The sequence below is a fragment of the Gabonibacter chumensis genome (assembly GCF_024741215.1).
Classification (GTDB): domain Bacteria; phylum Bacteroidota; class Bacteroidia; order Bacteroidales; family Marinifilaceae; genus Gabonibacter; species Gabonibacter massiliensis.
Window position 1 is genome coordinate 173,015 of sequence record NZ_JANSKB010000003.1, and the last position, 115,343, is coordinate 288,357.

The following is a 115,343-nucleotide window of genomic DNA, read 5'->3' on the forward strand; positions in this document are numbered from 1 at the left end:
AGACGAAATTTTAAAAGGAACTAACTCGGTCGACAAATTGAACGGCTCGCGCCTTTTCCTACAAAAATTGCTATCTCTTCCTGTTTCCGGCTTAATTGCAACCCACGATTTAGAATTAGGAAAGTTGGCGGATGTATTTCCTCGGCACTTTATCAATAACTGCTTTGAGATCGCACATTCCGGAACGGAAATAAGTTACGATTACAAATTAAAGCCGGGAATCAGCCAAACAATGAATGCCTCCATTCTTTTAAAGAAAATGGGACTGGTATAACTTTATTTTTGTCATTCCGTTATACCCAGAAAACGAAATGATATGAATACAATACAAATCGTAAGCATTTGCTTCATCACCCTTTTTTTGTCGGGTTGCAAACCACAGAAAACGAAAGAAGAAGAACAGCCGAAGCATACTACTTTTCCGGCACAAACAGAATTATCCATACCACATTATTTTAACGGAGAGTTTTCGCTCATACGGGAACATCCGGTTCTCACGGACTGTGCCACAGGAAACCGATTAACAATCACCATGGACAGCATCGCGAAAGAGGTTATCGAAAAATACCGAAAAATTCAAAAGGGTACAAACACAAGTCTATTAGGGGTGTTCGAAGGTTCACTCTCTTTCTCGAACGATATCGAAAAGAATCAAACACTCCAATTGACACTGACCGATTTTATTCGTTTCGATACGGTAAACGATTGCGATCCGCAAAGAAAGATTACCGGTGAATACGTGGCATTAATTCCTAATCGACAACAACCGACAGATAAATTTACCCTGAACCTTCATCCGGATTATACTTATACCTTCACCATTTTCAACATGTTGTCTAACTCTACCCGGAAAGCAAAAGGGTATTGGTATCAGTTATCCGAAGATATGATCGCTTTAGAAATAACACCCCTTACCAATTACCGGAACAAAGCGTATATCAATTACAGTACAAAAGAGCTTACCTTTATCAACAGCAAACGAGTATATCACCATCAAGAAGAGTAGATCCGCTCCACGGGAACATATACTTGATCCGACAAATCGATCATGGCATTGATCAAAAATACCCCTTGATAACGGGTGAGATCCGCAACACGAATCTCTCTTTCACGGACAATCCCTTCCCGCAACAGACGCTGACGCCGGGTTCCGTTCAACAAGAAAGCGGAAGGAGTATAGAGGCCGTCGCAGGCTCGAAAGACAACATTTGAAAATGAAGTGTCTGTTATCTGCCCTTGTTTCACGATCAAAACCTCATCACGATCTCCCCGACGATCAGACAATCTCTTTAAAGCATCCCGGTCCGTAGACTTAAAAGGGTAAACAATCTCGTTGTCCTCCACTAATTTCAAACTGGCAATTTTCCGAATATGATAAGGAATAAATTCCACTTCCCGAATAACATAATCGTAAATAATCCGACACTTTACAACCCCCTCCCGTAAATCTTCGGGAACTATCAATTCATCCGGTATGAAAACGATTTCCCGTCTGAAAAAAACAACAGAGGTCTCTTTCATTCGAGCCACATGGAATGAAAAATTACAAAATTCACCGTCAATCACTAGTATGGTCTCAATAAATGCAGACATCCGTTTCCCGTTAAAAAGGTAAATACACTTTTTCCAATACCTCCTCGTATTCACTTCGGCAAGAACTATTGATCGTTATTCCTCCTCCGCTACGAAAATAACGTTTCCTTCCCTTCTCCTCTATAAAACGAATCATCACGGCCGTATCCAAACGCTTCCCGTCGTACAAGCCAAAAACTCCCGTATAAAATCCCCGCTTTTCTCCCTCGGCACGAGATATAATACGTAACGTAGCAGGTTTGGGTGCTCCCGATATGGAACCGGCCGGTAATAAGTCAAACACGATATCTCCCAAGAAAGTTTCATAATGTTCCGGCAAACGGCCCGTAATCTCCGAACTGACTTGCAGGATATCCCCATTACTGGTATGTAAGCGATCCACGTATCGAAAACGTTCCAGTCTTACTTGTTCCGACACCCGATTCAAATCATTACGGATCAAATCCACTATCGTATTGTGTTCCGAACGCTCTTTATAGTCGGATAATATCACCTCTTCGGCAAAAGGAACAGAAGCATCGATAGTCCCTTTCATCGGGTTGGAAGAGATCCTGCCCTCCTCTATCAACACGAAACGTTCCGGGGAGAAACAAACAAAATTCTCCGGTATACATAACCGGTACAAAGCGTGACTTTGATGAAATATCTCCACCAAAGACCAACAGGTCTCGACCTCTGTTGCCACCGTCAGGTTCGATAAAAAGGAATCCCCCCGCAACAATCCTTTCCTTACCTCCCTGAATTTACGTTCGTACTCCTCGAAAGCAATCGGATTTTTCACTAATGCTTTTTGCTCACCGTTTATCTTAGCACGCTCCACGTTAGAAACTCCCCGTACATCAAAAAGAATATTTTGTTGTTCCAAGGGACTCTCGATAAAAAAACCGCGAGTCAATTCAAAATCAACCCCGAAAAGAAAAGAGGATCCGGATGCTCCGGCCCGATTCATTAATTCTTTGACTTTATTCGCTGATTCCATCATATTTTTGGGGGTCTGCTCCCTTTATATGTTCCGGTAATTTACGTTTTAAAGCGGGAGAATAAAAAAAATGCTTCAAAAACAGGACCGGCTCCGGCCCTTCCGCATTATAAAAACTCTCCAAATAACGATTGAACTCCTGACGACTCACTGCCGCTCTCCCGCATCCCGCATCGGTAATATCATAAAAACTGATCGTAACATCCCTTCGCGGCAAAAAAAACAGGCCATTAGCCAAAACATAAAAAATTCCCTTCAAATAAGTCCATAAAAAGTTAGGAGATTCCCCGTTCCAAGCCTTGGACCACATGCTACCCCATAATCCCCGAATACGGACGCCGATGATACGGGTATTCTCCGGCAATTGCCGGCATACTTGCCAGGCACTCTGTTTATTATAAATCCGTTCATACCCTTGACCGGCCAATTGACCTGCCGGATAAATCAACATACTATGACCATGGGCGAGAGCCTCAAGTACGTTTTTATAAAGATTGGCTACTACCTCTATCCCCTCCCGGCTTTTTTCCAGATCCGGAACGGATACGACCCCCATCAAACGAAATATCGGCTTCAATATCCAAAATTTACAATAAGCTTCCGTCACCAAAGGGGAAGCTTTCGTGTATTTATATAAATGAGCAAAAATCAATTGAGGATCAACCGTTGCCTGATGATTAGGCAAAAACAATTTCGTTGAAGAAGAGATTAAAAGTTCGGTTCCCTCCAATTTCACTCTATACCTCAATGCCAGCAGATAACGATATATAGCAGCAAACACTCTTACCATTATTTCCGTATTTTTAAATTCTTAAATCTCTCTCTCATCTCTTTCACCTGCTTATACAAAACAAAAGTCATGAAAAATGTCAACATAGCTAAAAACAAAAATATATATTCGGTATCCCATAACATCTCCATCGTTCCGAAGCAACCGGAGGCAACAAGCATGAATAAAAAGGTGATCAGATTGGAATAAGCCAACATGTCTCCCAACTCCCTTCCTTTCACATTCGCCTGTATCCAGGCATCCAAAGGCACTTTATACATCCCGCTGCAAAAAGCAGCTGAAAATACCAATAAGGCAAAAGCAATTCCTTGCAGATCAAACAAAAAAATAATGGCAAAAGCAATTCCTGTCATCACCCCACCCAACGTAACCAATCCCAATTCTACCTCCCCGTGAGAAAACACTCCCGCCAGGTAACACCCCGCTCCGATTCCGATAGCAGCCAACGACATGACCATACCGGTTTCTGAATCGCTCATCTCCAACTCTCCCCGACAATAAACGATCAAGGTCATCTGAATCATCGAACCGATAAACCAGAATACAGCCAATCCCACGACAATCAGATTCAACCCTTTAAAATCCCTCGCACGGATATACATATCCCGAACGAATTTAACCGGATTCAAAGTTTCATGACTCTCTTTCAACGGTTCGCTCTCCCGGACCCGAATCGCTAAACTACAGCCCCATCCCAAAAAGGCAATCACGAACAACAACCCGCATAATCCTAAAATACTCACACTCTCGGAGAGAAAAGCAGCTAACAGAGTCCCCGATAGTATTCCGACAAAAGCAAACATCTCCATGGTCCCCGACCCGAAAGATATACCTTTTTCACCTCCGATATCCCGAATCAACCCGTACTTGGAAGGAGAAAAAAGCGCACTCTGCAACCCCATCAACAAAATAGCAATCAATACAATAGAAGTCGATGTCATCAATAATCCCAGACTTGCCACAGCCATAATCCATAATTCGGCAAATTTCGCCCACACGACAATTTTACGCTTCTTATAAATCTTGGCCAACCGACCGGCCAAAGGCGAAAACAGCAAATAGGGAATCACCAAGGCGGCAGATGCTAAAGTAACGACCATCGATTCATGCTCCTTTCCGACCCAAGCAATACATATAAAACACGCCAAAGTCTTCAGGAAGTTATCATTCAATACCCCCAAATAGTTTGTAACAAAGAGAGGCAACCAATTTTTATTTTTACTCATAATCCGAATTTATCGCATCATTTACCTTTATCACCCCCGCATTTCGGACCAAAGGTATTTAATTTTATCATTTAAACCGGTGAAAAAAACTAAAAATAGCCCTGTTTTCTCTATTTTTGTCCCCCGTAAAAGGAAGCTTCAAGCATGAAAAACATATTGGTAATCGACAATTACGACTCATTCGTGTATAATCTGGTCCAACTCCTGAAAGAAAACGGGAAATGCAGATTCGATATCGTTCGAAACGATAGCGTTGATTTCACTCGACTAAGCCTATACGACGGTTTACTACTTTCTCCCGGCCCGGGAATACCCGCTGAAGCCGGGGATCTGCTTCGTGTCGTCAATCAGTGCAAAACGACTCATTCGATTTTAGGAATCTGTCTGGGACATCAGGCCATCGCGGAAAGTTTCGGCGCAAAATTAGAACGATTGCCCTTTCCCAAACACGGACACGAAAGCCCTTTAATCATACAAGATACCGAAGATCCGATTTATCGTAATCTTCCGCCCCAGGCTGTTATCGGGCGCTATCACTCTTGGACGGTAAACCCTTCTACCCTCCCTCCTCCTCTTAAAGTCAGCGCCATCGATGAAGAGGGACATATCATGTCTTTTTATCACCCGGCCCTCCCCATTCATGGTCTGCAATTTCACCCCGAATCCATCATCACTACCATCGGCCCCCTCATTATAAACAATTGGATAGATTAATTGTTAAAAAAAACATATAATTCACAAAGTCAACATCGTAAATAAGATATATTCTTATTCTATTTCGCTCGTATATCACCTAAAATCAATAAATATACTTACCCGTTTTGTTTTTATAAATATTTATACAACACTCGTATTATATAATTTATTAAATACAATCACATTATTCCTGATTCAAATACGACGAGATAAACCATTAAAAAATCATTTATCAACGAAAAAAACATTACTTATTAAACAAGTAATTTTATTACTCTTCATAATTCGTTGCAGTATTTCCGATTTTGCCGCCATAGAAGACATCGTTCAATTAGTTGTATTGGTTGCCCCAAAAACAATCACGCACCAAGCCCGAATCACAGCAACGTCGAGTAATACTGTATCACAGGAATATAGCGTTAAGATAAGAAATAATGACAATGTTATACCAATCACCGTTCCATTCAGATTAAGACCGGTCTCTAAATCTTTACTCGAAAAGATCTGGAGATTTTTTATTCCGGAAAAAGGGTCCCGCTCCGGAAAGAATAGCGATCCCAATAGTGTAAACATATCATACATCCGATGTTAAAGAATTAGACAGCAAACACGTACTCCACAGACCCAACATTCTAATTATCAACCAATAATTAAAACAGCACAACATTTGATGCAATCGAGTAATATTCAGGAACACATATATTACAATTGTACATGATTAATTTTACCCGTACATTCAGAATAATCTTCCGAAACAAAGGATTGACATGGATCAACATTACCGGGCTAAGTCTGGGATTAGCCATAGCCCTATTTTTATTGGTATACCTCAAATTCGAGTTTTCATATGATAAACACTTCAAGGACGCGGACCGGATCTATAAAATATTGTGTGCATGGAAAGAAAGCGGATGCACGGAATATTACGCCACGAATATCGACCTCTTAGCTTCTCAACTCATTAAAGAGGTTCCAGAAATAGAGACTGCCTGTCGATTATACAATCTCGGTATAATAAATGTAAGAAACAAAGACAAGGAAAAAACAGGCGTAAAAGCTTACATGGTAGATTCGACCTTCCTGCAAATTTTCAATTTCAAACTTTTAAACGGGAATCTGAACGGAGCCCTGGACGAGCCCAACACTTGCATTATTACCCGCTCCACGGCAAATCGTTTTTTCAGTACAGAGACCGATCCCATCGGAAAAAGTTTAATCGACGACGACAATAAATCAATCCTGAAAATAGTAGCCGTCATAGAAGATATACCGGCAAACACGCACTTCAATTTTGATTTGATTACCAAATTACCAGAATTCGATTGGGGCGGTTTGGCGTATCATACCTATGTCAAATTTCGTCCGGGAATAGATCAAAAAGCTGCTATCGGCAAATGCAACGCAATAAATAAAAAGTTATTAGAATCAAGATTTATCTCCGATAATTATGAATTCGGAAGTGCGATGGAATCCTTATTGGACATTCATATCCAATCGAAAGCAGATTATGATTTAAAACGCAAAGCGGATAAAACCAATCTTATTTTTATCATTTTAATCACCCTATTCATCTTAGCGATAGCTCTCTCCAATTTTATCTCTCTTTATGTCATTCAGGGAGAAAAACGTTCCAAAGAAATCAGTATACGTAAAACAAACGGGGCAAGCCGAATCCATATTGCCGGTATGTTATTCGGCGAAACCTTCATCGTTACATCCATCGCTTTCCTTATTGCTATTATATTATATTTCTCTTTTTCAAGTACGTTTACCTCATTGCTTAATTTCAATCTGCCAGAAGAGATAAGTATAGATTGGTTTATGTGGGGCAATTTTATTCTACTCTTCCTGGTAGTAAGTTTTATTGCCGGCAGTTATCCGGCTTATTACCTATCTCGCTTTAATCCCGTCGAGTTAATTTCCAAATCAACGTTACGAAAATATAAATTAACAGCCACCTCTGTTGTCGTACAATTTGCTGTAGTTATATTTTGCATTTCAGCCCTGCTCGTTGTCTGGAGACAACTAAATTTCATGAAAGCAATGCCTCTGGGGTTCGAAACTGAAAATATACTGACAATAAACATCACCTCCCGGTTATCCCAATACAACGCGTTATACTCCGATCTACTACGATGCCCAGAAATAGAAAACATCTCTGTCAGTCAAGGAGATCCTTTGGATGGATATAGCGAAGAAGGTATCCGAAAAATGGGACAATCCGAAAAAGAAGAATTGAGTATACGCGACAGAAGAACGGGTCCCGGTTATTTCAGTCTATTTCATATTCCGATTTTAGAAGGTCGTAGCTTTATCTACGAGAATCAGACAGACTCCAAAAGTCTGATTCTGAATGAAACAGCCGTAACCGATCTCGGATTAAAAGAACCGGTAGGACAAAATATCATTTTCAACGATCAAATTTTCAAAATTATCGGAATCGCCAAAGATATCAAAACATCGGCCCGAGAAAAAAACGAACGGTTAGCTTATACGGCTTACGCGACGACCTATTGGACACTTGCGGTAAAATTTAAACCCGACACCTACCAGAAAACGAAAATGAATGTCAATAGCATTATAGAAAAATACTTTGCCCAAACACCCTATACCTCCATCCTTATGAGTGATGCCGTTCGATACCAGTACAAGCAGGATGAAATCACATCCCGTATTCTAATAAGCGGTTCGATCCTGGCGATAACTTTAGCTTCACTCGGTTTATTGGCTCTAAGCGGATTTGTAACCCGACAAAAGAGAAAAGAGATCAGTATACGCCGGGCTATGGGAGCCCAAATAAACGAGATCATATACGATCTGAACAAATACATCCTACTTCGAGTATTGCCCGCATTTCCCATCGGCATTATCCTGAGTTATTTTATTATGAGACATTGGTTACAAAATTTCGAATACTCCATTACCCTGAGCTGGTGGATTTTCGGCATTTCATTACTACTCACGTCACTCATCGCATTATTGACTATATTATATCAAAGTATTCGGTCGGCTACAAAAAATCCGGCCGAGGCACTAAAAAATGAATAAAATTTCTTTAACTATTTTTATACGGATCTCTTAAATCCGGCAACGAGATTATCCAATAATTAATTTCTGGCTATAAAGAGCGGTTTGGATTGTGACTTGCTCCTGTCAAATCCGAACCAGTACGTTTCGGTTTCAAAGGGGAGACGATAAAGACGCATGACCTCCGTCCACTCCCCTTCCAACACCTCCAGGTTTCCCGGCAAACGACTATCCCATGCTTCTAAACGCCCGCTCGGCTCTTTGGTAAAAGGTATTCCGGCCGCAATCCATGCCACTGCTATTTTCGGCAAATAAGAGGGATATGCCCCGCTACAAAATCGATATAACAACACACCTCGTTTTTCCAAACTTAAAGGTTGTTCTAAAAGTTCCTGATTTTCAAGCCAAAAAAGAAACTCTTCCAAAAAACAAGGATGATCGGTGACGAGCTGACGAATCACTTTTTGCCAAGCCAAAGCGTTATAAAAACCGTCTATCAAACGGGAAAGCAGGCGGGCTCGTCTCAAGTCGCCAGCAGACATGACCGTCGTTTGTAAAACTTCATAAGGAGGATCCGGAGAATAGATAATTCCCCACTCTTCTGCCCGCTCTCGCATCACCGTTCCCGGTAACAATTTCAATAATTCCAACTGAATCTCGCTTGTCCCGAAAGAGACCAAGGTTCTCACGTCTTCAACTATTTCCCTTAGGGAATATAAAGGTAAACCCGCTATCAAATCCGCGTGGACCACGAGATTAGAAAGAGAGGACAAATAACGCAATCCTTCCAAAGCGGCCCCTATATTCCCAATCCTCTGACACGTCTTCAATACCTTTTCCCGTAAACTCTGTATTCCGGCTTCCAAATGCAACAAACCTTCCGGCATCTCCCGGAGCAAGTTCATTACCTCTTCGGAAAGCAATGCCGGATGAATTTCCAGATGAAAATGCATTTTTCCGGCATATCCCCGGAACAAAGACAGAAGTTCTACGGCACGCCGGGAACTCCCGTTAAAAGTACGGTCCAGCAACCGGATGTCCCGGATACCCCTTTTCCGAATAAGATCCAACCTCTCCCGAATACGCTCGACAGGCAAGGTACGTACCGGCTTCTCTCCCCCGCTCACGCAAAAAGTACAGGTATTAAAACACCCTCTGGTCGTTTCCAACTGCACGAAAGGTTTAGTCCAATCAAAAAAGATACTTTGCTCCGGCAAAGCCAAACTGTCGAAAGCTTTAATCTTAGCGATACCATTATCCCGATACACCCCTGCTTCATTCAACCAACACAATCCGATAATCTCCTCCCATCTATCCGGTTGCTTATACACGGCTAACCATTCGTGAAACCCTACTTCTCCCTCCCCCCGAAACACGCAATCGATAAACGGATAGGTTCTTAAATAAGCCTCGTTATCACCCAACATCTCCGGTCCTCCCAATATAACAATACAATCCGGTAGCAAAGCCTTTACCCGTATAATAATTTTACGCAATACTTCGTGAGTAAATAGCCAGGCCGTGGCCGCCAAAACTTGCGGAGCATACCCGACGATTTCCGTCACAACACTCCCCACGTTCGAATTGATCGTAGCCGGAACCCGACACCACTCCACATCAGTCTTCGTCCCCGGTTGCTGAGCGTGAATTGCCGGTAAAGCCAATGATGAATGAGCATACGAAGAGTTTAAATCCAACCAGAGTAATCGCATAATCCTGTTTTTATTCTTTCACAAAGATAGACGATCTAAAGAAAAAATACGATGTATCGTCCCACAAAAAAGCCATTCGTCAAAACGAACGGCTTTTTGATTACAAATTGTAAATGAATAACCTCTCAACCTGCAAGTTGTTTTATTTTGTTCCATGCACGTGAACATCCATCTGTGGGAACGGAATATTCAGATTCTCTCGAGCAAATGTTTTGTAAACTTTCTCGTTCATATCAAAAAATACCCCCCAATAATCGGCGGCGTTTACCCACGCCCGTACAACGATATTGACGGAACTGTCACCCAAAGAGGTAAGAGCTATAAAATAAACAGGGGTTTTCAATACCCGAGAATCCTCATCCAACAATCTGCCTATAACCTCTTTGGCCTTATCGTAACTATCCCCGTACGCAATACCGAACTGCCAATCCACACGCCGGGTCTCCTCTTTAGAATAATTTTTCATGATACCGGTAGAAAGTCCCCCGTTGGGAATAATAATGATCTTATTATCTGCAGTCGTTACAATGGTATTGAATATCTGAATCTCCTTTACCGTACCGCTTTGTCCCTGAGCCTCGATAAAATCCCCTACCTTAAAAGGTTTGAACAACAAAATCATTACTCCGCCTGCAAAGTTTTGCAATGTACCGCTCAATGCCATACCGATAGCGACACCGGCAGATGCAAACAGGGCTATGAATGAACTGGTCTCTATTCCCAACACCCCGATCACGATAATGATCAACAATAAATTTAACGTGATACTTACCAAACTTTTCACAAAAGAAGATAAAGAAGCTTCTACCTTTCTTTTCTCAAGAATAGTAACCAGCAATCGATTCAATTTTTTTACAATCCAACGCCCTACAAGAAGAACGACCAATGCAATCAATAACTTTGATCCTAAAGACACTCCCAAATCAATCACTTTAGTTAAAAAAACATCCCATGACATAGCTGATGTCGAACCCAAAAACTCATTCATAATTTAATTTTTACTTCATTAAACTTTTCAATATTTCACAAATATATAAACCTTTATTTAAAACGACAAAATAAGATTATCTTGTCGCCTTGTTTAATATACTATCCTTATAACTATCAAAAAAAGTAACAGCCGAATCATTAAATACCGTATACCGATCCTTTACAAAAATAACGGCTTTATCCGGATTCACGACGAAGTTCCTGTATTTTGTCATAATAGATAACGATTCCCGTATTCCGTTTAAAGACGCGTAACGACACAATCGATTCGTGATTACAAAATGCCATAAGAATCCTTTTATCCGGGGAGGAAGTATCGCGTAATGCCTTATTAAATTCCAATAAAATCCCCCTGCAAAACGTTGCAGAGACTTAGAGGTATATCTTTCAAAATTAACAGCCAAGAAATGGTCAAAAAAGATATCCGTCAACACTCCGGAATAACGTCCGAAATCAGGTCTCAATAATAAAACAGCTTCCCGCACCGAAGGATGCCCATCCGCGTATTGATCCATTCGACGATGCAAGGCGATACCTTCGCGTATACGTTCCGGATAGTGATCGTAACTTCCTTTCACCGCATCTCCGATAAAATTTCCAAGCTGAATGTCTTCATCTTCCCCGGAAAAAAGTATATGGGCCAAATAATTCATCTACTCGTCGATTTACATGTAACGACAACAATTCTCCAACACTTTCCGGGAAAGCCGTTCCATGCATTGAGCAGAGTGTCCGGAAACCCGATCGGTAAATAAAACATTTCCCAAAGGCAATAGAGAATTTTTTAAATTTCCCATTCCTACTTGATCGCACACGTAAAAATTACCTGTCCCTGCCAACCACTCGACCAAAGCCTCACCATCGAAAGTGGGGCCCACCGATGTATTAAAAAATACCTTTCCTTCTCCAAGAGCAGCAAACTCATCTCTTCCCAAAACAAAAGTATTCCTCGGCAAGCAAGTCCCCAAAATATCCACCTGTCGTAACAACTCGTTCAATGGCAAATACGTTATCCCTTCCTGTTCTGCCTCCTGTTTACGACGACGATTATAGTAATACACCTCCGCACCTAAAAACTTCAACCCTTTGGCAATCATACTTCCCGTTCGTCCCAAACCAATTATCCCGACGTTCAACCCGGTCAGCTCGTAAGCCTCGTCTCTCCACCGTTGTTTTCCGAAACCATGCAACAGCCGAACCAATTCGCTGATCACGTATTCGACAACCCCTTCATCCCCATAATCGCAAATTCCGGTCACAACAATTCCATGCTCCCGGGCCGCCACCACATCGACATTCGCACTTTGTTCACTATATAAAGTACAACACATCCCTATATATCGAATAGAAGGACATGCCTCTATCACTTCCCTGTCAATCCGGGTATTATAGGATACCAATACCCCATCGGCATCACCAATACGCTTTACGAGAACCTCATTATTCACCGGTATATCCCCGTATTCATCGACCTGACGGGCAAACTTCCTCAAACCCTGTATCGCCCAGGGTCTCAATCCGGTAGAATCTACTATCACGATCTTCTCAAACATACTTTTTACATTAACGAGGCAAAATTACAAAAATCCTTGCTGAAAGAGGATCGTTTTTAAGAACGAAATTTATTACATTTGTCCTAAACCTGTGATCAAATCATGAGATACGTACTATTTATTGGATTTCTATTCATATGGGCCACTTTTTCTTCTTGCGGTACAAGCCGACAATTAGCCTCCAATAAACAACAAAGGGCACAACTGTCCCGGAAGCTCGGTTTCACCGTGAATCGGAAAGACGACCTACGTCTATTCGAAGAGGTTACCACTTGGTTAAGAGTACCTTATCGATACGGGGGAACCACTCGAACCGGAGTTGATTGCTCCGGTTTTGTCGGGGCCGTTTATAAAAATGTATATCACAAAAAATTAGAAAGGACCGTTGCGCATATTTTCCAAAAAGACTGTAGGCGTATCGGAAAACATAAACTAAAATCCGGAGATCTGCTTTTCTTTACCCTTTCGAAGAAAAAGAAAAAAAGACTGACACATATGGGTATCTTCCTAAAAAACGGTTATTTTGCCCATGCTAGCGTATCCAAAGGAGTCATCATCAGTCACCTGAGTGATCCTTATTACAAAAAAGGTTGGAAAAAATCCGGACGGGTATGGTAATTTATCCCTTGCTCTCCCGTCGATACGAGTAGAAAACGAAGCTATTACTGACCGAATAGCGATCAGCTTCGTTATGGTTTTCTCTTTTAATATATTTTCGAACCAAAACTTTCACTACTTTTGAATATATAAAAACAAAAATTATTCCATGAACGGATTATTTATAGGCTTATCAACCATAGATTTGATTTATTACGTTGAAAAAACCGTATATGCTAATGAAAAGATAAATGCCAAAGAGATTGTATTATCCGGCGGCGGACCAGCCTATAATGCCGCCGTCACCTTTTCGGCATTAGGGAACAAAAGTCTATTGATCAGTGGAATAGGTACTTCTTCTCTTTCAACTATTATTCATAAAGAACTAAAAGATTTCCACATCTCTTGTATCGATGGTTTTAAAGATTCTCCCCAGACGCTTCCCGTATCCTCCATACAAATCACTCCTGACGGGGAACGTGCCGTATTAACCAATTCCGGTCCGCGTTCTTTACAGCCGGAACAACTACCCGGAGATATCCCTCCCGATACCTGTATTTTGTTGACTGACGGACATTATTTAGAATCGGCCATACATTTTTCCCAAATAGCTTATCAGCAAAAGATTCCTACCATTTTAGACGGGGGAAGCTGGAAAAAAGGAATGGAAAAATTATTACCATGGATAAACGTCATCATCTGTTCCGATACGTTTCGTATTCCTTCCGTTGCAGATAACTATTTGGAAAAAAAGGCTTATTTGTACCATGCTGGCCCCCAAAAAGTAGCTTTTACACGTGGAGCAAACTCCGTTCTGGCTTTCGAGAACAATCTGCAAACAGAGATTACCGTTCCCGCCTCTCCCGTTGTCGATACCTTAGGTGCAGGAGATATTTTCCATGGAGCCTTTTGTCATTACTATATAGGGCACTTCGACTTTTTAAAAGCTTTAAAACAAGCTTCCGAAATAGCCAGTCTCTCTTGTAAATACAAAGGAACCAAAGCCTGGATCGATCAGTTAAACCAATAAACAGGTCAAGACGAGATCGTTTTGACCTGTTCCTTCATTAAATGAATAAATTCACGTTCGCCTCCTCCGCCCTCTCTAAATAAGTCGCCACACCTCCCACATTCACTCCCTCCAACAACTCTTCCGGCCCTATTCCCATGACCTCCATCGACATCTGACAAGCAATGAATTCCACTCCACTTTGTCGGGCCTGTTGAATTAAACTCTCCAGAGAATCGATCTTTTTACTCTTCATGATCCTTCTCATCATCCAGCTTCCCATGCCACCCATATTCATTTTAGACAAGGACAGCTTCTTACTGCTCGAGGGGAGCATCCAATCGAACATTTTTCCGACCCAATCCTTTTCCGTCCTTCCCGGATGCTCTTTTTTGATCACGTTCAATCCCCAGAAAGTAAAGAACATCGTCACTTTACGTCCCGTCGATACCGCTCCGTTAGCAATGACAAACGATGCAATGGCCTTGTCCAAATCGTCACTAAAAACAATCAATGTCTTATTATCAGCCAAAAGCCTCTCTTTCTGCCGGAAAGAATCGCCTTTCTCAACAACTGCCGTAATAATACCTTTTTCCCGTTGCAAACTTACCACCTGATTTCCGGTCATCTTGGCCCACGAAACCACATCCCGATAAAAACCATTATCCGTTGCGGTCATCTTCATCCGCTCTCCCACCTTGAGATGCTCAATTTCTCCCTTCAATTTCATCACAGGCCCCGGACACTGCAATCCGCAAGCATCTATCGATACCGTTTGAGGTTCTTTCGCTTCTTTTTTCTCTTCCGTATTTGTTTCTGGCTTCGCCTGAACTCTATTACCTTGTTCCTGTATAGCCATCCTGTAGGTTTTCAACCCTCCGTTCAGATTCATGACCCGAAAACCTCTTTGTGAAAGAATCCTGGCGGCAATGTATCCCCTGAGTCCGACGGCACAAAAAACGACAATCGGCCGATCGGGGGTAATAGAATCGATCTCCTGCCTCAAACGATCCAACGGAATATTTATAGCTCCAGGAATACTTCCTAATGCATATTCATCCGACGTGCGAACATCGAGCAAAATAAATCCCTCTTTCCGAACCTCTTTTAAGTCTCGCCAGTCTATGGTTTGTACCTTTCCGCTCCACAAATTATCTGCCGCAAATCCAGCCATGTTTACCGGATCTTTAGCGGAAGAAAACGGCGGTGCATAAGCCTGCTCCAATTCCGCCAAATCGAACACGCTACCTCCACCACGCATGACCGAGGCCAGCATCTCCAATCGTTTATCCACCCCCTCGTACCCCACAACCTGTCCTCCCAGCAAACGTCCTCCCTCCGGAGAGAAGTTAATTTTAATTGTCAAGGGCATAGCCCCCGGATAATACCCGGCATGAGAAGAAGCATGGATGATCACATTCTGATAAGGAATACGATTTTTCTCTAACAATTTAGCCGCTACCCCGGTACTGCCGACCGTCATATCGAACACTTTGGCAATAGCCGTATTAATAGCACCTTTATAGGAATACCGATTCCCGTATACCATATTGTCAGCGCATATCCTTCCTTGTTTATTCGTCGGACCGGCTAAAAAAGACAACGAAGGGCGCCCAGTAACGGGATTCGGGAACTCAATGGCATCTCCGACAGCATAGATATCCGGATCAGAAGTTTGTAAATACTCGTTTACCCATATCCCGCCGGTCTCTCCAACCCTCAAACCTGCCATTGAAGCCAACCGATGATCGGGACGCACACCAATGGAAAGCAAAACCAATTCCGTTTTTAATCTATCCCCGCTACGCAACGTTACCAAAATAGTTTCTCCCTCCTTCTCGAAAGAGACCACAGCCTCTCCCAACCGCAAATTTACTCCCTGATCCTTCAACTCCTGATGAACAAACGTAGCCACTTCGTAATCTACAGGCGTCATAACCTGATCTGCCATCTCTACGATAGTCACTTCAATCCCCTGTTTTTTAATATTTTCGGCCATTTCCAAACCGATAAAGCCGGCTCCGACAACCAAAGCCCGCTTCACGCGATGTTCCCCTATAAACGTTTTTATCCGGTCCGTATCGGCTACGTTACGAAGGGTAAATATACCCGGATGCCGAACACCATCCAACGGAGGAAGAACCGGTTCCGCTCCCGGAGAAAGAACCAGTTTATCATAAACCTCTTCATATTCTCTTCCTGATTCTATATCCTTTATAAACACCTTCTTAGCATCCGGCAAGACATCCGTAACCTCCGACTTCACCCGTACATCTACCCGGAAACGAGCAGCAAAACTCTGAGGTGTTTGCACGAATAACTTGGAACGTTCGTCTATCACATCCCCGATATAATAGGGCAAACCACAATTAGCATAGGAGATATATTCTCCCTTTTCCAATAGAACAATTTCCGCCTCTTCATCCAACCGACGCAACCGAGCTGCGGTCGACGCTCCACCGGCAACACCCCCGATAATAATATATTTCATAACTTTCTTCCCTATTTATAATTTTCTTACAAGTGCTTCTCGATAATCTGCTGTAACTGGTTGACCGGAACTACACCGCTATTATTCCATAGTACCCGTCCTTGCTTAAAAAGCATTAGTGTCGGCACCGATTGTATATGATAAGTATAAACAGGCTGACGATTGGCAGGAACGTCGACATCCACCTTTACGATTGTTATCTTGTCGCCCAATCGCTTTTTTAAATCCTCCAAAACAGGATGCATCGTCTTGCAAGGACCGCACCAGGTCGCATAAAAATCAACCAATACCAATTTATCTCCTTGAATCAACTCGTTAAATTTTTCCATAACCTTATCTAATTTAAATTTATAATATCAAATACATAAATATACATTTATACAATGTGGTAAAAATTATTCCGAACATTTCATCATACACCGCATGGCGTTCGTGATACGGTCATCTGCCAATCGATAGTAGGCATTCCGTCCTTCCCGACGAATTAACAATATCCCTTTAGCCAGCATATCCGTCAAATGATGCGAAACCAATGCCTGACTACACTCCATCTTTTCACAAATTTCAGAAACGCTCAACTCGGCATTTCTCGAAAGCAGGCATATGATATTCAACCGATTCGGATGAGCGACAGCTTTCAATACATAAGCCATCTTCTCTAATTCTTCCCTCGTTAAACAATGTTCCATCTGTATATTCCTTCATTTAATAATACAAATATATAAACATATATTTGAATATACAAGTAAACGCACAAAAAAAATTTATGCGATTATACCTCAACGACAGCATCCAATTGAAAATTAAGATGTTCATCGTATTTCACGTAGCCCAATTGATTACATAATAATTTTGTTCCCTCTATATCGACTTCCGGCATATTGGCATGGGAGTGTCCGTATATCCAATAATCAATCGGATATTTTTTTATGAAGTCCTTCAACTCCACGACAAAAGCCGAGGTTAGAACACCATCTTTAAACTGGGGTGGATTACAACAATAGGTCGGTACATGATGAGAAACTACGACTCTTTTATTCGCCGTACTTCTCTCCAATGCTTTGTTTAAAAAACATAAACACTTCTCGTGTACTTCATCATAATCGACAGCGGCAAAGGGGCGACCGGAATAACAGATCCGTTGACAGTCCATCATGCCGTATTCGACATCCCACAACATCTCTTCCGGAACGGATGACCATAAAGTGGTAAAAAAAAGTTCCGCCTCCCCGATTCGTACACTCCGATTATTAATCCATCTTACATTCGAACGAATTTCCATGACAAAACCTTCCAGTACATTCGCCAAGTCGTATCCCCCGTAAAATTCATGATTCCCCGGTACGACATACACCTGTTCATAATGCTCAGAAGCCCAATCCCAAAAAGGATGACGATTCAAACGCCGATCTTTGATGTAGCTAACATCCCCGGCTAAAACAAGTATATCTCCTCTAACGATCAAAGGGATCTCCTCCAGAAACTTTGTATTCTGACTGAATTCCAAATGTAAATCAAAATGATTTACCACTACCCAATCGGGATAAGTGCGATAGGACGCAAATAGTTCTTAATTAACCTTTTGCAATTATTTTCCGTCTGCCGAAAATGCGAAAAGCCGCATGAAAAAGCATGGTTAGGAAGGATTTGAGTTTCCAAATCGTTACCTGCCGTTATTTTGGCCTACTTGTTTTATTGTATTGTTTTTCAGTATTTTGCGCCGACTTTCTCTGCAACAAATAACTCTAATCAGCGTACTATTAACAGTAAAATTTAGAGTTATGAAGCGCAGCACTTTCAAAGTCCTTTTTTATCTGAAAAGGCAAAGCGAGAAAAACGGCAAGGTTCCCGTTATGGGCCGTATCACCATCAACGGCACGGTGTCGCAGTTCAGTTGCAAACTGTCCGTATCCCCGAAATTATGGGACACCGAGGGCAACCGTGCGGCAGGCAAGAGCGTGGAGGCCCGGCAGATCAATGAAAAGTTAGAGAACATCAAAACCAACATCGGCAAACAATACCAGCGCATCAGCGACCGGGATAGTTTTGTCACTGCCGAGAAGGTTAAAAATGCGTGGTTAGGCTTCGGGGACGAACACCGCCTGCTGTTGCAAACTTTCGACGAATATTTACAGGAGTTCGCGGGTAAGCGCGTAGGCAAGGATCGTTCCGAGGGAACCTTGCGGGAATACCGTACCCGGCGCGACCGTCTGGCCGCGTTCCTGCAATACGAATACGGGTTAAGCGATATTCCGTTCCGGGAGTTGAAACGGGAGTTTGCAGAGAAGTTCGTCGTCTACCTTTCGACCGTTCGGGGACTTCGCTCCACTACGATTTTCCAGACGCTCAAAAAACTACACGCTATGGTCTATTTAGCTGTTAGCAAAGGTTGGATAAGCGTACACCCCTTTCCGGACGTGTGGGTCGTTCCCCAATCCCGTGAACGCCGTTTTTTGGACGAGAACGAGATACAGCAGGTCATAGACGCGCACCTGCCCCATTATAAAACGGCTATCGTCCGGGATATTTTCGTATTTTGTACGTTCACGGGTCTTGCCTATGCCGACGTAAAGAAGCTGACCCACGACGACCTGCATACGGACCCTAACGGGGATATGTGGATTATCGACAGTCGGCAGAAAACGGGCACGCCGTTCCGGGTTCAGTTGCTGCCCGTGGCGAAACAGCTCGTGGAGAAATACCGTCGCCTCTCGCTGCCGGGCGGTGCGGTCTTTCCCGTTCCGTGCCGTAACTCTTATAACATTTCATTGAGGACGATAGCGCGGCGTGCCGGACTGTCGTTCGTCCCATCCTCGCACGTCGGGCGGCACTCGTTCGCCACGTCGGTCTGCCTGTCGCAGGGCGTTCCGATCGAAACCGTATCGAAGATGTTAGGACACAAGCATATCACCACGACGCAGATATATGCGAAAATCACCAACGACAAGATAAGGCGGGATATGGCGAATTTGCGGGAGCGGATCGGCGATAAGTTCAAGATTGCGTAACCCACACTTGCTATGAAAAAATACATAGAAGATACCGGTTCTATCGTGATAACGGAAGACGATGGCGGGAACTGTACGGTAACGGCCCGGCTGGTCGATGGCAACATATGGATGACACAGTACGAGATCGCGCGGTTGCTCGGGGTGTACGAAGCTACTGTCCGCAATAACCTGCGGGCGTTATTCAAAAGTCGTCTGTTGTCGGAACACGACGTTACCCACCCTTCATGGAACGGGCAGAGTGGGTTCGGAACGCTTTACGGGCTCGAAGCGATTATCTACATGAGTTTCCGCACCGAAACTTACCGGGCAAAGGCTTTCCGGAAATGGGTTTTGCATACTTTAAATGCACATCACAGGACAGGGAAATCCAAAGAACCGTCTGTGATACTCGTGTATAATTATGGCCCGATAAGAACGGGAGAACGGCCGAACTGAAAAAATCTGGAAGAAAATCCTTTTATAATAGAAACGCCTCCAGAAAAAATTTCTGGAGGCGCTCGAATATAACTTCAGATTACCGTTCTTGAAGATTGCGGAAGTGACATTCGTGTTATTCCAAGCCAGCGCATCGGTAATTGAACGCGGATGCGAGGCGTACCTCCCCCATGTATTCTCCGCAAAGAGCGCATACACGTCCTTTTGCAGATCCAACATACGGCATCATACCACTCGTCGTCGTATATCCAATACAAGCTCTTGACCGGAACGGTGTTGCCGTCCTTATTCGTAAGTGTCGTATTGAGTTCCGTGTACGCATCGTTGCTTGGGTCGCGTACAAACTCTACATGGTTAGTAAAACAGTTGGTAAGTTCAACGCTATTCGGCAACAACCTCCCATTTCAAACCGCTGGGGTCATCTTCAATCGCCTGCCACTTGCATCCTTCAACCGGAGCATAAACGGTATTGGTTACGTGATTGTAGGCCTTGCCGCTGAACTTGCCACCCTTCAGGACGACGCTTCCGCTCGGTCGACCGGCGTCATTGTCGCCGGATACGACAGCACTGGTGCCTTCGGCCAGAGGGGACCAGCTGTTGGCTCCGATAAACTCACCGCCGATAATCGTAACCTCGCACTCGCTGCTTACATACAGCGGATAAAAGGCATCCTTCTGTCCAGGGGTATTGACCGTATAGAACTTGCCGCTGCGAATCTCGGCGTTGGCTTTCTCTTCGATGGAAACTGCCCCCTGAATACCCTTGACCTCGCAATTCTCGATCAGTACCTCAGAACCGAACAGACGCATCGCGTAAGCCCAATGTTTACCATTATTCTTATTCGTAGAGGTAGACTCGAAATAGCTGTCGACCAGAGTAACCTTTCCGGTATTGGCTCCTCCGCGCCCCATACCGCAGATCGCGAACTCCCCAGAGACGATATGAGCATTCTTGACGGTCACGTTCGCATCGTTCCAATAGGCGATGGCCGCGCTGTTGTAAGGGTGATCGGCCGTCGTTGCGTGCCAGTGGTAATCGGGATCATTGATCAGCGTAACGCCTTCAATTACGCAATCTCCACCCGTGACATGAATCAGCGACTTCTGATAATGATCATTTTCACCGACAGTCAGGTCGCTGTAATCCTCCGAGGAGTTGTCGATGATACCTCCGCCGGTCAGGGTTAGGCCTTCTTCCGCCGTAAGCCAATTTGTATTACCGAGCTGGATGGTCTTGTTTTCCTTGATTTCGATGGACTTGTAGGTCGAGAAAGTCAGCTCCTCAGTGCTCTGCGTTGAAAGATCGATATCGGATGCTACGCTGATATTTGTCACATTGGGATCGTTCAGTGCCCCAATCAGTTCATCCGCACTGGCGACTACAATGATGTCGGGCTTCTCGAACTCCGGATTGATGGTAACGTTGATCGTTCCTTTCTTGGTCAGTAGGTTACCTGATACATTGGTTTTATAGTTGCGACGGATCGGAATGTTCCTGAAAGCATCGTTGGCGGCGATCTCCGTGTCGCCGTTGTAGAAGGTCATCGAGAAGTCGGCCAGGTTAGCCTTGTCGTCGGTAGCCCAGAGGAAGTCCATCGAGATCGTGCCGTCCGCTTTGGCCAGTTCCGCCGTGTAGGTAACGTCTGCCGAGCCGCTTACCTCGCCTGTCCGGGCATTGAAGGCATTGGGCAGCCCCTTGAAGTTGACCGTGTATTTAGTTGGCTTCAGGCTTTCGTCCTTGATTTCGTTCAGGTCGAGGGTTTTTACCGTCAGCAGACCGAAAGGACGATTGAGCGTAACAGATTCCGAGAATGCTCCGGTAACCTCCTTGTTCGACAGGCAGTAGAAGAAGGCATCGCATTCGTCGGAGTTGCCGACAAACTCGCCTTTCTCAGCGATATGCGTCAGTCCGTTCGCGGTGACATAAATTTTGTCCGTAAAATTACCTTCACTTCCCTCGGCGCAGTCGGCCCAGAACACGAAGTCGTAGGTTTGTGAGGCAACCAGACGCAGGTCGTCGAAAGTTACTGTACGGCTCGTGACGTCTTTTTCAATTCTCGAATAGAGCGCATCACCCCGGTAAATCTCAAGGATGCAACGGTTCACGAACGTACCTTTGCTGAAATCATCTGTCACCGCACGGGTCTGAACGCCATCTTGCGGGATAGTGACTGTGAAGGATTGTGCGGTAGCTCCTGCTCCGGAGTCTATCTCATTTTTCTGACATGCCGTTAGGGTCGTTATTAACCCCAGTAGCATAAACAAGTGGTACGATTTTTTCATGCTCGTGTATATTAAAGGTTAATATTCAATTTCCTGATCTATTCGAATGTCGCCGTTACATTGGTCTTGTGGTTGGGCTCCAGTTGCAGGACATCTAACGTCTTGGTCACGCCGCTTACAGTCATGGTAAGGGCTGCGTTTTGTCCGTCCGAAGGCACGAACAGGAAGTCTTCGCCGACCGTGACCGATCCGGCCGTCGTGTTCGGGAAAGTGAGCCTTACCGTTCGCAGATCGGAGGCCTCTCCGGAGAGTACATCGTAGCGGGTAGGTATGCTCCGATATTCCACCGATACCACTTTAGCGTCCGTAAATGGCGTCGTATTCTGCATGGTCAGTTTGGCCAGCGGGCGCGTGAGCGTGGCGCCGACGCCGTTGCCGCCGTTCCAATCGACCCCTTTAAGCACACAGGCGAAGGCGTCCCGGTCGTTGCCCGGCACATACGGCGCCCCGGCGAGCGTCACCTGCCGCAGATCGGAGGTGTTGTAGTGTCCCAGACCATAGTCGGCCCAGAAGAGGAAGTCGTAATTCCCGGGGATCAGCGCGATCTCGATGGCTGCTTCCGTCAGGGTTCCGCTGGTCGTTTTATGCAGTACGCAGCGGGAATTCGCGTCGCGTGTCCATGCCTCGAAGGTGTAGGTCAGCGCCGCGTCGCCGGCGGCGCGGGTCGCGGCCTTGCTTGGGACCTCTGCCGCACTTTGCGGCTCGTTCGAGAGTGCTGCCTGCGAACGAACCGAGAGGATGCCGCCGACAGGCGAGGGCTCCGGCAACGGCGCCGTCTCTTTGCTGCAACCGGTCAAAAAAGGCAAAATGAAAAACAGGAAAAATATCTTTTTCATCGTTCAGTCGTTTTAATCGGGGATTACGATGTCTATCTCCCCGTCGAAACCGGGGTCTATACCGATGCCGGGCGCATAGCTGCGCGTGAGGAACTCGTCGCGTATCACGGTCAGCTTGCCCCGCACGATCGGGACGTTGATCTCCTCGATGCGGTTCAGGAGGTTGCCCTCGCCGTCACGCAGGGTCAAGTTAACCGTGACGGCCGACTCCGTGCCGTTGACGAAGATATGGTCGCCGGCCAGGTGCGCCTCCTTGTCCGTGAGCGGGGTCATGCAGCAGCCGAACGACAATCCCGTACAGGCGTCGTTGGGCTTGTTCGTATAGGCGTTGAAGCCCGACGGGAAGTAACACGCGTACTCCACCGTAACCTGAATGGATGAGAGGTCGGGCATGCTGCCCAGCAGGTTGTCCGCCACAGCGCCGTAAGTTTGCGCGTTTTTCGCGTTGCGCCGGGCGAGGTTGTCGAGGAACTTGTCTACATCGGTGGTGATGAACTCGATCCGGGCCATCGGCCTTTCGAGCGTCATTGCGCACTCCGCCGTCTCGTTCCAGCGGTCGCGGTAGCCCGTCAGGTCGAACTCCTTGCAGGCTACATAGGTGTCCTTATGCTTCTCGTCGCCGATATAGTCCCCCGGTTCGGGAATGCAAATCGACGATAGCGAACTTACCGTATAGTATTTATCCTCCATAGAGCCTTTGTCCACATAGTCCGCCCATGCCACGACATGGTACCGGGCGGCATGAAGCGACAGCGTGGTGTTGATCGTGTGCTGTCCGTTCACAGCCTTGTCGCAGCAGAGGACACGCCGCTCGACGGGTTCACCGCCGATCTCGTCACGGAACACCTCGACGATCCAGCGCACATGGTGGGTATCATCCACGCTTGCGGCTTTGGAGCGCGAGGGGGTATAAAGTTCGATCGAGGGATCGACCTCCAGCGAAAGGTTCATCTGCACGAGCGTCGGATCGACGCCCCCGCCTTCGGGAAATTCCAACACGATCTTGTCGCAGCCCGTCATCATCAGGACGAGCAAGCACGCAGTATATAGTATCGTTTTTTTCATTGCCGCTCCTCCTTATTTTCCGAACCGGTAAACCAGATTGATCCCGACTTTCGTAAGGCCCCAGTAATTGTACGGGGTTCCCTTTTCGTAGCGAGCGCCGTTCGGGATATTGTAATAAGTGTCGTACTTGGTGTGGACATATCCAGCGCCGATCGTAAACTCCGCGCCCCAATGGCGTCCGAAAGGCAGCGCATAACCGTAGCTGAGGCCCACGCCGTAGAAGCCGTCCGGCGACTGGTAGCGGTTCTTCTTGTCGACGGAGATGTTGAACGCCCCGATGTTGAGATGCGCCCCGAAGAAGTGCCCCTTCATTGGACTGCCGAGCCAGTAGCGGAACTCCGGCTGGATGGCCAGAAAGCGCAGACGGTAGCTGCGGGCTACGGTATAGGGGCTGTATATGATCGGCAGATCGACCGAGTAATGCTCCCCGAAACTGTACTCTACGCCGAGATTGGCTACCGTTGCGGCCAGATAGGCTACGTTGGTCTTGACGGCCCAGCAGTAGCGGGGAGCATCCGGCCGGACGGGCTTTTCGGCCTGCGGTTCCGTAACGACCGGTTGTTCCGGTTCAGGCTGAAGCACTACCTCCGGTTCTGGTTGGTTTTCGGATTTTTCGTTTCCGGACAAAGAATCGGACGGTGCGATGTCTCTCTCGGGCAGGATGTAGGGAGCCGTATCCGCCTTCGCATTCGAAGACATATAGGCTACAACAATCACATCTGTCATTCCACGCCACCGTCGCGTGGAATTCGTCGTTCTGAAATGATCTTCTTTCAATCCCTCGTGAACGATAAAATAGGATTTAACCTGATTGCTTCGGTTCTTTGCGGCCGCAAGGTTCTCTTTGAAAGAGCCGTAAGAGGAGCAGAAACCCAATACACGCACTTTCACGCCGCCTGATTCGATCGAAAGCTTGTGTTGTCGGATGGATCGGGTAAGCGAATCGATAGCAGCCGCATTTCCTTTGTAGTCGGCCCAGAACATCCGTCGTTTCGGAGCGAATCGGAAAATGACCGTATCTTGCTTCCCCTCTGAGAGCGAGCTTGTCTTCTGCCGAAGACCCTCACGGGTGCCGACGGACACATCGCGGCCCGTCTCCTGTGCCGTAACGGTCAAACCGTACAGCAGGAAGCCGAGCAAAAAAACCACGCGGAGCGATCTCGGGCGACATCCGCGGCCTGAAATGCTTTTTTCTGAACAAATCATTCGTTGCTATATATTTCCATCGAAACAGACAAAAAAGTTCTTTTGTATGTTTATTCGTTGGTTTCCAGCGGTAAAATTATATATGCTGAATGTTTTTTGCAAAAAAATCTTCAAATATTTTTCAGTCAGTAATTTGTCCTGGCCTTAAAATACTATATAACCGCCTTTGTATTCGATTTCTCTGATACCCGAAAAATCGAACGTTTTAACCAACATATAAACCGGCATCCCCACCGTCGGCAGACCGACCGACGTATATCTTTTATTTTTTGAAGTTTATTTTTCGACGGCGTTCCTTTTCATCAACGGCCTGCTGTACGAGCGGCTGACTGCGACGGAACTTATCGAACGTATCGCGCGAAAGGCCGTACAGGCGGCAGATGTCGTTTATCGTCCGATCCTGATTCAACAGGGAGATGACGGCCTGCCGGTTCTCGATCAATACATTGGATTTCGTGTAACTGCCCTTGCGTCGCCCCAAGACCACGCCTTCGGCCTTACGCATGGCAAGCGCCTCCTTGGTCCGCATCGAGATCAGATTACGCTCGATTTCGGCAACCAGCCCGAATGCGAAACACAGCACCTTGCTGTTGATCGAATTGTCGAAAGAGTAACCCTCTTTGGTCGTGTAGAGATTGATCTCCTTTTTGAGACATCTGCCCATGATTGCCATGACGTCCGTCAGCGTGCGGCTCAACCGTGAAATTTCGGTGACGACCAGCGTATCACCCCGTTTCATACGCCGCAACAAAGTCCCGAGCTTGCGGTCCCGCTCGTTCTTGCGGCCGCTTACGACCTCCGTGACCCAACGGTCTATCGTCCAATCCCTGCTCTCGGCAAAACGCCGGATTTCATCCTGCTGATTACCCAGATTTTGTTTACCCGTACTCACTCGCAAATAACCTATGATCATATTCTAACTTTTTTAACGGAGGCAACGGCGCCTCTTCGGAGATAAAGGTAATCGGGTGATTTAGGCGAACAGAAATAGACCGCATATAGAGTGAATGTGCCAAACCCAAAAACACATGGGGGGGGTAAGGCCCAACATTCGGACGTCGTCAAAGAAGCGGCAAAAAGCTGCAACGACTCATCGAAGACCGAACCCGGATAGTGGCCTTGATGAGCCGAGGATGAAGCGTAGCGACCATCTGTAGCCAATATGGTATGGTCAGAAATACCATTCGACAGATTTCGGAAACAATATGTATATTCCATTTATACGAGGTGAATGGAAAGGTTGCCGAGTTGAAAAGAAAGGCAAATATGTTAAACGATCCTTGTCCCGACACCCATTCGGATTTATAATCCGATCACCGAGCCGGTGTGGAACGGCCGTATATCGGATCCGGATACGAATAGGACTTCCTTAACCGTATCCCTGGTACCGTTGTTGTAGCTGACGCCGCGGTGCGATGCTGAAATGTCTGTCCGCAGATTCGCGGATACCGCTCATGGACCAACCCCGTGCCCTTATCGAATCCGTTCTGGTTATAGGCAAGTACTTTGGGAGGAGATGGGATTTAATGTGGTACTTTGTATACGATACGAATAGACGAAACATACTGAATGAAAAACCGGGACGCAAGGAACGTTTAGGCCCTGTGTCCCGGCTTCGTTATGCCTGGCCCATTCGTAGATTTAGAACGGATCTTCAATCGGTCTGAAATTCTTATATAGGGCTTCACGTATCCCTGTTTCGGGATAGAGGAACACTCTGCCGCTAATCACTGTATAGGGTATTTGCCGCCTGTCTCGCAGGGTTTGGAGTGTGCGCGGGGAGATATGCAGGTATTCGCATACTTCCTCCCCGTTAAGATAGTATTCCCCCGTGACCGAAGGACGGTAGTTGTCTATCGCCTTTTGCAATGCCCGTTCCGTGTCCCGTATCTGCGAAAAAGCCTTTTTCACTTCTTCGCTCTCGCTGTTCAAATAATCCCACGACATGGCCTACTGATTTTTAACGGTTCTGTTTTTGAGATATTCGGCCACGTCCTTCCCCCGATAGAAAAACTTGCCGCCTACGTTGGTGTAGGGCAAAATCCTTTTGTCCCGATAGGTTTGCAAGGTGCGTTTGGTGATGTTCAGCAGGCGGCACACGTCCGCGCTGTCGATTCATCCGTCGGAGGTCTGCGGGTCGAACTTTTGCCGTACCTGCACGGCGAGGGCGGATAACTCGTTCAGCCTGTCGAGGAGGGCCGTTCATGTTTTCTCCCCGATACAAATCACTTGTTCCATCTTTTCAATCGTTTTTCGGTTAATAATCGGTTTGGTGACGCACCGTTTCCTACTGTACCTTATCCGCATCGGAAAGTAGGTTGCGTCCTTCATCCTGTTTCCGGCTTCGCCGTCCGTGTGGCATTCCGCCGGTTTCCTTTTTTCCCGTGGGCCGCTTCACTCGTCCCGTATCCGGTGTGCTCGGTTTTTCATCTTTGCACGTTTTAGTAATTGTTTTCTGCCCGCAATATATATCCGTTACGAGCAGATTGTCCCGTTTTACCGTCTGATGTCACTGATAGTCACCGATAGTCCGCTCCTGTCCGGTTTCCCATTGCGGAACATTACTGCCTTACAAACCCTTAACGGTTGTTTCTTGCGTAATGTTTTACGTCGGGGGACAGATGGCCGTTTGTGGCAGCGGTCGGCGTCGGTTGGCGCTGGCAATGATATGTAAACAGGAAGACCAATAGGCCGGAAAGCCCGGCAACGGCGTTTGCCGGGCCACCTACTTTGCTCCTCTACCCGGATAAGCCGCCGCTTTCTCCTCCTGTTTACGGGCGGGGCGCTTTTGTCCTTTTTTCCCTGAAGTCAGGGTATGGCTTTTCCTGTCTGTGTGCGTATAGTGACTGATCCTCATTTACGGCCGCCCGCCTCTTACCTCCGCACTCTCTCGCTTTCCCTATATGCGCCACCTGTCAGTGGTGCAATACGCTGCAACATACGGCAAAGAACTTCCGGGCGCAACAACGTAAAGGTAAATGCGTTATCTTGGCAACCGAACGTAAATCATACCGCCCGTGAAAACACGATCCTTACCGCGCCGGGGCATCGCATACCGCCCCCGCTGAACTTTCCAGCCACAGGTTACAGCCTGTTCGTCCATTATCCTTGTGAGTAATCCGACCGTTGCCGCCATCCCGTTAGGTCGCCTAAACGTTCCAGCCTATCCGACCCTTCCCGGCCTCTGAACCTTTCCGTACACCCGCCCGTTTCCCGGCGTGAACGTCGATGCGGTGCGTCCCGCACTCGCCGCCCCTTGCCACCGCCCGCTCTGTGCGGCGGGGCAACCGGGGCAGCTTCGGCGTGCCGTGATCGGGGCCCCGGCCCCGGCATCGGACGCTCCCGAGAGCAAAGGCAGCAAGGTTGTATCCGGAGGCCCTCGAAACCCCCATCCGGGGGCTTCCCGGACGCTCCGGCAACCTTGCCCTGCGGGGCTGTCCCGCCCGACGCACTCCCTATGGTCGCACGCCGGAACATCCCCCGCTCCCGTCGGTCGCAGGGGATTCGGGACTCTCGGCATCCCGGATGCCGCCGACCGGCTCCCTCTCGGTCGCCCGGTCGGGAAACGCGCTGCCATAAGTGAAAAGAAAGGAGGGGCGGGCTATGGCAAATAACCTAACCGACAGCCGGAACAAAGGCGGCAGACCGCCCAAAGCCATAGCCGAAAAACGTTCCGCAGAGGTCAAATTCCATGTTACGCCCGAAGTGAAAGAGAGACTGCAAAACGAGGCGAAAGTAGCCGGAACGGACCTTGCCACCTATTGCCGGGAAAAGGTACTTACGGGGCAACCGCCACGGCATATTCCGCCTGCGATACTCGCCGCAGTCGCGGAACTCGCCCGACAGGGAAACAACCTGAACCAACTGGCACGGATCGCCAACGCCCAAAAAGGAATGGACGATATTGCCGTCCGGCTTATGACGCTGATCGAGTTTTACGAACGGTTGGCAAAATATATAAAGGGATATTTCTATGATCGCAAAAATAGTAACGGGTAAGTCGTTCGGCGGGGCCGTGCGCTACCTGACCCAGAAGAGCGGCCATGCCCGTATGCTCGACAGCGACGGAATAGATACCCGGAGTATAAAGGACATGATCGGCAGTTTCAATTTCCAGCGTAAGGCCCGGCCCGAAAAAGCCCAGGTCGTAGGACATATTTCACTGTCATTCCACAAGAACGACGTGCCGAAACTTACGGACGAATTTATGACCGACCTCGCACATGAATATATGCAGCGTATGGGAATAACCGATACGCAGTACATGATAGTACGGCATACCGATACGGAACATCCCCACCTGCATATCCTTTACAACCGGGTAAGATACGATGCGAAGTTAGTGCGGAGCCATAACGAGAGAATCCGGAGCACGACCATATGCAAGGCCATGAAGCAGAAACACGGTCTTACGTTCTCCGAGGGAAAAGCGAACGTAAAGGCCGAGAAACTGCACAGGCCCGATAAAGTGAAATATGCCGTTTACGAAGCGGTAAAGGCGATACTGCCGGATTGCCTATCCTTGCCGGAACTCGCGGAACGGTTGCAGGATAAAGGTATTGAAACGACGTTTATTCACCGGGGTAATGATCCGGCCAAAGAAATACAGGGCGTAACCTTTACCAAAGACAACCTGACGTTCAAAGCCTCGCAGGTAGATCGAAAGTTCAGTTATGCCAATTTGTGGAAGACTATAGAACGAAACCGGTTCATCGCAAATACGGCCGCGAGGGTTACGGAACAGGCAGAACGGGAACGGCAGAAAACAGAACACCAGCAGCAGACGCAGGCCGTACCGATGTCCACACCGGAACCCAGAACAGAGATACGTGGCATGAAACTGACGCCCGAACAACAAAGGCGGCTATACTCGCCGCAAGGATTGAAGTGCAGTTACGGTGAGAACGGATACCGCAATACGTCCCGGTTCCGGGTAAACCGCACATCCGGACAGGATATACTGACTGAGGAACTGCTATCGCAAGAGAAGATAAACCGAAACCCGCGTATATTCGGCATACGGCTTACGGACGAACAGGTGCGCGAGATCAAGGACGGACAACCCGTTTACATCAAAGGAATGCAATATGAAGGGGAAACCTTCGACGGCTATTTAGTTATGGACGACAAACTGACACGCGGAAAGGCTTACGTTAAACAAGACCCGTGCGAGTGGGTCAAGTATGGAAAATACACCATGCGCCGTATGGACAGGGATTTGATAAAAGGCGGTTTCGTAGTCCGCGCACTCGTTCAATGGTGGGGAGGACACGGGCAAACCGCAAGGCCGTACCTGTGGAAAGAGAATCCATCGGACGAAACCTATAAAGAGGACTGGAGCGATCCGAGAGAACCCAAGCCCGAACGCTCCCGCAAGGAAGAACTACACGTACCCTCCATTCCGCCCAAAAAGAAATCGCAGGGGCCGAAAATGTAACGGCGAAAAAAGATAAGGCCCATTCCAATCGGACGCAAAGGTACGGACAGGGGGTATAAGCTGCAAGGCTATACGGAGCGCCCTCACGGGCGGCCTTGCAGCTTATACCCTCTGTCTCTTGCTGGTCGCTACCGATTGGAAAAGGCCGGGGTGCGGAATGGGTGTGGCGGTCGTGCCGACCGCCGGGGCAAGGTATCGGAGAGGTGAAAGTGTTGCGGCGGGAGGAAAGCAAACAAGCCCCGGAAATTCCTCAAAAACAAAATTTCATTTGCTTTTCAAGGATATTTTAACTATTTTTACATCAGTTATTTGAAGTGGTGAACGTTAGCGCAAGAAGCGGAAAATAGAACCGTCGCCTAATCGTTACCTTATCCCATCAACTGCCGTGCAAATTCCTAATTTCAAACCTATTGCACGGATTTAGTGATAAATCAGACGCGTATTGAATTTTTATACCCTTTTCTTTCATACTTTAAAGGTATGAAAAATTTTCCGCATGAAGAGCCTTCCATCCCTTTTATAAGGCTTGTTTCAATCAACAACGTCAGTTTATGCACGGAGCGAACCGAAAACTTATCTCAAAAAAACTGCTCCAAAAATCATTTTGAAGCAGCTTTTTATCTATTTGTTAAATCAATCAAGAGATAAAGATCCGTCTGCATAAATCTCGACAAACATATTCAGACTTCCGGTTTTTTGTAACTCTATCCGGTATACGTCATCCCCCGACGCATACTCTCTGAATTCGGCTCCGATCGGAGTATACCCTACAAAAGCATTTCCTTTCAAAGTATTAAGGACAGGCTGAGGTAACTCCGTCAACAGTACTTTCCATTGAGTCTGAATCCACGAGTTGTCCGATGCGAATAAAACCTCTTTTACCCGTCCCTCATCCAAAATAGTGACAATCTTACGCCCATCGATCAAGAAATCGGAATCAACGATGACAGACTGTGGATAATTCTTCTGAATAAAACTGACCACTACCGACGGCAAATCCGTAATACTGTTGTCATCGGCCTCCCGCTCCAAATTTCCTTCCTCATCATAATAAAGCGTTCTTTCCTGTTGTCCCTGTTCCACCTCTATCCGATAGGATAAAGACATGTTCAACCGTTCCAGCATCTCGACATCTTCTACTTTCCAGGTGGAGTAAGCTCCGGCTTCAAATCCTGTCTTAACGGCTGAAGGCAATTGATTATACGACAAATCCGTTTCCGTCAATAACCATTTACCGGATTGAGAGAACCATGCTTCACAACTTTTTCCTTCAAACGTAAAATCCGCCCGGGCATACCCGTTATCCATCTTCCATTCCACATTCGAGGCCGTCGCGTATTTTGCCTGAAACGCTTCAATAACCTGTTTTCCGGGAGTATTTTTCCCTCCGTTATGATCGTCATCGCTACAAGCCGCAAAAAAAGCGAAAAAACCGATAACGACCGCCAAAATTCCATTTTTCATCATCTTCATATAGTTTATTAAATTTCTATCCGACGAAAGATAAAGCTGTCTGAAAAATACAAACAGCTCCTCTTTTGCCTGTCGTAATACTGTTTTGATCCTCTTTTTCTACAGCTCCATATCATTACGACAGCCATAAGGTATAACGAAACGGTCTGAAAAAAGTTTCTTCATACGCATCATTCCTGCGACCAATATTCACTATCATCCGTCACGAGGGCGCCTTACGATAAGATTTCGAAAAAAAGAGTGGTATCAAATAAAATATCGGTTATGAGAGATCTCCATTGCTTGCGAAGGATAGATAAGTACAAAACTGTTTTCCTGGAAATATTTATTCAGGTATCCCGGAACACGCCCCATATTAGCATGATAAGAAGGCCCTTCCCTGCGACTTAACACGATCCATAAATCATCATCCTTACGGATATCCCGGAACACAATTAAAAAATCTTCCCAATCTACGAATTCTACGAATTCGGCCGCAATAGGACGTTTGGCATAAATCTCCTTCAATGCCGACAAGGTCTGCCCGGAAGCGTAAAATACGATCTTAGCTCCCGTATTATTGGCCACTTGCCAAATCTTTGCCACCCATAAAGTAAAACCGACCTCTTTTTCCGCTTTATCCGGGACGACAACCAAATGCCGTTTTATAGTTGCCAAAGGTTGAGCCGGTTTATAAATCAAGGTCGTGGTATGACTTTGACTCAATAAACCTTCCGTTATTTTACCTAAAAACGAAGTCGAAATACCCTTCTCTTTATGCAATCCAAGTACCAGATCGGTGATGTTCCTCTCCTTAATCACCCCGATGATGGCATTTACAATACTCAAATCATAACGAATCAAATCCTGTACATGATTATCTGCCGCAGAAGCCGTCACAACGGCCTGATTCAAAATCTTCTTCGCCCGCTTAAGTACTTTTTCGTCTGTTTCCCGACTATCCACTACATTCAAAGCATACAAACCGCTTTTATTCTTCTTGGATTTTATGACCGTACTCAAATTAACCAATTCATCCACGTTATGTTCATAGCTTACCGGAATCAATATTCGTTCAACCTCATCGCTATTATCCGAATCCGTATCGGACATATCGGCCAAAGCCAGATTCTGCGCTCCTTTCTGAGCAGAAAAAGAGGCCATCGTACAGGTTACCAATATCATTAAAATCGTACCGTTCAGTACGCTTTCATTTAACAATCGTACCGGTTCTCCCGTATCGGTATGCCCCAATATCACATTATACCCGACCATCACCGCCGCCAAGGTTGCCGCCGCCTGTGCATTACTCAAGCCGAAAATAACCCGCCGTTGGTCTACCGACATTCGAAATGTTTTCTGAGTAAGCCATGCCGCCGCATATTTAGCGACAGTAGCCACGACTATCATCACGACACCGACCTCTATCGTTTCCCAACTATTAAAAAAAGCACGATAGTTAATCAACATCCCGACACCGATCAGGAAAAAGGGAATGAAAATAGCATTACCGACAAATACGACCCGATTCATCAATGGAGAGGTTCTGGGGATCAAACGGTTCAAAGCCATTCCTGCCAAGAAAGCACCAATAATAGACTCGATGCCCGCAACCTCCGCCAAAAAAGCTCCCAAAAACACCATGACCAATACAAAAATATATTGGGACACGCTATCCTCACAGCGCTTAAAAAACCAACGTCCGATCCATGGAAACACCAACATGACGAACAAACCGAACACCATCACGGCTACCGCCAAACGATACCAAAACATATCGTCCACACTACCCGTCGACATTCCGACGACGACCGTCAATACAAGTAGAGCCAAGGTATCCGTGATCATGGTCCCCCCCACGGTCAGATTAACTGCCAGATTCTTGCTGACTCCTAATTTACTGATAATAGGATAGGCTATTAACGTATGCGAAGCAAACATACTGGCCAATAAAATGGAAGTCAGCCAGGAAAAATTCAACACGTAAAGACCGACAACGGTTCCCAAGACCATCGGAATAAGAAAAGTATACATTCCGAAAATCAAACTTTTCCCGCTATTCTTTTTAAAATCTTCCAAATCAATCTCCAAACCCGCTAAAAACATAATATAGAGTAGTCCCGCCGTACCGGAAAGAATAATACTGCTATCCCGCAGAACCAAATTAAAACCGTTCGGACCGATTATCGCACCCGCGATAATTAATCCCAAAAGATGAGGTATTCTCAATTTGTTCAATAGCAGCGGTGCCGCCAGAATAATAATCAAAATCAACAAGAACTTCAGAACAGGGTCTTCCAAAGGAAGCGAAAAATCCGTAATTGCCAATAATAATACATTCATCATTTTAACCTAAATATTAAATTCTTACAAACATTTACTTCCCTCGGAATCGAACGACACAAAAATAATAAAAACCAGCTTTATAGCAGACTTTTACCCGATCAATTTTTCAAGCGGAAAAAGGCACCGAAAAGGGACATCGAGCAGAGAAACTACGTATATTTGTACCCGCGTTTTGATCAAACTGACATGTACATGAAATCCAAAGATTATCTGCAACCCAAAATGACAAAAGACATTGTTATTTCAGTATGTGTGTTCCTATCGGGATTTTCCTGCTTCGCCCAACTCTATTATTTTCAACCGCTTCTTCCCGATCTGGCCAAAGAGTTTTCCTTAACCGCCAGCCATAGCAGTTTGGCCATATCTTTCTCCACGTTAGGTATGGTTATAGGGTTATTCACCGCCATGTTTATCGCTGATCGTATTCCAAGAAAACAATTAATCAGTTGGGCTTTGCTCTCTTCTTCCATTTTTTCCGTCATTTCATCTTTTTCAACATCCTTTTTTTTCCTTGTACTGTTAAGTGCCGCTAAAGGTTTCCTGCTTTCCGGAGCCACTTCCGTCTCCTTAGCCTATATCTCGGAAGAAGTCTTACCGCAAAACAAGGGAAAAATCACCGGATTATATATTGCCGGGAATGCTTTAGGGGGTATGGCGGGACGGGTCATCTCTTCCTATATCAGTGAAGAATACTCCTGGAGAATAGCCTCCGTATCCATCGGAATTCTATGTGCTTTCTTTGCTCTGTTATTTCTGTTTTTCAGTCCGATGTCGACCAATTTTATACCTAAAAAAGAGAATTTCAAATCCTTGATCACGGAAAATCTAAAATTTATCACGGTCAAGGAGTTGGTTCCGTTCTATATCATCGGTTCCCTCATGTTAGGCATATTCGTAAGTTTATACAACTACCTGGGATTTTATTTGGTAAAAGAACCTTTTAACTTTTCTCCCGACCTGATCCATTACATCTATCTGATGTATCTGTTCGGTATTTTCGGATCCGTCGCCACGGCAAAACTAACCTACTATTTCAATCCCGTACAGGTGTTGAAAACGACAATTCTCATCTCCATTCCCGGCATCGGGTTAATGTATATCACTGATTTTTGGATCGTCACCTTAGGATTAGCCATCCTTACCTTCGACTTTTTCGTCATCCACGTCATCTGCAACCGTGTCGTCAGCGAATACAACGTGATGAAACGTTCCGTCACGATCTCCATTTACCTTTTAGCCTACTACCTCGGTTCCAGTTTCTGGGGATCGGCCACGGGTATCGTATTAGACAGATGGGGATGGCAATACTTTTTAGCAGGACTTATCGTTTTACTGCTTATTCTTTATCTTTTCGCCAAACAGGGAGAAAAAGTCACGCGAAAAAAAGAGGCTGTCTTAAAATAAACTTTCGAATCAGACGCTATTACAACCTGTTTATAGCCGCCCCTCTGCTCCTATTCACGATCAAAAAGAGGGAAGAAAACAATATCCGGTACGACAGCCAAGAGCTCACCCGCACTCGTATCCATGTCATTTTCGCATCAGAATACAGACATATCATGCCTATTATCAAGGAGATATAGTACTATTTCATTTCGTCTCTTAAACCCGTTACATAATCAGGCACGCTCTTCAAAATAATATCCCGATCTGCTATCCGGCTACCGAAGAAATTTTTATAGCGATCGACTTCGGCCTTCACCCTATTTCCATACGGGTATATGACGACCTCGATTTTTGCATCCGGACGAATCATACGAGCCAAAAGTTGACGGATCTCAAAATCGGCAGAGGGAAGAGAGTAACCGATAAAAACAATTCTTGTCGCTTCAGAAAGTTCGATAGCTGCATTCTGCCATACTAACTTAATCTGTATGTTACTCAAATTTTTCAGGTAAGTAGGCAATAATAAATTACTCCTTAATTTAATCGAACTGATCTCCCCTATCCCGTAATTCTTGCGACAATGACGGCAATAAGCCGCTTCCATCATCTCTATCTCCTCTCCGAATCTCACGTACATCCGTTGACACATGGGACAATGAAACCAATTCATCGAACCGTGCAATTTCAAATACTTGATATTGTAACCGCCGTAACCAATCGCCAGCAAACCGGGCTTCACCGTATCGTCATTGGCTTCCCAGGAACTCACGTAACAACAATAGTCCACAACACTCAATTTTTCCGGATGCCCGTTATCAATGGCCCGCTTCAAGGCATGATCGAAAAGAACGTCCCAATTCGTGGTAATCAACGCGACCCGATCCTCCCCGTCCTCCATCCTCTTCTTGGCCACCCCGTTAATATACTCGGCAAATTGATCCACGTAATCCCCGCAACTTCTGTTCTTTTTAAAGCTATAATTCACCGCTGCTGCCATCAGGGCATGAAACTCCTCCCTCAATTCGACCAACCCCCTTGCACTGTAACGACCGATAGAAAGTCCATCCCAAATGCAACGATCTATGGGGGTAAATACATCCTCAAGAGCTACATTACAATAATGATCCTCGTATATATGCAACTCCTCTTTCAAAAAGCCGATAAAATGATCTCTTGCCCGGATCAATTTTTTATTATCACCGGTAAACTCCTCATCCAAAATCGTCCGGATTATCTCATTCTGAACCAACCCTCCCGCTTCTTTCGAAAATCCTGAACCTAAAAAATACACCGTCTTTTCCATCATTTCCCCATTTGAATTTAGACAAAAGTAATGTTTAATTGTTACATATCCATTTCGTATTAAACAATCTAACCGTACATTTTTATACCCCATGGAGAATCAGATTGCTCCCAGAACAAAAAAAATAAGGATCGGAATGTTTTATTCCGATCCTTCCGAGCCAATTTGGGGACTCGAACCCCAGACCTACGCATTACGAATGCGTTGCTCTACCAGCTGAGCTAAATTGGCAATTACGGCTGCAAATGTAGTACAAATTTTCAAACATAAAAACGATAAATCAAAAAAATTCCCGTATCATTTCTCATTTTTTCGTATGTTTGTCCCGACTTTTTAATTATCAGAAAGATGAATGACCGCAAATTTTCAATAAAAGCCAGAATACGCAGTTTCAAATACGCCTTTCAAGGAATTAAAATACTAATCACCCACGAACATAATGCACGTATTCATCTCTTTGCAGCAGTATGTGTCTCTATTGCCGGATTCTTACTGGACATTTCAAATTACGAGTGGATCGCTGTCATTTTCGCCATCGGATTGGTTTTCTCCGCGGAAGCTTTTAATTCGGCCATCGAATATTTAGCAGATTTGGTATCGCCTGACTATAACGAACTAATCCGTAAATCTAAAGATGTGGCCGCCGGAGGCGTATTATTTACCGCTATCGTCGCCGCCATTATCGGATTACTTGTTTTCATCCCTCGATTAATCACTTTATTTCAATAAAAATGATACGCTATCTTTTCATATCGATAACCCTATTGGGACTCTTTTTTATACACCCCTTGCAAGCCCAGCGTAAAGCTATCCGTACAACGGGAGACGCCCTTTTCTTCGTCGCTCCCGTAACGGCCTTTACCATGACCCTGCTCAAGAAAGATTACGGGGGAACCAAACAATTAGTACTTTCGGGTGCTACGGCTGTCGGACTGACCTATATTCTTAAATACAGTATCGGTAAGGAACGCCCCGACAAAAGCGACGATCACTCCTTTCCGTCCGCCCATAGCTCCATCTCTTTTACGGGAGCCTCTTTCCTGCAACGACGTTACGGATGGAAATTCGGGATACCCGCCTATCTACTCTCTGCCTACGTGGCCTGGAGTCGCGTATACGGGAAAAAACACGATTGGTGGGATGTACTTGCAGGAACGGCTATAGGTGTAGGCAGTACCTATATCTTCACCAAACCGTTCGGCAGAACGGCCATCAGCATCACTCCCGCCGTCCTGGACAAATACCCCGGTATCCACGCGTCTATTGTCTTCTAAATTCAAAAACTCGCACCGAAATTCCGGGCCCTTTCCAAATAATCCGTATGTCGGACCTCACCTTTTTCCCACACGTCACAGGCATACATCTCTCCCCGATTCTTCCACCCCATGTACTCCGTCATAATCCGGTAAGTTTCCTGAACACCTTTCAATTCCGCCATCTTATCGGTAGCAGCCGCCAACAATAAAGCGCTCTCTTTTCCCCTCAACTTAACAGGAGAACGATCGAGATAATAAGGATATAAACGATCTATAATGGCTTTCAATTGGGTTGACCAGGCAAAGAAATAGAGAGGAGACACCCAAACAACGGCATCAGCCTGTTCTATCTCCGGATATATTTTTTCCATGTCATCCGATTGCACGCAAGGTTTTCCCATATTCCAACACATATCGCAGGCAAAACAACCGTTTACCCGGTAACAGGAAACCTTTATAATGCTGACTTCGTGTCCCTGGCCTCCGGCTCCCTCGGCAAAAGCTTCCGCTAACATATCGCTATTCCCATCCATCCTGGGACTTCCTTTTAAAACTAAAATATTTTTTCCCATAACCGCAAATTAAATCCACACCTATAACAATCGTTGACCGTTTATGACCAGTTCAAAACGAATATTCAAAAACTCTGCCGCTTTTCTGCTCAACAACATTCTGCCCAAAAAGATCTCAAAATAATCCATAACGGCAGAAATTTTGGTATCAATTGTCAAATCGAGAATAACGGCACTTCTATCTTCGTTAAAATAGATTTCGGATTCTTCTACGGCATAATTTACCCGATCGTGAATATCAAAATTAGCGAAATCCCGATTCCGGACGCGACTACGCCTCACATCCGTCTTATCTCCCAAAATCAATGCCGCCGCAATCGGATTTACCGGAGCGGCCGTACTTTCATCATGGTTGCCGATAGCACTTATCACCTGGGCAATCTCATCCGCTTCCATCCCCATTCTATCTAACAATCGAAAAGCCATTACGGCTCCACTTTGGGCATGATCCACCCGATTCACAATATTGCCGATATCATGCATATATCCGGCTATTTTGGCCAATTCGGCTACCCTCTCCGGATAACCCAAGGTCTGTAATATCATCTCCGCCGTATTGGCCGCTTTCACCACATGAGGAAAAGAATGTTCCGTATAGCCCAACGTTATCAACACGTTATCCGCTTGCGCTATATAACTTTTTATTCCCTCGTCTTTTCTTATATCTTCATAAGTCACCAACATATTTTTCCCTTCTGTTATTCTATATCTTCATCATCGCAATATACCCAAACACAAATCAATCTCCCGAGGATCTCCGGTATGTTTGCCCTCCACATCGGAAAGCTTCACCACGGGCAAAAAATCCGCTCGTCCTTTGGGCCTGCATTCAAACAATTTTATCACCATGTTTAAAGGTTTTACACCCACGTCATTCGTCAAATAAGTACCGATCCCGTACACATCATGAATCCGGCCGTTTACAAACGCTTTGATCTTCTTCACCCCTTCCAGATCCAAGGCATCGCTATAAACAATTGTTTTGGTCGTCGGATCAATCCGATGCTCTCGATAATGTTTCAACGCTCTCTCCGTAAACTCGTACGGATCACCGCTATCCCATCGCAAACCGTCAAACAATTTAGCGTATTTGGTATTGAAATTTCGAAAAAAATCTGCCGACGTATAAGTATCCGCAAGCGCTATTCCCAAGTACCCGTCATATACATCCACCCAGTTAGCCATAGCGATCTCGTTGGCCGAACGATAGCCGTAGTGAGCCCCATGATACATAAACCACTCGTGCGGATGTGTTCCCATAGGAGTCAAATCATACTTCATGGCAAGATACACGTTACTGCTTCCGTTAAGAAAACGTCCCATATGCTCTTTCAATATACCGACCACTCGATCCTGCACTTCGTAAGAGTAACGCCTTCGGGTGCCAAATTCCGAGATCTCTGCTTTTAAGCGCACGAACTCTTTAGCTTTATAAACGGCATTTTTTTCCTCATCACAGGCCTCTAATCCCATCATTTTAAAGTACAATTCAGAGATAATAGCCATTAAAGGAACCTCCCAAAGTACCGTACGATACCACAACCCGCGAATTTCCACGTTTAACTCTCCCCCCTCCTGTGAAATTTCAACCTCCTTAGGATCAAACCGAAAACCTTTTAACAAATCAAAAAATACGGAATCAAAATAATAACACTTTGCACGCATGAAACGTTCGTCCTTTTCCGTCAACACCAAACTTTCCATTCGATCGACCTCTTCCCGCAAAACAGCCGCGAATCCCGGCGGAAATGAGGTTTTTCCCCGATTCACGAAACGATAAACCACTTCCGCATCCGGAAACTTCTTTTGAATAGCATTCATCGTCGTGAATTTATACAAGTCGTTATCTATAAAACTTTTTATAACCATATCCCCTATTCGTTTTCTTTTTTCAACAATCCGATCTCCTCCATCATTTTCCGGTAATACAAGGCTTTCTCCTCCACCGGTTTGGGATAGGCCCTCGAAGAGGAAGGCATCCGATACAATCTTATCACCCGCCCCTGAAAACAAAATTCAGAAAATCCTCCTACCGGCGGCTGCTCCGTTCCAGTTAACGCGATCAGCGTATCCGTCGCCTTTTGTCCTGTGGTTACAATCGCTTTACATGCAGCAAGTCGTTGTAAAACGACTTGCAAGTCCAAAGACTCCACCACTTCTAAAAACTTATCCGAAGCATTATCTTTATGGCGGATAATTTTGGTGGCCGTATCGCTTAAGGCTATTCCCTTTTCAATCAAAAATGCCCGTATCTTCTCCTCGTAAAAATGTTTTCCGTCCTCCGTCAGAAAATAGTTTTTATCCTGAAAAAAGACAATCCCCAGAATCCTCCACATATCGTTTTGAAAATTAGGGTAGTAAAAGTCCATGGACCAACGGGACCGGGGCGGGGGAAAACTCCCCAACATCAACAATCTCGCCCCCTCCGGAAAAAAGGGTTCTAAAGGATGAATCTCTATTAGCTTTTTATTATCAATCATTTACAGTTCAAAATATTTATATTCTCTAAATACAAATATAAGAAAAATATAGATTCCATGCCGCTAAAAATAGCGGGTATTTAAACTCCTTCTATATTGCAATTTAAGATGTATTTATTCTCTTGTTTATTACAATTTCGTTATTCTTGATACGAATACAAAAACTAAATTTGGCAATCTCCTGTCTCAGAACACGAAAACTCCTTATTTATAAAAATTTAGAACCGTTATTCCCGAAGCTATTGGCAAAGATCACATCTTACCCGGGGATCCCGCTTTTGGCGTACAATATTCGAAATAGAAGAACCCACGAGAATATCTAACCTTCGACGAAGTAAAATTATTAGCCAAAACTAAATGCAAAAACAAAATGCTCAAAAGGATCATATTTTAAATTAAAAAACAATCAGGTTAAGAAGGTTCATTAACCTTGTTAACCTGATTTACAAATCAACATTCATCCTAATCCGCCACAACTATTTTCCCTTCCGACGAATCAACACAAAAACACATAATATTAAAATCAAGGAAGGGAATATCCATTTTAACATAGCGGCCATCCAGGAAGCCGCTTTCATCGTGACAGTCGTATTGTTATCCACTTTAGAAGCATGCCGCGTGTTCACGGGTAACTCGCTATAAGACAACCAATCGAACATAGCATTGATCAACATCCCGTTATACGTGGGAATCCTCCTTCTAAATGTTGACAACTCCCCGGCGCTAAAGCAATCGGCATCCCCGATTACAAGAATTCTTTGTTCGCGGTTATTACATTTCCGTTCCATAGCCAGCATAGTTACCCGCCGACCGACTTTTTCTCCCGTTTTGACATCCAATGTCGGTGTTTCATTCACGAAATCGACGGTTTGTTTTTCATTCCAACACGCGGGATCCAGACTAACCAGTAACGGGGTCGTTTTAAATCCTTTATTTTCGATGACGTTGATGGCCGCAGCACCCGGCATCGTGATATTCCCGTTGCTTCTCACGAGAATCCCGAAATACCGGGAAAAAGTATAGGTGTCCGGTAATGCCTTACACAACAACAAATTCATCGGTTGCTCAAACGCGGGTTTTTGTACCAATGTCCCCTGCTCGAAGGCCACTCCTAACAGATCCATCAGGGATTTTAATTTATCGCTCGTTTTCGGTTTGCCGGCAATGATCAAGTTTCGCCCGCTCGCCACGTAACGGGACAAAATCTCCATCTCTGTTTCTGTGAACGCTTCCAAAGGTTCCGCGACAATCAATATATCCAGGGAATCGACCTCCATGCTATCCCTCTCGAGTCGAATTTCCAGCACATCGAAACCTTGATTTATCAAAGCGAAACGGTTGGTTTTCTGTATCATCATATGCGAGTAATCTCTGTTCTTGTCCGTGGAAACGGAACGAGCTTGATGATCGGAAACAAAACCGACACGCGGCAGTCTCATCGCCAACCGTTTTAACGCGGCCGAAATTTCCGTCTCGGAAGCCAGTTTACTCATGTCGTTAAATGAACGTAAAATCGTTCGCTGTCCGTCTCCTCGCTCGATTACACTAAGAAAACGGTAACCCTCATCTGCCAAATCAACCGGCACCTGAATCTTATCCAAAGGAGTGTACCTGCTCAATTTCGTGTCTGCTAACTTGGCCTCGTCTTCCAACGCTTTTTGCAAAGACTTCTCTTTAAAATAACGTTTATAGATACTACCCATCGTATCCGTATGGTAATAAAATACGTAATCCAATTGCGTTTCCGGTTTGAAACGGACGAACCTGTCATAACGCGCCATGTCTCTTTTTATCCCTTTAGGCGTTATCCGAAAACTACTGGGTTGCAATAAATTCACGTAGGTAGTAATTTTCAAATCCCCATCCAATTTCGCTACAATTTCCTGACTCGCGGGGGTCAATGTATTTATTTTATTAAACGTGGCGTCATAATAAAACTTCATTTTAGGCAAGGAGGTCGTGTACCCTAAAAGCATGGCTACCACAAAGACGACCAGGTAACGCAAAGTTTTATGGACGAAAGTACAACGCTCCCTTTTCAATTGCATCCTCAAAATACTAAATATCAAAAACATCGTACCGACAATACAGAAATAGAGCACATCCTCACTACTAATCAGACCACTTATAAAATTATTAGTACGTTGCCCCATGGCCAACCAATAGGTAATATCCCGGACAAAAGCGTATTCCTGTCCGACCTCTGCCGTCAACTCTAAAAGCCCGAGCACGGCGAACATTCCAATCGCGGCAACAATTTGATAGGTTGTTAACGTCGACATAAAAAGTCCTATCGCCGCATACAAACCAAACAACAAATATAAGCCCAATAATCCTGAAAGTACAGCCGGCCACTCGAATGCATCAATATAATACCACGCAATAAACATGTAAAACATCAACACCATGACAACAAGCAAACCATAAAGCATCACCCCCAAGTATTTCCCTAAAATAATCTGGCGGGAAGAGATCGGTGCGGAAAATAAAAACTTGATGGTCCCCCAGTTGTATTCCTGACTGATCAACCCCATTGTCAACAAAGGCATGATAAAATAAAGCATGGTCTTAACGGTATACCAAAGTCCTCCCCTCGCGTAAAATAAACGTTCGGATAAAGCATAACCACCTCCGCCTCCAAGTTCTTTGGAACGAGCTATTACTTCAAAAAAATCGGTAAATGCAGAACCGATTATAAATACTAAAAAAATAAGTAACAACCATGCCACGGGAGAGTAAAAAAGATTTACCAATTCTAACCGGGCTATTTTATATATTATTCTCATATCTATCCAATTTATTCATTTATTTTTTACCAGACAATTTCGCGAAAACATCTTCCATTGACCTTTTCTCCAAACCGATCTCCGCTAATTCCCATCCCCGTTTCACACTCTCCTTTATCACGTTTTTCATCGTTTCCCGTTCCCCGTCATAGAAGACACGCATATCCCGTTCCCCGACCATTTCTACACGCTTCACGCCTTGAATAAGCATCAAATCGTCCGGTTGCGGGGGAAAATCAAAATTCACCAGGAAAGAATTCGGCTCTATGTAGTTGTAGAATTCATCCACCCCGCCAGTGAAAACGACCTGCCCGTGTTCGATCATGATAATCGAATCGCAGGCAGCCTGTATCTCCGCCAAGATATGAGTGGATAATAACACGGAACGTTCTTCTCCTATCGAACGTATCAAGTGACGAACTTCTATGATCTGATTGGGGTCTAATCCGTTTGTCGGTTCATCCAGGACGACCAATTTCGGTTTATGCAGAATAGCCTGAGCTATACTCACCCGCTGCTGGTATCCTCCCGAAAGATTACGTAACAAACGCCCCCTGAAATGAGTAATGCCGCAACGTTCCAGCGCCTCCTCCACGGCGATTTTCACTTTCTTCGGTTTTATCAAATGAATATCCGCGGAAAAACGTAAGTATTCTTCCACGCTCAAATCCGGGTAAAGTGGAGGCTTTTGCGGTAAAAAACCAATATTTTTACGAGCGGTAACAGGATCTTTCAACGAATTAATCCCATCAATGTACACCTCGCCGGAGGTTTGTTTCAACACGCCGCACATGATGTTCATCGTTGTCGATTTACCTGCCCCGTTCGAGCCTAACAATCCCACGACCCCCGTTTGCTTGATCTCAAAACAAATGTCCTGGATTGCCCACTGTGATGTATAACGATGATATAAATGTTCTACCTGTACAATTGGATTTTCCATATAATTATTATTTACAGTTATTTAGATACAACTTAATACTTTATCATTAAAAATTTACATACCCTGCTTTTTATAAGGGATCGACTTTCACCCACGCACGGTAATCATCGACCCCTTTGCATGCTCTCGCGTTTTTATATATATAAATGAAGAACAGAGAATATACCGGTTCGACCTAGTACAAGGCATTCCCTATACCTTGCAAATCGATCCCGGCTTCTTCAAAATTCTTTATCAATATATCATACTTCTTCCGGATCAATCCATTCACGTCTTTTAGCGGATCAAGTACACTCGTACAATCATTCATCACAAGACTTCCGTCTGTTGCGGGCATCGTCAACATGCTATAAGAATGAGAAATAATAACCTTTATAAAAGATTGCAAATCTTTTTTCTTAAACTCTTTTACTCCCTCAAACTTCGTCCAGGTTGAATACGGATAATTCAGAATTCCCAAAGGATAATAAGCGGACGGAGGAATCATAAATCCGGTAATCCTTGTCAACGCCGAATAATCCGACACGTTATAAAATTCTCCCGCCTCGACGATGGATTTTATTTTATCATATATCTTTTGCAAAATAAACCATTCATTCAGAGTCTCTTTTATTTTCCTCTTCTCTTCCCGTGTCATCGTGTCCATGGATTCATCCCCATGACTCAGTATAAAAAGATTGGAAATAGTGGCGTAATCTTTGGGGACAACCGTTCCTTTTTCATTCATTATCAAATTCTTACCTAAAATAAACTTCAAAGGCATATACTTTTTCCATACGGTATCCTGATAATGAGTTAAGAACATCTCTTCCGCCCACTGAAACTGTTTCCCTACCTGTTCCTCATCCGGCTCCGACACCTCAAAGGCTCCGACACCTCCCTTGATATCGATATATTCCTCCTCGATAACAACATACTCATCCTCTAAAGACGCATTATACCATAATCCGTTTTCCCGGTAATGTTCTCCCAGCGTGTAGTAGTACCTGTGTCCAGTTTGTTTATCCTTAATGGTAATTTGATCCCCTTCTATCGTTGCCTCTCCGTTCAAACTATATCGTTTCGTTCTCTCGAGCGTATCGGAACTCAGCTGCAGCCACCCTTTACCCATGTTAAAATACAAATCTCGAGGTTCATATTTATAAAGAATGTAAAAACCACATCTCTCAAACCAATCCACAATGCGGACATCGTAATCGTGATTCCCTTGCGGAAGCAAGTACCCGGGCTCCGGTTCTAATGTCGGCTCCAATATCTCCGAGTCGTCACAACCGACCCAGATCAATAACCCCAGTAAGATATAAATGCTATATTTCATATTCTCGTTTTTTTAATTATTACCTTGGATTTTGTTCCAGCTTCGAATTCACTCTCATCGCTTCATCCGGAATCGGAAGAAGATATCTATTGGTCGTTAAATAATATTCAACACCGAACTCCTTGGGGGTCGTCTTGTAAACATGTTTAATCTCCGGCATACCCATTCGTTTCAAATCGAACCACCTATGATTGGTTTCACCACTCAACTCCTTCCGTCGTTCCAGAAAACAGAACTCTATCAATTCTTCCGAATTTGTTATATCCACTTCTTCATACGGGAAAGCGTTATTAAAACGACTGCGTCGCAATGTATTCAAATCTGCCAGTGCAGATACCCGGTATGCATCAACACCCTCTTTTTGATATTTCCGGGCATAAGCTTCCGCCCTGTCCAGGTATAACTCTGCCGTGCGGATCCCTTGAGATCTCCCGAAGCGATCGTCCTTCGACGGCACGTACGGGTATCTCTCGTCCGCCCCATCATCAACTCCCCAATGCAGAAATAGACCACCCCTCAAATCCCTTAATGTCCCGTCCGTGTGCTCTTTCTGGGTAGCTCCCAGCAGTTCTACCAAATCATCTGCCAAACTATAAGGGAAACGATAGTGTGTATCTCCGATATGACCGGGCAGATTTGTCAAATTATATTCCCTCATCCAGATAATTTCATCCGGGGTTCTCGGATCATAAACCGACTTTCCCCCCATGCGTATCCCGAATCTATTCAAATCCAACAAATCACTTTTTACCTGCAAAACGGTATCGGCGTAAGCCAATGCCTTATCCCAATCTTCCATGTACAAATACATCCTCGATAACATGGCACTTGCCGCCAAATAATTGATTCGGAAATAAGGTCTATCAATGTGGTGCATTTTTAACAGACGAAACCCTTCCAAAAGATCCTTCTCTATTTGAGCATACACCTCCGCTACCGAGTTACGGGGAAACGTTTCGTCGGTAACATTCGAATTCAGCTTCAAAGGCACACCTAAATTTTCTTTCGGATCTCCATGACTATACGGGAATCCAAAAAAATTCACCAAATGAAAATAATACCAACCGCGCAACACCATAGCCTCCCCACGGATATTCTCGCGTAAAGCAGGATCCCCGTGCATGTCGTCAAGATTATCCAACACGATATTGCACACGCCTATACCCGTATAAGGAGTACCCCAGAAAACAGGATCATACCCGCGTCCCTCGTTCGTAAACATATTATCGTCCCAGGTAAAATACCACTTCATCGTCTCCAACGTACCTTGATCCGGAGGGTATACGTAACCGTTGCATTTAATATTATCCGTGAAGAAATCCGTTGCGTTATAAATGGTTGTTCCTCCTTCCAAATAACCGCTTCCCAATAATATTTGTTCCAATTCTCCCACCGAAGAAGGATGAACCTCATCCAAACTCGATTCTTCCAAAAAATTACTACATCCCATGAAGCCAAGGAGTAATATCATATATGCATATATCGTTTTCATCATTTAATCTTTATTACTGTTAAAAACTCATACTTACACTCCAGGAAAAGTTCTGTGGTCTGGGTTGCTTTCCCATGGCAACTTCCGGATCTCTTCCTTTGAAATCACGCCCTTTAATTTGAAACGGATTGCTCGCCGAGAAAGAGACAACAATACTCTGGGCAAAACTGGATATCCATTTTTCCGGAACATTATAAGAGAATGAAAAATCGTTAAAACGAATAAACCAAGCATTTACCACCCGTGCATCCGAAAAAGCCCAAGCTTCGTAAGGCAGCAAATACCTTGCATTATCCCCGAAAGGATACAACTTCGCACAATTATCTCTTACCGGAATGGAAGGAATATCCGTGTATTTTTCATCTCCCGGCTTACGCCAACGTTTTAACAACTGTGTCGAAGCATTAGCAGTCTCTTCAACCATCTTTGTTGCAGACCGATAGGGTGAGGGCAAGAATACCTTATTCCCCCTGTTCAAGTATATCCTCAACGGAAAAGAAAAACGCTTGTACGTGAAAACCATATTCAATCCCAAAGTTCTTTTAGGTTCGCTTGTTCCCATATAAACCATATATTGGGTGACATCCCCTTGTCCCTCGTGAGTGTCGGCTCCCGAAAGGTCAAACAAAGGCCCTCCGTTTTTCGGATCCAAACCTTTAAACCGAAAAGCCCAGAAACTTCCCACGGGATACCCCTCTTTGTGATATTTCCCAGTTGTCGCTTGCTTCCAGTCCGACAAAGGTTCCAACTTCGATTTGATTTTGTTGTCATTGCTCGAAAAACTCGTGGTTATCCTCCAAATAAAATCTTTCGTTCGTATCGGTACGATCGTCAATCCCAAATCCCATCCTCTATTACTCATATCTCCCCCGTTGATGTACATGCTCTTAACACCATTTTCCAAGGGGACTTCTCTTTGCGTGATTAAATCCGTTGTCTTCTTGTAATAATAGTTAAACACACCATTTACCTTATTCTTGAAAAAAGCAAAATTAGCACCGAAATTCACGGACAACGTTTTCTCCCATTTCAATTCCGGTGTCGGACGTTTTACAACACTCATGCCATACTCGCCGGTTTTCTCATTTACCGGTAACATCCTGGCAATTAAATTCGGGCTAATAGCTTCCGTTACGTTTCCCTGATACCCGAGCGATCCCGTGAAAGCCAAGTTACTAAGTATATCCTGATTCTTGAGCCAAGGTTCGTCCGTCACGTTCCAACGCAAACCCAATGCCCATACCGGCAGAAAACGACTTTTCGGATCTTGTCCGAATCGATTGGAAGCATCGCTGCGCAGGGAGAGATTGATCGAATAACGATTGTCATACATATATCCCGTACTGACGTAGTAAGAAAAATAGTTGGATAACCTATTAGCCACGGCGGGTTGGGTTACGGCAAATCTATCATTTATCAGGCCATTAGGGGTCTCCACCGGCACTTTCACAAAAGCCATCCCCCGGTCCGGCATATACCCGTAATCTATTTGCGTATATCCTTTATATTGATTGCTTCTGGCTTCAACACCCGCGACTAAATTTACCGAGTGAGGTCCCACCACCTTTACATACGAGACCTGCCCGCGTGCCGTGTAATTCAAGTTGCGGTTCTCCATGACGCTCAATTCCCCACCGAAAGGCAATTTTGAATTCTTAAATTCCTCATCCAATACCGTAAACTTACCGAAATCATACCTGCGCAAAGTAGCTATTTTGTGCGAACGCTCCGTAAACCAGGTTTCGGCAAAAGAGGAACTCGTTGCCGCCCCGAAAGAAAATTCGACACTTAAATTTTCCTGTACACGCCAACGGGCACTCAAATTCATGTTCAAACTCGTCTGGGTATTTTCATTCCCGGAATTTTCCACTTCATTCACAATATTGTACTTGTACCCGTTATAGAGATAGTAAAAAAGATCATCTCCGTCGTAACAAGGCACTGCCCGGCTTGTGGTAATGGCATAATTGTAAGGATTCACTCCGGAGGCAAAAGCTTTCGTTTCCCTTCTCGATGCTGAAAGAAAAGCAGAAAGTGTCAATTTCTTCCAAAACACGGAGCTTAAATTCATGTTAGCCGAATAATTCTTCATCTCATTGCCTTTCGCCGTATTCTTGGTGTCCGAAAAACTGAAAGCAGCCCTATACGTAGACCGCTCGTCCCCTCCCGAAAAGTTAACGGTATGTCGTTGACTGAAAGGGGTTCTATAAAGAATATCAAACCAATCCGTATTCATGGTTTCCAATTTCTTGACACCATCATTGAACTCTTTATAACTGATCTCTCCCCGTTGATAAGCAAGCAACAAACCTCCGTAACCGACCTTATCGTCGAAAATTTCACCTCCGCGTAAATAAGCTTCCCGGGAAAGATCGACCCTTTCCTGGGAATTCATCACCTCCATTTTGTTGTAATTCATTTTTATACTCGTCGAAAAATAACCGGAATATCCCACGGATAATCTCCCTTGTTTCCCCTTTTTAGTTGTGATTACAATAACACCATTGGCGGCTTTCACTCCATAAATCGCTGTCGCCGAAGCATCTTTCAATACTGTAATATCTTCTATCTCGTTCGGATTTAACCAGGAAATCGCATTCCCGACAAAATCCCGCATCATATCCACATTACCATTATCAATTGCTGCAAAATCCGTTATTTCAAAAGGTAAATTATCCTCTTGAATAATACCGTCCACGACCCAAACGGGCTCGGCATTTCCCAGCAACGTGGAGACTCCTCTTACTCTCACCTTCTGTCTTGTCCCCGTCAAACCGTCTTCATTCACGATCATCACACCGGGTAGCATGCCCTGCAACATCTGCTCCAGGGAGTTCGTTCCTGTCATAATCAAATCCTCTCCCTTGATCTTTGAGTAAGAACCTGCCATCCCTTTCTCTCTCAAAGCTTGATATCCTGTCACAACGACTTCTTCTATGGCTTTGGAATCTTCTTTCAATACCACGTCGATCGTTTTTTTCACTCCCGTGTACACCACTTCTTGCGTTTTCATTCCTACAAAAGAGTAGACCAAAGTTAACTTTTTGGCTCCTACCGAGTTTCCACAGTTTACACGATATTTACCGTCTTTATCCGTCACCGTGCCTACTTTCAACTCTTTTACCACAACCGTCACACCCGGTAACGGGATTCCGTCCTCATCTTTCACCACACCCGTAACATAATCCGATGGTACGGATACTTTCTTTTTACGAATGGTCACATAATTGCCTGTAATTTTATATTCCAAAGGAGTATCTTTTAATAAAGTATCTAAAATCTCCGTGACATTTTTCTCCTTTATCTCGACCGTTATTTTATGAATTTTTATATCATCGTAATTAAACATAAATTTATACTTATCGACTTTTTCTATATCTTTAAATACTTCGGCCAAAGACAGGTTCACCCACTTAAAATTCAGTTTTCGCTGCTGCCCCAAAACTACTGATGTCAGACACATAAAACACAATAATAAAACCAAACGAACCCCTCCTGCATGCTTCTTATTTTTTGATTTTTTCCTCTCCTCGTCATGAGGCGAAATTGATTCTTTTTTCATACATTTATTAATTTATAGTTTAACAGGCTCATTTTATAATGAACAAAACTGACACAGAAGGGATAGACCGTAGCTATCCTTTCTATTATTTAACAACGCTATATATCGTCTCATAATGAGACAATCACGCTATCTTCTTTTAATTCAATTTGTAATTTTCCTATTCCGCGTAAATAGTCAAGTATCTTTTCTTTTGAATCTTTCCTGTTCGCCCAAAATCTATACCGATAATCTTTCACTTCCGGATCATAGTAAAAAACCGTAAAACCGAACCACTCCCCCAATTCATCCAACATATCCTCTAATCGAACGTCATCATAGTAGAAATAACCATCTTTCCAAGAAGTGTAGTATTTCGTATCCACCTTTTTCATGACAGCCACCCGGGTCTCTTTATCATATTGGATCTGATTACCGGGTCGTAAATCATATTCTTTTTGATTGTCACACACAATCTTTAAATGCCCCTTTTCCAATGTCGTTGCTACCTGTTTCTGATTACGATAAGCTTTCACATTAAATGACGTTCCCAGCACAATAACCGTCATACCAAAGGCACGTACTTCAAATCTTCTCACTGAGTCTTTCACTACTTCGAAGTATCCCTCTCCTTCCAAATAAACCTCCCGTGTATTCTCGGAAAAAACAGCCGGAAAACGCAATTCCGAACCAGCATTCAAATAGACCTTCGTGCCGTCGGAAAGTACGACATTATACTCTATTCCCTTAGGAACACTCAAGATATTAAATTTCACCTCTTTTTTTGCCGCATTTCGATTATAAATCAATGTATTGTTTGAATTTTCAATCTTTATAAAACTATCGACAACAATAATTTCATTCTGATTTGCATTCAACGATATGACTTTGCCATCGGCTAATTTTAGCCGGGCAAATGATCCCCCGACAATGGAATCGGAGCTTGTCAAATATTCAATCTTCATGCTCCTGTTCATATTTCCCCAATACAAAAATGCACCTCCCAAAAACAACAAGAGGCAGACCGCTACGGAAAATGATACATACAATAATCTCTTTCGGCTTCTATGGACATCCACCTTGCGCCAAATTGAACGTATCCCTTGTTGAGGATTCTGACGCAAGTAGTTGCGTACCTTCGCACCCACCTGCATTTTTCTTAAAACCTGAATTAATTTAGCATTATCTTTTTGTTGCAACCACTCCTCCAACACCAGAATCTCTTCCGGCAAAGGTTCTTCCCCGATAAAACAGTCCACTAAAATATCTTCAATTTCTCTCATCTCTCTACCATTTCCCTATAATCACCGCCAAATCAAAAAAGGGTGACAGAAATAACCTATTTTTTCAAAATAAAAAACAAAAGAATTTCATTATACCTGTTTTTCAGTTTTTTACGAAGAAATTTTAAGGAACGGCTTAATTGAGTTTTCACTGTATTTTTAGAAATTTGAAGTTGCTCCATAACTTCTTGGTAGGACTTCCCGTCCACGAAGATCATCATAAATATACGACGCCTCTCTTCCGGCAACTGATCGATCGCCTTGTAAACGACTTCCAATATCTCAGCATTCTCATCATCCGACAAACTTTCTTTGGACAACATTTCCCGGGTAACATGCTCGTGAATAGCTCTTTTTCTCTTTCCTCCTCGCATGTAATTCAAGGCAGAGAACTTAACCGCCTGAAAAACATACTTATCCAAACCGGCATCCAATGTTAGATATCGTTTAGATACCCAGAACTTTACCAAACAATCTTGGACTACATCTTCCGCTGCCTGCGAATCATCTATAATCTGATTGGCGAAAAGCACTAAATTTTCGTAATACATGTCATAGAGTAACTGAAAAGCCTTCTTTTCAGCCACTTTAAATATATCCAATATTGTTTCCGATTCGTTCATTATCATTAAATAATCCACAAATATATAAAAATATTGAAACACCAGAATATTTCAACTCTACCGTATCAAAATATCTTCACTCTATCCACACTATCATAGCAGAAGCATAGTGAAAAAGCTTCAATATTCCGTTTAATATGATTTCTAATTCATTCTGTTCGAGTGAGAATCAAAACAGGATCGCATTACTTAGACAGAAAACATTAAAATGTTAATTTTTCATCAGGCAACATTACACTGACAGAAAAAAATACAATAATCCAGTCAAGCGGTTCAGGTCGCTTTTTAGCTAATAATATGATATCTCCGAAGTGAATCATTACAGGTAAGCAAAGAATGTCTGAAACAACAAAAAAAGAAAGGAATGGTTTGAAAAAGAATCAACATTTTTTCCTATGCATTGGACACTATCGCAATTATTTGAAGAATGCGATTATGCATTTCAAAATAAGGTTAAAAATGGAACTTTTCTTTATAAATCATTCACAAAAAGCGGAATACCTATCAGAATGATCATTAAACAAGGAATATTAGTTACAATTTATCCTATACATAACTCAGAAATATAAAAACAGTTTAGCATATCAACTTATTTGAATTTGCAGAGTAAATCTATATCTCAACAGCTTTTATTAAAAAATCACGGTATTCGATGCAAAAAAGGTGAATTTCTGCGTTTTGAACTGAGCCATAACGCATTAAACAGATAACCTCAGAAATAGTAACGATAGCAATTTAGCAAAGAAACGCAAGGTAATGAAATAGAACGGTTGCCTAATCATTACCCGATAATGGAGTAAAGTTTTTCTATGTGTCGTCACGTTTCATCGTTCTGCGTCAGTTTGCATATCAATGTATAACTCACTGATAACTAATTTTGTAACCCAAAAAAGATTAGATTATGCGAAGTACATTTAAGGTGCTGTTCTACGTGAACGGAAGCAAGGAGAAAAACGGTATTGTTCCTATTATGGGACGAGTGACAATCAACGGTTCTGTGGCTCAATTCAGTTGCAAGCAGAGCATCCACAAAGACCTTTGGGATGTGAAAGGCAACCGAGCAAAAGGAAAGAGCAAGGAATCAAGAGACATCAATTTGGCCTTGGATAACATCAAGGCTCAAATCATCAAACATTATCAGCGCCTTTCAGACCGTGAGGCGTTTGTAACTGCCGAAATGGTACGCAATGCCTATCAGGGTATCGGAACGGAGTATGAAACTCTACTCCGAGCATTCGACAAGGAGAATGAAGCCTTTGCTAAACGAGTTGGCAAAGACCGCTCATTGAGTACATATCAAAAATATCTCACCGTAAGAAAATATCTTGCAGAGTTTATCAAGGTACACTATAAGCGTACAGATATTGCAATGAATGAACTTACCGAGGATTTCATTAGAGATTATTGCTTGTATCTACGAAATGAGGTTGGATTGGCTCAGTCATCAGTATGGATATACTCCATACCATTGAAGCATATTGTAACAACAGCTCACTATAATGGCAAGATAGCAAGAAACCCTTTTGCTCAATATAAGGTTGACCCAGACCACAAAGAACGAGGATTTCTAACAGAAGAGGAACTGCAAACATTTACGACAGTTGAACTGAACAACCCTGATTTGGAGTTGGCAAGAGATTTATTCGTGTTCGGTTGTTGGACGGGTATATCATTCATCGACATCAAGAACCTGACAACCGAGAATATCACAATGTTGGGCGGTGCACCGTGGATAGTGTCGAAGCGACAAAAGACAGGCGTGCCGTTTCAAATCAAGTTGATGGATATTCCTATGCAGATTATCAAACGATACGAACCATACCGAATAGGCAATAGCCTTTTCAATATCGGTAGCCACGATGTGATAAACAGACGCATCAAGGAGGTTGCCAAGATATGCGGTATAGAGAAGCGAACCTCATTCCATCTGAGTCGCCACACATTTGCAGTGTTAGCCTTGAACTATGGTATGCCGATAGAAAGCGTGAGCAAGATTCTCGGACATACCAACATTACGACAACGCAGATTTACGCCAAAGTAACCAACACCAAACTCGAACACGATATATCAATGTTTGAGAGCAGGGTTAGCGGAAGATTTGCAATTTAATATGTATAGGTATGGAACGGGCAATTATAACAATCAGCGAATCGGGCTATGTGAATATTCCCGATGGCAATGTATGGATGTCGTTTGCGGAACTTGTGGAGTTGTTTAATGTGGCAACACCCACATTAAAGGCTGCTATCCGAGCCATACACAAAAGTAGAGTGATAGCAGAGCACACGCAACATTGCGAGGTGATACCATATACCTATTGGGCAACCCTCTACAATATGGATATGATTGCAACCCTCGCTTTCCGCATCAACTCATACGGTGCGGAGAAGATACGGGGTGAGTTGTTAAAGAGAATATGCGGACGAAAAGAGAAAGTATGTTATCTCTTTTCGCTTGCAAATGCTACATCGGGTATATCGTGAAGGCATACCGACAAGCCGATAAATCGGTAAGTCTGCATATCGGCTGATTAATCGGAAAACACAAGCCCGAAGATAGGTTATCCGCCTGTTTTCGGGCTTGTGGTGTTTATATACCCCTCACATTTCCACCTTCAATGTATCTTATTCATCATTCTGCTACAATTTGCGTAGCAACCTATCCGTCAATCACTTATATTTTTGTAGCTGACATTTTTCAAACCCAAAAGAGTGAAATATGGAAGCTAAAAAAGTTACAACAAGCCATCAATCGCCATCAGACGGTGGTATGGCAAAAGAAGAGTTTATCCGTGTCGGCACCACGCTTTACAAGATTGTGGAGCAACCGAGACTGAGTGGCGGATATGTAAAGAAGCGTATCCCGTGGAACAATGAAACGCTCCGCCAAGACTATGGCAAGGACTACATCGGCAGCGTTCCCAAGTATGACGGTTTCTGCACCGTACCCGAACACATCGGCTACCGACCTGTAATCGGGAAGTTCCTTAACCTCTACGAGCCGATAGACCACCGACCGCAGGAGGGTGATTTCCCCTCTATCCGTTCATTAGTGGAACATATCTTCGGTGAGCAATATGAGTTGGGAATGGACTATCTGCAACTGCTCTACCTGCAACCCGTTCAGAAGTTGCCAATCCTATTGTTGGTATCGGAGGAGCGCAACACTGGCAAGAGTACATTCCTCAATTTTCTGAAAGCCCTCTTTCAGAACAATGTCACATTCAACACCAACGAGGATTTCCGCAGCCAATTCAATTCCGATTGGGCTGGCAAGCTGCTTATCGTGGTCGATGAGGTACTGCTCAACCGCAGGGAGGACAGCGAGCGATTGAAGAATCTGAGCACCACATTATCCTACAAGGTGGAAGCCAAAGGCAAAGACCGTGACGAGATAGCGTTCTTTGCCAAATTCGTGCTATGCTCCAACAACGAGTATCTGCCCGTAATCATCGATGCAGGAGAAACACGCTATTGGGTACGCAAGATAAACCGCCTGCAGTCCGATGATACCAATTTCCTGCAACGCTTGAAAGCGGAGATACCCGCATTTCTTCATTTTCTCAGTCATCGCCAACTATCCACCGAGAGGGAGAGCCGAATGTGGTTCAACCCCTTATTGCTGCATACCGAAGCATTGCAGAGGATTATCCGCAGCAACCGCAACAGATTGGAGATAGAGATGTCGGAGCTGTTACTCGACATTATGGCGACGATGAATGTGGATAGCGTTTCATTCTGCCTTAACGACTTTATTGTGCTGCTGATGCACTCGCAGGTAAAGGTTGAGAAACACCAAGTGCGAAAGGTGGTGCAGGAGTGTTGGAAACTGACACCTGCCCCCAACGGACTTACCTACACCACCTATCAAGGCAACTACAACCAAAGTTGCCACTATGAGCCGATAAGGAGAGTGGGACGCTACTACACTATCACAAGGGAACAGCTCGAATCCTTGTAACAACATCATTTTTATGTTGAATTGTTGAATATGAGTATAAACACATTGATAACAAGCAATATACATTCTCAACAAAATCTCAACAAGCCAAAAGATAAGTTGAGAGACCGACAACGCCCGTTTGTGGATTTCTCTTTTGGTGAGCGGTTTGTTGAGAAGATGTTGAGAGATTACAGGTCTGTATATAAGCATATTACATCAACGATTCATCAAATCAACAAAATTTCATCAACATCAAAATCGTAGTAATATGACAATCGACGATGCAAAGCAAATCAAGTTGGCAGACTATCTGCAAAGTTTAGGCTATACGCCTATCAAGCAACAGGGCAAAAGCCTATGGTATAAATCACCGCTTAGGAATGAAACCGATGCTTCGTTCAAGGTAAACACCGAACTTAACCAATGGTATGACTTCGGTATCGGCAAGGGTGGTAACATCATCGCATTGGCAGCCGAGCTGTACCATAGCGAGAATGTAGCTTATCTGTTGGCACGCATAGCGGAACGGACACCATACATACGCCCTGCAACCTTTTCTTTTGGCAAGCAACAAACCTCCAACCATTGTTTTGAGAACATAGAGGTTGGCGAGTTATCCTCGCCTGCACTAATCGCCTATTTTCAGGAGCGAGGCATAAACATCGAACTCGCCAAAAGAGAGTGTAAGGAGTTAAGATTTGAGTATAATGGCAAACCATACTTCACCATCGGCTTTCCGAATATGGCAGGAGGCTATGAACTTCGCAACCGTTACTTCAAGGGTTGTCTCGCTCCAAAGGATATTACCCATATTCGACAGCAGGGCGAGCCACGAGCAGCGTGTTATCTCTTCGAGGGGTTTATGGATTACCTCTCATATCTTACCATTCGGGTAAACGACCACCCCGAAGAGCCGAGAATCGAGGCACAGGATTATATGGTACTCAACTCCGTCACTAACCTATCAAAAGCGGAACGACTGCTACGGCCATACAGCAGAATCGGCTGTTTCCTCGATAATGACCAAGCAGGACAAACAGCAGTGGAGAGTCTGAAAAAGATGTTTGGAGACAGGCTTCGGGATATGTCGAAACACTATGCCGAGCATAAGGATTTGAATGACTACCTACGCCACAGAATCCAAGCGAAACAGGCGGTAAAGAAATCGCAAGTCCAATCCGTAAAACGGATGCCACAACCGCAGCCGAAGAAGAAACGAGGCTTCAGGTTATAGCCCACTATAACTACACGCTTCGCCGATGTGTAGTTGTGGGGCAGAGTAACCTCTCTGCACTCCGCTTATGGGCGTTGCCCCTAAGAACCCCGACTGTGGAAGCAAGTGACCAAGAAACATAATGACCAAACATCCAAACGACCAAATGAAATTGTAACCAATAAAATCAAAGAACTATGGCAATAAAAAGCAGCATACATATCAAGCCTTGCAACATATCATCAAGCGAGGCTCACAACCTCAGAACTCCCGAATATATGCGTAACATCGGGGAGTCGAAAATCTACCTTATTCCCGAACTTGTTGCCGACAACGAGCATTGGATAAATCCTCGCTTGGGTGACTACGATTTACAGACGCATTATGACAACATCAAGCAGATGGTTAAGGCAAAAACGGGGCGAGCAATGCAGGAGAAAGAGCGAGAACGCAAAACCAAGAGTGGCAAGATTATCAAGGTGGCAGGATGTTCTCCAATTCGTGAGGGCGTGTTACTCATCAAGTCCGACACCACATTGGAGGATGTTCGCAGATTTGGTGAGGAGTGCCAAGAGCGTTGGGGTATCACACCGCTTCAAATATTCCTGCACAAAGACGAGGGGCATTGGCTGAGTGGCAAACCCGATGCAGACGATAAGGAGAGTTTTCAAATCGGTGGCAGATGGTTTAAGCCGAACTACCACGCACATATCGTATTCGACTGGATGAATCACGAAACGGGAAAGAGTTACAAACTCAACGATGATGATATGACACAGATGCAGACATTGTTATCTGAAATCCTATCAATGGAGCGAGGGCAATCCAAAGCCGAGACGGGCAAGGTGCATTTGGAGCGTAACGACTTCATCATCGAGAAGCAGCGTGCCGAGCTTGAACGCATAGAGGCTGAGAGGCAGCATAAGGAACACCAGATAGATCTTGCAGAGCAAGAACTCAAACAGGTGAAATCAGAGATACGCACCGACAAACTCAAAAGCGTGGCCACCGATGCAGCCACGGCTCTTGCAAGCGGTGTGAGTTCTCTTTTCGGTAGCGGTAAGATGAAATCATTGGAACGCAAGAATGAGGATTTGAGAGATGAGATAGCCATCAGAGATGAAACCATCGAGCAACTTCAATCCAATATCAAGCAAATGCAGGTGGAGTATCAAAAGCAGATGCAGGAGGTTAAGAGGTCTTACGAAGAGGAGAACCGCAAGCAATCGGATTACATCAACAAGATTCTCTACTACTTCCCCTATGTAGAGAAACTGATGCCGATGATTAAATACCTCAGCGAAAAGATGGGCTTTACAGATGACCTTATACGGAAATTATGCACATTCAAGGATGTATCTGATACAGGTAAACTCTACTCATCGGAACATAACCAATCCTTTTCGGCTAACGGTGCAGTTTGCTCCCTCAAACAAGATAGAGAGGGACATTTCGACCTTAACATCGATGGAGTTTCACGCCATTCTTGGTTCAGACGCAAGAAAGATGAGTTTATGGAAGCGTTGGGACTACCGACAAGTAGAAGAAATCAAAATCGAGGGCTGAAATTATAAATAATGAAGTCCGTTATCAATTGCGATAGCGGACTTCATTGTTTTTACGCAGTTCGAGAACTGATTGATGATAGATATTTTAATATTTGGGTACTCTCAATATTCCTCATATATTGTTCCATAAATTCCCAATCGGGTTGTCCTGTAGGGGTTACAGGCAAAGACAAAACTTCTTTTGCCAATCTTGTTGCACTTCTCTTATAACCGAAATTATACTTACCACGTATCCTATCAGCAATGGTTGTTATGAACATTCCTGTATATTTGTTTATATGCTCGCTATATGCCAATGTCATATCAGATGTTGCTATGAAATTCTCTGCTTTATATACAGAGTATCCCATAGACCCCTCTCCATTACGAATAAATGCAATGCAGTTTCCTTCTTGGACGAAATTATCAACGGCTTTTACAAAGCATAATACTCCATTGTTTAAGTTTGTTGCTCCCAAATAACTTATACCCAAATCGTTCTTCTCCAAATGGTTAAGTCCTTTTGATTTGCCGACTTCCATTCTTGGGAATAAATCTCTGATATAGAACTCACTCCAATTTACCCCACCAATTTACTGATATTCAGCCGATTATCTTTTAACCTGTTTTTGAAAGTTGCGAGAGTAGTACCGAGTATATCTGTTTCAATCTGCTTCATAAATGAGGACATAAATTGAAAATCTATATCACCTGCATCAGTAACAGGAAGTAACAATTTTTCCCTCTTTATTCTTTCATCATTTATCTCTCTGTTAAAACTATATTTCTCCGATAGACGATTGATTAGGGGAATCATAAAGAGATATGCATATTTGTCTAATCCCTCTCTTTTTAATTGCGTTATGTGGTCACTCGCAATAAATTCATATCTGTGATAGAATGCACTGCCAACACTACCGCTATTAGCCAAAGTCAAGCAATTTTCAAACCGTCTTACGCTGCTATCATTGCCGATGAATCCATCAACCCCATTGTTGAATGATGTTGATGATACATACGGGGTATTTCCAACTTGGTGGTCTGCTTTTTTAAGTCGCTTACCACGTTGAATTTCAGTGAATACCTCAGTAAAATAGAATGCTTTCCAATTAGAGTGAAGCGATTTACCCCCCCCATTAAATCGTTGACTATCAATTGTTTGCATAATTTATCAATTGTAGGTTTTAATACTTCTCTTTCTTTTAGACGCATAAACTCTTCCATAAACAGCCAATCAATTGAGCCATCTGCACATATCGGCAAGAGTATTTTTTGTCTTTTCATTCGTTGTGCGTTGAACTTATATCCATACGCAAATTTACATTTCTGTTGTCCTATCACTGAGGAAAGGAATAGTAATGTATATCTATTGTTGTGTGACGAGTCCAACCACTTAACTCTCTTGACATCATCTGAGAATATCGCCTTGTAAGGGTGATAAAACGAGAAACCAACACTTCCGTTATAATTCACACCTAATACATTACTGTCAAGACTGTCATTTGTGGAACAAGTGAATGCAGTTATACCATTATTCATTTCAGAAGCACCGATGAAAGGCATATCTCCTAACTCCATATCAGCTTTTGTGAGGCGTTTTCCTCCATTTATGGAAACAACATCTTCAAGGAAGAATTCTTTCCATATTCGATTAGTTATTGATAAGTTATTCATCTTGATTCTCTATTTGGATTTCTTCAAACAAATATCCTCTACCGTGAGTTATCATATTGAATTCAAATGTCAGATAATCCGCCATTGTGTTTTCAAAATCCTTTTCGGTAGGTATCTCATCATTGAAATAATAGAAAGCGTGTAGCCATTCATCATCTGCCTCAATTGTTGTTTCTACGCAGAATTTAGTTTCCGATTCTATTCTTCCAAACCATACATCAAGCAAATGCTGTCGTTTGTCCTTAGCACTCGCTGTTTCTTCCAAACCGATGTGTTTACTTACTTCAAAACCATCATCCTCAAAGTTGATAAATTTGCATAGATGGCTCTTATCGTGTGGAATACCTGCCGTAAATACCGCTATACAAGGATTGGTGCCGACACGATAGAAAGTGGTCTTGTTTAGTGTTATCACGCCCTCTAATGTGTGATGCTTCAAAATATTATTCTTAATATTCTGTTCTTCTTTACTCTTTCCAGTAACAGAAGATTGAGGAATAATCACAATAGCCCTTGCACCCTCTGTTAATGAATCAAGGAGGTGTTCGGTGAAGCTGATTTCATATAGGCTTGGATTATCTTTTGAGCCTTGTGAGTATGGCGGATTCATCATACCAACCGTACAGCCTTTCAGTTGTAATTGGCTCGTATTCTGTTTTAAGAAATCCAAATTGTGTAGATTGCTCTTACCATCACCTCTTAATATCATATTTGTTGTGGCGATGGTAAACATATATGGTTGCAACTCAATACCAAACAATTGGTCGCGTCTTATGCTTCTTCTTTGTGCTTCATCATCGGTTGCCCTTACCATTTTGTGCATTGCTGCTATAAGAAAACCCGCAGTTCCACAACAGGGGTCGAAAACCTTATCCGTTGGTTTCAATTGAGCTAACTCACAGAATAATTCGGTAATGTGTTTCGGAGTAAGTACAATTCCGAGTGTTTGTCCATCACCACCCGAATATGACATAAACTCTCCATAGAAGCGACCCAAGTAATCTTCCGCAGAGTTTTGGTATCGGATATTCTTGTAAATGCTCTTATAGAGAAACTCTGTATAATGCTTTAATGGAGTTTTCCCTAATGTTTCATCAATTTCATTGATTTTGGTAGTATCTTTAATCACTGAGAATTGACTCAATAATTTATCTCTTTTTGTGTCAGGAGTAACATTTGCACGAGATAAATTAGTTTTTATTGCATCGTAAATCTTTTGACCATCTGTATTGACTGAATCACCAATAAGTGACTCTATTGAAAATGTTTTGAATTCTATTTCACGAAGAGCCAACATTATTCCTGATACAATCAGAGGTTTCTGTTCTGTAGTGAGATTGCCGTAATTTCTCAAATCATTGTGCAACTTCTCAGCGTCTTTAAGAATCTCCGCAGTTGTCTTCTCAACATCGGTTTCTTCTTTAAGGACCTCTTTCAAATAGAACTCATCAATATTGTACTCGTTGAACGATATGAATGTTTCAACATCTTGCAATTCTTGATAATCTCCCCTTTCATTGATAAATATAGGGGTTATCTTATGTCTTTTGGCATTACCCGATACTCCAAAAGCCAAAACCTTATGGTAGGACGTATTCTGAGCCAAATGTAAACCATAGAACAAAGCTCCATTTACTGCATAATCCTTAACAGCCTTGATTTCTTGTGATATAAGATTTTTACTATCTCTATATAAGTGCTTTTCAAGAGCAGCCTTATCCTCAATTACAATAATGAAATCCTTAACGACACCACAATATTCAGGATAACCGACATTTCCTGTTCCCGATTTGGATGCAGTTTTAAGGGCTTCGTTAATCTCTAATATATCACAGCCTTGTGGCGTTAAATGAATATCCGCTTCATTCAACAATTCATATACCCATAAGTCTGTTTTTACTTCTTTCTTTGCCATAATATGGTTAGTAGCCTTTATGTGATAGCTAAAATCATCTAAATATAGTGCAAAGGTAATGGAATTATTTCAAAATCATTTCCGTAGAGGTCGTAAAAGTGCTTTTGACTACTTACTTTGCTTATCAATTGACTATAAATAATATACATACGATAAGAAAACACTGCATCTTCAGTTTCATCTGTGAATCTTTTTATACCTTTGTAGAAAATTTAAGGAGATATGAGTGAGATACAGGTTTACACCGAAGCTGTAAGGGTTATCAAAGAGGCGATATTGCAAAGCCAATATCGTGCAGTTTCCATTGCTAACAAAGAACAATTATCGCTATATTATGGCATTGGCAAATATGTATCAGAAAACTCCCGTAATGGTTTTTGGGGCAAAGGTGCAATAGAAACCATTAGCGAACGATTACAGAAAGAATTACCGGGACTTCGTGGATTCTCTGCTGCGAATATAAAATTTATGCGTCAATTCTATGAGACTTGGTGCGAGGATTTGAAATCGCTAACTGCGGTTAGCGGATTAGGGGATGATAAATCGCTAACTGCGGTTAGCGAAATAGATACCCAGTTATTGATTCCTTGCGAAAGCCCTCAAAAAGAAAATTTTGATGTTGCTTCATTCTTGGGATTGGGATTCACACATCATATGATTATTGTTCGCAAGACCCAAACACTTGCAGAGCGTCTGTTCTACATTCGTCAAGCTCTTGCGAATAAATGGAGCAAAGAGGTATTGTCAGCAAGAATCGAAGATGACTTGTTTAATCGTCAAGGAGAGATTGCAAATAACTTCATACAGAAGATACCCGATGCCCGACAGTCGTTGAAAGCCATTGGAATGTTCAAAGATGAATATCTTTTGGATTTTATCAATGTAGAGGAACTTGGTGAGCGAGACAAAGAAGATATTGACGAACGAGTCATAGAGCAGGAAATCATACACAATATCAAGAAATTCATTCTCACCTTTGGGCGTGACTTTGCCTTTGTCGGCAATCAGTACAAATTAGAGGTGTACGGAGTAGAACATTTCCCTGACTTGATTTTCTTTAACCGAGAGCTGAACGCACTCGTGGTGATTGAATTAAAGAAAGGAGCGTTCAAATCTTCTTATTTAGGGCAATTATGCACCTATCTTCGTTTAGTGGACGACCAAATGCGTAAGCCACACGAAAATCCGTCAATCGGTATAGTTCTATGCAAGAGTGCCGATAAAAAGTATGTTGAGTATGTAATCCAAGACTACGACAAACCATTAGGCATTGCAACATACAAAACTTCGGACGAAATGCCTGAGAAATTGAAACAAGCATTGCCCGATATCGAAGAACTGAAAAAACTGCTATAATTGAAATGCAGGCGAAAGAAAATTATTGTCATTCTCTTCTCGTCTGCATTTCTTTTTGTACCTTTGTAGCGTCAAGAGTTATCACATTGTAGCATAACGATGAAGAACTCAGAAATACGAACGGTTGCTATCTCGTTACCCAATTTTCAAGCAATCCGAATAACCGTTTAATTATAAGATAATTGCATTTTTAGCGTTATTTTATGAAAAAAAATCATATCCCTAAACAGAACTAAGAGTACAAAAACACATATAAATAAGACTGCACTACATCTTCTACATTTTGATTCCGATGAATAACAATTAAATAATTCTTCTACTCCATTTTCCATGTAAATCACTCTATTTTTATCCACTTCACCGCGTCAGCCACGATCGCCACGTCTTTTCGTTTTTGGAAGTCTTTGTCGGAAAGCACCACCCTTGCCTCCCCCGCCGGGAAATCGTATTCGCCTAAAGAAGCCCAACCACGAATGTCTATACGCCTCGGGAGCAGCTCGTCAAGATTGACTTCCACCTCTTCTTTTTTATCCCCGTAAAAAACCGTGTAGTGATAAATTACTCCTCCCGGCAAAATCGGCCCAGGTACAAGAGATCGCTTGTACACTTTTGCCACGACCCGGTAACGTCCCGCCCCCGGGAGATTTACCCGCCACGTGGCTGTCGATTTACCCTCTCCTCCCCCGATACAGTAACAGCCTTGAATCGAGTCTCCTTCCGCCTCCGGCGTGATAACGAATTCCCAGCGGGAGGTCTCGCCCTGTTGAAAATTATTCCGCAAGGGAGGTTCCTTCCTGAACCATTTTTGAAACAAGGTAAGGTTACCGTCCACTAACTCGAAACCGGCATCCTGGTCATCCACCATGAACTCGTTCTTGTTCTCGCCTGCCAAAAACTCTTCCACCGAGATAGAACGCCATTCCCCGCCTATTTCACCGAAACTCGTTCCGTCTCTCTCTTGACCACTATTAAAAATAAAACCATCCGGGCGGTTAGCGGATAATCTCGTGTATATACCAAACACCCCTTTCGACACGAGAGTATACGCCTTCGCCTCCCCGGGGCCCACGTAGCAAGCAAAATCTTCCACGTCGCCATATTCACTTGTCAAGTTATACTCCATGGAGACTACCCCTCCCGTCTTGCCCGCGTTCATGACCCGCCCCTCCACTTTCGCAAGTTTCATCACGGGATCGTAATACCTGATATCATTTTTTACCCTGAAAAACTGCTGGTGTTTAGCGTGTACCCACTCCATCACGATACTATCCACGTCCACGCCCCAGCGAGCACTCCAAGCTCCCGCTAACGAGTCATAATCAACCTCCCCGTGATCGCGAAGGCTATCAAGACTTCCCCGCCACGCCCGGCGAGGAACGTGTATCGAGAAACGAGACCTCAAGTCACCTATTTTATCATACAATATTCTTGCCCTAGCACTTTCTTGCAAATCAGGATCCGATAAAACATCTCTCAATGTATGTTCCAGTAAATAATCAAGCACGGACATCTTTTCCAAAAATGAAAAACTTTTCAAAAGACTCCTTTCATTTTGTAAAAGCTCGAAAACTTTCCCCATAAACGGGTATTTTAAAGAATGTACCCAAACATTCTTGTCATCATCGAGTGACTTCACCTGACTACCCGTGTAATACGGTTCTTTCACTTCATACCCGATCCCCCGTAACGGGTGACTATTATCACCCGGGCAATTGCCGCTGAACAAGGAATGATACAAGGGTTCGAATACCGCGAAAAATTCATCCCCCGTCTTCACCTCTCCCCCCGTCATAACATCAAGCATCCGGTACTCGAATCCCCGTTCACGGAAAAAGACGATTCCCGGTTCCGTTAAACCCGCCAGCGGTTTACCCACCCCGGGGGACAATCGAAAAGAGACCGGCACCTCCGAGAAATGAAGGTAAGGGTTACGGGGTTCGTACCAGCCCATCCTGGGAAACCTCCTGTAATCGTACCAGTGATAGATCGTCTCGCTACGCCAGAAAGAGGTGAAAAAACGTTGACTGATACCAGAGAACATCCGCGCCAAGTCACGACCCCAGCTCGTAAGGTTAAAACGGAAACCGAAACTCGAGTCTACCGGCGCCGTGTAATTCAACGTGTTAGCCCCGTACAACGTGATCCCGTTCAGCGGGTTATGACTCGTGAAACGAATGCCGTCATTTAACTTGCACGGGACTCCCTGGGAGACTACCGTCTTTTGAAGAGGGTTTTCCACCTCCAGCGTGAAAAGGGTAAAATCACGACCCGTGGAAAAAGGCATGAAAGGATTAGAAGGGGGAATAGACACCAGGTACCAGCCACTCGCCGGCGTCAACAGGAGAAAATTATTCTCGACGAAAGCACCGCGGCGACCTGTCGGGAAAAAATAATCATTATAAAAAACCGCCTCGTAATCCTTATCAGGCAAGTGCAGGTCACAATAACGATCATCAATCGTACCCTCGTAATCAATACTCAAAAGCAAGGTACTTCCGGGCCGTAAAGTTTGATCGATCAAAACAACCTGTCGATCTCGACGGTAAGGCAACTCCTTGTCGCCTGATTTTACCGATAACACCCGGAAGCCCGGGTTGAGAAAAAGAACGACTCGATCCAAAACCTGTTTTTCCGGGTTATAAACCAAGAGATTACTTTCTACTTTTAATTTATTACCCCTCTGCCGTAACCGGATAGCGTGTTTCTTTACCCGGCAGGTCTCCTCCCGCCAGTGACGGGAGAAACTCGAACGATAATCTTCACGAGCGGAACGATCACGGTAATAAGAGTACTCTAATAAAAAAGTACAGCCTAATCCTACTAACAAAAATAATAAACCGACGAGTACCTGAGTTTCACGGGTCGAACGGCAATTCGGGATTCGTTTGAAACGGCTCACGCTCCAGCCCAACAACCCCAGGCCCAACAACGAGTAAGCCAGGCGATGCAATAAATAACGGGGAAGGTTTAAATGACCCACAAGCTCCGAGAATAGATTAGGCACGCCGCTACCCGTGTAATCGAGCGTCCCGTGTTGAACGTAAGGCAGCCAGAACAAGCAACCAATCAACCAAGCCAGGGAAAAAAAGATAGCGAGATAACGGGAACCCGTGACACTGCTTAACCAGAAGGAAAAACCGGCTACAAACAACCAGGAAGGAAGAGTAAGCGTCAACAGGTAAAACAGGTAACACGACCAGCTCACCGGGGCCAGGCTCGTCAAGTTCACGAGAAAAACACTGGACAGGATCACCACTACATTCATCGAAAGGAAAAGTAACACGTGACCCGTGATCACGCCCCAGAGATAAGTCGTGTTACTCACCGGGCGAGCCAACAACGCTTCCTGGGAACCCCGGTGATCGAGCCGACGGGGAATTTCCGACATCATCACCACCAGGAACAACGATTGAATAACGCTATAAAGGTAAACGTTAACCAGGGGCATGGAACAGGGAAAGGCAACCATTTTCCAGTTTCCCGCCCCAGGACCCTGCCAGTAAACGTGACACGACACGATCCCCACCAACGAGAACAAGGCGAAAAAACGGAAAAGCCAACTTCGGCCCTGCTGTTTCATCTCGTATTCAGCAACGTGAAAAAAAACACTCGTGTTCATGTCATCTTATCTTTTAATTCTAAGCTACGCTAATACAAACAGGTTGGATTGCCAAACTAAACTTTTTTCCTCGATACAAGCTAAACGGGAAAAAAGAAGACCGTGATTGATACCTCTTACATCATCCGTTTTACCCATTCTTGCAACCATTGAAGCGTCAGGCTTTTGAAGCACGATAAGTTCCACAATCAATCTTACATCATGAATATAACCGAGATTATCTATATCATGACCAAAATCATAGATCCCACTATTCTCTATAGTCACTCCAACATAATTAAATATACCTATATCTATCCCCACCTCCCAGCTTAGAATCGTGGTATTAAGAAAATGATGTCTAACCCAAATCGTTTTCACAGGATTAAACGTAACTCCCAAAAAACTGACCGTGAAGGTTTCTCCTTCATAACACATTTGAGTTCGCATGGGTACATATTGTGCCATACTCGTTGATATTCCCCCGACAAGGAGAATCAACGTTAATACTACTAGTTGAATCGTTTTTTTCATGATTTTTAATTTTAGAGGTTAGTAAAATGGTTATTTGAATAAATATTATTATAAAAAATAATATTTGTGTAAAATTAAGACAATTATTTTTTATATCCACACACTACACACGCATAATATTTATTATTATAATATAATTTATCATAATAATATTATTACAAAAACATAAGGAAATGAGAAAACAAAAAAAACATTTTCATGTTCCGCATAATACAATTCTACTCCCATGTTTCGAAGAAGTTTTTTCTTTTCCTCCGAATTACTCATGAAGAAATTCATAATTACATTTGATGTATCCCCGTTGTCTTCTTCAAATATCAAATTCCAAATCATATTATTCCATTCCAAACAGAGTTTCCGACGGCACAAGTTACTGTAGGTGACATTACAGCCAGAATTGTTGCCGTACCTAATCCTGCACCAAGGGTCCGAATGACAAATAAATATAAAGAACGTAACACCCCCTCGCATACCACCCTCAACATTTTTCCCCAAAACACTATTTGCCCAATTTAATTAGCTATTTACCGGTTTAAAGTAATTAGGTATATCAATTCACTCCTTTTTGACTTTTTCGTTTCTGTGAGTATTTACGAAAATAATCTCTCAAAACTTATTTTATGTACTGCAATTGTAGTTCTTTCGTATCTTATTTGTAGTTATTATTCTCATACTTACATTGATCGCCCATACAATAATCACCTAATAACAAGCTAATTCCATTCCAAGCAGCACCCCAAACAATTTTTGGAGAAGTAAATAGAATAGTTCGTTTATAATTAATTTGTCTATATTTGTTACAAGTTCATTTAACACAACACACGGGAATAATTCTCGAAACGACCACCAAGGGCTGTCTCGATAATAATGGACAGCCCTTTTTTCGACACTTCTACATTTTGCCGGCTGGTACTTGACCTAACCATTGTAAATTGTATTTCTGCCTATTGAATACGGAATGCTGTTTTCAATTTGCTTCTTATTGTTTATTTAGATACATTTGTTCCGTAATTCAAATCCCTCTTGATGGAAGACAGCTTAGCGTATAAATTAGGCGGATATGCCGCAGACATAGTCACCATGTTAATAATTGCCGGATTCTTTTTCGCTGTCATTTACGCTTTATATTACATAATCAAAGGGATCCGTAAAAAATAAATCCATTCATTCGTGCACTCCCGCACCACATCAAAAGTACAGATTTTTACATTGGATCAAAATGGTGAGATTCCGTCTTACGCTATAACAAAAAATAATACACCCAAAAAAGGAATAATAGCAAAATCGAAACAGCAGATTGAAGTAAATGTAAGTTTTCAATCTACTGTTTTTTATTTCCCAAGATACGATCTCTAAGCAATTACGGTTGCCACAAGCCGACGTGCTCCCCCCTGTTCCCTAAACTCGCAAAGGTATATTCCCTGCCAGGTACCCAGATTCAATTTTCCGCCCGAGATCGGGATCGTAAGCGTTACCCCGGCAATGACTGTTTTAGCATGAGCCGGCATATCGTCATCCCCCTCCAACACATGGCGGTAATAGGGTTCCCGTTCTTTTACCAAACGATTAAAAATACGTTCGAGATCCCCCCGGACTTCGGGATCTGCATTCTCATTCAACGTCAGAGCAGCAGAAGTATGTTTTATAAACAAATTCAATATACCCGTTTCCGGCAAAAGAGGTAAATGGCAGATAACTTCATCCGTAATCACATGAACACCTCTCGGTTTTTCCCGAAGTGCAAATTCTATTTGTACGACCATGTCAGCCTATATTTTCCCAATCCTCCACATGAAAACCTACCCACACCCGGTCTTTTCCTATCAGCAAAGGACGTTTTACCAGTTTTCCGTCAGAAGCCAAGAGCTTCAACTGCTCCTCTTCACTCAACAAGGGTAATTTATCTTTCAATTGAAGTGCCCGGTATAATTGCCCGCTTGTATTAAAAAAACTCCTGACAGGCAATCCGCTCCGGATTATCCACTCTTTTAACTCATTAAATGTCGGCTTATTCACAACGATATCTCTGTCCTCATATAAAACACGATGTTGATCCAACCACTTTCTGGCATTCCGGCAAGTACTGCATTTGGGGTATTCTAAAAATAAATAGCTCATAATATTTCCATTTCATGTATACACTTCCGTTTTCGAACGCTTACAAAAGTATACAAATATCACCGGTTTGAAAAACGAAACAAACAGGAAAGATTGTCTTTACAAAAGATCCGTCAGACAACTATATCACTATATATCAAAACAATACACTTCAACTTATCTCTTATACCACATCTGTTTTTATTCAAAGTTTTCTAATTTATTCTAACGGAAAAGGAGAAAATTAATCTTTTTTAAAGAAAGAAGGCTAACCCTCTTTCCATCCCTCACGTATATGCCATAGAATTTCAATATTCTACTCCTTATGGATAGAGACTAGCATCACAAGAGGAGTATCGAATGGGATAAATTCGTTAAACTAAACTACATAAAAAAATAAAAAAGAGACGCTATGAAAAGATTACTTTTTTTATTGGCAATGGCTACATTCTTGTTTTACGATTTCAGTCTTCAAGCACAAACCAAAACAAAACAAGAGATAAAAGCGGAGAGAAAAGCACACAGACAAGCGATGAGGGCACATAATAAAATGGTTCGCCAGTTACAAAACGAAATCGCTTACCAAAATGCACTACAAGCGTTAAAGAACAATAGTTGGGCATTACAGGCAAATACCTTGTATAATAATTACGGCATGCCGATGTCCGTAACCAACAACACGAACTTTATCGCGATGGATCGTAATCGGGTTTCCTTACAATTAGCCTTCAACGGCTTCAATCCCGGTCCTAACGGACTCGGAGGGATCACGGTTACCGGTTGGCCATCCAGTATACATCAAAGAATAGACAAGAAAGGGAATGTTACTTACACGTTCAATGTCATGGGTGCTGCTATTTTTGCACAAGTTACGGTACAACTCTCGTACGGAAGTAACTACGCGACGGCAACGGTAACCGGCAACACGAACGGAAGACAATTGACTTTCTCCGGTATACTGCTACCTTACAGTCAATCTAATATTTTTGAAAGTGGGTTCAGTTTTTAAGTGAAAAACTTTACGACACAACTCATTTAATATTCAATTACTCAATTTTCGCACATGAAAAAACCGGGTTGGCTCACACCAACCCGGTTTTCATATTCTACTCCCCAAAATTTACTTGGCAGGTTCCAATTCCACGGTAAAGTGACGCATAATCGGGAACTCTTTGGTAATCACGTAACCGCGATTAATTGATTCTCTCCGGTCATATACATTCTTCAACGCTGCTGCAATCACATCCATATGATTGTTGGTGTATGTTCTACGCGGGATAGCCAAACGTAACAACTCCAATTTCGGATAACGATTTTCGCGGGTAACCGGATCACGGTCAGCTAAGATCGAACCGATCTCTACACCGCGGATACCGGCTTCCAAATAAAGCTCAATACCTAAAGTTTGAGCAATGAATTCTTCTTTCGGAACATGAGTCAGGATCTTCTTGGCATCCACAAAAATAGCGTGTCCACCGGCAGGACGTTGATACGGAATACCGTATTCATCCAATTTAGCCCCCAGATATTCAACTTGTTTGATACGGGTTTCCAGGTAATCGAACTCAGTCCCCTCATCCAAACCTTGAGCCAAAGCGTTCATATCACGACCGGACATACCTCCGTAAGTGATAAACCCTTCGTTCATGATACAGAACATCTGGCATTTCTTCCATAGTTCCTCATTTTTGAACGCTACAAATCCGCCCATATTCACGATAGCGTCTTTTTTAGAGGACATTGTCATAATATCGGCATAGGAGAACATCTCTTTTACGATCTCCTTGATAGTTTTATTCTCATAACCCTTCTCCCGGGTTTTGATAAAGTACGCATTTTCAGCAAAACGAGCGGAATCAATTTGCAGATTAACACCGTATTTCTTACAGATAGCGGAAACCTCACGTATATTAGCCATAGAAACCGGTTGTCCTCCGGCCGTGTTATTGGTGACCGTCAAAACGACTGCCGGAATTTTCTCCTTCGGGTATTTCTTTAATACGGCTTCCAGCTTAGCCGGATCCATATTCCCTTTGAACGGAATTTCCAATTGCGTATCGGCAGCTTCGTCTATCGTACAATCAATGGCTAAAGCCTTACGAAATTCAATATGTCCTTTTGTCGTATCGAAATGAGAATTACCTGGAAGTACATCTCCTTCTTTAATAATGGTTGAGTAAAGAACATTTTCGGCAGCACGTCCTTGGTGGGTAGGCAAGAAATAATCAAAACCTAAAATATTTTTAATCGCGTTCTTCATGTTATAGTAAGAACGAGCCCCGGCGTAACTCTCATCACCCAACATCAATTCCGACCATTGCTTATCACTCATGGCTCCGGTTCCGGAATCCGTTAACAAGTCGATGAACACATAATCGCTCTTCAGGTTAAACAGGTTATACTTCGCCTCTTTAATCCATTGTTCGCGTTCTTCACGCGTACTTTTACGGATGGTTTCCACCATCTTAATTCTATACGATTCTGAAAATGGCAATTCCATAATCCTAAAATTTAAATTGGTAAATAATATAAGTTATTTTATTTGATTCTTTTCACAAATAATCAGACCCAGCGGTCTTTTGCATAGGAAAGTCCGTGAAAAAACTTCACGCCAAGACAAGAAACGCATCCCGCTTCTTAATATTCAGAAAAAGCTGATTGATCAATATGACGTTTCTTACTTTCATGCAGGCAAATTTGAGAAAATAAAAAAAAAGATCAAAATAATTTTGATCTTTTTTATATCTCTATCTTTTCTTACGATGTGCCATCCTTTTGGCCTTTACGTTTCTACGATTGTCATCCGTCGTATAACTGTTCTTTTGCTTCCGTGTATGAAAAGCCCCTCCCCCTTGCGGTTTTCCTCTCTGGTAAACGATATTATTGGTCTGTATCCGCTCTTCATCCAATAAAAGCTGAGACACTTCCAAATCTTCAGGTAAATCCGCCAATTTCACTTTTTGCGAGATCAGTTTTTCTATATCGTCAAAACGCTCTTCCTCTTTCTCGGAAACAAAGCTTATAGCCGTTCCCGTTTTCCCGGCTCGGGCCGTTCTCCCGATACGGTGTACATACTCTTCCGCAAGAGAAGGAATATCAAAATTTATAACATGCGTAATATCCTGTACGTCGATACCGCGTGCCGCCACATCGGAGGCAACCATGATTCGAGTCGTTCCCTCTTTAAAAGCGTTTAAGGCTTTCAAGCGGGTATTCTGTGCCTTATTCGAATGAATTACACTTAATTCATTTCTCCAATAGTCCGCCAATCGCTCCACGATACGATCCGCGTTCTTTTTGGTTTCCGTAAATATCATAACCTTTTTAAAACTTTCTTTATCAGCTAATAACAACTTCAACAAATTAATCTTCGTCATGATATTGGGTACGTCATACCGTATCTGTTCGATATGTTCCACCGGGGTCGCCTGCCGATCGACCTCCACTCTTACCGGATCACGCAAAAAATCACTTGCCAGCATATTCACGGCCTCCGAAAAAGTGGCGGAAAACAACAAGGTTTGGTGTTTCTCGGGAATAACCTCCAGAATACTTTTCAATTGAGGTAAAAATCCCAAATCCATCAACCGGTCCGCTTCATCTATAACAACCGTTTTGATCAATTTGGTCCGAATAATACCATTATAATAAATATCCATAAATCGCCCGGGAGTCGCCACCAGCAAGTCCACGCCTTCATACACCTTATCCTGTTGCGTACGAATATTAGTTCCTCCGTATATCCCGACACAGCGAATATCCATATACTCTGCCAAAAGCTCTACACTTTCACATACTTGAACCACCAATTCCCGGGTCGGAACGACAACCAAGGCCCGCGGATAAACATCCTGAGCGTAATGCAATTTCATCAATATCGGTATCAGGTAAGCCAATGTCTTCCCTGTTCCCGTCTGTGCTATTCCAATCACATCCATTCCGGAACGAACGACAGGAAATACCTCTCTTTGAATAGGTGTAGGCGTCTCGAATCCGGCTTCTTCCAAAGCCATCAATATCTGCTTACTTATATTTAAATCCTGAAAACTCATGCTTTAAAATAGATTTATAATTTAGATCTTCTTTCATAAATAGTCTCATCTAACAACCGGACTATTCATCTTAATACTCAATAATCGAGTGTACAAAGGTATAAAAAGCATCTCTCCTGAAAAATAAAAAACCTATTTAATTACAAGAAAACTCTTTCGCTTCTCCGTCCTTCCGGCTGTCTACAAGAAAGATATCGGTCGTACGCGTTGATTCTCCATAACAAAGGCGATACGAGGCAACCGCCATAAAATATAATGTATCTAAATACAATAAATATATTCTCTCATAATAAAAGAGTTATCCAAATCCATGTTTCAGACCGGCTACAAATTAGAGTCGGAGAACAGAATATTTTATTTGCTTTTCTCAAAATAAAGTTCTACATTTATTGCAGGTAATAATTCTAAAACTACTACGTTATGACTTATACTATTACATTCAACGAATTAAGAAGAATTAAAGATATGTTGCCACACGGTAGCATGCAAAAAATTGCGGATGAATTGGGAATCAGTACCGATACCGTAAGAAACTACTTCGGAGGGGATAATTATGAAGAGGGTAGTTCTGCCGGTATTCATTTAGAACAAGGTCCAAACGGTGGAATCGTTGTTTTAGACGACACGACAATCCTTGAAAAAGCAAAAGAAATGCTGGAAGTGTAAACAAAGAAATTGAATGCCGGGAAACGATGAAAACAGTTCCCGGTATTTTTTTATCCGTTTTTTAGCTACTTTTGCGCCGGAAAAATCGATATCGCACAGGTGATAGACAAATAAAATTATGAACAAAATAATATTAAAAGCCGGTAAAGAACGCTCTCTTTTCCGTTTGCATCCATGGATATTTTCCGGTGCCATAGCTAAAATGCCGCGTGATCTCCAGGAAGGCGATGTGGTCGAAGTATACAACTACGATGAAGAATTTATGTGTATCGGACATTACCAGATCGGAAGCATCGCCGTTCGGGTTCTCTGCTTTGAACAAAGAGAGATCGATTATGCGTTTTGGAAAGAACGTATCCAACAAGCATACGATACCAGGATAACGATCGGACTGGCAAAATCCCACGACTCCAATGTATATCGTTTGATACACGGAGAAGGGGATGATCTTCCCGGTTTAATCGTCGATTTTTATGCCGGTGTCGCCGTCGTTCAATTCCATTCGGTCGGTATGTATAAAGTTCGTCAGGAAATAGCCAAAGCAATCGTAGAGGTTATGGGAGATCAGTTATCAGCCATATACGATAAATCGGAAGGAACCCTCCCTTTTAAAGCGGGATTAAATCCCCGTAACGAATATTTATACGGAGCATCTGAAAACTTCATTGCCATAGAAAACGGTTTAAAATTCAACGTCGATTGGCTCGAAGGACAAAAAACCGGATTTTTTGTTGACCAAAGGGAGAATCGCAGTTTGTTAGAAAAATACGCGAAAGATAAAAACGTATTGAACATGTTTTGCTACACGGGAGGTTTCTCCTTTTACGCTATGCGTGGAGGAGCACGCCTGGTACACTCCGTTGACGCTTCGGCCCGGGCCATCGAGCTCACGAACCGAAATGTAGATTTAAATTTCCCGGGAGATTCAAGACACGAAGCTTTCGTTGAAGACGCCTTCAAGTTCTTGGAAAAATCCAAATACACATACGACCTCATCATCCTCGACCCCCCAGCTTTCGCCAAACACCAGAATGTACTGGAAAACGCCATTCAAGGATACAAGAAACTCAATCGCAAAGGAATCGAAGTCGTAAAACCCGGTGGTCTCATTTTCACTTTCTCTTGTTCCCAGGTGATGACCAAAGAACTTTTCAGGCAAACCGTTTTCACGGCAGCAGCCAACACGGGAAGAAAAGTAAAGATTTTACATCAGCTGACACAACCGGCCGATCATCCGATCAACATCTACCACCCGGAAGGAGAGTACTTAAAAGGACTGGTTTTATACGTGGAATAATAAAAAAATCGGCACTTGCCGATTTTTTTATCCGATTAAACTCCGGGCTACTTGTATAACTTCATCAGCTAATCGATTGGCGGAATTCTCGTCTTTTGCTTCCGAATAGATCCGGATAATGGGCTCCGTATTTGATTTTCTCAAATGTACCCACCCCTCTGCAAAATCAATTTTCACTCCATCTATATCCGTTATCTCCTCCGAGGCATATTTTTGTTTTAATCCGGTCAGGATCTTATCCACATCCGTACTCGGGGACAGGGTCAATTTATTTTTTGAAATAAAATACCGCGGATAGGCTGCTTTCAACTCCGTCATTTTTTTCCCTTCTGCAACATAATGGGAAAGGAAAAGCCCTACTCCGACTAAAGCATCCCGACCGTAATGACTCTCCGGGTAAATAACTCCCCCGTTTCCTTCTCCCCCGATTACGGTCCGCGTCTCTTTCATTTTGGCAACGACATTGACTTCTCCGACCGCCGCTGCATAATAAGAGTGTCCGTATCCGAGGGTTATATCCTTCAAGGCCCTGGAAGAAGAGAGATTAGAAACCGTGTTTCCCGGAGTATGTTTTAAAACGTAATCGGCAACAGCAACTAAGGTATACTCCTCCACGAACATTTCGCCATTCTCACAAACCAACGCCAAACGATCGACATCCGGATCTACCACAATTCCCAAATCGGCACCGCATGCTTTTATTTTTTCTGATATTTGCGTTAAATTTTCAGGAATAGGTTCCGGATTATGACTGAAATGTCCGGTCGGCTCACAATTCAATGGAATGATCTCTTTTACTCCCAAAGCCTTCAATAGAGCAGGAATGACAACTCCACCCACGGAATTCACGGCATCCACGACAACCTTTAGATTGGCCTTGGCTATAGCCTCCCGATTTACCAATTTTAAATCCAAAACTTGCTGAATATGATAATCGGTATAATCCTTATACGTGATCATCCCTAATCCATCCACATCAGCATATTCGAAACACTCCTCTTCTGCCATTTCCAACACTTTACCCCCTTCTTCGGCAGAAAGGAATTCTCCTTCAGCATTCAGCAGTTTTAAAGCATTCCATTGCTTGGGATTATGACTCGCCGTCAGAATAATACCGCCATCGGCCTTCTCCGCCGTAACCGCAACCTCGGTTGTCGGAGTCGTCGCTAACCCGATATTCACGACATCATGCCCCAAAGCGGAAAGTGTCGCTTCTACCAATTTGGCATACATATCACCGGATACTCTTGCATCCCGTCCCAATACAATCTTTGCCTTTTGCTTTCCAGCTTTCTCTTTCAGCCAAGTCGCGTAAGCAGAAACAAACTTAACAATATCCAAAGGAGTAAGATTTTCACCCGGCCTCCCTCCGACCGTTCCACGAATTCCTGAAATAGATTTTATTAGTGTCATAATTGTTTATACAAAAAAAAAGACTGTACCTCCACTCAAGAATAAAGGTACAGTCTCTACCATCCATAATATGTTTAAATCAACGCTTTATAGGCATCAGCACTAAGCAATCCGTCCAATTGAGCTTCATCGTCTATTTTGACCTTGATGATCCAACCTTCTCCATAAGGATCCTTGTTTACCAAATCCGGTTGATCTTCCAATGCAGCATTGAATTCAATCACCTCACCGGCAACCGGCATATAAAGATCCGATACGGTCTTCACGGCTTCAATCGTTCCGAAAGTATCTCCAGCCTCCAAACTATCTCCTTCGGTTTCGACCTCTACAAATACGATATCACCTAATTGACTTTGCGCATAATCCGTTATACCGATAAATGCTTCTTCACTCTCAACACGAATCCATTCGTGTTCTTTAGTGTACTTTAATTCTGCTGGTACGTTCATTATCTTATTAATTAAATTAAATTTGACGTATATTAATGCCACAAATATACTCAAAAAATTAAACTCCAAAACAGTAATCAAATATTTTACATCTCTATTTTATTCTCCGTATATTTAACATTTTAATACTCAAAAGGTATCTTTTCAGAAGAGAATAACGGGAATCATTTTTTTCTTACTTGTCTCCCCTTTTTTAAATAACTTTTTTTCATTTTTCTTCCTACGGGTATTGCAGAATAAGAAAAAGTCTATATCTTTGCACCGCAATTGGGAATAACAGCGGTTATTCTATACAAAAAGGTTCGGTAGTTCAGCTGGTTAGAATACATGCCTGTCACGCATGGGGTCGCGGGTTCGAGTCCCGTCCGAACCGCTTTTTTGAAATATTTTGGTGTGGTAGTTCAGCTGGTTAGAATACATGCCTGTCACGCATGGGGTCGCGGGTTCGAGTCCCGTCCGCACCGCTAAAATATAAAGCTCTGAAAACGAATCTTTCAGGGCTTTTTCATTTAAAAATAATCTCGGCACAACTTCGCTCAGGAGGAGTAGCTCATAAACCACCGGGTAACTTTCTCACTATAGGTTTTTGAAATCGGAATATCCGGAACCTTATCCACTCCCAATTCTAAATATATCCCGTCTTTTCCGCGTCGAATGACTTTGACCTGCTCGAAGTTCACCATATAGGAACGATGACAACGCAATACGGTCGTATTGATAAAATGTTTTTCTATGTTCTTCAACGTATTACGCAACATAAACCGGGTCACGATCCCCTTGTTCAGGTACCAGATAAAAACATAATTGTCTGCCGACTCCATGTATAACAGATTACTCCGCTTTACGGATAAACGCAGCTCTCCTTTCTCGTCATAAAACGAAAGGACGGTTCCCTTCCCGCCGACATCCACCCTTCCCTCTTCCAGTCTCCTTAATTGACGTTCTTTTTCCTGTTTGGAAAAATAAAGCATAAGAATAGCGTAAGGAAGGAGCAATACCAAACTCGTATTCTTCATGGAGTCTTTAAAAACATCCAACACCTCCTTTCCTTCTTTTAACGAGAGCGTATATATCGTGTAAAAAAGAGCCATCAAAAATATTTCTCCCAAAATCCAAAGCCCGTATTGACCGTATGAAATAAAACGAGACTTTACATAATGATACATGATGATACGACTGATGACCACCACCAGTACCCCCGTCAAAATGACCAAACTCGAGAAGAGAAAAAATTTGAATTCGGAAACAGGATACCAGTAAGAAGAACTGAAAGGTTTATATATATTAATAAATACAAGAGCAAAAAGAGCTGTAAACAAGACCAAACGAACCAAGTTCGATTTCTCGTACATGTAAGCCGGTATTTTACGATTCAACAATCCCATTTTTCCATGTTTTTAAACAAAGATACGTTATTTTTTTCCAAAATTTTCACCACGCATAAATGAATTTTACCCCATTATATCGGTTTTTATCCCTTTCCGGGAAGCACGGAAACTTTTTTTTGGAAAATAGAGTATTCTCTTTTTTGTTTGTATATGAAAACACGCTAAGTCATGAAAATTTCGTTACGCACCCAACAACTGAAAACTATTTTTTCTTACGAAAAAAAGACGACTATCGAAGACAGACCTTTGGAAATTCGTCCCTATCGTTTTATACAACGCATCGGGGAAAACGAAATCAATTGTTTCCAAGAGTCTATCCCCACCACGGAATTTTGCCCGATACGCGATAACGGTATCGAAGAAAATAAAAATTTCCAATACACGATTTTCGTTCCCAAAGGAACGCAGAAAACCGACCAGGCGATTCTGTTTTTACACGGATTAAACGAACGAAGCTGGGAAAAATACCTGACATGGGCAGAATTTCTCTCTTTGGCAACCGGAAAAGCCGTTATCCTTTTTCCCATTGCCTTTCACATGAACAGGACTCCCAGTAACTGGTACAACCCAAGAGCTATCCTGCCTTGGGTAATTAGACGCAAACAACAGATCAACGACCTGCAAAATTCGACCTTTGTCAACGTGGCTCTGAGCAGTCGACTATCCGAAAGTCCCATCCGTTTTTATGCTTCAGGAAGGGAATCCGTTTTCAATCTATGGCAACTATTATCTGAAATCAAACATGGCGAACATCCGCTTTTCAAAGAAGATTCGTCTGTAAACATATTCGCTTACTCGATAGGTGCGTTTCTTGCTCAGGTTTTATTGTTAGCCAATCCGGATCACTTGGTTCAAAACAGCCGCTTATTCATGTTCTGCGGCGGTTCCATATTCAGTCGAATGAACGGAAACGCAAGGGATATCATGGACCAGGAAGCCTATGAACGCGTACGTCAGTATTTTCTCCATAACTTTTTAGAGAACAACGAGCATCACCGGCTGCTACCCGCGGTATGTAAAGAAGATTTCCTGGAAAAAGCTTTTAAGGCCATGCTCGTTCCCGAAACCGGCAAAGAGTACAGGGAAGCATTCTTCGAAAAGAACAGAGAACGGATCAGAATCCTCACGTTGAAGAAAGATGTCGTTATGCCGACGTCCGGCGTCATCGAAGCCCTGGGAGAATCTAACGCCACCACGATGTTAGAGGAATGGGATTTCCCGTATGATTACAACCATCAGAATCCGTTCCCTTCCCATACGCACATCGCCCCCGAATTACTTTATCAATCATTCGAGGGTCTCTTTAATAAAGCAGCTTCTTTTCTTTAACTCTATCTTTCCCGTAAACAAAATAAAGCCGTAAACGTACAACGAATAAACCAATTGACAGGAAAATGAAATTGCACGTATATTCTTCGCCTCGAAAAACGGCTCACGCGTTATGTAGGAAACTGATGGAAAAGATGAAAGAAAAAGAGGGGACTTTCCATTTAGCCATACCGGGCGGCAATACCCCCATCCCGTTTTATAATGCCTTAGCGGGAAAATACAGAAAAGATATTCCATGGGAGCGTGTCTGCCTCTACTGGGTAGACGAAATCTGCGTACCGCCGACCCACCCGGCAAGTAATTACGGATTGGTTAAACGGCTGCTTTTAGACCGTATTCCTCTATCCGCATCTCAAATCTTCCGTATCCGCGGGGAAGCCGACCCGGAAGAAGAAGCCTGCCGCTATTCGCAATTGGTAAAAGACCAATTACCGTCCAAAGACGGTATTCCCGTTTTCGATATGGTTATAGTCGGTGTCGGTAATGACGGACATACTTCCTCCATCTTTCCGGGAGAAGAACCCGTTCTCCATTGTCAAGAAAATTATGCCGTAGCTTTTCAACCGGAAACCGGACAAAAACGAATAGCCTTAACCGGTAATCCCACGCTTCACGCCCGTGATATCAGCCTATATATCACGGGAGCGGAAAAAGCCCCCATCGTAAAAGAAATATTAATCGATTCCAATTTAGTCGATGATTACGCGGCCAAATTCATTCTACAGGAAGATAACGCTCACCTGGATCTCTTTTTAGATCGCTCGGCTCTTTCGTTAACCAAAGACTGGCAGATATCAACCTTGCTCGATGCGGATTATCCGGAACGTATCCCAAAATCACTCTACGACGCCTCCGGCAATATCCAATAGTTCCGTCGTTATCCCTTGCTGTCGAAGTTTGTTGTATTCCAACTGCAAATTTCCCAGTAACTTAATCGCATTATCATTAGCCATTTGCATGGAAAGAATCCGGGCCGCCTGCTCGGACGTCTGGTTCTCCAAAAAAGCCCGATACAAAGTGGAACGAATCGTCAACGGGTAGACCGTATCCAAAATGGAAACGCAATCCGGCTCATAAATATATATTCTATTCTGTTCCGTGACCGAAAGTTTTTCAAGCTCTTTCCCTTTCCAGGGTAAAAGCTGAAAGCAAGTCATTTCCTGGGAACCGATACTCTTGTAATGAGCGTATATGATATCCACCCGATCAACTTCTTTCTTCAGGAAACGATACATCAGTTCATCGGCTAAGGATAACATAACGTTCGAATGCTCTCTCTGCACTGTCAATCCGGGACTCTCTTTTATTTCGATACCTGCCGTACGTTTCACTTCCGTCAAAATTTTTTTCCCGACAGGGTACACCTCTACCTTTTTTCCCTTCTCCCTATCCAATAATTCTTCCTGCAATTTTTTATATAACATGAGGTTGAAGGAACCGCAAAGTCCCTCGTCCGACCCGAAAACGACAACGGCAACTTTTTCCACGGACCGTTCAATACTCCATGGAGAAATGTAATCGCACGTACCCGCAACGCGCTCCAAAAGACGTTGCAATTGTTCTAAATAGGGGCGAGTATGATACAAAGCATTTTCTGCTTTCCGCAACCTCGCCGATGAGATCATTTTCATCGCCCCCGTTATTTTTTGGGAAGAATGTACAGAATTAATTCTTCCCTTTAATTCTCGCGTCGTCGCCATGTCGTTTATTCCTTAAATTTTTGAGCTACATCCGTTGCAACCTCTTTCAACAAAACAGTAACGGAATCGTCCAAAATACCGTCTCGTAATTTATCCAGTACTTCTCTCCGGTATCTGGATCGCAAAATTTCCAAGAAGAATTTCTCGAACTCAGCTATATTCTTCAAGGGAACCCCCTTCAACAAAGCTTGCGTACCACAAAATATGACAGCCACTTCTTCCTCCACGGGCATAGGAGAATAAGCAGGCTGTATCAACAGTTGTGCGTTTTTACGTCCCTTGTCGATAACCATAGCCGTCACCGAATCCATATCCCCGCCAAATTTAGCAAAAGCCTCTAACTCCCGGTACTGTGCCTGATCGATTTTCAATGTCCCCGCTATTTTTTTCATAGATTTTATTTGTGCATTACCCCCCACGCGGGAAACAGAAACCCCCACGTTAATAGCAGGTCGCACTCCTTCATTAAATAAACCGGATTCTAAAAATATTTGTCCGTCCGTTATCGAAATCACATTCGTAGGAATATAAGCGGAGACATCACCGGCTTGAGTTTCGATAATGGGCAAGGCCGTCAGAGACCCACCTCCCTTAATACGAGGTTTCAACGCATCCGGCAAATCATTCATGGTGGCAGCCACCTCGTCATTCGAAATAATTCGTGCGGCCCGCTCCAACAGCCTGGAATGCAAATAAAAAATATCACCAGGATAAGCCTCCCGTCCGGAAGGACGGCGCAAAATCAACGAGATCTCACGATAAGCCACGGCTTGTTTGGAAAGATCATCATACACGACAAGAGCATGACGGCCACTATCCCGGAAAAACTCTCCGATAGTCGCCCCCGCGAAAGGAGCGTAATAACGCATCGCCGCCGAATCCGATGCATTGGCAGCTAATACGATCGTATACTCTAAGGCTCCGCGTTCCCGTAACGTATTTACCAACATGGCAACAGAAGAAGCCTTCTGTCCGACCGCCACATAGATACAATAGACAGGATCTCCCTTATCGAAATTCTTTCGCTGATTCAATATGGTATCTATTGCTATCGTTGTCTTTCCTGTTTGCCTATCGCCTATGATCAACTCCCGTTGTCCTCGACCGATGGGAACCATGGAGTCGACCGCTTTAATCCCGGTTTGCAGAGGTTCCTTCACCGGCTGACGATAAATAACCCCAGGGGCTTTCCGCTCCAAAGGCAGTTGGACCAAATCTCCCTGAATAGGGCCGGCCCCGTCGATCGGTTCGCCTAACGTATTCACCACTCGCCCTAACAATCCCTCTCCTACCTTGATAGAGGCTATATTACCGGTACGCTTTACCGTGAAATTCTCTTTTACCTTATCTCCCGCATTCATCAGTATGACCCCGACATTATCCTCTTCCAGATTCATAGCCACTCCCAGCACCCCGTTTTCAAACTCGATCAACTCGTTGGAACGCACGTTATCCAACCCGAACACGTGAGCAACTCCGTCACCGACCTCCATTACCGTCCCCACCTCTTCAAAAGCCATTTTGGTATCCACCTCCTTAAGCTGCATCTCTAATATATCTGAAATTTCATCCGCTTTAATCATAACTTTTCACTTAAAAATTAATTTCTATTTCAAAAGTCCCAGACGAATATCCTTCAATTCCCTGAGCAATGAAGCATCCAACTGACGGGTTCCTATTACTAATATAAATCCCCCTATAATGGCCGGATCTATTTTATGCACGAACTCGATCGTTTTATCCGTATGTTTTCTCACAAATGCCTTGATTCTCTCCAATCCTTCTTCCTTTAGATCGGTTGCAGTAACCACTTTTACCCGTATTATACCGTAAGCCTCTCTATAAAGTTTCTGGTACATCAGACAAATCGATCTCATATACATCTCCCGGTGATTTTTGATCAGCAACCGAATGGCTCTCAAATAAGCTTGTCCCGGCTCTATCCCGATCGCTGTCGATAAAAGTTGTATCTTATCATCAACCGATAACATCGGATTCAGCAAAGCCTTTTGCAAATCCGGATGAGAGATATAGTTTGCCTGAAATAACTTCATCTTATCATAGACCAACTCTTCTACTCCTAAACTTTGCGCGTACCGGAATAGAGCCTTCGCGTATCTACGTGCAATCAATCCTTCATCCATGTTTTTTACTCTTTATTCTCTAACTCGTTCAATAACTTATCGATGATTTCCATCTGAGCCTTATCGGTAGACAAATCTCTTCGTACCAACTTTTCCGCAATCTGAAGAGAAAGTATCCCCACTTGCCTTCGCATTTGCAATTCAGCTTCCCGCTTCGATTGTTCTACAGCCAATTTTGCCGCCTCCACCACCCGACGAGCCTCCTTATCCGCTTCTTGACGAGCCTCTTCTATTTTTTCCCGTTTCAGTCGTTCTGTTTGCTGTAACACCTCCAATTGCTGCTTTTGCGCTTCGGCAAGCAACTTTTGGGCATCGACTTTCGCCTGTTCCCTGTCCTTTTGAGCTTCCCGGGTGAACTCCACGCCTTTATCAATAAAAGCAGCCCGTTCCTCCATGTTTTTTATGATCACCGGCCAAGCGAACTTTCCGAGAATACCCAACAGGATCAAAAAAACAACCAGCATCCAAAACGCCAACCCGAATTCCGGTGTAAATAACGACATAATCTAACGTTTATACAAATAAAGCCAATAAACAAACAATAATCGCAAATAGGGCAACTCCCTCCACCAAAGCGGCAATAACAATCATATTGGTTCTGATCTTATTGGTTGATTCCGGTTGACGAGCGATGGCATCCATGGCAGAAGAACCTATTTTTCCAATTCCTATACCGGCCCCTATTGCCGCAATACCCGCTCCAATTGCTGCTCCGATCTTTGCCAAACCAACGCTGGCTACTGCTTCTAATAAAATCATACTTAACATAACCTTTTCATTTTTAATTTATTCTTAATTTCATCTATCGTTTCACAACCCCATAACTGTTTTCATTCGATCATTCGTCACTGCTCTTTTTTACCCGGGCTAATCCTATAAACAAGGCTGAAAGCATCATAAACACATAAGCCTGAATAAAAGCGATCAACACGTGAATCAAATCCATAAACACGGCAAAAAAAACGGATAAAACTGTCGTCGTACCCACCACAAGGCTTCCCATGGCCCCGAACAGGAATATCAACGATATCAAAATAATGATAATCAAATGCCCTCCCAGCATATTGGCGAAAAGCCGGATCATCAGAGCGGCCGGTTTCGTGAATACCCCGAATATTTCAATCAAAGGCATGATCGGAAGAGGAAACTTCAGCCAAGTCGGTACATCCGGCCAAAAAACGTCTTTCCAATACCTCCTCGTTCCCGATACATTCACGATAACAAAAGTACATAAAGCCAATACCAACGTAATCGAGAGATTTCCGGTCACATTAGCTCCCCCGGGAAAAACGGCAATCATCCCCACTATATTGGCTATGAAAATAAAGAAAAATACGGTCAACAAATAAGAGGCATAACGCTTAGCTTCTTCTCCCAGTATCCCGACAATAACTTCCCGATACAGCATCTCAATAATCATCTCAATGAATCCCAATATCTTACGAGGAGCTTTCCATCTCTTTCGTTTATAAAAACGAACCAAAGCAAAAGCCATCCACAGGGTTAAAAGGGCTGTCAGAATAATCGACATCACATTTCTCGTGATAGAAAAATCCATCGGCCGATACAAATTACCCGAAACGTCCTCGCCTACTACCTTATTCTCGTATTTTCCTTCTCCGGCAACATAAAAGCCCTCGTGTTTTTTTCCCTTCTCAATATGCTTCGAACTGAATACATGCCATTTACCCGTATCATCTCTTACAATAACAGGCAAAGGTAATTTCAGATTGCTGGCAATTTCCCACCCGTACGTATCTCCCAAATGCTCAAAAATAACCTTTTTAGGCTGGAAAACATCTTTCTTTCCTTCCTGATCGATCTCATCGCCCGTACTCATTCTTGATGCGATTCCCAAAGTATCGTTCGGTACTTCCGGATTCTCGCGGGCATATACCTTCATACCCCCTGCAAACAAAAACAGCATCACGAAATATGTAATCCATTTTTTCATAACCTTAACCGATACAAATAATCACTTCGTTATCTCGCACTTCCACCACTCCGCTTTCGATCTCCATCTCTTTCTCTCCTTCTGCTTCTAAATAAACAATTTTTCCTTCAACCAACGAGGAGACCAAGGGAGCATGATCCTTTAAAACGGTAAAAAATCCCAGACTTCCCGGCAAAGAGACCCGTTCCACCTCGCCTTTATATACTACTTTTTCCGGAGAAATAATTTTCAATTTCATAATACCCTCCTTTCTACTCGACAAAACCTCTACTTCTCGGCCGCTGCCATCATCTCTTTTCCTTTCTTTATCACATCATCGATAGTTCCCACATTCATAAATGCTTGTTCCGGATATTCATCCATATCACCGTCCAGAATCATCTTAAAGCCTCGAATGGTTTCCTCCAGGGGAACCATCACTCCCGGTATTCCCGTAAATTGTTCCGCAACGTGGAATGGCTGAGAAAGAAACCTTTGTGCCCGCCTCGCCCGGTTGACAACAATTTTATCCGAATCCGAAAGTTCGTCCACGCCCAAAATAGCAATAATATCCTGTAATTCATTGTAATGCTGCAACAACTCTATTACCCGCTGAGCCACATTATAATGTTCTTCACCTACAATATTCGGATCCAAAATACGAGAACTGGACTCCAAGGGATCAACAGCAGGGTAAATACCCAATTCCGTAATCTTACGACTTAATACGGTCGTGGCATCCAAAAAATTAAACGTAGTTGCCGGGGCCGGATCCGTTAAATCGTCTGCGGGAACGTAAATAGCCTGAATGGAAGTGATCGATCCGTTTTTTGTAGATGTAATCCGCTCTTGCAATTTACCCATCTCGGAAGCCAACGTCGGCTGATACCCCACGGCAGAGGGCATCCGCCCCAACAAGGCCGAAACCTCGGACCCTGCTTGAGTAAACCGAAATATATTGTCAATGAAAAATAAGATTTCTCGTCCTCCCTCGTTTGAATCCCTAAACATTTCCGCTACCGTCAATCCGGAGAGAGCTACCCTTAAACGAGCTCCGGGAGGTTCATTCATTTGTCCGAAAACCAAAGTCGCCTGAGAATGATTCACTTTTTCCATATCCACACTCTTCAGATCCCATTTCCCCTCCTCCATCTCATTCTTAAACTTTTCGCCATAGTCAATAACTCCCGATGCTATCATTTCCCGTAACAGATCGTTTCCCTCCCGCGTTCGTTCCCCAACTCCCGCAAAAACAGAATAACCATTATGTCCCTTCGCTATATTATTGATCATCTCCATGATTAATACCGTTTTTCCCACACCCGCTCCGCCGAACAATCCGATCTTTCCCCCTTTAGCGTAAGGTTCCAACAAATCAATAACCTTAATGCCCGTAAACAAAAATTCTTCCTTAATCGATAAATCTTCAAATTTAGGAGCCTCTCTATGGATAGAAAGCGTTTCCGAATAGTCTAAAGGAGCCAAGTAATCAATGGCATCACCCGTGACATTCAGCAAACGTCCTTTTATTTGTCGCCCTACAGGCATCGTTAAAGTCCTACCCAAATCAATAGCTTTCATTCCCCGGTACAAACCGTCCGTCGTATCCATAGCAACACAACGTACGGTATTTTCTCCGACGTGTTGTTCAACCTCCACGATCAACTTATGCCCGTTATCTCTTTCAATCTCCAACGCTTCATAAATCGGTGGTAATTCGCCTTCTTTATTTTCGAAGATAACATCGACAACAGGTCCGATTACCTGTGTAACATACCCAATTTTCTGTATCATAACATCAATTTAAAATCTCTAAACTTCAGAACAATATGTTAACGTATTTCAACTAAAAAAGTTATTATTCTAATACCGTTAACATTACAAGGCAGGAATATCCTCTATTTAATAGGCTCAAATAGAACTAAATAATCATTTTACTCAACATATAGATATAAAATCCTTGTATATGCCGCTCGAATAAATACCCCCCTATCTTCCGGTAACTGTCGGTACATCTCAAAAAAGCGATCATCGTTTGACGGTTACTCCTCGCAAAAGGATCAGACCGTTTGCCCTTTTGAAACTCGGATTCAGCAGGCAAATCAACAGTAGGCGTCAAAACAAACGAATTTCCTATCCAATCGTAAACATTCATTAATTTATCAACTGTTACAGGCAAAGAAAAACTCGTCTGACAATCCTCGGAAACAATTGAAATTTCCTCCTCTCCCTCATAAATAGCTTTCTGGAAAGGTTTTGCCCCGACACTCAGGGACACCGATAAAATCAATATAATCCAAATCAATCTTTGCATAACTACTCATACACTATCAAAGATAATGCCAATTTTGAATTATTACAACATATTTCAAATAAAAAGCCATATCTTCCAACGCAACCCACCACAGGCCGCGTAGAATCGGAAAACGGAGGCAATCTTTACATCAGGAGAAAAAGACATCTTTTATTACCTTCCGTTTTCCCGGCAGGATTCTATTTGATCTGTTCCAATGCTTGCTTGGCAACCTCATCCGAAGGATCGAGCCCGACCACCTTATAAAAATAGGATTTTGCAGTATCATATTCCGTTTTAGCCGGTAAGGGATTGCCATTATTTTTAGCCGTAATGGCATCCGCTTGCAAATAATAATAGTATCCCAAATACTTATAACTCTCTATCAGCTCTTTTTTATTACGTTCCGGCTGTCCCAAAGCAATTTCAATCACTTTTTCATAATAAGGACGGGCCAAACCTTTTGCCGTCTCCGGATCTAACATGGAATTCGCCCGGGCACGCCAAAAATAGCCGACATAACTTTGCGGCACCTCTTCGCTCACGATATGGAATAAAGAATCAGCTACCATCAACTCTCTATTTCGAGATTCCGCAACGGAGTCCCGACATGCCACGTCATAAAAACATTTTCCCAATCGCAACACATCCCCGGGTTCGCAGTTATCCGTCGTTTCCGTATATTTTCGGTAATAACGAATGGCCCGATCCGGTTGCCTTGTTTTTATACATATATCCATCATCTCCCGGTAAAGCTCTCTTTTCGTCTCATCCTTAAGCAATGCTTTTTCGTAATAAGAGAGAGCATCATCATAACGTTCTACTGATGCTAATTGCTCGGCATAGCACAAAAAATCCTGCGCGATGCATTCATTTTCGGAAGTCGTTTCCATAAAATGCCGGATAGCATCTATCCCGTTGGCATCCGTCTCCAGTTTCGATAGACAATAAGCATACAACCTCTTGGCCACTTTATTATCCGGCAACTCTTTTAAGACCGAATTGATTACCGGAAACATCTCTTCGTATTGTTTGTTAAAATAAAGGATTCCCGCATAACGTAACCTATGACCCGAATCGCTATACCCGCAACGAATAAATTCGCCATAATACTTCGCCGCATTACTATAGTCGCCGGACATCTCATACAGCTCGCCAAGCAGACCATACGTTCCGCAAAAGTCAGGAGCCATCTCCTTCACGTGATTCAAGTTTTCCTTTGAAAGCGATGAATTGGCCGTCATATATAACCGAGCCAATTTGAGGTAAGCTCCTATGCAATCCGGAGAAAAATAAAGAACCATGTCGTATTTTGCACAAGCCTCTCCGATACGGCCCTCTTTTGTCAAAATATCTCCCTCCAATAAATAGGGTAATCCGCTTTCAGCATCATACTCCTTGGCTTGTTGTATATATTCCATCGCTTTTTCCCTATTACCGGCATAATAATAAGCCCGGGCCAACGCCACCTGTAAACGGACATCTTTTTTATATCCTTTGGTTTTAAGAACTTCTTTAAAAATATCCTCCGCCTCTTCCTCCGCCTCTTTCAATTTTAACATGCCAATCCCTATACGATTATAAGGATATTCCGGTTGAATTTCCATCCCCTTTTCGAAATAAATTCGCGCGGAATCGATTTGCCCTAACATCACGTAATTTTCACCCAAATAATAATACGCCTCCATCTTTTGTTCCGGAACTATGGTTTCCAAATTTTTCAAAAAATAGATTTTAGAGACATCATACATCCCTGATTGATATAACTCAATACCCTCTTTATTGTCCGCCGCCTTTCCGCATAATCCGGCAAATAACAAACCTATACATCCTATCAATTTTATCGAGTCCATGACTTTACATTTTTTTATCCATCAATTTCACAATTCACTTCTTATATCCACGATATTCACAGGCATCGTGGCCGGTAACAATCCGGCCTTCAAAATAATTCTCTGGCCCTGAGCTCCCGTAATGAAGGAGGTCAATCCGGTCGGTAAAACCCCCTTGGGATCATTCAACAAAATATAGATATCTCTTCTCAACGGATATTGACCGGTATAGAGATAATACTGGTAAGGTTGATAACTGTTTTGACAAGAAGGTTGTCGAGAACGACTAACACGCATAACCTGAATATCCTTCCTAAAATCTTTGCAAAGAGAGTCCTGGTCTTCGCTAATCCAATTAACCCCGATTACCCCTAAAGCACCCGGTGTACGTGCGACATAATCTATGACTCGCTGATTCGTCCCGGCTGCCCGGCAACGACCGGACAACGGTTCTCCCCGGCATATGGAATCGATCACGTATCGAACCGTACTGGAATTCGGGTGATCAAATACGACCTGGATCTCTCCCGATGCGGAACGGGAAGGGAGCTCTTTCCAATCCGTCACTTTTCCTGAAAAGATCTGTTGTAACATATCCAAATTGACAATCGAATCGGCATTTTGTCTATGTACGATCAAGGCAATCCCGTCCGTGGCGATTTTTATCGATCGCGGGAAAAATTTACGGCTATGAAACGATTCCGTTTCCTCCCCCGATAAAGGACGGGTTGCTATAACAAAACGCACGCTATCCTTCAATAAAAGATTGATCGCTTCTACTTCATTCGTATATTCAGGTAGTATTCCCGCGTATTGGTATCGCGATTCGAAAACGGCTATCTCCTCCTCCGCAAGCGGAGCAAGAGTTTGGTCGACAGCTATGGACATTACGCCGCTAAACAAGGTTTCCTGTCCCGCCGACGAGTTGCCTTTACAGGCAACCATCAGCAGCAAAACAAAAACGAACCCGGTATAGTTACTCCATTTTTTCATAAATCACCGTTGAATTTTAAACGTGATCGGCAACGTGAATCGTACAGAAACAGGCACACCTTGTTGTTTTCCGGGAATCCATTTCGGCATTTTCTTAACTACCCGTATGGCTTCCTTATCCAAATCTGCATCCACGGAACGCAACACCTCGACATCCCTGACACTCCCGTCCTTTCCGATCACGAACTGAACGATTACCTTACCGGAAATTCCCATCTCTTCTGCTACCGGCGGATAATGAATCTCTTTACCGAGCCATTTCAACAAAGCTTTCATCCCACCGGGAAATGTCGGACTCTGTTCGACCACCTGGAAAACAGCATCTTCATCATTCACGACTAATTTATGATCCTCCAAATCGGCAATATCCTTTCCGGACTCCTCATCGTTTCCCTTTACGTCCGCTATCGAGATCGCCATCTTCGCCTGAGTTACTTCCTCCTGAGTTTTCAACTCGTCTTCCTCCCTCACCTCTTCATCTTTTTTAATTACCGGAGCCGTAAATTTTATCGTGCTCTTCAACGTGGGAGGAGGCGGGACATTTACCGCAACCACCTTATTTTCTTCCTTTACCTCCGGTAATTCCATCTTCAAATTCGACAACTCAGTTACCGTAACCATTTTCTCCTGAGCCTTCACCGGTGTTAAAAAACGAATAAAAATCGGCAATACCATAAACAACACGATCAACCCGATAATAATCAGGTATGCCGTAATATGGCGTCTGGAAGAACTCTTACGAAGCACGTAAGCCCCGTACTCTTTATTTTTTCCTTCGAAGATCAGATCACACCATTCTCCGCAGGTTACATCCAAATCTTTCGCCATAACCTATTGTTTTAATTCTACATAACGAACAACTTCTTTCAAATCTTCCGCATACCCATCATGCGTCAAATCCTGCAATAAACGCAAATCGCCGGGAGTAATATCCATAATAGCGTAACGCCCTATATTGCAAATCTGCATCTCGTCCAAAGCATCTATCAGATTCTTATAACTGGCAAAATCTGTCGCTTTAATCAATACCACGGGAGAATCTTTATCTTTCCGGATCTCTGAAGACTGCTTCATATACTCTTCATTCGTAATCTCCAGGTTGGCTCTTTTCTGTTTCAGCTCCCGAATCTTTTGAACCACGAACCGATTACGTCCCAACAATAAAGCACGTAATCCGTTGGAAGAAAAATCCGTCTCTTTCAACAAATCGGGATCATCATAATTCGGCTCCCCCACGTAATAATATACCTTACCCTCTTTCCCTAATAAAATCGTTATGGCCTTAGAAGCTTTCACTTTATTTTGCTCCTGTTCATTCAATAAATCCTTCCGAGGCATACTGATTTCCATTGTCTGAGGTTTACTCATGGAGGTACATAGCATGAAAAAAGTAATCAGTAACATATTCATATCCACCATGGGTGTAAAATCCACATGAATGTTGAACTTTTTCTGTTTACCCTTTTTTCTGCCACCCTCCTCTTTTTGTTGAATCTCTGCCATAATTTTTTATTTTAAAATTGCTCAGACTTCAGGTGCATTCTTCAAATTGGTAATCAAATTATACCGATTCTCTCTTAGATCCTGAAGGGTATTCATGATATCTTTAATCAAAGGATAAGGAGTACTTTGATCCGCCTTAATCGCAATGACTAACTCTTTATTTACTTCCCGCACGCATTGCATCCAGGTCTTAAATTGATTATCCGTACTGTCACACGGTATGCCGTAATTCATGATCAGCTTATCCTGCTCTTCCGGAGATAACGCAAGAAATTGTTTCATTCCTTGAATAGGAACCCCAAAAGAAGTATTCAAACTAAATTTTTTCAACTCCTGATCAGTAAAAGCGATATGATAATTTTCTCCCATTTTCTTTAAAACTTCCATCCGATCCTGAGGTTTATCCAAACCCATAAATACCTTTCCATTCGATTCGATCAATATGGATACAATATTGTTTTCCGGTATCTTTATTTCCGATACGGACTGCGGAGGAGCAACCTTCACGGGCTCCTTCTGGATAAAAGTGGATGTCAGCATAAAGAATGTCAACAATAAGACCGTCACATCGCTCATGGCCGTCATATCGATAAGTGTCGATTTCTTTTTTATTTTCTGACTCATCACCCATTCATTTTAACGGTTTTCGTATTCATTTATGCTAAAAGCGGATCGGTCGTCGGAGCGACCCGATTTCCCGTCTTTTTCAAAACGTTCACTTGCGATTCGCGAACGGCAAAAGTTTGCACGATATAAGCCCCTATTTCATCAATACTATGCGTAATGCCATCTATTTTACTCGTGTAAAAGTTATAAGCGATAACCGCACAAGCTCCCGTGGCTATACCAAAAGCCGTATTTACCAAAGCTTCCGAGATACCTGTTGAAAGTGCAATGGAATCCGTTCCCCCGGCAGACGACAAAGCCGCAAACGATTTGATCATTCCGATGACGGTTCCCAACAACCCCATCAAGGTCCCCAACGTGGTTATCGTCGCGATAACGGGTAAATTCTGCTCCATGGTAGGTAACTCCAGCATCGTCGCCTCTTCCAGGTCTTTCCTCACGGCCAACTGTTTCTCCTCCTTAAGCATTTTATCGTTCGCCTTCACATCGGCATAAGTTACCAAGGATGCCCGTATTACGTTAGCAACGGCTCCTTTCTGTTCGTCACACAAAGCTTTTACCCCCTCGATATCTCCATCCGCCAGAGATTGCTTCACTCTTATTACAAACTGTTTCAAATCATTTTTACCCCTTGCCTTGCGCAAAGCAAAAAAACGTTCCACACTTAACGTCAATACGGTAAATAATAGAGTCTGAATTACAGGAACGATTACACCTCCTTTATAAACAGTTCCTAACAAATTTCCAGGTAAGGGATGATTATTCGGATCATTGTTCACAAAATTTGCAGGATTACCGAACACGAAATGATAGATGACCAAAGCTAAAGCAAAACAAAGAACAATAATCGGAAACGCGGATATTCCAAAATTCCTTTTTCCTTTATTTACATTTTTACTCTTTTTCATAATTTCAAATTTTATATATTACAATGCCAGATATAACGCTAAAAAAACCAACCCAAAGACAACTCCCATCACAAGAAACGGATATAACTTTCGCAGGACCAATTCCCCGCGTAACTTCTTCTTTTCCATGGTATAATTACTTATTAAAAAACATAAAACAGTTACCCTTCGTGAAATACAGAAACGGGACTCTCCGTTTTCTCTCCAATACACGAAATGCCAATTACAATTACCCACAAGCATAGGGGATACAATTCGATACCCGGATGAGGTATCAATGCCACGGGAAACCTGTTCCGGAATGAACCTTATCGACCCATTCATTCATTACCCTTTACACCTAACCCTGTAAATGCAAATCGGTCAGAACAGAGAAATAACGGTAGGCTAAATTATTATTTTACAGAGCTGATAGACATAGAAACCTTCTTGGTGTCGAAGTTCAAGAAGAGTATTAAAATTCTCTTGTGAAAGAATTTTCTCCGATAAAGCTACATCTATTTTTAAAGAAGAAAGTTGAATATTCCGATAGTATAATAGGGATATATGTTCCCGATTACCACTAAAAGAAATTTCTTGTTGAGAAAAAACGAGAGATCGCTCTATAGCCCAACCGTGGTCTATTTCTGCCGTCGAAAGCGTTGAATCATCCCTCTCTCCTTCCGTGCATATCTCTTTCCCCGCAACACCCCCTCTATCGGAATTCAAACCGAACAGTCCCGTGCCAAACAGAAACAAAAGCATGGACAGCGAGACATATTTCAACAATATCTTTCTCATTTTTTCATATTAATTACATTCAAAATTAAGAAATATTATTCTCAAAAAAAAATCTTTTTGACAAATAAATTTTGAATTTGACAATGATTTACATTAATCTATATTTTTTGTTTACCTATCATATCTTAATTTTCTTATACGATTAATAAATCAAAAAGTTAACGTTACCAACCTACTCATTCCATTCGGCAACAGGTCATTTTAATGCATTAAGATGTAACAACCCTTGTTTTAATCACGAATAAAACATAACTTGCGTTACCTAAATCATGGAAATAAATCGTATGGAACATGAAAATAGAAACTTTAACTACAACTGAAGAGGCCTTACGTTCACTGAGTGAAGAACTCATCTCTATTATCGGACAAAGCCGGGTAAATCCGTTTCATATCGCGTTATCCGGCGGCAAAACGGCACAAACATTATTCAAAATATGGACAAAAGAGTACAAAGAACGCATTCCCTGGGATATTCTTCGTTTCTATTGGGTAGACGAGAGATGCGTGGCCCCAGATGATGATGGAAGTAACTTTAAGCACGCCGAACAACTTCTTTTCCGTCCTTTGGAAATTCCCATAGACCACATTCACCGTATTTGGGGAGAACAAGATCCCAATATCGAGGCGGAACGTTACTCGGAAATGGTTAAGTGGGAACTCCCCGGTTATTCCGATCTTCCCCGTTTCAACTGCATCATTCTCGGCGTCGGTACGGACGGCCATACGGCTTCCATCTTTCCGGAGTCGTCCAACTTGTTAACGGACCGCCGTTGTTACGCGGTATCCCAGCATCCTGCCACCGGACAAAAACGAATTAGCATGACCGGTCCTCTCATTTTACAAGGAAAACATATTTTAGTTCCTATCTTCGGCCCCGAAAAAAAGGAGATCATGGAACACATTGTTCGCGGAGAAGGAGATTTTCCGGCTCTTTATATCCTTTCAAAGGCTCATAACGCTTGTATATACACGGATCAAATCATATAATATACGACAGGAAAAATTTAGGGAAATCATATGAACCGGAAAAATAATTTATCGGTTAAAAATCATGTCGTTTTCAGTAATCCCGCATCATTTAAGTAGAACAAAATAAAACATACAAACGATATACATGAATAACATCTAAAAACAAAACGAAATGAAAAAAGTATTACAAGAATTCAAAGCTTTTGCCATGCGTGGAAATGTGGTGGATATGGCTGTCGGTATCATCATCGGAGGCGCCTTTGGCAAAATAGTATCCTCGTTGGTCGGCGATATTTTAATGCCTGCCATCGGATTGGCATTGGGAGGGGTCAATTTTTCCCATTTGAAAATAGTCTTAAAACAAGCTGTTATCGATAACGGGCAAATTATCTCCCCGGAAGTAGCCTTAACTTACGGCAATTTTATACAGGTAGTCATCGATTTTATAATCATTGCCTTTTCTATATTTATCCTTATAAAGGTAATCAGCAAGCTATCTCAAAAGAAAGAAGAAGCTCCCGCAACACCTCCCGCTCCTCCTGCCGATATCCAGTTATTAACCGAAATCCGGGACCTTTTAAAAGAAAAAGAGATAAAATAAATTTCCATCCTATCATTACAACAAAATACTGATCTTTATAAACAAGGTCAGTATTTTTTTAGGTATCCATTGTTTTTTCTTTCTACGATCCAACACAACTCCTCCCCTGGTAGCGACCAACCTCCCTTTCCATACACGATCCACACGATCGTACAGGGAACAGATAACACAATATCAAAACAACAATAAGTTTTATTGGCAACAATCATGAACAATATTACAGTAAAATACTGCAAATATTTGCATATATAATTATTTTGTTTTTAATTTATAGAAATAAATTAACAACCTGAATGATTAGCTATGAAAAAGAAAATTTTACTTATCATGATGTTATTTATAACTCTTAGCGGGAATTATAAAGAGGAAGTAAAGGCGGCAAGTAGTCTTGTTTTTATGGAAACTCTCTCTTCTACTGCAACATCGGGACCGCCAGAATTTTCTATTCCTCCCAAAGATATTACGGTTAAAGAAGGTGCTGTTACTACCATTACAACTCAAATTACTGGAACCTATCCTATCAAAGTTGCCGTTTATCATGATGGCGAATTTATCAACAAGGCACCTTGGGTCACAATAACTACAAATCAAAATATTGTAGCCATTGTCATCAAAGACACAAAAGTAGAACATGCAGGAGTATACGAGATAAAAGCATTAAACGATTATGGTTTAACATCTGCGACATGCAAATTAACAGTTACAGAGAATTAATTACGAGATGAGGTTAAATTTAATTTCCTACCACGTTCTTTAAAAAGATTGTTCCGAAATGCAAAAATCGGAACAATCTAAAAAAGACTATTAATTCCTTATATCTTCTGCATATATTTCAGAACTTATCTGTAGTTTTATAAAAATCAAAAACAACGTTATGAACAAGAACAATATTTTTATCGAGGCCGTGTACGAGTTTAAATGTTCCCGCAGGAATATCCTTTTCAAAATATTTACAATTCTATCTATCACGGGATTCGTTGTCTACCAGTTCACTCCCCTGTTCGAAAATGGTATCAACTCGATAGAAGATTTGTTCCGGTTCTCCATGGTCTGGGTATCACAAACCTTACCCTCCTCCATCCCTTACAAGACGGCTTATTATTTTAACATCGTTCAATTGTTCTTCGTCATCGGTTTTATCGTTAACGACTCGAGAACCACCAGGTTCAGAGCCAAAGAAACCTTACACACCCACCCGCTCGAAAATGGCGATATCGTGATCGGAAGTTTTTTAGGGAAATGGCTTCTCTTTACCGTGGTGAACTTTACCGTGTTCGCCATTTCCATACTCATCAACGCCATTTTTTATCCCCGCTCTTTTGACTTGGCACTCTATCTCTTTTATTGGCTCACGTTTAACCTACCGGCCTTGGTTTACTTCCTCGGCATCTCCTACCTCGTGACCCGGTTCGTTCGTCAACAAGGACTAAGTTTGATGATTTTACTCCTCTTGCTTGGTACCATTGGTTATTATGGTGCCGATTGGTTTAACGGCATGTTCGACCCGTGCGCCAGCTATATCCCCAATATGTTTTCCGATTTCACGGGACACGTGAACTTGGGAAACTACCTGTTGCAAAGAAGTTTTATCCTGCTGACGGGTATCGGGTTCCTCGCCTTGTCGATTATTCCATACCCCAGAATTCCCAATTACCGGAAAACCTTCAAAAAAAGCCTGAACGTTGCATTCGCTATGTTTATATTAGCTTGCGGACTGGCGATCGTGTTCACCTCCCGTTACGGGGCAATTGACAATCACAGGGAAGCCTACAAGCGAGTGTACGAGGAACACGGGAAACTCCCGGCCGCGAGAATCGTTCGGAATGACTTGCACGTGAAAGAGAAAAAAAACGGCAATATCGAGGTAAACAGCAGGATGGATATCGAGAACAGAAACGCGAAAGCAATACCTCTCGTCATCTATCTCAACCCGGGACTCAAAGTCAACTCCCTCGAGATAGACGGGCAAACGGCCTCTTTCAAAAGGAAACAGCAAGCTATCATCACGGGTAAAGAGTTAAAACCCGGGGAAAAGGTCGAGGCAACTATCGATTACGAGGGAAACATCGAGAACGATATCTGCTTTTTAGATACGGACTCGGAAAAATACCATTCCCCGGCGATAAATAATATCGGTATATACCGCTTCGGTTACACGCCTGCTTTCTGCGGGAAGGGGTACAAGCTGCTTACACCGGAGTGTATCTGGTACCCGGTGTGCGTGCCACCGTACGGGGAAACCGGGATCAGGAACGTCAATTTCTCCCGTTACTCGTTACGGGTGGAACACGATCCCCGGTTGACCGCTATCTCGCAAGGAAGTACCATAAAGGAAAAGGAAGGAGAGACCATATTCTCCCTCGACCATGACATGCCGGGTATCAGCCTGTGTATCGGGAACTACAAGAAACGGACGATCACTGTAGATTCAACCCGTATGACACTATATTACCTGCCCCGGCACGACTATCTTGTAGAGAAACACGACGATTTTCCGGTAGAAGACTTAAGAGAGGAATTAAAAAGCATCAAGGAAGTAACTTTTGAAAGCGAATGTATACGAACTGCCGAATCTAAGAAAAGATCTTCCTTGGGGCAAAAGAATAACTATGACCCGACACAAAAATACCCCTACCGCTGGTTCTTGCTCGTGGAGGTACCCTGTAACTTTCATTGCTTTCCCGGGATCATGCGATTGACCGGAGAGCGGGTACAGGGAGGAATAGTATTCGTACCGGAAAAAAAATACTCACTAAAAATTCGTTCTTCAGAACCTACTAAAGAAATGACAGACAGAGATACAGCAAATTTCTGGTTAAACCTGGATATTGAATTTATCAAGCAGAACGGCAGTTATGACGTGAAGCCTATGCTCAGCGGAAAAACAATGTTTATTTCCTCCCGCAAATACCCGATCATTCACGATATTTTAACCAACGTGGCACGTGGAGATTTCAAAGACAATAACTCATCCCCGATGGACGATTACCTCGCTGCCGAGTACCTGAACGGCAAAAATTTAAAAGATGCCCTACACGATAAAGAATTATCCTCGGGCAGGTTAGGAAGTATCATCCGTAAAAAAAGCGAGGAACTATGGGCATACATCATGTTACGGGTGGAAGAAGAACAGTTTCAAGAATTTTATTTGGACTTTGCCAAGAATAACCTTTTTCAGGAAACCACCTCGAGTGAGTTTTTCCGGCGGTTTAACGATACGTTCGGATTCCGGTTAGATTCCCTCGTGGAGAATTGGTACAACACGAATCGATTGCCCTTACTCGATGTGCGGGATGTACGAGTCATGAAGATCACGGAAACAAACACACCCTATAGTTTGTATAGCTTCAAGGTATTTAACCGGAGTGACGTGCCCGGACTAATCAAAACGGGAGAACACAAAGGGTGGATTATCCCGCCACGCGAGGGAAGGGAAATACGGGTCCGGGGACAGCGATATTATGGAAATATTCTGCAAACACCTTTGGCTCAAAATATTCCCGCTATTGTACGTTTCAAAACAGAAGATCCGGGAAACGCCAACGTGGACACGACTACCGGAGTCTTTAAATTAGATGCGTCCATGTTCCCCGCGGACAAGAAAGAGAATGAAATTATCGTGGACAATGAAGATCCCGGGTTCAAGGTGGTAAAACCGGAGAGTTTTATCGCCTCTTTATTCCGAAAAGAAAAGAAACATGAAAAATATCATGAATTTTTCACGGGGAATACCTGGATTCTTACTATTCAAAAACATTTTTATGGCTTCCCCGTGAAAAGTGCATATTATAAAATAGTCGGTTCCGGTAAGCAAAAAGTGGAGTGGAACGTCACCTTACCGCAAGAGGGAAAATACGAGGTATTCTTTTACTACACGGAATTCGGTGACTCAGATTTTTTTACCATGGGTGTACCTGAAAATCTAAAGATATTACGTTCCTATACCGTTTTCGACGGTAAAAAAGAGCATGAAGTCATAGCTTGCTTAGGCAAGGAGGAAGAAGGGAGTTGGGTATCCTTAGGAACGTTCGATTTTTCGAAAAACGCCCGGGTAACATTAAGCGACAAGACCTTAACTAAAGACTTCCGCCAGGGGCTTGTGGCTGACGCCGTAAAGTGGGTGAAAGTGAAAGAATAATCCTCGAGATTAAATTATCTATTTCATTTTTAACGATAAGGCATTAATAGCCACGATCAATGATAAAAAGTGGATAATGTCGTAAGGATTACTCTGCACTAAAACCACATCGGCCGAATCGATAGCGACATCCGTACCCGCACCAATAGCAATTCCGATATCCGCACAGACTAATGCAGGCGCATCGTTTACTCCATCGCCGACCATCATCACCTTTTTCCCTTTTTGTTGCTACTCTTCGATTATCTTTTCCTTATCCCCGGGAAGTAAAGAAGCACGTACGTTATCTATACCTCATCCCTTCATTCATAATTGTTCGTTATGCCATATAATTTCACTAACTTTACAACAAGTTCGTTATTATAAATCTTAATACCCAAAAAATGATGAAAGCATTTGTTATAGCACTTCCAGGTCAATTTCCAGACTGACTCAAGGTATTTACAATTAAAAGTTTCGGCTGTCGGATTAACACGAAGCATTATCCGGCAGCCGAAACCCAAAAAATCATTATTTCTGTAAAGGATTCTTCAAAATCGGAAGTTTCCTTTTCTGAACATTCATCACCGAAATATCCAGATTATCCAAAAGCATGGAAGAGGGATAAATCATAGATACAACGGCTCCTTTGTCGAGTATAAAATTATTTACCCTCTCCGAGGAACAAATCGCCCTGATATTTTTCAACTTAGCCATGTTCACGGGGGAAACCTTTCCGAATCGGACCTGGGTCTCTTTTCCTGTTTTCACATCCACCCGATACAACAAGGAAGCGTTACCGGACAAGCGACGCACGATATAAGCGTAATCCAGTTTCTCTTCCTTTGCCGCTTTAAGCAAGGCTTTTTTCATGGCTTCGGATTTTAACCCGTCGTTCGCTTTCACATGGAGCGTTCCAGGAGCAGTCACGTAGATCACGTCACCGCGGGCAGGAATAAATCGGGCACTTCCGGTGGAATAACGCACTTTATTCGTCGGAATCTTCCCGTTCAACTCCTTTTTCAAAACACCTTTATCCACGAGCAGCATCTCTTCTTCAGGAACCACCCCCTCGGCATCCACGACATAGCTTCCCAATAGGGGTACACTCATATATTCCGTCATGGAACTGTAATTCACTACACTCAACCGGGAATCGAGCAACTTTTTCCCGATCTTATCTTCGAAAGAGGTCGTCGCCTCCCTCTCCCCCAACGGCATCCGGTAAGTACATAGACCACCGTTATTCCCCAACAGATTCTCTGCAAAAATCTGCCGTACGGCTTCGTTTTCAAAAAGAATCGGCCCATTGTACTCCTCCCGAAACACCTCCGCGTTTTTCAGATCCATCAGACGCCGGGCAAAACCAGCCACGACTTGTTTGAGATCATCGACCGCAGGTAAGGCTGCAAACGAGGGCGCAAGCAAAATATAGGAATCGCGGATATATTCCCCGGTTGCCGTCATAACGGCTGCCTCCATATACAACTCCACGAAATCCAACGGTTGTTTGATTGCTACCTGCTCCGTAGTCAGTTTATAAAAAGTCATCTCGTTTCCCTGCAATACCACTTTCGATCCGATAATCTCCTTGTAATGACCGAACACGGCAGATAATTCCCGTGCCACCGTTTCCACCTCCGAAATACCGGAAATATAAGGTTGCTTTGCCTGAACCATCTTCTCTACCGAAGAGGTCGGCAACAAATCGGGAAGCCCCTGAGGAACCTCGTAAGGATTAGCTTCCAGGTAAGCTTTCTTGGCCGAAAATTCCTGCAACGCAATCTTGTACGCCTGATCGGAAGCTAACCAAAAACCGAAACGAATCGCATTATAATCGATTTCTCCTCCTAAATCCACTCTTAAAAATTGTCCCACGTGGCGTAAGTCATTCGTGCGATTGTAATCGCCGATCAATACTTGTGCCGTTCCCATCAGGTGAAGGGGCAAATGAACCGAGTTCAACACGGAACCCAAGGTAGCTTCTACCGAATACTGACGGGAAAGAGAGACAGTGTAGGAAACATAGAACGGCCTGCTCATCATCGGAAGTACCAACTGCTCTTTCGTTCTCATCTGTTCATCGCCCAGCGCCGTAAAGATAGTCATCTCTTCCGGGCTTTGGGCATGCAAGACTCGCGAGAGCAAAATCAACGCTAACAGTACTCCATATTTCATTATTTTTCCATTTTTATCCATAACTCCATTTTTTCATTCAACTATTTTTGAGGGAAATACACTCTCGGGAGAATAGGAGGCAGAATGCTGGATTTAGCCATGCGCTGTGTCTCTATTTTGCTAACCAAGATAGTCGGAGATATGGCCGTAACCTCAACATTTCCGGACTCCGCCCCACAGATACCGACAAATACGTCGGGATCGTCTCCCGCACACACGATATTCGAAAACATCGACAAGGGTGTCCCGATCAATATCACTCCTCGGACCAATTCATCCGGACGACCATCCGTGTAAACCCGATAGACCACCAAGGGTGTTACGTTAAACGAATTGGTACTTCCCTTACCCGTGTAAGTCAAACCGCTCGTCACTTCTTTAAAAAAATAACCGTACTCCTTTTTCTGCTTTTTCACCTCTTCGACCAACATGCGGCGCAGCTCTTCTTTCGTCTTCGGGGATTTCGTTTCGATACAGAGATTGGATTGCCGGGATACCGGATCGAATCCGTCACTGGCACGAGCATGCCCGTTGGTCATGGGAAATCCGTCTATCGGCACCCGGGTCATCAAAAAATCACGTAATTTACCGTCGACAACCACGTCAACCCGTTTGGACCGGATCCCCTGATCATCAAATTCATAATAACCGTTCAAAGCCTTTCCGCCATAACGGGACAAGGTCGGGTCGTCGAACACCTGAAAATCGGGAGCCAATACACTCTCCCCCACCATCTGTTTAAATGTCTGCCCGTCTTCATCCGTTTTCATGCGTTGTCCTTCCAGCCGATGTCCGAATATCTCGTGAAAAAACACCCCGCTGGCAGCTCCCGATAACAAAGCCGGCCCGGTATAAGGTTCGGCAACCGGAGCCTCCCGTAAGGCAGCTAACATCTTTACCATCTCACGAGTATCCGCAATCATTTGCTCATCCGTGGGCAAATCCGCCGGATCGTAAGCAAAATAGGAAAGCAGCAAAGGAAGTTCCATACCGTCCAAAGCCGTAACACTCCCCTGAATCATAATCCGGGCATAGGGCAGATTTTCCACCACGCTCCGTCCTTCCGTATCGACGAAATAACGGCGCTCGACCTCATACGTCAAGGTCGCATCTCCCCGTGTCATATACATGTTCTCGTTGAATAAATCGGATATTTTCTTCAACCGGACAATCCAGGCTCGCGTATCAACCTTCAACCGATCAGCCGCAAAAGGAGGTTCGTAATAAGACTCCACGGGAGCGGAAGAGAAATAAGGAGATTTATCCTCGTTTTTGACATTCACTTTACTTTGTGCCTTCGAACGCTCGTATATATCCGAGGCAAACGCATACCGGGAAGAAGACTCCATCCAGATAGCCTGACGGATGGCTTTCTCGTTGTTCTCGTCATCGATAGGCAATACCGCATATGAAATTCCACTCCCGGAGACTTCCGCCCCCATCGGGTAATAGCTGAAATTATCCAGAAGAGAATCCCCTATCCGAATATGCGGAATCATGATCCGGGTATGTCTGGACTGATTGTCCCTCAATACCCCGAACGAGGCCGCAATCGTCGTACTCCAAGTATCGATAATCCTGTAATTCATATAATAGGGGGGAAATTTTTCCCCCTGCAATTCCCGATAATGTCCATTCAATTCACCGGAAAGTATCATCAGCAATTTATCTCCCGATTGCGCGAATGCTCCGGGAATACCTATTATTCCAAGGACACAACATAAATAAATAAACTTTACTCTTTTCATCTATTTCATTTTAAGATAAATGTAAAAGCATCTTTCACGACTTGACTATACCCCGGACCCGTCAAACGCACCGACACCGTATAGCGGCCGGCCGGAGATTTCCCTCCATAAGGATAGCGCAAAATACCCCCGCCCAATATTGTTAACTCGTTCGCAAAAACGACAGCAGCTTTTTCTCCGAGAGTAGAAGAGACAGCTTCCACGGTAAAATCGATTCGTTCCGTTCCTTCATATCCCTGCATCGCCAAAGATTGCCAAGGGGATTTATTCTCTATCCGCACGGCATCCAATTCCGGATCGGGAACAAGCCGGACCACCATCGTGTCGGGCTCATAAACGGCATTTTCGGTTCTCAAATACCCCTCCTTTTCTTCACATGCCATAAAGCAAAGGCAAATAACGGGCAGTATAAATAGGATCCATTTCATAACATTTTGTTTTTAATTACATTTTACAAATCACCCAAGGTAAATTGATAGCTCAAAGAGTGTACCACGCAATGATCCGGCTCGATGTTCGAAGAGGCGATCGAAAACTCACGAAATGCGTTCTGGGAATATACATTCAGGGAAACCGCACCTACTTCCGGAATTCCCTGCAAGGTTTCCTGATGGGTATACAACCAGATCGAATTCCCTCCCAAAGTGACATACCAATCCCCGCCATCACCCGGCACGCCCTCTTTCTCATCGTATTTCCCTCTCTGCACATCGTCCCGATAAATCTTTCCATCGATGATGCAATTGAGCAAAAGCATTTCACACTCCCCCGGATCCATATCCGCTATACGTTCGTAACCGGCAAACAGCATATACCTGCGAATGGAATGGTTCGTCGGTCCCAAAAAAGTGATTTCAGGGTGTTCGGGATCCTTTCCCTCGAACAGACGCACCATTTCCGGTCCGGCCTGTTCCACTAACCTGGCTGTCGAATCCCAATCGTAAGAGTGTCCTGGAGCTTTTAAATACTCCAGTAAACTACCGTCAAAACGGCCGTTATGCAGCCCCGTTTTGATAAAATTATCCTTCGTACAGGCTCCCGTTGCCACCATAAAGCATATAAGAGCCAATATAAATATATGTTTCATCATTTTATTGTACTTTTGTGTTCCAGTAAACATTTTGTAAAACCAAATCGTTGTTTTCCATCGCCCTCGTATTCACGGGATAATACAAGGCCCCGTTTCTGATATCAGCGTCAGTCAAACGTCCGAAAGCCTCCGGCAATTCTCGTCGCACATACTCTAACCCGTTTCGAACAGCATCGTAATAGCGGGTATCCTCGAACAACAACTCCCGTTCCCGCTCCCTGAATATCGACAGCTGTACATCACCGCCGAAGTCATCCGTCAAATCCGGCACGGAAACGACACTCGGCTCTCAATAACAGGATATCCGGCAAGCGCCAAACCACCTTGTTCATCTCCATTCCCAAATACCGTTTCGAACTTTCATCATTCTTAATATTGTAAAATGGAAAACGGAATACATTAGCAAAAGCTTTTTCCATTTCCGTGTAATCATACACTTTTATCGCCTCCACCATCTGTCCCGTTTGCCAATCGTATTTCATGACCTTCACGTGGAATTCGGTCGAATCGATACCATAGAAATAACTCTTTCTCCTCAGGTCTTCAGGCGGATAAAGTTCATTGACCGTCTCTTTCGTAAACTCCAATACGTCCGGATAAGCAAAGCTCACGTCCATATCCGTTCTGATCGGCCAGCCGATAAACTCCTCGCTGACAAAAGCACGTTCCGTAAACTCTCCCGGCGTCGTCCAGGTTCTGTAAATTTCCCATATGCTCTCCTCGCTTCCACCCTTTAATACCCGAGTGCATACCTCTTCCGGATCGGCAGCCAAACCATAGATACCGGCCTTGTTCCCGATAATCATCGTGCAGTATTTCTCCGCCTCCTCCCAATACTCCTTTTTATCTTCCAAATTGGCCCGCCAGGCATAGATATTAGCCAACAGGGCCGCCGCAGCTCCCTTGCTCGCGTATTGCTTCGTCATTCTGGGCTTTCCAGCATAATCCTTTAAATCTTCGTAATTCGGTAAATCGATAGCCAACAATGCCCATTTCGTTGCCTCTTCCAAGACCTGTTTGACACTGCTTTTTCCTAATTTCTCCGTAACGGATTCGCTGTTGGGAACGATCGGCACCTCGCCCCAAGCCCGTCCGAGCCAAAAATAACAGAGCCCTTTCACGAAATAAGCCTGTAAACGATAGATATCCACGATCTCTTTCGACATCGGGAAACGATAAGCATTATCCAAAAGCAGATCGGCATCATGAATGGCAGCATAATACAATTGCCAACTCGCCTGAAAATAGGTTCGCGGAGCCAATTGCCGGGCACGCCTTATGCTGTTCCCCCGGTAATCCTGAGCCACGTTATCCACCTTCATCCCGGCCCACGCGTGTACTTGATCCTGATTCTCCGCCAAACGCAGATTCGACATCATGGAGTTGAGCAGAGCTTCCGCATCTTTTCCCGAACGAAAATAGTTATTGAACGTCGTTGAATTCTCTGGCCTCACGTCCAAAAAATCGGTACATGAAACAGACAGAATTCCCATGATCATATATATATAAAACCTTTTCATCGTTAATTAAAAATTAAGGGTTATACCAAAAGTCCATTTTTCGGGTAAAGGATAGGCCTTTCCCCCGTCGATACCGCTATCCATATCCACCACCTCTGGGTCCGTACCGGAATAATTGGTCCAGGTCCAGATATTCTCTCCCGTGATAAACAAACGGATACCGCTGAAGTAAAATTTCTTGGTAAATTTTTCCGGCAGGTTATATCCCAATGTCAATTGTTTCAACCGGAGCATATTGACCCGTTCCACGTTCGAACGCAATTCGGGAAAAACAAACGAAGCCCCCATCCGCGGTAAATCCGTCCTATCTCCCTCTTGCTCCCAGAAAGTCGTTTCTCTCAAATTCCGGAATATCGGCCCGTCAATACTCATCGGGGTCCCGTATCGCGCAGCATTTATCATTTTCCGCCCCAAAGAGTAATTGAAGAGGATATTCAAGTCAAAATTATTCCAGGTAATCTCGTTTGCCCATCCACCGTAGGCCAACGGCAAAGCACTACCGATGTAATACAAATCTCCATTGCCGATCTCTCCGTTGCCGTCCACGTCTTCTATCTTCACCTCTCCTACCATTCCGCTCATCTCCCCGTACACCTTATTGATATAGATCGGAAACCCCTCGTTATTGTAATAGACGGGAACCTCCTTCTCGTTTTGGTAATACCCGCTATCATTGAAGACGTAAATACCGAACAAACCCCGTTTCAACACGTTACCCATCATATCCTTACCGTCAAAGGTCTTTTCCAATTTATTCCAGTTCCGGGATATATTCAACCGGCTTCTCCATTTGACCCGAGTATCCCGGAAGATATCGGCTTTCAATTCCAGTTCGACTCCCTCGTTCGAAATTTCTCCCGCATTTTTCTTGTAAGAGTCCATCACCTGTACATCTCCGAAAGTAGGCACGTCCGTAATCAAAGAGTAGGTCAGTTTATTATAGTAATCGAATTTCACATTCAAACGGTAATCGAATAATTCCAAATCCAAACCGGCATTATACTGCTTGGTCTTTTCCCAGGTCAAATCGGGCGCAACGGCATTAAAGCTCGTCATCCCCGGATTCCCTTGAAATATTCCGCTTTTGGACATCAACCCGTAAGCCATGTACGGGTCACGAAATACCTGACCGGACTTTCCCCAGCTCAAACGCACTTTTCCGCTGTTTAACCACGCCGCATTTTTCAAAAAAGCTTCGTCCGCAAAATTCCACCCCACGGCAAGCGACGGGAAATCAGCCCAACGCACATTCTTTCCGAAAGTGGAGGAACCATCCCGGCGATAAGCAAACTCCACGATATAGAGTTTTTTGAAATTATAACTTAAGCGGCCGAAAAAACTCAACATGACCTTTTCATTAAAATTCGACCGGTAATCCGTCCTGGGCCTCGGTGTTAATTTATCCGATTCCGTATAATAAACACCTCCCGGCCCCTGATAATAATACACATTATCGCTTGCACTCCCGTTACCGCTTCCCTGATTCTCGAATCCCTGCTCTTTGGAAATACTCATCCCCAATAAAGCCTCCAACGTGTGTTTATTACCCTCTATTCTGTATTTCAACAAATTTTCATTCATCAACGAAATATCCCGGGATACCTGCCCCATGGAAATATTCAGACCTTGTGCCGCATCCAAGTTACTCGGGATAAATTCGTTCACGTTGAACTGAGCATAATCGACCGCTCCCAACCCAGAGAGAGTCAATCCTTTCGCTAATTGAAGTTCCAACCCCAAACTTGCGATCAAACGATAATTGTCATTACGGGTAACCGTCTGATTGATCTTTTCCAAAAACTTATCTTCTATTTTTCCATGTCCGGGAAATAACGTGGTCTGTGAGGCTGGATCGACCGTCATTCCCTCGATTCCGCGGTTTCCTCCCCTGTTATTCAGATTTCGGCTTTTATCCATATACCCCAAGTAGAGTTGGGTCGTTGCCGTTAAAATAGGAGCAGGCCTGGCCGAAAGGTTTACCATCAGGTTTGCCCGGGAGTAGTTACTGCTCAACATAATACCTTTCTCGTCGTAAAACCCGGCCCCGATCATATATTGTACCTTATCGGTTCCCCCGGATGCCTGAATATTGGCATTGATCACCTTACCCGTCCGGAAACTATATTTATACCAGTTTGTCTGGTTGTTATAGAAGGGATTCAGACTATCCTGGAGAATTTTATTTTCTCCCGCAGAATCGGGAAACCCGTTTCCCCACCATCCGTCATATCCTCCGTCACCCCTATTGAATGCATCTTCATAAGAAGTCGGGTAAAAATAAAGCCCGTTCATATAATCATATCCCTTTTTCAGGCTATTCCGCATATGGTATATCTTGGTCATTCTCTCCAAGCGTCCTCCCGTCTGCTCGGGTGTAACGGGTAAAAAAGAAGCCGTATAGGAAAAATTCACGGAAAACTTGGTTTTCCCGGCCTGTCCTTTCTTGGTCGTGATCAAGACTACCCCGTTTCCGGCCCGGGACCCGTAGATCGCGGCAGCAGCGGCATCTTTCAATATTTCCACGGAAGCAATCATGGAAGGATCGAGATCCGATAAGGTATTCGTACCCGTTACCGGAGAAGTAAAGGAAAACATGGGAACCCCGTCGACCACGTACAAAGGCTGTCCGTCGGTCGCCCCCTCCTGCATCAAGGAGTTGTAACCCCGAACGGCAACCCGGTTTCCCCCGGAACCCGGGGCTCCCGACTGGTTCACGATATCCACGCCGGCCAAACGCCCCTGTAACATACTCAAAATACTGTGCGAAGGAAGCTCTTTCATCTCATCGGCTTTTATCGAAGTAATCGAACTGACCATCTCTTTTTTGTTCTGCGTACCGTAAGCCCGAATTACCACTTCGTCCAGATCCGTCACTTCTTCCTCCATCTTTGCCGACACAGCCTTATCCGCTTCATAAGCCACTTTTTGCGATTTATACCCGACAAACGAGAGTAGCAAGCTCCCTTTTTCCCGGGTTACCGACATCTCGAATTTACCCTCCGAATCGGTAGCCGTTCCGATATTCACTCCTTCCAGCAGCACGGTAACCCCCGGCAAAGGCACACCCTTTTCATCCGTCACTTTTCCTTTCACGACAAACCGTTTTACCTCCGCTTCCTTACGCCGGATCATGATATAGATACCCTCCTGTTTATATGAAAAAGGCTTATCCCGCAAAATCGTATCCAAAATCTGGAATACCGTTTTTTCCTTCACGTCGAATGTTACCTTATACGGTTTTGCATCTTCGTAATTAAACACGAATTTATAGACATCCGCTTTTTCCAAGGCATTGAATACATCCGATAAAGGCACATTTTCCCATTCGAAACTCAGTTTCTTTTGCTGACCGAAAACAACCGAGGTCATACAAAAGAAGCTTAAAAACAGAAACAAGCGAATACACGTGATGTTTTGCACCCGATTTTTCGTTTTTCGCCCCTCAAAATGAGGTGAAATCGATTTTTTTTCCATAGATTTGTAGTTAAGAATTAAACATGTTCATTCGTCCGATGAACCAAATTCATGTCAAGGGGATAGGTCTCAACTATCCCTTTCTCATTTGGTTCCCGTTCACTTTTCTTTTACAAAAAAACAATTACCGTTTTTCCCGTTACCTTCATCCGCAATTTCCCCGTCTCATTCAAACGCCCGATCACTTGTTCCACCGTATCTTTCCGGTTAGCCCAAAACTTAAAACGAAAATCTTTGGCTTCCGGATTCCGGTAAAACACGGTAAAATCGAACCATCTGCCCAACTCGTCGAGTATGTCTTCTAAACGTACGTTATTATAATAGAAAAATCCCTCTTTCCAAGAGGTATACTTTAACACGTCAACCTCCTCTACACGTAACAAACCGTCACGCAACGAGACATTCTCTCCCGGTTTCAACACGACCTCACGATCCGCTCCCGTTCCCTCTTTCTTCACGGAGACAACTCCCTTTACAAGCGTGATACTCTCTACCCCGTTCTCGTATGACTGCACGTTAAATTCTGTACCTAACACACAGACCTCGGTTCGGATTGTCGCCACGACAAAAGGGCGATCCACCTCTCGTTTCACGTCGAAATAAGCCTCTCCTTTAAAAAAAACCTCCCGCTTCGCCCCGCTGAATGCCAAAGGATATCTCAATTCGGACCCGGAATTGATCCATACCCGGGTCCCGTCATCCAAAATCAGCATATACTCGCCCCCGCGAGGTACTTTTATCGTGTGAAATTCTTCCGGCCGACAATCATCCTGCAATACTCTCATGTATTTCATTCCTCCCACGGAATCAACAACCACCCCTCGTATGTTTAAAGAATCTTCAGCACCCGTACCGGAGGCCAAAAAGTACTTTTTCCCGTTTTCGGTAATCAACGTTACCGTATTCTTCTCCGTATCCCGGGTTAACTCCATCGGTTTGATAAATTGTCTTTCTCTTTGTTGATAGTAAACAGCCATCGTTGCAGAAATCAACACTAAAACCGAAGCCACGAACTTCATCATCCTACGACGGATCCGTATTTTTCTCGCCCGTAAAGTTATTCTCTCGTCCAACAACAACCATTGATACTCCTCGTCCACCTCCATCTCTCCTTTCTCACGCATACCGGCTTCCCGGCAACGCCGTAATCCTTCCAACAGATCCCGATGTTCCTTCACCTCCAACCAAGCTCGAACCTCCGGATCATCTAAACAATTCAGATGATGTAAAATATATAATGCGAATTCTATATCCTCGTAATTAAAATCGTTATGCATGTTTTCGTCTCCTGTTTCTAAGAACACGCACTACGTATCAAAAAGGGTGATGCCTTATAATACTTTTTTATTTGTTTTTCGCAAAAAAAATATCAGCAACCAAAGTGCATCATTCGAATACTCTTCCCGGAGAATACGTAAAGCCTTAGTTATATGCGTCTTAACCGTATTGATAGAGATAGCCAATTCATCCGCTGCTTCTTGATATTTTCTCCCCTCGAGAAAACATTTCCTGAATACGGTCTTCGTTTGTCCGGGTAAATTTCCGACGGAATCGCGCAAACGCTCGATCAAAAGTTCATATTCCATGCAGTCCTCGTTAATCGCCTCCTTCTTTAACGACCATTCGAAGGCAAAACGCTCCTTTGCCTTCCGACGCCGAAGCTGACTCACGCAATGATTACGTACCAAAGTATACAATAACGGTAAAGGAGATTGGGAACGCTCGATCTTTTCAAAGTTCATCCAAACCTTTTCAAACACGTCATTGACAGTATCTTTCGCCGTTTCCTCATCATTTAAAAAGCTAAGGGCATGATAATACAAACGGACATAATTCTCCCGGAATAACTGTTCAAAAACCTCTTTATGGTCAATCAATTTAATCATATACAACCCTGTATCCGGTACAAATATATAACAGTAAAAATTAAATTAATAAAATAAAAATATATTTCTACTATTGTCACATTAATATTATTAAACCCACAATACATCCAAAATTAGCTCTAAATTAAATTAATGCTTTAATATTAAATGATTAGAAAGCTTGCCAAGGATACATTGACGATTAAAAAATCAACTATAACGTAATCTTTGATTTAAAGAGTCAAATGATCTGAAACATGTATGGTCGGGAAGTGCCATTCATTTTAAGGAAGTAGGTTATTCCGGTAATTACCGTGGCCATCAAAAGCCGAGATACATCATTCATTTAGTAAGGGACGGGAAAAAAATTAAAGGTTTTTCCATCGAATCATTAGACGACGATTGATCACTACATCTATTTCCAGATCAATCGAAAAACAAATTTGCAATTTGTAGTGGGAAAGTGTCGGTCTTGGAGTGAAATTTCTTAATTTTGTAGAATAATCCTCGTGCGTTAAAAATTATGGAGACGAACTCACAACTTGAACTGGCTTTCAATTACCTCGAATATACCGGAACGAGTGTCTTTCTGACCGGTAAAGCGGGAACGGGTAAAACGACATTTCTGCAAGAACTCAAAAAACGTTCTCCTAAACGAATGATCGTTGTAGCACCTACCGGTGTTGCAGCCATTAACGCAGGAGGTGTTACTATTCACTCTTTTTTCCAGTTGCCCTTCGGACCCTATCTTCCCGGACAGATCGATAATGCCCAAGACGGAAAAAGTCGATTCGTACATAAATTCAATAAGGAAAAAATCAATATCATTCGCAGTATGGATCTGCTGGTTATCGACGAAATCAGTATGGTACGAGCAGAT

Annotated in this window: 98 protein-coding genes, 3 tRNA genes and 4 pseudogenes (2 of these 105 running past the window's edge); 32 read left to right on the plus strand and 73 right to left on the minus strand. The window is 43.4% G+C overall.

Annotation, left to right across the window (positions count from 1 at the left end; translation table 11 throughout):
- Together NVS78_RS10210 and NVS78_RS10215 are read left to right on the plus strand one after the other, a co-directional pair.
- Nucleotides 1–274: the 3' portion of a MutS-related protein gene (locus tag NVS78_RS10210; RefSeq protein ID WP_041502086.1), read on the plus strand. 1,508 nt of this gene lie to the left of the window's left edge; the window shows 274 of its 1,782 coding nt (coding positions 1,509–1,782); the start codon falls outside the window, past its left edge; the stop codon is at nt 272–274.
- Between the two features lie 42 nt (nt 275–316).
- Nucleotides 317–1,006, plus strand: a complete 690-nt coding sequence (locus NVS78_RS10215) for a hypothetical protein (RefSeq protein WP_041502087.1) — start codon at nt 317–319, stop codon at nt 1,004–1,006.
- Here the strand turns inward: NVS78_RS10215 and NVS78_RS10220 are convergent.
- Genes NVS78_RS10220 through NVS78_RS10235 form a run of 4 tightly spaced genes read right to left on the minus strand, consistent with a single transcriptional unit; the run spans nt 994 to nt 4,588 of the window.
- Entirely contained in the window at nt 994–1,593 is a 600-nt protein-coding gene (locus NVS78_RS10220) for an aminotransferase class IV (RefSeq protein ID WP_041505402.1), read from the minus strand. The two genes, NVS78_RS10215 and NVS78_RS10220, sit on opposite strands and share 13 nt — an antisense overlap.
- A gap of 10 nt (nt 1,594–1,603) precedes the next feature.
- Nucleotides 1,604–2,575, minus strand: a complete 972-nt coding sequence (locus NVS78_RS10225; protein ID WP_394341857.1) for an aminodeoxychorismate synthase component I — start codon at nt 2,573–2,575, stop codon at nt 1,604–1,606.
- Nucleotides 2,556–3,362, minus strand: a complete 807-nt coding sequence (locus NVS78_RS10230) for a lysophospholipid acyltransferase family protein (protein ID WP_286359105.1) — start codon at nt 3,360–3,362, stop codon at nt 2,556–2,558. Before NVS78_RS10230 ends, NVS78_RS10225 begins: the two co-directional genes overlap by 20 nt.
- Nucleotides 3,362–4,588 carry an MFS transporter gene (locus NVS78_RS10235; RefSeq protein ID WP_286359106.1) on the minus strand — a complete coding sequence of 409 codons (1,227 nt, stop codon included), beginning with the start codon at nt 4,586–4,588 and terminating at the stop codon, nt 3,362–3,364. The genes NVS78_RS10230 and NVS78_RS10235 overlap by 1 nt, the downstream gene beginning before the upstream one ends.
- Nucleotides 4,589–4,732: 144 nt before the next feature.
- Here NVS78_RS10235 and NVS78_RS10240 point away from each other — a divergent pair, with 144 nt between their 5' ends.
- A complete protein-coding gene (locus NVS78_RS10240) occupies nt 4,733–5,302 on the plus strand; it encodes an anthranilate synthase component II (protein ID WP_286359107.1) in 570 nt (189 codons plus the stop codon).
- A gap of 696 nt (nt 5,303–5,998) precedes the next feature.
- On the plus strand, nt 5,999–8,332 hold the full coding sequence (locus NVS78_RS10245) for an ABC transporter permease (protein ID WP_286359108.1): 2,334 nt from the start codon (nt 5,999–6,001) through the stop codon (nt 8,330–8,332).
- Between the two features lie 59 nt (nt 8,333–8,391).
- Here NVS78_RS10245 and NVS78_RS10250 read toward each other — a convergent pair whose 3' ends face one another.
- From NVS78_RS10250 to NVS78_RS10265, 4 genes are all read right to left on the minus strand, one after another.
- Complete coding sequence (locus NVS78_RS10250) at nt 8,392–10,023, minus strand: B12-binding domain-containing radical SAM protein (RefSeq protein ID WP_286359109.1); 1,632 nt, start codon at nt 10,021–10,023, stop codon at nt 8,392–8,394.
- A 142-nt stretch (nt 10,024–10,165) separates the two neighbouring features.
- Nucleotides 10,166–11,011: a mechanosensitive ion channel family protein gene (locus tag NVS78_RS10255; protein WP_286359110.1), complete on the minus strand. Its 846-nt coding sequence runs from the start codon at nt 11,009–11,011 to the stop codon at nt 10,166–10,168.
- A 76-nt stretch (nt 11,012–11,087) separates the two neighbouring features.
- Nucleotides 11,088–11,666, minus strand: a complete 579-nt coding sequence (locus NVS78_RS10260; protein WP_286359111.1) for an acyl carrier protein phosphodiesterase — start codon at nt 11,664–11,666, stop codon at nt 11,088–11,090.
- Between the two features lie 12 nt (nt 11,667–11,678).
- The gene (locus NVS78_RS10265) at nt 11,679–12,566 is read right to left on the minus strand and encodes an NAD(P)-dependent oxidoreductase (protein ID WP_286359112.1); all 888 of its coding nucleotides are present in this window, start codon (nt 12,564–12,566) and stop codon (nt 11,679–11,681) included.
- Nucleotides 12,567–12,668: 102 nt separating this feature from the next.
- On the opposite strand from NVS78_RS10265, the gene NVS78_RS10270 reads away from it, so the two are divergent.
- Entirely contained in the window at nt 12,669–13,184 is a 516-nt protein-coding gene (locus NVS78_RS10270) for a C40 family peptidase (protein WP_286359113.1), read from the plus strand.
- 148 nt (nt 13,185–13,332) lie between these two features.
- Nucleotides 13,333–14,193, plus strand: coding sequence for a PfkB family carbohydrate kinase (locus NVS78_RS10275; protein ID WP_286359114.1), 861 nt, complete (start codon nt 13,333–13,335; stop codon nt 14,191–14,193).
- Between the two features lie 37 nt (nt 14,194–14,230).
- Here the strand turns inward: NVS78_RS10275 and NVS78_RS10280 are convergent, their stop codons facing one another.
- The 4 genes from NVS78_RS10280 to NVS78_RS10295 all read right to left on the minus strand — a co-directional run bounded on the left by NVS78_RS10280 (nt 14,231) and on the right by NVS78_RS10295 (nt 18,194).
- Entirely contained in the window at nt 14,231–16,663 is a 2,433-nt protein-coding gene (locus NVS78_RS10280; RefSeq protein WP_286359115.1) for an FAD-dependent oxidoreductase, read from the minus strand.
- A gap of 26 nt (nt 16,664–16,689) precedes the next feature.
- Complete coding sequence (gene trxA / locus NVS78_RS10285) at nt 16,690–16,992, minus strand: thioredoxin (RefSeq protein WP_286359116.1); 303 nt, start codon at nt 16,990–16,992, stop codon at nt 16,690–16,692.
- A 66-nt stretch (nt 16,993–17,058) separates the two neighbouring features.
- Nucleotides 17,059–17,352 carry an ArsR/SmtB family transcription factor gene (locus NVS78_RS10290; protein WP_041502097.1) on the minus strand — a complete coding sequence of 98 codons (294 nt, stop codon included), beginning with the start codon at nt 17,350–17,352 and terminating at the stop codon, nt 17,059–17,061.
- Nucleotides 17,353–17,435: 83 nt separating this feature from the next.
- Entirely contained in the window at nt 17,436–18,194 is a 759-nt protein-coding gene (locus tag NVS78_RS10295; protein ID WP_286359117.1) for a metallophosphoesterase, read from the minus strand.
- 250 nt (nt 18,195–18,444) lie between these two features.
- Here NVS78_RS10295 and NVS78_RS10300 point away from each other — a divergent pair, with 250 nt between their 5' ends.
- The gene (locus NVS78_RS10300) at nt 18,445–19,671 is read left to right on the plus strand and encodes a site-specific integrase (RefSeq protein WP_286359118.1); all 1,227 of its coding nucleotides are present in this window, start codon (nt 18,445–18,447) and stop codon (nt 19,669–19,671) included.
- 12 nt (nt 19,672–19,683) lie between these two features.
- On the plus strand, nt 19,684–20,109 hold the full coding sequence (locus tag NVS78_RS10305) for a virulence RhuM family protein (RefSeq protein WP_286359119.1): 426 nt from the start codon (nt 19,684–19,686) through the stop codon (nt 20,107–20,109).
- 381 nt (nt 20,110–20,490) lie between these two features.
- Here NVS78_RS10305 and NVS78_RS10310 read toward each other — a convergent pair whose 3' ends face one another.
- The 7 genes from NVS78_RS10310 to NVS78_RS10340 form a co-directional block, all read right to left on the minus strand.
- Nucleotides 20,491–22,392, minus strand: a complete 1,902-nt coding sequence (locus NVS78_RS10310) for a DUF6562 domain-containing protein (protein WP_286359120.1) — start codon at nt 22,390–22,392, stop codon at nt 20,491–20,493.
- A gap of 38 nt (nt 22,393–22,430) precedes the next feature.
- Nucleotides 22,431–23,228 carry a DUF6562 domain-containing protein gene (locus tag NVS78_RS10315; protein ID WP_286359121.1) on the minus strand — a complete coding sequence of 266 codons (798 nt, stop codon included), beginning with the start codon at nt 23,226–23,228 and terminating at the stop codon, nt 22,431–22,433.
- Nucleotides 23,229–23,240: 12 nt separating this feature from the next.
- Nucleotides 23,241–24,293 carry a DUF6562 domain-containing protein gene (locus NVS78_RS10320; RefSeq protein WP_286359122.1) on the minus strand — a complete coding sequence of 351 codons (1,053 nt, stop codon included), beginning with the start codon at nt 24,291–24,293 and terminating at the stop codon, nt 23,241–23,243.
- Nucleotides 24,294–24,305: 12 nt separating this feature from the next.
- On the minus strand, nt 24,306–25,499 hold the full coding sequence (locus NVS78_RS10325; RefSeq protein ID WP_286359123.1) for a DUF3575 domain-containing protein: 1,194 nt from the start codon (nt 25,497–25,499) through the stop codon (nt 24,306–24,308).
- A gap of 262 nt (nt 25,500–25,761) precedes the next feature.
- Nucleotides 25,762–26,412: a recombinase family protein gene (locus tag NVS78_RS10330; RefSeq protein WP_286359124.1), complete on the minus strand. Its 651-nt coding sequence runs from the start codon at nt 26,410–26,412 to the stop codon at nt 25,762–25,764.
- Between the two features lie 728 nt (nt 26,413–27,140).
- On the minus strand, nt 27,141–27,446 hold the full coding sequence (locus NVS78_RS10335) for a helix-turn-helix domain-containing protein (protein ID WP_286359125.1): 306 nt from the start codon (nt 27,444–27,446) through the stop codon (nt 27,141–27,143).
- A gap of 3 nt (nt 27,447–27,449) precedes the next feature.
- On the minus strand, nt 27,450–27,599 hold the full coding sequence (locus NVS78_RS10340; RefSeq protein ID WP_273406570.1) for a helix-turn-helix domain-containing protein: 150 nt from the start codon (nt 27,597–27,599) through the stop codon (nt 27,450–27,452).
- Nucleotides 27,600–29,078: 1,479 nt separating this feature from the next.
- On the opposite strand from NVS78_RS10340, the gene NVS78_RS10345 reads away from it, so the two are divergent.
- A complete protein-coding gene (locus NVS78_RS10345; protein WP_286359126.1) occupies nt 29,079–29,498 on the plus strand; it encodes a plasmid mobilization protein in 420 nt (139 codons plus the stop codon).
- Nucleotides 29,473–30,936 carry a relaxase/mobilization nuclease domain-containing protein gene (locus NVS78_RS10350; protein WP_286359127.1) on the plus strand — a complete coding sequence of 488 codons (1,464 nt, stop codon included), beginning with the start codon at nt 29,473–29,475 and terminating at the stop codon, nt 30,934–30,936. Before NVS78_RS10345 ends, NVS78_RS10350 begins: the two co-directional genes overlap by 26 nt.
- 633 nt (nt 30,937–31,569) lie before the next feature.
- Here NVS78_RS10350 and NVS78_RS10355 read toward each other — a convergent pair.
- A complete protein-coding gene (locus NVS78_RS10355) occupies nt 31,570–32,403 on the minus strand; it encodes a PepSY-like domain-containing protein (RefSeq protein ID WP_286359128.1) in 834 nt (277 codons plus the stop codon).
- 252 nt (nt 32,404–32,655) lie between these two features.
- Nucleotides 32,656–34,734 carry a cation:proton antiporter gene (locus NVS78_RS10360; RefSeq protein WP_286359129.1) on the minus strand — a complete coding sequence of 693 codons (2,079 nt, stop codon included), beginning with the start codon at nt 34,732–34,734 and terminating at the stop codon, nt 32,656–32,658.
- Nucleotides 34,735–34,926: 192 nt separating this feature from the next.
- Between NVS78_RS10360 and NVS78_RS10365 the strand changes: the two genes are divergently transcribed.
- A complete protein-coding gene (locus tag NVS78_RS10365) occupies nt 34,927–36,138 on the plus strand; it encodes an MFS transporter (RefSeq protein WP_286359130.1) in 1,212 nt (403 codons plus the stop codon).
- 181 nt (nt 36,139–36,319) lie between these two features.
- On the opposite strand, the gene NVS78_RS10370 is transcribed toward NVS78_RS10365, so the two are convergent.
- Both NVS78_RS10370 and NVS78_RS10375 read right to left on the minus strand, forming a co-directional pair.
- Nucleotides 36,320–37,426: an SIR2 family protein gene (locus tag NVS78_RS10370; RefSeq protein ID WP_286359131.1), complete on the minus strand. Its 1,107-nt coding sequence runs from the start codon at nt 37,424–37,426 to the stop codon at nt 36,320–36,322.
- 155 nt (nt 37,427–37,581) lie between these two features.
- A tRNA-Thr gene (locus NVS78_RS10375) sits at nt 37,582–37,654 on the minus strand.
- Nucleotides 37,655–37,771: 117 nt separating this feature from the next.
- On the opposite strand from NVS78_RS10375, the gene NVS78_RS10380 reads away from it, so the two are divergent.
- On the plus strand, nt 37,772–38,152 hold the full coding sequence (locus NVS78_RS10380) for a diacylglycerol kinase family protein (RefSeq protein ID WP_286359132.1): 381 nt from the start codon (nt 37,772–37,774) through the stop codon (nt 38,150–38,152).
- A gap of 5 nt (nt 38,153–38,157) precedes the next feature.
- Nucleotides 38,158–38,697, plus strand: coding sequence for a phosphatase PAP2 family protein (locus NVS78_RS10385; RefSeq protein ID WP_434802137.1), 540 nt, complete (start codon nt 38,158–38,160; stop codon nt 38,695–38,697).
- A gap of 2 nt (nt 38,698–38,699) precedes the next feature.
- Here the strand turns inward: NVS78_RS10385 and NVS78_RS10390 are convergent, their stop codons facing one another.
- The 11 genes from NVS78_RS10390 to NVS78_RS10440 form a co-directional block, all read right to left on the minus strand.
- Nucleotides 38,700–39,251 carry a flavodoxin family protein gene (locus NVS78_RS10390; RefSeq protein ID WP_286359134.1) on the minus strand — a complete coding sequence of 184 codons (552 nt, stop codon included), beginning with the start codon at nt 39,249–39,251 and terminating at the stop codon, nt 38,700–38,702.
- 21 nt (nt 39,252–39,272) lie between these two features.
- Nucleotides 39,273–39,935, minus strand: coding sequence for an HD domain-containing protein (locus tag NVS78_RS10395; protein WP_286359135.1), 663 nt, complete (start codon nt 39,933–39,935; stop codon nt 39,273–39,275).
- Nucleotides 39,936–39,965: 30 nt separating this feature from the next.
- Nucleotides 39,966–41,120, minus strand: a complete 1,155-nt coding sequence (pncB, locus tag NVS78_RS10400) for a nicotinate phosphoribosyltransferase (RefSeq protein ID WP_286359136.1) — start codon at nt 41,118–41,120, stop codon at nt 39,966–39,968.
- Nucleotides 41,121–41,125: 5 nt separating this feature from the next.
- Nucleotides 41,126–41,731 (minus strand): uracil-DNA glycosylase family protein, encoded by a 606-nt coding sequence (locus NVS78_RS10405; protein WP_286359137.1) that lies wholly within the window; start codon nt 41,729–41,731, stop codon nt 41,126–41,128.
- 476 nt (nt 41,732–42,207) lie between these two features.
- The gene (locus NVS78_RS10410) at nt 42,208–44,517 is read right to left on the minus strand and encodes a Gldg family protein (protein ID WP_286359138.1); all 2,310 of its coding nucleotides are present in this window, start codon (nt 44,515–44,517) and stop codon (nt 42,208–42,210) included.
- A 19-nt stretch (nt 44,518–44,536) separates the two neighbouring features.
- Nucleotides 44,537–45,460: an ABC transporter ATP-binding protein gene (locus NVS78_RS10415; RefSeq protein ID WP_286359139.1), complete on the minus strand. Its 924-nt coding sequence runs from the start codon at nt 45,458–45,460 to the stop codon at nt 44,537–44,539.
- A 175-nt stretch (nt 45,461–45,635) separates the two neighbouring features.
- Complete coding sequence (locus NVS78_RS10420) at nt 45,636–46,778, minus strand: hypothetical protein (RefSeq protein ID WP_286359140.1); 1,143 nt, start codon at nt 46,776–46,778, stop codon at nt 45,636–45,638.
- Between the two features lie 19 nt (nt 46,779–46,797).
- The gene (locus NVS78_RS10425) at nt 46,798–48,270 is read right to left on the minus strand and encodes a RagB/SusD family nutrient uptake outer membrane protein (RefSeq protein ID WP_286359141.1); all 1,473 of its coding nucleotides are present in this window, start codon (nt 48,268–48,270) and stop codon (nt 46,798–46,800) included.
- Between the two features lie 19 nt (nt 48,271–48,289).
- Complete coding sequence (locus NVS78_RS10430) at nt 48,290–51,832, minus strand: SusC/RagA family TonB-linked outer membrane protein (RefSeq protein WP_286359142.1); 3,543 nt, start codon at nt 51,830–51,832, stop codon at nt 48,290–48,292.
- A 110-nt stretch (nt 51,833–51,942) separates the two neighbouring features.
- On the minus strand, nt 51,943–53,094 hold the full coding sequence (locus tag NVS78_RS10435) for a FecR family protein (protein WP_286359143.1): 1,152 nt from the start codon (nt 53,092–53,094) through the stop codon (nt 51,943–51,945).
- A gap of 56 nt (nt 53,095–53,150) precedes the next feature.
- Nucleotides 53,151–53,717, minus strand: a complete 567-nt coding sequence (locus tag NVS78_RS10440) for an RNA polymerase sigma-70 factor (protein ID WP_286359144.1) — start codon at nt 53,715–53,717, stop codon at nt 53,151–53,153.
- A 371-nt stretch (nt 53,718–54,088) separates the two neighbouring features.
- On the opposite strand from NVS78_RS10440, the pseudogene NVS78_RS14200 reads away from it, so the two are divergent.
- From NVS78_RS14200 to NVS78_RS10465, 6 genes and pseudogenes are all read left to right on the plus strand, one after another.
- Nucleotides 54,089–54,286, plus strand: a pseudogene (locus NVS78_RS14200) (EndoU domain-containing protein); the annotation flags it as partial.
- Nucleotides 54,287–54,618: 332 nt separating this feature from the next.
- Nucleotides 54,619–55,827, plus strand: a complete 1,209-nt coding sequence (locus tag NVS78_RS10445; protein ID WP_286359145.1) for a site-specific integrase — start codon at nt 54,619–54,621, stop codon at nt 55,825–55,827.
- 11 nt (nt 55,828–55,838) lie between these two features.
- Nucleotides 55,839–56,201: a virulence RhuM family protein gene (locus NVS78_RS10450; protein ID WP_286359146.1), complete on the plus strand. Its 363-nt coding sequence runs from the start codon at nt 55,839–55,841 to the stop codon at nt 56,199–56,201.
- Nucleotides 56,202–56,436: 235 nt separating this feature from the next.
- Nucleotides 56,437–57,678 carry a primase-helicase family protein gene (locus tag NVS78_RS10455; RefSeq protein ID WP_286359147.1) on the plus strand — a complete coding sequence of 414 codons (1,242 nt, stop codon included), beginning with the start codon at nt 56,437–56,439 and terminating at the stop codon, nt 57,676–57,678.
- Between the two features lie 250 nt (nt 57,679–57,928).
- Nucleotides 57,929–58,894: a DUF8464 domain-containing protein gene (locus NVS78_RS10460; protein ID WP_286359148.1), complete on the plus strand. Its 966-nt coding sequence runs from the start codon at nt 57,929–57,931 to the stop codon at nt 58,892–58,894.
- A gap of 176 nt (nt 58,895–59,070) precedes the next feature.
- Nucleotides 59,071–60,447 (plus strand): mobilization protein, encoded by a 1,377-nt coding sequence (locus NVS78_RS10465; RefSeq protein ID WP_353620733.1) that lies wholly within the window; start codon nt 59,071–59,073, stop codon nt 60,445–60,447.
- Between the two features lie 44 nt (nt 60,448–60,491).
- On the opposite strand, the gene NVS78_RS10470 is transcribed toward NVS78_RS10465, so the two are convergent.
- Genes NVS78_RS10470 through NVS78_RS10485 form a run of 4 tightly spaced genes read right to left on the minus strand, consistent with a single transcriptional unit; the run spans nt 60,492 to nt 64,009 of the window.
- Nucleotides 60,492–60,962, minus strand: coding sequence for a restriction endonuclease subunit S (locus NVS78_RS10470; RefSeq protein ID WP_286359149.1), 471 nt, complete (start codon nt 60,960–60,962; stop codon nt 60,492–60,494).
- A gap of 38 nt (nt 60,963–61,000) precedes the next feature.
- Nucleotides 61,001–61,492: a restriction endonuclease subunit S gene (locus tag NVS78_RS10475; RefSeq protein ID WP_286359250.1), complete on the minus strand. Its 492-nt coding sequence runs from the start codon at nt 61,490–61,492 to the stop codon at nt 61,001–61,003.
- On the minus strand, nt 61,375–62,094 hold the full coding sequence (locus NVS78_RS14205; RefSeq protein WP_286359150.1) for a restriction endonuclease subunit S: 720 nt from the start codon (nt 62,092–62,094) through the stop codon (nt 61,375–61,377). The genes NVS78_RS10475 and NVS78_RS14205 overlap by 118 nt, the downstream gene beginning before the upstream one ends.
- A complete protein-coding gene (locus tag NVS78_RS10485; protein ID WP_286359151.1) occupies nt 62,087–64,009 on the minus strand; it encodes an HsdM family class I SAM-dependent methyltransferase in 1,923 nt (640 codons plus the stop codon). Before NVS78_RS10485 ends, NVS78_RS14205 begins: the two co-directional genes overlap by 8 nt.
- Nucleotides 64,010–64,231: 222 nt before the next feature.
- On the opposite strand from NVS78_RS10485, the gene NVS78_RS10490 reads away from it, so the two are divergent.
- A complete protein-coding gene (locus tag NVS78_RS10490) occupies nt 64,232–65,365 on the plus strand; it encodes a PDDEXK nuclease domain-containing protein (RefSeq protein WP_286359152.1) in 1,134 nt (377 codons plus the stop codon).
- A 337-nt stretch (nt 65,366–65,702) separates the two neighbouring features.
- Here NVS78_RS10490 and NVS78_RS10495 read toward each other — a convergent pair whose 3' ends face one another.
- The 4 genes from NVS78_RS10495 to NVS78_RS10510 all read right to left on the minus strand — a co-directional run bounded on the left by NVS78_RS10495 (nt 65,703) and on the right by NVS78_RS10510 (nt 71,615).
- Nucleotides 65,703–68,984, minus strand: coding sequence for a golvesin C-terminal-like domain-containing protein (locus tag NVS78_RS10495; protein WP_286359153.1), 3,282 nt, complete (start codon nt 68,982–68,984; stop codon nt 65,703–65,705).
- Between the two features lie 24 nt (nt 68,985–69,008).
- Nucleotides 69,009–69,497 carry a hypothetical protein gene (locus NVS78_RS10500; protein ID WP_286359154.1) on the minus strand — a complete coding sequence of 163 codons (489 nt, stop codon included), beginning with the start codon at nt 69,495–69,497 and terminating at the stop codon, nt 69,009–69,011.
- 1,352 nt (nt 69,498–70,849) lie between these two features.
- Nucleotides 70,850–71,260 carry a secondary thiamine-phosphate synthase enzyme YjbQ gene (locus tag NVS78_RS10505; protein ID WP_041502106.1) on the minus strand — a complete coding sequence of 137 codons (411 nt, stop codon included), beginning with the start codon at nt 71,258–71,260 and terminating at the stop codon, nt 70,850–70,852.
- 1 nt (nt 71,261) lies between these two features.
- Nucleotides 71,262–71,615, minus strand: a complete 354-nt coding sequence (locus NVS78_RS10510; RefSeq protein ID WP_041502107.1) for an arsenate reductase family protein — start codon at nt 71,613–71,615, stop codon at nt 71,262–71,264.
- Between the two features lie 391 nt (nt 71,616–72,006).
- Between NVS78_RS10510 and NVS78_RS10515 the strand changes: the two genes are divergently transcribed.
- Nucleotides 72,007–72,603 (plus strand): DUF4251 domain-containing protein, encoded by a 597-nt coding sequence (locus NVS78_RS10515; RefSeq protein WP_041502108.1) that lies wholly within the window; start codon nt 72,007–72,009, stop codon nt 72,601–72,603.
- Between the two features lie 111 nt (nt 72,604–72,714).
- On the opposite strand, the gene tnaA is transcribed toward NVS78_RS10515, so the two are convergent.
- Nucleotides 72,715–74,094: a tryptophanase TnaA gene (gene tnaA / locus NVS78_RS10520; protein ID WP_041502109.1), complete on the minus strand. Its 1,380-nt coding sequence runs from the start codon at nt 74,092–74,094 to the stop codon at nt 72,715–72,717.
- A gap of 247 nt (nt 74,095–74,341) precedes the next feature.
- Nucleotides 74,342–75,646, minus strand: coding sequence for a DEAD/DEAH box helicase (locus NVS78_RS10525; protein WP_041505395.1), 1,305 nt, complete (start codon nt 75,644–75,646; stop codon nt 74,342–74,344).
- Between the two features lie 420 nt (nt 75,647–76,066).
- On the opposite strand from NVS78_RS10525, the gene NVS78_RS10530 reads away from it, so the two are divergent.
- Nucleotides 76,067–76,312 (plus strand): DNA-binding protein, encoded by a 246-nt coding sequence (locus tag NVS78_RS10530; protein ID WP_041502111.1) that lies wholly within the window; start codon nt 76,067–76,069, stop codon nt 76,310–76,312.
- Nucleotides 76,313–76,430: 118 nt separating this feature from the next.
- Complete coding sequence (locus tag NVS78_RS10535; protein WP_041502112.1) at nt 76,431–77,609, plus strand: class I SAM-dependent rRNA methyltransferase; 1,179 nt, start codon at nt 76,431–76,433, stop codon at nt 77,607–77,609.
- A gap of 27 nt (nt 77,610–77,636) precedes the next feature.
- On the opposite strand, the gene glmM is transcribed toward NVS78_RS10535, so the two are convergent.
- Both glmM and gcvH read right to left on the minus strand, forming a co-directional pair.
- Nucleotides 77,637–79,022: a phosphoglucosamine mutase gene (gene glmM, locus NVS78_RS10540; protein ID WP_041502113.1), complete on the minus strand. Its 1,386-nt coding sequence runs from the start codon at nt 79,020–79,022 to the stop codon at nt 77,637–77,639.
- 74 nt (nt 79,023–79,096) lie between these two features.
- Nucleotides 79,097–79,471 (minus strand): glycine cleavage system protein GcvH, encoded by a 375-nt coding sequence (gene gcvH / locus NVS78_RS10545; RefSeq protein ID WP_041502219.1) that lies wholly within the window; start codon nt 79,469–79,471, stop codon nt 79,097–79,099.
- A gap of 299 nt (nt 79,472–79,770) precedes the next feature.
- On the opposite strand from gcvH, the gene NVS78_RS10550 reads away from it, so the two are divergent.
- Nucleotides 79,771–79,844: transfer RNA gene (locus NVS78_RS10550), tRNA-Asp, on the plus strand.
- A 17-nt stretch (nt 79,845–79,861) separates the two neighbouring features.
- Nucleotides 79,862–79,935: transfer RNA gene (locus NVS78_RS10555), tRNA-Asp, on the plus strand.
- A gap of 72 nt (nt 79,936–80,007) precedes the next feature.
- Here NVS78_RS10555 and NVS78_RS10560 read toward each other — a convergent pair.
- Nucleotides 80,008–80,856, minus strand: a complete 849-nt coding sequence (locus NVS78_RS10560; RefSeq protein ID WP_286359155.1) for a LytR/AlgR family response regulator transcription factor — start codon at nt 80,854–80,856, stop codon at nt 80,008–80,010.
- Nucleotides 80,857–81,027: 171 nt separating this feature from the next.
- On the opposite strand from NVS78_RS10560, the gene NVS78_RS10565 reads away from it, so the two are divergent.
- Together NVS78_RS10565 and pgl (NVS78_RS10570) are read left to right on the plus strand one after the other, a co-directional pair.
- Entirely contained in the window at nt 81,028–82,188 is a 1,161-nt protein-coding gene (locus NVS78_RS10565; RefSeq protein WP_286359156.1) for a DUF6051 family protein, read from the plus strand.
- 65 nt (nt 82,189–82,253) lie between these two features.
- Nucleotides 82,254–83,057 (plus strand): 6-phosphogluconolactonase, encoded by an 804-nt coding sequence (gene pgl / locus NVS78_RS10570; protein ID WP_286359157.1) that lies wholly within the window; start codon nt 82,254–82,256, stop codon nt 83,055–83,057.
- On the opposite strand, the gene atpG is transcribed toward pgl (NVS78_RS10570), so the two are convergent.
- The 16 genes and pseudogenes from atpG to NVS78_RS10650 form a co-directional block, all read right to left on the minus strand.
- Nucleotides 83,025–83,888, minus strand: coding sequence for an ATP synthase F1 subunit gamma (atpG, locus tag NVS78_RS10575; RefSeq protein ID WP_286359158.1), 864 nt, complete (start codon nt 83,886–83,888; stop codon nt 83,025–83,027). The genes pgl (NVS78_RS10570) and atpG overlap by 33 nt on opposite strands.
- A 5-nt stretch (nt 83,889–83,893) precedes the next feature.
- Nucleotides 83,894–85,471 (minus strand): F0F1 ATP synthase subunit alpha, encoded by a 1,578-nt coding sequence (gene atpA, locus NVS78_RS10580; RefSeq protein ID WP_286359159.1) that lies wholly within the window; start codon nt 85,469–85,471, stop codon nt 83,894–83,896.
- Nucleotides 85,472–85,495: 24 nt separating this feature from the next.
- The gene (locus NVS78_RS10585; RefSeq protein WP_041502117.1) at nt 85,496–86,032 is read right to left on the minus strand and encodes a F0F1 ATP synthase subunit delta; all 537 of its coding nucleotides are present in this window, start codon (nt 86,030–86,032) and stop codon (nt 85,496–85,498) included.
- A 5-nt stretch (nt 86,033–86,037) separates the two neighbouring features.
- Nucleotides 86,038–86,535, minus strand: a complete 498-nt coding sequence (atpF, locus tag NVS78_RS10590) for a F0F1 ATP synthase subunit B (RefSeq protein ID WP_041502118.1) — start codon at nt 86,533–86,535, stop codon at nt 86,038–86,040.
- Between the two features lie 10 nt (nt 86,536–86,545).
- The gene (gene atpE / locus NVS78_RS10595) at nt 86,546–86,800 is read right to left on the minus strand and encodes an ATP synthase F0 subunit C (protein WP_041502119.1); all 255 of its coding nucleotides are present in this window, start codon (nt 86,798–86,800) and stop codon (nt 86,546–86,548) included.
- A gap of 70 nt (nt 86,801–86,870) precedes the next feature.
- A complete protein-coding gene (atpB, locus tag NVS78_RS10600; protein WP_082027553.1) occupies nt 86,871–87,986 on the minus strand; it encodes a F0F1 ATP synthase subunit A in 1,116 nt (371 codons plus the stop codon).
- A gap of 4 nt (nt 87,987–87,990) precedes the next feature.
- Entirely contained in the window at nt 87,991–88,227 is a 237-nt protein-coding gene (gene atpC / locus NVS78_RS10605) for an ATP synthase F1 subunit epsilon (RefSeq protein WP_041502223.1), read from the minus strand.
- Between the two features lie 26 nt (nt 88,228–88,253).
- Nucleotides 88,254–89,759 carry a F0F1 ATP synthase subunit beta gene (gene atpD / locus NVS78_RS10610; protein WP_041502120.1) on the minus strand — a complete coding sequence of 502 codons (1,506 nt, stop codon included), beginning with the start codon at nt 89,757–89,759 and terminating at the stop codon, nt 88,254–88,256.
- A 127-nt stretch (nt 89,760–89,886) separates the two neighbouring features.
- Nucleotides 89,887–90,279, minus strand: a complete 393-nt coding sequence (locus NVS78_RS10615; protein ID WP_041502121.1) for a hypothetical protein — start codon at nt 90,277–90,279, stop codon at nt 89,887–89,889.
- Nucleotides 90,280–90,458: 179 nt separating this feature from the next.
- A complete protein-coding gene (locus NVS78_RS10620) occupies nt 90,459–92,111 on the minus strand; it encodes a tetratricopeptide repeat protein (RefSeq protein WP_286359160.1) in 1,653 nt (550 codons plus the stop codon).
- 27 nt (nt 92,112–92,138) lie between these two features.
- Nucleotides 92,139–93,083, minus strand: coding sequence for a PstS family phosphate ABC transporter substrate-binding protein (locus NVS78_RS10625; RefSeq protein WP_041502123.1), 945 nt, complete (start codon nt 93,081–93,083; stop codon nt 92,139–92,141).
- A 3-nt stretch (nt 93,084–93,086) separates the two neighbouring features.
- Entirely contained in the window at nt 93,087–93,911 is an 825-nt protein-coding gene (locus NVS78_RS10630; RefSeq protein WP_041502124.1) for an energy transducer TonB, read from the minus strand.
- Nucleotides 93,912–93,914: 3 nt separating this feature from the next.
- Nucleotides 93,915–94,586: an ExbD/TolR family protein gene (locus NVS78_RS10635; RefSeq protein ID WP_041502125.1), complete on the minus strand. Its 672-nt coding sequence runs from the start codon at nt 94,584–94,586 to the stop codon at nt 93,915–93,917.
- A gap of 21 nt (nt 94,587–94,607) precedes the next feature.
- Complete coding sequence (locus NVS78_RS10640; RefSeq protein ID WP_041502126.1) at nt 94,608–95,210, minus strand: ExbD/TolR family protein; 603 nt, start codon at nt 95,208–95,210, stop codon at nt 94,608–94,610.
- Nucleotides 95,211–95,320: 110 nt separating this feature from the next.
- Nucleotides 95,321–96,121, minus strand: a pseudogene (locus NVS78_RS10645) (MotA/TolQ/ExbB proton channel family protein); the annotation flags it as partial.
- A gap of 387 nt (nt 96,122–96,508) precedes the next feature.
- Nucleotides 96,509–96,901: a hypothetical protein gene (locus NVS78_RS10650; RefSeq protein WP_286359161.1), complete on the minus strand. Its 393-nt coding sequence runs from the start codon at nt 96,899–96,901 to the stop codon at nt 96,509–96,511.
- A gap of 291 nt (nt 96,902–97,192) precedes the next feature.
- Here NVS78_RS10650 and pgl (NVS78_RS10655) point away from each other — a divergent pair, with 291 nt between their 5' ends.
- The 4 genes from pgl (NVS78_RS10655) (at nt 97,193) to NVS78_RS10670 (ending at nt 102,609) form a co-directional block, all read left to right on the plus strand.
- Complete coding sequence (gene pgl, locus NVS78_RS10655) at nt 97,193–97,888, plus strand: 6-phosphogluconolactonase (protein WP_286359162.1); 696 nt, start codon at nt 97,193–97,195, stop codon at nt 97,886–97,888.
- A gap of 154 nt (nt 97,889–98,042) precedes the next feature.
- Nucleotides 98,043–98,471, plus strand: a complete 429-nt coding sequence (gene mscL / locus NVS78_RS10660; protein WP_286359163.1) for a large-conductance mechanosensitive channel protein MscL — start codon at nt 98,043–98,045, stop codon at nt 98,469–98,471.
- Nucleotides 98,472–98,774: 303 nt separating this feature from the next.
- Nucleotides 98,775–99,185 (plus strand): immunoglobulin domain-containing protein, encoded by a 411-nt coding sequence (locus tag NVS78_RS10665; RefSeq protein ID WP_286359164.1) that lies wholly within the window; start codon nt 98,775–98,777, stop codon nt 99,183–99,185.
- Nucleotides 99,186–99,345: 160 nt separating this feature from the next.
- Nucleotides 99,346–102,609 carry a golvesin C-terminal-like domain-containing protein gene (locus NVS78_RS10670; protein WP_286359165.1) on the plus strand — a complete coding sequence of 1,088 codons (3,264 nt, stop codon included), beginning with the start codon at nt 99,346–99,348 and terminating at the stop codon, nt 102,607–102,609.
- Nucleotides 102,610–102,666: 57 nt separating this feature from the next.
- Here the strand turns inward: NVS78_RS10670 and NVS78_RS10675 are convergent.
- The 10 genes and pseudogenes from NVS78_RS10675 to NVS78_RS10720 all read right to left on the minus strand — a co-directional run.
- Nucleotides 102,667–102,840 (minus strand): annotated as a pseudogene (locus tag NVS78_RS10675) (HAD hydrolase family protein); the annotation flags it as partial.
- A 279-nt stretch (nt 102,841–103,119) separates the two neighbouring features.
- Nucleotides 103,120–104,766 carry a metallopeptidase TldD-related protein gene (locus tag NVS78_RS10680; RefSeq protein WP_286359166.1) on the minus strand — a complete coding sequence of 549 codons (1,647 nt, stop codon included), beginning with the start codon at nt 104,764–104,766 and terminating at the stop codon, nt 103,120–103,122.
- A gap of 41 nt (nt 104,767–104,807) precedes the next feature.
- Nucleotides 104,808–106,514: a metallopeptidase TldD-related protein gene (locus NVS78_RS10685; protein ID WP_286359167.1), complete on the minus strand. Its 1,707-nt coding sequence runs from the start codon at nt 106,512–106,514 to the stop codon at nt 104,808–104,810.
- A gap of 5 nt (nt 106,515–106,519) precedes the next feature.
- Nucleotides 106,520–106,942 (minus strand): hypothetical protein, encoded by a 423-nt coding sequence (locus NVS78_RS10690; protein ID WP_286359168.1) that lies wholly within the window; start codon nt 106,940–106,942, stop codon nt 106,520–106,522.
- 23 nt (nt 106,943–106,965) lie between these two features.
- A complete protein-coding gene (locus tag NVS78_RS10695; protein ID WP_286359169.1) occupies nt 106,966–107,604 on the minus strand; it encodes a hypothetical protein in 639 nt (212 codons plus the stop codon).
- A 1-nt stretch (nt 107,605) separates the two neighbouring features.
- Complete coding sequence (locus tag NVS78_RS10700) at nt 107,606–107,875, minus strand: RagB/SusD family nutrient uptake outer membrane protein (protein ID WP_286359170.1); 270 nt, start codon at nt 107,873–107,875, stop codon at nt 107,606–107,608.
- Entirely contained in the window at nt 107,856–109,124 is a 1,269-nt protein-coding gene (locus NVS78_RS10705) for a RagB/SusD family nutrient uptake outer membrane protein (protein ID WP_286359171.1), read from the minus strand. Before NVS78_RS10705 ends, NVS78_RS10700 begins: the two co-directional genes overlap by 20 nt.
- Nucleotides 109,125–109,130: 6 nt before the next feature.
- On the minus strand, nt 109,131–112,598 hold the full coding sequence (locus tag NVS78_RS10710) for a SusC/RagA family TonB-linked outer membrane protein (RefSeq protein ID WP_286359172.1): 3,468 nt from the start codon (nt 112,596–112,598) through the stop codon (nt 109,131–109,133).
- A 110-nt stretch (nt 112,599–112,708) separates the two neighbouring features.
- Nucleotides 112,709–113,902, minus strand: a complete 1,194-nt coding sequence (locus NVS78_RS14210) for a FecR family protein (protein ID WP_286359173.1) — start codon at nt 113,900–113,902, stop codon at nt 112,709–112,711.
- A 27-nt stretch (nt 113,903–113,929) separates the two neighbouring features.
- Nucleotides 113,930–114,484 carry an RNA polymerase sigma-70 factor gene (locus NVS78_RS10720; protein ID WP_286359174.1) on the minus strand — a complete coding sequence of 185 codons (555 nt, stop codon included), beginning with the start codon at nt 114,482–114,484 and terminating at the stop codon, nt 113,930–113,932.
- Nucleotides 114,485–114,986: 502 nt separating this feature from the next.
- On the opposite strand from NVS78_RS10720, the pseudogene NVS78_RS10725 reads away from it, so the two are divergent.
- Nucleotides 114,987–115,343, plus strand: a pseudogene (locus tag NVS78_RS10725) (HRDC domain-containing protein); it runs 1,767 nt beyond the window's last position.

Coding starts and splice junctions, on each gene's coding strand:
- NVS78_RS10215 (WP_041502087.1), top strand. CDS start 317: ATGAATACAATACAAATCGTAAGCATTTGCTTCATCACCCTTTTTTTG.
- NVS78_RS10220 (WP_041505402.1), bottom strand. CDS start 1,593: ATGTCTGCATTTATTGAGACCATACTAGTGATTGACGGTGAATTTTGT.
- NVS78_RS10225 (WP_394341857.1), bottom strand. CDS start 2,575: ATGATGGAATCAGCGAATAAAGTCAAAGAATTAATGAATCGGGCCGGA.
- NVS78_RS10230 (WP_286359105.1), bottom strand. CDS start 3,362: ATGGTAAGAGTGTTTGCTGCTATATATCGTTATCTGCTGGCATTGAGG.
- NVS78_RS10235 (WP_286359106.1), bottom strand. CDS start 4,588: ATGAGTAAAAATAAAAATTGGTTGCCTCTCTTTGTTACAAACTATTTG.
- NVS78_RS10240 (WP_286359107.1), top strand. CDS start 4,733: ATGAAAAACATATTGGTAATCGACAATTACGACTCATTCGTGTATAAT.
- NVS78_RS10245 (WP_286359108.1), top strand. CDS start 5,999: ATGATTAATTTTACCCGTACATTCAGAATAATCTTCCGAAACAAAGGA.
- NVS78_RS10250 (WP_286359109.1), bottom strand. CDS start 10,023: ATGCGATTACTCTGGTTGGATTTAAACTCTTCGTATGCTCATTCATCA.
- NVS78_RS10255 (WP_286359110.1), bottom strand. CDS start 11,011: ATGAATGAGTTTTTGGGTTCGACATCAGCTATGTCATGGGATGTTTTT.
- NVS78_RS10260 (WP_286359111.1), bottom strand. CDS start 11,666: ATGAATTATTTGGCCCATATACTTTTTTCCGGGGAAGATGAAGACATT.
- NVS78_RS10265 (WP_286359112.1), bottom strand. CDS start 12,566: ATGTTTGAGAAGATCGTGATAGTAGATTCTACCGGATTGAGACCCTGG.
- NVS78_RS10270 (WP_286359113.1), top strand. CDS start 12,669: ATGAGATACGTACTATTTATTGGATTTCTATTCATATGGGCCACTTTT.
- NVS78_RS10275 (WP_286359114.1), top strand. CDS start 13,333: ATGAACGGATTATTTATAGGCTTATCAACCATAGATTTGATTTATTAC.
- NVS78_RS10280 (WP_286359115.1), bottom strand. CDS start 16,663: ATGAAATATATTATTATCGGGGGTGTTGCCGGTGGAGCGTCGACCGCA.
- trxA (WP_286359116.1), bottom strand. CDS start 16,992: ATGGAAAAATTTAACGAGTTGATTCAAGGAGATAAATTGGTATTGGTT.
- NVS78_RS10290 (WP_041502097.1), bottom strand. CDS start 17,352: ATGGAACATTGTTTAACGAGGGAAGAATTAGAGAAGATGGCTTATGTA.
- NVS78_RS10300 (WP_286359118.1), top strand. CDS start 18,445: ATGAAGCGCAGCACTTTCAAAGTCCTTTTTTATCTGAAAAGGCAAAGC.
- NVS78_RS10305 (WP_286359119.1), top strand. CDS start 19,684: ATGAAAAAATACATAGAAGATACCGGTTCTATCGTGATAACGGAAGAC.
- NVS78_RS10310 (WP_286359120.1), bottom strand. CDS start 22,392: ATGAAAAAATCGTACCACTTGTTTATGCTACTGGGGTTAATAACGACC.
- NVS78_RS10315 (WP_286359121.1), bottom strand. CDS start 23,228: ATGAAAAAGATATTTTTCCTGTTTTTCATTTTGCCTTTTTTGACCGGT.
- NVS78_RS10320 (WP_286359122.1), bottom strand. CDS start 24,293: ATGAAAAAAACGATACTATATACTGCGTGCTTGCTCGTCCTGATGATG.
- NVS78_RS10325 (WP_286359123.1), bottom strand. CDS start 25,499: ATGATTTGTTCAGAAAAAAGCATTTCAGGCCGCGGATGTCGCCCGAGA.
- NVS78_RS10330 (WP_286359124.1), bottom strand. CDS start 26,412: ATGATCATAGGTTATTTGCGAGTGAGTACGGGTAAACAAAATCTGGGT.
- NVS78_RS10335 (WP_286359125.1), bottom strand. CDS start 27,446: ATGTCGTGGGATTATTTGAACAGCGAGAGCGAAGAAGTGAAAAAGGCT.
- NVS78_RS10350 (WP_286359127.1), top strand. CDS start 29,473: ATGATCGCAAAAATAGTAACGGGTAAGTCGTTCGGCGGGGCCGTGCGC.
- NVS78_RS10355 (WP_286359128.1), bottom strand. CDS start 32,403: ATGATGAAAAATGGAATTTTGGCGGTCGTTATCGGTTTTTTCGCTTTT.
- NVS78_RS10360 (WP_286359129.1), bottom strand. CDS start 34,734: ATGATGAATGTATTATTATTGGCAATTACGGATTTTTCGCTTCCTTTG.
- NVS78_RS10365 (WP_286359130.1), top strand. CDS start 34,927: ATGAAATCCAAAGATTATCTGCAACCCAAAATGACAAAAGACATTGTT.
- NVS78_RS10370 (WP_286359131.1), bottom strand. CDS start 37,426: ATGATGGAAAAGACGGTGTATTTTTTAGGTTCAGGATTTTCGAAAGAA.
- NVS78_RS10380 (WP_286359132.1), top strand. CDS start 37,772: ATGAATGACCGCAAATTTTCAATAAAAGCCAGAATACGCAGTTTCAAA.
- NVS78_RS10390 (WP_286359134.1), bottom strand. CDS start 39,251: ATGGGAAAAAATATTTTAGTTTTAAAAGGAAGTCCCAGGATGGATGGG.
- NVS78_RS10395 (WP_286359135.1), bottom strand. CDS start 39,935: ATGTTGGTGACTTATGAAGATATAAGAAAAGACGAGGGAATAAAAAGT.
- pncB (WP_286359136.1), bottom strand. CDS start 41,120: ATGGTTATAAAAAGTTTTATAGATAACGACTTGTATAAATTCACGACG.
- NVS78_RS10405 (WP_286359137.1), bottom strand. CDS start 41,731: ATGATTGATAATAAAAAGCTAATAGAGATTCATCCTTTAGAACCCTTT.
- NVS78_RS10410 (WP_286359138.1), bottom strand. CDS start 44,517: ATGAGAATAATATATAAAATAGCCCGGTTAGAATTGGTAAATCTTTTT.
- NVS78_RS10415 (WP_286359139.1), bottom strand. CDS start 45,460: ATGGAAAATCCAATTGTACAGGTAGAACATTTATATCATCGTTATACA.
- NVS78_RS10420 (WP_286359140.1), bottom strand. CDS start 46,778: ATGAAATATAGCATTTATATCTTACTGGGGTTATTGATCTGGGTCGGT.
- NVS78_RS10425 (WP_286359141.1), bottom strand. CDS start 48,270: ATGAAAACGATATATGCATATATGATATTACTCCTTGGCTTCATGGGA.
- NVS78_RS10430 (WP_286359142.1), bottom strand. CDS start 51,832: ATGAAAAAAGAATCAATTTCGCCTCATGACGAGGAGAGGAAAAAATCA.
- NVS78_RS10435 (WP_286359143.1), bottom strand. CDS start 53,094: ATGAGAGAAATTGAAGATATTTTAGTGGACTGTTTTATCGGGGAAGAA.
- NVS78_RS10440 (WP_286359144.1), bottom strand. CDS start 53,717: ATGAACGAATCGGAAACAATATTGGATATATTTAAAGTGGCTGAAAAG.
- NVS78_RS10445 (WP_286359145.1), top strand. CDS start 54,619: ATGCGAAGTACATTTAAGGTGCTGTTCTACGTGAACGGAAGCAAGGAG.
- NVS78_RS10450 (WP_286359146.1), top strand. CDS start 55,839: ATGGAACGGGCAATTATAACAATCAGCGAATCGGGCTATGTGAATATT.
- NVS78_RS10455 (WP_286359147.1), top strand. CDS start 56,437: ATGGAAGCTAAAAAAGTTACAACAAGCCATCAATCGCCATCAGACGGT.
- NVS78_RS10460 (WP_286359148.1), top strand. CDS start 57,929: ATGACAATCGACGATGCAAAGCAAATCAAGTTGGCAGACTATCTGCAA.
- NVS78_RS10465 (WP_353620733.1), top strand. CDS start 59,071: ATGGCAATAAAAAGCAGCATACATATCAAGCCTTGCAACATATCATCA.
- NVS78_RS10470 (WP_286359149.1), bottom strand. CDS start 60,962: ATGGAAGTCGGCAAATCAAAAGGACTTAACCATTTGGAGAAGAACGAT.
- NVS78_RS14205 (WP_286359150.1), bottom strand. CDS start 62,094: ATGAATAACTTATCAATAACTAATCGAATATGGAAAGAATTCTTCCTT.
- NVS78_RS10485 (WP_286359151.1), bottom strand. CDS start 64,009: ATGGCAAAGAAAGAAGTAAAAACAGACTTATGGGTATATGAATTGTTG.
- NVS78_RS10490 (WP_286359152.1), top strand. CDS start 64,232: ATGAGTGAGATACAGGTTTACACCGAAGCTGTAAGGGTTATCAAAGAG.
- NVS78_RS10495 (WP_286359153.1), bottom strand. CDS start 68,984: ATGAACACGAGTGTTTTTTTTCACGTTGCTGAATACGAGATGAAACAG.
- NVS78_RS10500 (WP_286359154.1), bottom strand. CDS start 69,497: ATGAAAAAAACGATTCAACTAGTAGTATTAACGTTGATTCTCCTTGTC.
- NVS78_RS10505 (WP_041502106.1), bottom strand. CDS start 71,260: ATGGTCGTACAAATAGAATTTGCACTTCGGGAAAAACCGAGAGGTGTT.
- NVS78_RS10510 (WP_041502107.1), bottom strand. CDS start 71,615: ATGAGCTATTTATTTTTAGAATACCCCAAATGCAGTACTTGCCGGAAT.
- NVS78_RS10515 (WP_041502108.1), top strand. CDS start 72,007: ATGAAAAGATTACTTTTTTTATTGGCAATGGCTACATTCTTGTTTTAC.
- tnaA (WP_041502109.1), bottom strand. CDS start 74,094: ATGGAATTGCCATTTTCAGAATCGTATAGAATTAAGATGGTGGAAACC.
- NVS78_RS10525 (WP_041505395.1), bottom strand. CDS start 75,646: ATGAGTTTTCAGGATTTAAATATAAGTAAGCAGATATTGATGGCTTTG.
- NVS78_RS10530 (WP_041502111.1), top strand. CDS start 76,067: ATGACTTATACTATTACATTCAACGAATTAAGAAGAATTAAAGATATG.
- NVS78_RS10535 (WP_041502112.1), top strand. CDS start 76,431: ATGAACAAAATAATATTAAAAGCCGGTAAAGAACGCTCTCTTTTCCGT.
- glmM (WP_041502113.1), bottom strand. CDS start 79,022: ATGACACTAATAAAATCTATTTCAGGAATTCGTGGAACGGTCGGAGGG.
- gcvH (WP_041502219.1), bottom strand. CDS start 79,471: ATGAACGTACCAGCAGAATTAAAGTACACTAAAGAACACGAATGGATT.
- NVS78_RS10560 (WP_286359155.1), bottom strand. CDS start 80,856: ATGGGATTGTTGAATCGTAAAATACCGGCTTACATGTACGAGAAATCG.
- NVS78_RS10565 (WP_286359156.1), top strand. CDS start 81,028: ATGAAAATTTCGTTACGCACCCAACAACTGAAAACTATTTTTTCTTAC.
- pgl (WP_286359157.1), top strand. CDS start 82,254: ATGAAATTGCACGTATATTCTTCGCCTCGAAAAACGGCTCACGCGTTA.
- atpG (WP_286359158.1), bottom strand. CDS start 83,888: ATGGCGACGACGCGAGAATTAAAGGGAAGAATTAATTCTGTACATTCT.
- atpA (WP_286359159.1), bottom strand. CDS start 85,471: ATGATTAAAGCGGATGAAATTTCAGATATATTAGAGATGCAGCTTAAG.
- NVS78_RS10585 (WP_041502117.1), bottom strand. CDS start 86,032: ATGGATGAAGGATTGATTGCACGTAGATACGCGAAGGCTCTATTCCGG.
- atpF (WP_041502118.1), bottom strand. CDS start 86,535: ATGTCGTTATTTACACCGGAATTCGGGTTGGCGTTTTGGATGCTGGTT.
- atpE (WP_041502119.1), bottom strand. CDS start 86,800: ATGTTAAGTATGATTTTATTAGAAGCAGTAGCCAGCGTTGGTTTGGCA.
- atpB (WP_082027553.1), bottom strand. CDS start 87,986: ATGAAAAAATGGATTACATATTTCGTGATGCTGTTTTTGTTTGCAGGG.
- atpD (WP_041502120.1), bottom strand. CDS start 89,759: ATGATACAGAAAATTGGGTATGTTACACAGGTAATCGGACCTGTTGTC.
- NVS78_RS10615 (WP_041502121.1), bottom strand. CDS start 90,279: ATGCAAAGATTGATTTGGATTATATTGATTTTATCGGTGTCCCTGAGT.
- NVS78_RS10620 (WP_286359160.1), bottom strand. CDS start 92,111: ATGGACTCGATAAAATTGATAGGATGTATAGGTTTGTTATTTGCCGGA.
- NVS78_RS10625 (WP_041502123.1), bottom strand. CDS start 93,083: ATGAAAAAATGGAGTAACTATACCGGGTTCGTTTTTGTTTTGCTGCTG.
- NVS78_RS10630 (WP_041502124.1), bottom strand. CDS start 93,911: ATGGCGAAAGATTTGGATGTAACCTGCGGAGAATGGTGTGATCTGATC.
- NVS78_RS10635 (WP_041502125.1), bottom strand. CDS start 94,586: ATGGCAGAGATTCAACAAAAAGAGGAGGGTGGCAGAAAAAAGGGTAAA.
- NVS78_RS10640 (WP_041502126.1), bottom strand. CDS start 95,210: ATGAGTCAGAAAATAAAAAAGAAATCGACACTTATCGATATGACGGCC.
- NVS78_RS10650 (WP_286359161.1), bottom strand. CDS start 96,901: ATGAGAAAGATATTGTTGAAATATGTCTCGCTGTCCATGCTTTTGTTT.
- pgl (WP_286359162.1), top strand. CDS start 97,193: ATGAAAATAGAAACTTTAACTACAACTGAAGAGGCCTTACGTTCACTG.
- mscL (WP_286359163.1), top strand. CDS start 98,043: ATGAAAAAAGTATTACAAGAATTCAAAGCTTTTGCCATGCGTGGAAAT.
- NVS78_RS10665 (WP_286359164.1), top strand. CDS start 98,775: ATGAAAAAGAAAATTTTACTTATCATGATGTTATTTATAACTCTTAGC.
- NVS78_RS10670 (WP_286359165.1), top strand. CDS start 99,346: ATGAACAAGAACAATATTTTTATCGAGGCCGTGTACGAGTTTAAATGT.
- NVS78_RS10680 (WP_286359166.1), bottom strand. CDS start 104,766: ATGAAATATGGAGTACTGTTAGCGTTGATTTTGCTCTCGCGAGTCTTG.
- NVS78_RS10685 (WP_286359167.1), bottom strand. CDS start 106,514: ATGAAAAGAGTAAAGTTTATTTATTTATGTTGTGTCCTTGGAATAATA.
- NVS78_RS10690 (WP_286359168.1), bottom strand. CDS start 106,942: ATGAAATGGATCCTATTTATACTGCCCGTTATTTGCCTTTGCTTTATG.
- NVS78_RS10695 (WP_286359169.1), bottom strand. CDS start 107,604: ATGATGAAACATATATTTATATTGGCTCTTATATGCTTTATGGTGGCA.
- NVS78_RS10705 (WP_286359171.1), bottom strand. CDS start 109,124: ATGAAAAGGTTTTATATATATATGATCATGGGAATTCTGTCTGTTTCA.
- NVS78_RS10710 (WP_286359172.1), bottom strand. CDS start 112,598: ATGGAAAAAAAATCGATTTCACCTCATTTTGAGGGGCGAAAAACGAAA.
- NVS78_RS10720 (WP_286359174.1), bottom strand. CDS start 114,484: ATGATTAAATTGATTGACCATAAAGAGGTTTTTGAACAGTTATTCCGG.